This window comes from Actinoallomurus oryzae, assembly GCF_039541955.1.
In the GTDB taxonomy this organism is placed as follows: Bacteria; Actinomycetota; Actinomycetes; order Streptosporangiales; family Streptosporangiaceae; genus Actinoallomurus; species Actinoallomurus oryzae.
The window spans coordinates 509,366-610,942 of sequence record NZ_BAABHF010000046.1 but is presented as its reverse complement, the minus strand read 5'-3'; the positions used below and the strand labels follow the sequence as shown (position 1 = coordinate 610,942).

General features: G+C 68.2%; 102 protein-coding genes, 5 tRNA genes and 4 pseudogenes (1 of these 111 running past the window's edge). 53 read left to right on the top strand and 58 right to left on the bottom strand.

Annotation, left to right across the window (positions count from 1 at the left end):
• A partial coding sequence (locus ABEA10_RS39260; RefSeq protein WP_345472814.1) for a hypothetical protein occupies positions 1 to 330 on the top strand: 330 nt, incomplete at its 5' end.
• Here ABEA10_RS39260 and ABEA10_RS39255 read toward each other — a convergent pair.
• Both ABEA10_RS39255 and ABEA10_RS39250 read right to left on the bottom strand, forming a co-directional pair.
• On the bottom strand, positions 318 to 731 hold the full coding sequence (locus ABEA10_RS39255; protein WP_345472812.1) for a hypothetical protein: 414 nt from the start codon (positions 729 to 731) through the stop codon (positions 318 to 320). The two genes, ABEA10_RS39260 and ABEA10_RS39255, sit on opposite strands and share 13 nt — an antisense overlap.
• Before the next feature lie 251 nt (positions 732 to 982).
• Entirely contained in the window at positions 983 to 1,993 is a 1,011-nt protein-coding gene (locus ABEA10_RS39250; RefSeq protein WP_345472810.1) for an Lrp/AsnC family transcriptional regulator, read from the bottom strand.
• A 102-nt stretch (positions 1,994 to 2,095) separates the two neighbouring features.
• On the opposite strand from ABEA10_RS39250, the gene ABEA10_RS39245 reads away from it, so the two are divergent.
• The 3 genes from ABEA10_RS39245 to ABEA10_RS39235 are packed head-to-tail and all read left to right on the top strand — an operon-like array spanning position 2,096 to position 5,428.
• The gene (locus ABEA10_RS39245) at positions 2,096 to 3,334 is read left to right on the top strand and encodes a M20 metallopeptidase family protein (RefSeq protein ID WP_345472808.1); all 1,239 of its coding nucleotides are present in this window, start codon (positions 2,096 to 2,098) and stop codon (positions 3,332 to 3,334) included.
• A complete protein-coding gene (locus tag ABEA10_RS39240) occupies positions 3,334 to 4,647 on the top strand; it encodes an MFS transporter (protein WP_345472806.1) in 1,314 nt (437 codons plus the stop codon). The genes ABEA10_RS39245 and ABEA10_RS39240 overlap by 1 nt, the downstream gene beginning before the upstream one ends.
• On the top strand, positions 4,634 to 5,428 hold the full coding sequence (locus tag ABEA10_RS39235) for a cyclase family protein (RefSeq protein ID WP_345472804.1): 795 nt from the start codon (positions 4,634 to 4,636) through the stop codon (positions 5,426 to 5,428). The genes ABEA10_RS39240 and ABEA10_RS39235 overlap by 14 nt, the downstream gene beginning before the upstream one ends.
• 171 nt (positions 5,429 to 5,599) lie before the next feature.
• On the opposite strand, the gene ABEA10_RS39230 is transcribed toward ABEA10_RS39235, so the two are convergent.
• Together ABEA10_RS39230 and ABEA10_RS39225 are read right to left on the bottom strand one after the other, a co-directional pair.
• Positions 5,600 to 7,201 carry a hypothetical protein gene (locus ABEA10_RS39230; protein WP_345472802.1) on the bottom strand — a complete coding sequence of 534 codons (1,602 nt, stop codon included), beginning with the start codon at positions 7,199 to 7,201 and terminating at the stop codon, positions 5,600 to 5,602.
• A 215-nt stretch (positions 7,202 to 7,416) separates the two neighbouring features.
• A complete protein-coding gene (locus tag ABEA10_RS39225) occupies positions 7,417 to 7,944 on the bottom strand; it encodes a DUF4265 domain-containing protein (protein WP_345472800.1) in 528 nt (175 codons plus the stop codon).
• Between the two features lie 264 nt (positions 7,945 to 8,208).
• Here ABEA10_RS39225 and ABEA10_RS39220 point away from each other — a divergent pair, with 264 nt between their 5' ends.
• Positions 8,209 to 8,607, top strand: coding sequence for a MarR family winged helix-turn-helix transcriptional regulator (locus ABEA10_RS39220; protein WP_345472798.1), 399 nt, complete (start codon positions 8,209 to 8,211; stop codon positions 8,605 to 8,607).
• Positions 8,604 to 9,044 carry a hypothetical protein gene (locus ABEA10_RS39215; protein ID WP_345472796.1) on the top strand — a complete coding sequence of 147 codons (441 nt, stop codon included), beginning with the start codon at positions 8,604 to 8,606 and terminating at the stop codon, positions 9,042 to 9,044. The genes ABEA10_RS39220 and ABEA10_RS39215 overlap by 4 nt, the downstream gene beginning before the upstream one ends.
• Before the next feature lie 171 nt (positions 9,045 to 9,215).
• Here the strand turns inward: ABEA10_RS39215 and ABEA10_RS39210 are convergent, their stop codons facing one another.
• Positions 9,216 to 10,070 carry a hypothetical protein gene (locus ABEA10_RS39210; protein ID WP_345472795.1) on the bottom strand — a complete coding sequence of 285 codons (855 nt, stop codon included), beginning with the start codon at positions 10,068 to 10,070 and terminating at the stop codon, positions 9,216 to 9,218.
• Positions 10,071 to 10,312: 242 nt separating this feature from the next.
• On the bottom strand, positions 10,313 to 10,690 hold the full coding sequence (locus ABEA10_RS39205; RefSeq protein ID WP_345472793.1) for a hypothetical protein: 378 nt from the start codon (positions 10,688 to 10,690) through the stop codon (positions 10,313 to 10,315).
• Between the two features lie 118 nt (positions 10,691 to 10,808).
• Between ABEA10_RS39205 and ABEA10_RS39200 the strand changes: the two are divergent.
• Positions 10,809 to 11,540 (top strand): annotated as a pseudogene (locus ABEA10_RS39200) (alpha/beta fold hydrolase); the annotation flags it as partial.
• Here ABEA10_RS39200 and ABEA10_RS39195 read toward each other — a convergent pair.
• Both ABEA10_RS39195 and ABEA10_RS39190 read right to left on the bottom strand, forming a co-directional pair.
• Positions 11,453 to 11,809: an alcohol dehydrogenase catalytic domain-containing protein gene (locus ABEA10_RS39195; RefSeq protein WP_345472856.1), complete on the bottom strand. Its 357-nt coding sequence runs from the start codon at positions 11,807 to 11,809 to the stop codon at positions 11,453 to 11,455. The pseudogene ABEA10_RS39200 and the gene ABEA10_RS39195 sit on opposite strands and share 88 nt — an antisense overlap.
• A gap of 83 nt (positions 11,810 to 11,892) precedes the next feature.
• Complete coding sequence (locus ABEA10_RS39190; protein WP_345472792.1) at positions 11,893 to 12,531, bottom strand: HD domain-containing protein; 639 nt, start codon at positions 12,529 to 12,531, stop codon at positions 11,893 to 11,895.
• A 304-nt stretch (positions 12,532 to 12,835) separates the two neighbouring features.
• Between ABEA10_RS39190 and ABEA10_RS39185 the strand changes: the two genes are divergently transcribed.
• On the top strand, positions 12,836 to 13,891 hold the full coding sequence (locus ABEA10_RS39185; RefSeq protein WP_345472854.1) for a GlxA family transcriptional regulator: 1,056 nt from the start codon (positions 12,836 to 12,838) through the stop codon (positions 13,889 to 13,891).
• A 271-nt stretch (positions 13,892 to 14,162) separates the two neighbouring features.
• On the opposite strand, the gene ABEA10_RS39180 is transcribed toward ABEA10_RS39185, so the two are convergent.
• Both ABEA10_RS39180 and ABEA10_RS39175 read right to left on the bottom strand, forming a co-directional pair.
• Positions 14,163 to 14,579 carry a nitroreductase family deazaflavin-dependent oxidoreductase gene (locus ABEA10_RS39180; RefSeq protein ID WP_345472790.1) on the bottom strand — a complete coding sequence of 139 codons (417 nt, stop codon included), beginning with the start codon at positions 14,577 to 14,579 and terminating at the stop codon, positions 14,163 to 14,165.
• Between the two features lie 133 nt (positions 14,580 to 14,712).
• Positions 14,713 to 17,733, bottom strand: a complete 3,021-nt coding sequence (locus tag ABEA10_RS39175; protein ID WP_345472789.1) for an ATP-binding protein — start codon at positions 17,731 to 17,733, stop codon at positions 14,713 to 14,715.
• Between the two features lie 157 nt (positions 17,734 to 17,890).
• Here ABEA10_RS39175 and ABEA10_RS39170 point away from each other — a divergent pair, with 157 nt between their 5' ends.
• Positions 17,891 to 19,381 (top strand): FAD-dependent monooxygenase, encoded by a 1,491-nt coding sequence (locus ABEA10_RS39170; RefSeq protein ID WP_345472788.1) that lies wholly within the window; start codon positions 17,891 to 17,893, stop codon positions 19,379 to 19,381.
• 35 nt (positions 19,382 to 19,416) lie between these two features.
• Entirely contained in the window at positions 19,417 to 20,079 is a 663-nt protein-coding gene (locus ABEA10_RS39165; RefSeq protein WP_345472786.1) for an SGNH/GDSL hydrolase family protein, read from the top strand.
• A 34-nt stretch (positions 20,080 to 20,113) separates the two neighbouring features.
• Here the strand turns inward: ABEA10_RS39165 and ABEA10_RS39160 are convergent, their stop codons facing one another.
• Positions 20,114 to 20,791 carry a hypothetical protein gene (locus ABEA10_RS39160; protein ID WP_345472784.1) on the bottom strand — a complete coding sequence of 226 codons (678 nt, stop codon included), beginning with the start codon at positions 20,789 to 20,791 and terminating at the stop codon, positions 20,114 to 20,116.
• Positions 20,792 to 21,062: 271 nt separating this feature from the next.
• Here ABEA10_RS39160 and ABEA10_RS51420 point away from each other — a divergent pair, with 271 nt between their 5' ends.
• Positions 21,063 to 21,176 carry a VOC family protein gene (locus ABEA10_RS51420; protein ID WP_425551018.1) on the top strand — a complete coding sequence of 38 codons (114 nt, stop codon included), beginning with the start codon at positions 21,063 to 21,065 and terminating at the stop codon, positions 21,174 to 21,176.
• 12 nt (positions 21,177 to 21,188) lie between these two features.
• A complete protein-coding gene (locus ABEA10_RS39155; RefSeq protein ID WP_345472783.1) occupies positions 21,189 to 21,608 on the top strand; it encodes an SRPBCC family protein in 420 nt (139 codons plus the stop codon).
• Between the two features lie 275 nt (positions 21,609 to 21,883).
• Here ABEA10_RS39155 and ABEA10_RS39150 read toward each other — a convergent pair whose 3' ends face one another.
• Positions 21,884 to 22,669, bottom strand: coding sequence for a DUF5995 family protein (locus tag ABEA10_RS39150; protein ID WP_345472782.1), 786 nt, complete (start codon positions 22,667 to 22,669; stop codon positions 21,884 to 21,886).
• 185 nt (positions 22,670 to 22,854) lie between these two features.
• Between ABEA10_RS39150 and ABEA10_RS39145 the strand changes: the two genes are divergently transcribed.
• Genes ABEA10_RS39145 through ABEA10_RS39135 form a run of 3 tightly spaced genes read left to right on the top strand, consistent with a single transcriptional unit; the run spans position 22,855 to position 25,254 of the window.
• Positions 22,855 to 23,586 carry an arsenate reductase/protein-tyrosine-phosphatase family protein gene (locus ABEA10_RS39145; RefSeq protein WP_345472781.1) on the top strand — a complete coding sequence of 244 codons (732 nt, stop codon included), beginning with the start codon at positions 22,855 to 22,857 and terminating at the stop codon, positions 23,584 to 23,586.
• Positions 23,587 to 23,588: 2 nt separating this feature from the next.
• Positions 23,589 to 23,972 (top strand): VOC family protein, encoded by a 384-nt coding sequence (locus ABEA10_RS39140; protein ID WP_345472779.1) that lies wholly within the window; start codon positions 23,589 to 23,591, stop codon positions 23,970 to 23,972.
• 13 nt (positions 23,973 to 23,985) lie between these two features.
• Positions 23,986 to 25,254: an APC family permease gene (locus tag ABEA10_RS39135; protein WP_345472777.1), complete on the top strand. Its 1,269-nt coding sequence runs from the start codon at positions 23,986 to 23,988 to the stop codon at positions 25,252 to 25,254.
• Here the strand turns inward: ABEA10_RS39135 and ABEA10_RS39130 are convergent.
• Positions 25,249 to 27,333, bottom strand: a complete 2,085-nt coding sequence (locus ABEA10_RS39130) for an MMPL family transporter (RefSeq protein ID WP_345472775.1) — start codon at positions 27,331 to 27,333, stop codon at positions 25,249 to 25,251. The two genes, ABEA10_RS39135 and ABEA10_RS39130, sit on opposite strands and share 6 nt — an antisense overlap.
• Before the next feature lie 323 nt (positions 27,334 to 27,656).
• On the opposite strand from ABEA10_RS39130, the gene ABEA10_RS39125 reads away from it, so the two are divergent.
• The 4 genes from ABEA10_RS39125 to ABEA10_RS39115 all read left to right on the top strand — a co-directional run bounded on the left by ABEA10_RS39125 (position 27,657) and on the right by ABEA10_RS39115 (position 30,971).
• Positions 27,657 to 28,775, top strand: a complete 1,119-nt coding sequence (locus tag ABEA10_RS39125) for a sensor histidine kinase (protein WP_345472773.1) — start codon at positions 27,657 to 27,659, stop codon at positions 28,773 to 28,775.
• A complete protein-coding gene (locus ABEA10_RS39120; protein WP_345472771.1) occupies positions 28,772 to 29,434 on the top strand; it encodes a response regulator in 663 nt (220 codons plus the stop codon). The genes ABEA10_RS39125 and ABEA10_RS39120 overlap by 4 nt, the downstream gene beginning before the upstream one ends.
• Positions 29,435 to 30,125: 691 nt before the next feature.
• Entirely contained in the window at positions 30,126 to 30,473 is a 348-nt protein-coding gene (locus ABEA10_RS51415) for a Pycsar system effector family protein (RefSeq protein WP_486303805.1), read from the top strand.
• A gap of 201 nt (positions 30,474 to 30,674) precedes the next feature.
• Complete coding sequence (locus ABEA10_RS39115; protein ID WP_345472769.1) at positions 30,675 to 30,971, top strand: hypothetical protein; 297 nt, start codon at positions 30,675 to 30,677, stop codon at positions 30,969 to 30,971.
• 115 nt (positions 30,972 to 31,086) lie between these two features.
• Here ABEA10_RS39115 and ABEA10_RS39110 read toward each other — a convergent pair whose 3' ends face one another.
• Positions 31,087 to 31,746, bottom strand: coding sequence for a TetR/AcrR family transcriptional regulator (locus ABEA10_RS39110; protein WP_345472767.1), 660 nt, complete (start codon positions 31,744 to 31,746; stop codon positions 31,087 to 31,089).
• Between the two features lie 164 nt (positions 31,747 to 31,910).
• On the opposite strand from ABEA10_RS39110, the gene ABEA10_RS39105 reads away from it, so the two are divergent.
• The 5 genes from ABEA10_RS39105 (at position 31,911) to ABEA10_RS39085 (ending at position 38,450) form a co-directional block, all read left to right on the top strand.
• The gene (locus tag ABEA10_RS39105; RefSeq protein WP_345472765.1) at positions 31,911 to 34,514 is read left to right on the top strand and encodes a molybdopterin cofactor-binding domain-containing protein; all 2,604 of its coding nucleotides are present in this window, start codon (positions 31,911 to 31,913) and stop codon (positions 34,512 to 34,514) included.
• Between the two features lie 85 nt (positions 34,515 to 34,599).
• A complete protein-coding gene (locus tag ABEA10_RS39100) occupies positions 34,600 to 35,553 on the top strand; it encodes an amidohydrolase family protein (RefSeq protein WP_345472763.1) in 954 nt (317 codons plus the stop codon).
• Between the two features lie 137 nt (positions 35,554 to 35,690).
• On the top strand, positions 35,691 to 36,050 hold the full coding sequence (locus ABEA10_RS39095) for a hypothetical protein (RefSeq protein ID WP_345472761.1): 360 nt from the start codon (positions 35,691 to 35,693) through the stop codon (positions 36,048 to 36,050).
• 363 nt (positions 36,051 to 36,413) lie between these two features.
• Positions 36,414 to 37,406 (top strand): alpha/beta fold hydrolase, encoded by a 993-nt coding sequence (locus ABEA10_RS39090; RefSeq protein ID WP_345472760.1) that lies wholly within the window; start codon positions 36,414 to 36,416, stop codon positions 37,404 to 37,406.
• Positions 37,407 to 37,448: 42 nt separating this feature from the next.
• Positions 37,449 to 38,450, top strand: coding sequence for a GlxA family transcriptional regulator (locus tag ABEA10_RS39085; protein WP_345472758.1), 1,002 nt, complete (start codon positions 37,449 to 37,451; stop codon positions 38,448 to 38,450).
• Positions 38,451 to 38,725: 275 nt separating this feature from the next.
• Here ABEA10_RS39085 and ABEA10_RS39080 read toward each other — a convergent pair whose 3' ends face one another.
• The gene (locus ABEA10_RS39080; RefSeq protein WP_345472756.1) at positions 38,726 to 39,409 is read right to left on the bottom strand and encodes a LysR family substrate-binding domain-containing protein; all 684 of its coding nucleotides are present in this window, start codon (positions 39,407 to 39,409) and stop codon (positions 38,726 to 38,728) included.
• A gap of 55 nt (positions 39,410 to 39,464) precedes the next feature.
• Here ABEA10_RS39080 and ABEA10_RS39075 point away from each other — a divergent pair, with 55 nt between their 5' ends.
• From ABEA10_RS39075 to ABEA10_RS39065, 3 genes are all read left to right on the top strand, one after another.
• The gene (locus ABEA10_RS39075) at positions 39,465 to 39,848 is read left to right on the top strand and encodes a DUF5997 family protein (protein WP_345472754.1); all 384 of its coding nucleotides are present in this window, start codon (positions 39,465 to 39,467) and stop codon (positions 39,846 to 39,848) included.
• A gap of 580 nt (positions 39,849 to 40,428) precedes the next feature.
• Complete coding sequence (locus ABEA10_RS39070) at positions 40,429 to 40,611, top strand: hypothetical protein (RefSeq protein ID WP_345472752.1); 183 nt, start codon at positions 40,429 to 40,431, stop codon at positions 40,609 to 40,611.
• Positions 40,612 to 40,942: 331 nt separating this feature from the next.
• The gene (locus tag ABEA10_RS39065) at positions 40,943 to 41,137 is read left to right on the top strand and encodes a hypothetical protein (protein ID WP_345472750.1); all 195 of its coding nucleotides are present in this window, start codon (positions 40,943 to 40,945) and stop codon (positions 41,135 to 41,137) included.
• Positions 41,138 to 41,949: 812 nt separating this feature from the next.
• Here the strand turns inward: ABEA10_RS39065 and ABEA10_RS39060 are convergent.
• The 6 genes from ABEA10_RS39060 to ABEA10_RS39035 all read right to left on the bottom strand — a co-directional run bounded on the left by ABEA10_RS39060 (position 41,950) and on the right by ABEA10_RS39035 (position 44,680).
• Positions 41,950 to 42,195, bottom strand: coding sequence for a hypothetical protein (locus tag ABEA10_RS39060; protein ID WP_345472748.1), 246 nt, complete (start codon positions 42,193 to 42,195; stop codon positions 41,950 to 41,952).
• Positions 42,196 to 42,528: a DUF6247 family protein gene (locus ABEA10_RS39055; protein ID WP_345472746.1), complete on the bottom strand. Its 333-nt coding sequence runs from the start codon at positions 42,526 to 42,528 to the stop codon at positions 42,196 to 42,198.
• Positions 42,529 to 42,758: 230 nt separating this feature from the next.
• A tRNA-Phe gene (locus tag ABEA10_RS39050) sits at positions 42,759 to 42,832 on the bottom strand.
• A gap of 24 nt (positions 42,833 to 42,856) precedes the next feature.
• Positions 42,857 to 42,931, bottom strand: a tRNA-Asp gene (locus ABEA10_RS39045).
• 26 nt (positions 42,932 to 42,957) lie between these two features.
• A tRNA-Glu gene (locus ABEA10_RS39040) sits at positions 42,958 to 43,030 on the bottom strand.
• Positions 43,031 to 43,123: 93 nt separating this feature from the next.
• Entirely contained in the window at positions 43,124 to 44,680 is a 1,557-nt protein-coding gene (locus ABEA10_RS39035; protein WP_345472745.1) for a metallophosphoesterase family protein, read from the bottom strand.
• 62 nt (positions 44,681 to 44,742) lie between these two features.
• Between ABEA10_RS39035 and ABEA10_RS39030 the strand changes: the two genes are divergently transcribed.
• Together ABEA10_RS39030 and ABEA10_RS39025 are read left to right on the top strand one after the other, a co-directional pair.
• Entirely contained in the window at positions 44,743 to 45,090 is a 348-nt protein-coding gene (locus ABEA10_RS39030; protein WP_345472743.1) for a metallopeptidase family protein, read from the top strand.
• Positions 45,091 to 45,197: 107 nt separating this feature from the next.
• Positions 45,198 to 46,466 carry an MFS transporter gene (locus ABEA10_RS39025; RefSeq protein ID WP_345472741.1) on the top strand — a complete coding sequence of 423 codons (1,269 nt, stop codon included), beginning with the start codon at positions 45,198 to 45,200 and terminating at the stop codon, positions 46,464 to 46,466.
• On the opposite strand, the gene ABEA10_RS39020 is transcribed toward ABEA10_RS39025, so the two are convergent.
• Positions 46,463 to 46,741: a PspC domain-containing protein gene (locus ABEA10_RS39020; protein ID WP_329244636.1), complete on the bottom strand. Its 279-nt coding sequence runs from the start codon at positions 46,739 to 46,741 to the stop codon at positions 46,463 to 46,465. The genes ABEA10_RS39025 and ABEA10_RS39020 overlap by 4 nt on opposite strands.
• A gap of 71 nt (positions 46,742 to 46,812) precedes the next feature.
• Positions 46,813 to 47,874 (bottom strand): protein-L-isoaspartate O-methyltransferase family protein, encoded by a 1,062-nt coding sequence (locus ABEA10_RS39015; protein ID WP_345472738.1) that lies wholly within the window; start codon positions 47,872 to 47,874, stop codon positions 46,813 to 46,815.
• 44 nt (positions 47,875 to 47,918) lie between these two features.
• Here ABEA10_RS39015 and ABEA10_RS39010 point away from each other — a divergent pair, with 44 nt between their 5' ends.
• Entirely contained in the window at positions 47,919 to 49,070 is a 1,152-nt protein-coding gene (locus tag ABEA10_RS39010; protein WP_345472736.1) for an acyl-CoA dehydrogenase family protein, read from the top strand.
• Positions 49,071 to 49,350: 280 nt separating this feature from the next.
• Positions 49,351 to 49,426, top strand: a tRNA-Lys gene (locus ABEA10_RS39005).
• Between the two features lie 429 nt (positions 49,427 to 49,855).
• Here ABEA10_RS39005 and ABEA10_RS39000 read toward each other — a convergent pair.
• The 7 genes from ABEA10_RS39000 to ABEA10_RS38970 form a co-directional block, all read right to left on the bottom strand.
• Positions 49,856 to 50,773, bottom strand: coding sequence for a ketopantoate reductase family protein (locus ABEA10_RS39000; RefSeq protein ID WP_345472734.1), 918 nt, complete (start codon positions 50,771 to 50,773; stop codon positions 49,856 to 49,858).
• Between the two features lie 117 nt (positions 50,774 to 50,890).
• The gene (locus ABEA10_RS38995) at positions 50,891 to 51,805 is read right to left on the bottom strand and encodes a YbhB/YbcL family Raf kinase inhibitor-like protein (protein WP_345472732.1); all 915 of its coding nucleotides are present in this window, start codon (positions 51,803 to 51,805) and stop codon (positions 50,891 to 50,893) included.
• A gap of 218 nt (positions 51,806 to 52,023) precedes the next feature.
• Positions 52,024 to 52,560: a nuclear transport factor 2 family protein gene (locus tag ABEA10_RS38990; protein WP_345472730.1), complete on the bottom strand. Its 537-nt coding sequence runs from the start codon at positions 52,558 to 52,560 to the stop codon at positions 52,024 to 52,026.
• A 177-nt stretch (positions 52,561 to 52,737) separates the two neighbouring features.
• Positions 52,738 to 53,529: an SDR family oxidoreductase gene (locus ABEA10_RS38985; RefSeq protein ID WP_345472728.1), complete on the bottom strand. Its 792-nt coding sequence runs from the start codon at positions 53,527 to 53,529 to the stop codon at positions 52,738 to 52,740.
• A 142-nt stretch (positions 53,530 to 53,671) separates the two neighbouring features.
• Positions 53,672 to 54,424: an alpha/beta fold hydrolase gene (locus ABEA10_RS38980; protein WP_345472726.1), complete on the bottom strand. Its 753-nt coding sequence runs from the start codon at positions 54,422 to 54,424 to the stop codon at positions 53,672 to 53,674.
• A 277-nt stretch (positions 54,425 to 54,701) separates the two neighbouring features.
• On the bottom strand, positions 54,702 to 55,127 hold the full coding sequence (locus ABEA10_RS38975) for a tautomerase family protein (RefSeq protein ID WP_345472724.1): 426 nt from the start codon (positions 55,125 to 55,127) through the stop codon (positions 54,702 to 54,704).
• Positions 55,128 to 55,162: 35 nt separating this feature from the next.
• Positions 55,163 to 55,864, bottom strand: a complete 702-nt coding sequence (locus ABEA10_RS38970) for an SDR family oxidoreductase (RefSeq protein ID WP_345472722.1) — start codon at positions 55,862 to 55,864, stop codon at positions 55,163 to 55,165.
• Positions 55,865 to 55,956: 92 nt separating this feature from the next.
• Between ABEA10_RS38970 and ABEA10_RS38965 the strand changes: the two genes are divergently transcribed.
• Both ABEA10_RS38965 and ABEA10_RS38960 read left to right on the top strand, forming a co-directional pair.
• Positions 55,957 to 56,439 carry a winged helix-turn-helix transcriptional regulator gene (locus ABEA10_RS38965; RefSeq protein ID WP_345472853.1) on the top strand — a complete coding sequence of 161 codons (483 nt, stop codon included), beginning with the start codon at positions 55,957 to 55,959 and terminating at the stop codon, positions 56,437 to 56,439.
• Positions 56,424 to 57,131, top strand: coding sequence for a DUF1963 domain-containing protein (locus tag ABEA10_RS38960; RefSeq protein ID WP_345472851.1), 708 nt, complete (start codon positions 56,424 to 56,426; stop codon positions 57,129 to 57,131). The genes ABEA10_RS38965 and ABEA10_RS38960 overlap by 16 nt, the downstream gene beginning before the upstream one ends.
• A gap of 130 nt (positions 57,132 to 57,261) precedes the next feature.
• Here ABEA10_RS38960 and ABEA10_RS51410 read toward each other — a convergent pair.
• Positions 57,262 to 57,647: pseudogene (locus ABEA10_RS51410) on the bottom strand (ISAzo13 family transposase); the annotation flags it as partial.
• 77 nt (positions 57,648 to 57,724) lie between these two features.
• The gene (locus tag ABEA10_RS38950; protein WP_345472718.1) at positions 57,725 to 58,324 is read right to left on the bottom strand and encodes a TetR/AcrR family transcriptional regulator; all 600 of its coding nucleotides are present in this window, start codon (positions 58,322 to 58,324) and stop codon (positions 57,725 to 57,727) included.
• Positions 58,325 to 58,504: 180 nt separating this feature from the next.
• On the opposite strand from ABEA10_RS38950, the gene ABEA10_RS38945 reads away from it, so the two are divergent.
• Entirely contained in the window at positions 58,505 to 59,368 is an 864-nt protein-coding gene (locus ABEA10_RS38945; RefSeq protein ID WP_345472716.1) for a polysaccharide deacetylase family protein, read from the top strand.
• Between the two features lie 485 nt (positions 59,369 to 59,853).
• On the opposite strand, the gene ABEA10_RS38940 is transcribed toward ABEA10_RS38945, so the two are convergent.
• Together ABEA10_RS38940 and ABEA10_RS38935 are read right to left on the bottom strand one after the other, a co-directional pair.
• Positions 59,854 to 60,387: a hypothetical protein gene (locus tag ABEA10_RS38940; protein ID WP_345472714.1), complete on the bottom strand. Its 534-nt coding sequence runs from the start codon at positions 60,385 to 60,387 to the stop codon at positions 59,854 to 59,856.
• Positions 60,348 to 60,815, bottom strand: coding sequence for a hypothetical protein (locus ABEA10_RS38935; RefSeq protein ID WP_345472712.1), 468 nt, complete (start codon positions 60,813 to 60,815; stop codon positions 60,348 to 60,350). The genes ABEA10_RS38940 and ABEA10_RS38935 overlap by 40 nt, the downstream gene beginning before the upstream one ends.
• A gap of 530 nt (positions 60,816 to 61,345) precedes the next feature.
• Here ABEA10_RS38935 and ABEA10_RS38930 point away from each other — a divergent pair.
• Positions 61,346 to 61,436, top strand: a tRNA-Lys gene (locus tag ABEA10_RS38930).
• Between the two features lie 171 nt (positions 61,437 to 61,607).
• On the opposite strand, the gene ABEA10_RS38925 is transcribed toward ABEA10_RS38930, so the two are convergent.
• From ABEA10_RS38925 to pspAA, 6 genes are all read right to left on the bottom strand, one after another.
• Positions 61,608 to 62,054 carry a DUF6256 family protein gene (locus tag ABEA10_RS38925; RefSeq protein WP_345472710.1) on the bottom strand — a complete coding sequence of 149 codons (447 nt, stop codon included), beginning with the start codon at positions 62,052 to 62,054 and terminating at the stop codon, positions 61,608 to 61,610.
• Between the two features lie 34 nt (positions 62,055 to 62,088).
• Positions 62,089 to 62,319, bottom strand: a complete 231-nt coding sequence (locus ABEA10_RS38920) for a DUF6186 family protein (protein ID WP_345472709.1) — start codon at positions 62,317 to 62,319, stop codon at positions 62,089 to 62,091.
• Positions 62,320 to 62,460: 141 nt separating this feature from the next.
• Positions 62,461 to 62,757, bottom strand: a complete 297-nt coding sequence (locus tag ABEA10_RS38915) for a CorA family divalent cation transporter (protein WP_345472708.1) — start codon at positions 62,755 to 62,757, stop codon at positions 62,461 to 62,463.
• Positions 62,758 to 62,867: 110 nt separating this feature from the next.
• Positions 62,868 to 64,019, bottom strand: coding sequence for a PP2C family protein-serine/threonine phosphatase (locus tag ABEA10_RS38910; protein ID WP_345472706.1), 1,152 nt, complete (start codon positions 64,017 to 64,019; stop codon positions 62,868 to 62,870).
• A gap of 293 nt (positions 64,020 to 64,312) precedes the next feature.
• Positions 64,313 to 65,218 carry a zinc metalloprotease HtpX gene (gene htpX / locus ABEA10_RS38905; RefSeq protein WP_345472704.1) on the bottom strand — a complete coding sequence of 302 codons (906 nt, stop codon included), beginning with the start codon at positions 65,216 to 65,218 and terminating at the stop codon, positions 64,313 to 64,315.
• 5 nt (positions 65,219 to 65,223) lie between these two features.
• Positions 65,224 to 65,502 carry a PspA-associated protein PspAA gene (gene pspAA, locus ABEA10_RS38900; RefSeq protein ID WP_345472702.1) on the bottom strand — a complete coding sequence of 93 codons (279 nt, stop codon included), beginning with the start codon at positions 65,500 to 65,502 and terminating at the stop codon, positions 65,224 to 65,226.
• A 798-nt stretch (positions 65,503 to 66,300) separates the two neighbouring features.
• Between pspAA and ABEA10_RS38895 the strand changes: the two genes are divergently transcribed.
• The gene (locus ABEA10_RS38895; protein WP_345472700.1) at positions 66,301 to 66,912 is read left to right on the top strand and encodes a DedA family protein; all 612 of its coding nucleotides are present in this window, start codon (positions 66,301 to 66,303) and stop codon (positions 66,910 to 66,912) included.
• A gap of 312 nt (positions 66,913 to 67,224) precedes the next feature.
• Here the strand turns inward: ABEA10_RS38895 and istB are convergent, their stop codons facing one another.
• Together istB and istA are read right to left on the bottom strand one after the other, a co-directional pair.
• Positions 67,225 to 68,028: an IS21-like element helper ATPase IstB gene (gene istB, locus ABEA10_RS38890; RefSeq protein ID WP_345472698.1), complete on the bottom strand. Its 804-nt coding sequence runs from the start codon at positions 68,026 to 68,028 to the stop codon at positions 67,225 to 67,227.
• Entirely contained in the window at positions 68,028 to 69,254 is a 1,227-nt protein-coding gene (gene istA / locus ABEA10_RS38885; RefSeq protein ID WP_345472696.1) for an IS21 family transposase, read from the bottom strand. Before istA ends, istB begins: the two co-directional genes overlap by 1 nt.
• Before the next feature lie 86 nt (positions 69,255 to 69,340).
• On the opposite strand from istA, the pseudogene ABEA10_RS38880 reads away from it, so the two are divergent.
• Positions 69,341 to 69,421: pseudogene (locus ABEA10_RS38880) on the top strand (transposase); the annotation flags it as partial.
• A 51-nt stretch (positions 69,422 to 69,472) separates the two neighbouring features.
• On the opposite strand, the pseudogene ABEA10_RS38875 reads toward ABEA10_RS38880, so the two are convergent.
• Positions 69,473 to 69,811, bottom strand: a pseudogene (locus ABEA10_RS38875) (chorismate-binding protein); the annotation flags it as partial.
• Between the two features lie 535 nt (positions 69,812 to 70,346).
• Between ABEA10_RS38875 and ABEA10_RS38870 the strand changes: the two are divergent.
• Positions 70,347 to 70,574: a hypothetical protein gene (locus ABEA10_RS38870; RefSeq protein ID WP_345458602.1), complete on the top strand. Its 228-nt coding sequence runs from the start codon at positions 70,347 to 70,349 to the stop codon at positions 70,572 to 70,574.
• Between the two features lie 149 nt (positions 70,575 to 70,723).
• On the opposite strand, the gene ABEA10_RS38865 is transcribed toward ABEA10_RS38870, so the two are convergent.
• Positions 70,724 to 71,572, bottom strand: a complete 849-nt coding sequence (locus ABEA10_RS38865) for a helix-turn-helix domain-containing protein (protein WP_345472694.1) — start codon at positions 71,570 to 71,572, stop codon at positions 70,724 to 70,726.
• 95 nt (positions 71,573 to 71,667) lie between these two features.
• On the opposite strand from ABEA10_RS38865, the gene ABEA10_RS38860 reads away from it, so the two are divergent.
• Positions 71,668 to 71,970 (top strand): hypothetical protein, encoded by a 303-nt coding sequence (locus tag ABEA10_RS38860; protein WP_345472692.1) that lies wholly within the window; start codon positions 71,668 to 71,670, stop codon positions 71,968 to 71,970.
• 138 nt (positions 71,971 to 72,108) lie between these two features.
• Positions 72,109 to 72,918, top strand: coding sequence for an SAM-dependent methyltransferase (locus ABEA10_RS38855; protein ID WP_345472690.1), 810 nt, complete (start codon positions 72,109 to 72,111; stop codon positions 72,916 to 72,918).
• Positions 72,919 to 73,712: 794 nt separating this feature from the next.
• Here ABEA10_RS38855 and ABEA10_RS38850 read toward each other — a convergent pair.
• Positions 73,713 to 74,435 (bottom strand): SDR family NAD(P)-dependent oxidoreductase, encoded by a 723-nt coding sequence (locus ABEA10_RS38850; RefSeq protein ID WP_345472688.1) that lies wholly within the window; start codon positions 74,433 to 74,435, stop codon positions 73,713 to 73,715.
• Positions 74,436 to 74,579: 144 nt separating this feature from the next.
• On the opposite strand from ABEA10_RS38850, the gene ABEA10_RS38845 reads away from it, so the two are divergent.
• Positions 74,580 to 75,617 (top strand): sigma-70 family RNA polymerase sigma factor, encoded by a 1,038-nt coding sequence (locus ABEA10_RS38845; protein ID WP_345472686.1) that lies wholly within the window; start codon positions 74,580 to 74,582, stop codon positions 75,615 to 75,617.
• Positions 75,618 to 76,144: 527 nt separating this feature from the next.
• Here ABEA10_RS38845 and ABEA10_RS38840 read toward each other — a convergent pair.
• The 3 genes from ABEA10_RS38840 to ABEA10_RS38830 all read right to left on the bottom strand — a co-directional run bounded on the left by ABEA10_RS38840 (position 76,145) and on the right by ABEA10_RS38830 (position 79,242).
• On the bottom strand, positions 76,145 to 77,428 hold the full coding sequence (locus ABEA10_RS38840) for an MFS transporter (RefSeq protein WP_345472684.1): 1,284 nt from the start codon (positions 77,426 to 77,428) through the stop codon (positions 76,145 to 76,147).
• A gap of 276 nt (positions 77,429 to 77,704) precedes the next feature.
• Positions 77,705 to 78,697 carry a sigma-70 family RNA polymerase sigma factor gene (locus ABEA10_RS38835; protein ID WP_345472682.1) on the bottom strand — a complete coding sequence of 331 codons (993 nt, stop codon included), beginning with the start codon at positions 78,695 to 78,697 and terminating at the stop codon, positions 77,705 to 77,707.
• Positions 78,697 to 79,242, bottom strand: a complete 546-nt coding sequence (locus tag ABEA10_RS38830; protein ID WP_345472680.1) for a VOC family protein — start codon at positions 79,240 to 79,242, stop codon at positions 78,697 to 78,699. Before ABEA10_RS38830 ends, ABEA10_RS38835 begins: the two co-directional genes overlap by 1 nt.
• A gap of 415 nt (positions 79,243 to 79,657) precedes the next feature.
• On the opposite strand from ABEA10_RS38830, the gene ABEA10_RS38825 reads away from it, so the two are divergent.
• A complete protein-coding gene (locus tag ABEA10_RS38825) occupies positions 79,658 to 80,449 on the top strand; it encodes an SDR family NAD(P)-dependent oxidoreductase (protein ID WP_345472678.1) in 792 nt (263 codons plus the stop codon).
• A gap of 520 nt (positions 80,450 to 80,969) precedes the next feature.
• Here ABEA10_RS38825 and ABEA10_RS38820 read toward each other — a convergent pair.
• From ABEA10_RS38820 to ABEA10_RS38805, 4 genes are all read right to left on the bottom strand, one after another.
• Complete coding sequence (locus ABEA10_RS38820) at positions 80,970 to 81,467, bottom strand: MarR family transcriptional regulator (protein WP_345472676.1); 498 nt, start codon at positions 81,465 to 81,467, stop codon at positions 80,970 to 80,972.
• 395 nt (positions 81,468 to 81,862) lie between these two features.
• Entirely contained in the window at positions 81,863 to 82,351 is a 489-nt protein-coding gene (locus ABEA10_RS38815) for a GerMN domain-containing protein (protein ID WP_345472675.1), read from the bottom strand.
• Entirely contained in the window at positions 82,348 to 83,811 is a 1,464-nt protein-coding gene (locus tag ABEA10_RS38810; RefSeq protein WP_345472674.1) for an ATP-binding protein, read from the bottom strand. Before ABEA10_RS38810 ends, ABEA10_RS38815 begins: the two co-directional genes overlap by 4 nt.
• Positions 83,812 to 83,818: 7 nt before the next feature.
• The gene (locus tag ABEA10_RS38805) at positions 83,819 to 84,493 is read right to left on the bottom strand and encodes a response regulator (RefSeq protein WP_345472672.1); all 675 of its coding nucleotides are present in this window, start codon (positions 84,491 to 84,493) and stop codon (positions 83,819 to 83,821) included.
• Between the two features lie 179 nt (positions 84,494 to 84,672).
• On the opposite strand from ABEA10_RS38805, the gene vanY-N reads away from it, so the two are divergent.
• On the top strand, positions 84,673 to 85,245 hold the full coding sequence (gene vanY-N, locus ABEA10_RS38800; RefSeq protein ID WP_345472670.1) for a D,D-peptidase/D,D-carboxypeptidase VanY-N: 573 nt from the start codon (positions 84,673 to 84,675) through the stop codon (positions 85,243 to 85,245).
• A gap of 201 nt (positions 85,246 to 85,446) precedes the next feature.
• Here vanY-N and ABEA10_RS38795 read toward each other — a convergent pair whose 3' ends face one another.
• The 5 genes from ABEA10_RS38795 to ABEA10_RS38775 all read right to left on the bottom strand — a co-directional run bounded on the left by ABEA10_RS38795 (position 85,447) and on the right by ABEA10_RS38775 (position 90,482).
• Positions 85,447 to 86,139, bottom strand: a complete 693-nt coding sequence (locus ABEA10_RS38795; RefSeq protein WP_345472668.1) for an aspartate/glutamate racemase family protein — start codon at positions 86,137 to 86,139, stop codon at positions 85,447 to 85,449.
• Between the two features lie 148 nt (positions 86,140 to 86,287).
• Positions 86,288 to 87,667 (bottom strand): UDP-N-acetylmuramoyl-tripeptide--D-alanyl-D-alanine ligase, encoded by a 1,380-nt coding sequence (locus tag ABEA10_RS38790; protein WP_425551017.1) that lies wholly within the window; start codon positions 87,665 to 87,667, stop codon positions 86,288 to 86,290.
• Positions 87,664 to 88,602, bottom strand: coding sequence for a D-alanine--D-alanine ligase family protein (locus tag ABEA10_RS38785; protein ID WP_345472849.1), 939 nt, complete (start codon positions 88,600 to 88,602; stop codon positions 87,664 to 87,666). Before ABEA10_RS38785 ends, ABEA10_RS38790 begins: the two co-directional genes overlap by 4 nt.
• 717 nt (positions 88,603 to 89,319) lie before the next feature.
• On the bottom strand, positions 89,320 to 89,850 hold the full coding sequence (locus tag ABEA10_RS38780; RefSeq protein WP_345472664.1) for an SMI1/KNR4 family protein: 531 nt from the start codon (positions 89,848 to 89,850) through the stop codon (positions 89,320 to 89,322).
• A gap of 98 nt (positions 89,851 to 89,948) precedes the next feature.
• Positions 89,949 to 90,482 (bottom strand): MarR family winged helix-turn-helix transcriptional regulator, encoded by a 534-nt coding sequence (locus tag ABEA10_RS38775; protein WP_345472662.1) that lies wholly within the window; start codon positions 90,480 to 90,482, stop codon positions 89,949 to 89,951.
• A gap of 39 nt (positions 90,483 to 90,521) precedes the next feature.
• Between ABEA10_RS38775 and ABEA10_RS38770 the strand changes: the two genes are divergently transcribed.
• The 3 genes from ABEA10_RS38770 (at position 90,522) to ABEA10_RS38760 (ending at position 93,512) form a co-directional block, all read left to right on the top strand.
• Positions 90,522 to 91,142: a mycothiol-dependent nitroreductase Rv2466c family protein gene (locus ABEA10_RS38770; protein WP_345472660.1), complete on the top strand. Its 621-nt coding sequence runs from the start codon at positions 90,522 to 90,524 to the stop codon at positions 91,140 to 91,142.
• Positions 91,120 to 92,415: an MFS transporter gene (locus tag ABEA10_RS38765; RefSeq protein WP_345472658.1), complete on the top strand. Its 1,296-nt coding sequence runs from the start codon at positions 91,120 to 91,122 to the stop codon at positions 92,413 to 92,415. The genes ABEA10_RS38770 and ABEA10_RS38765 overlap by 23 nt, the downstream gene beginning before the upstream one ends.
• A 77-nt stretch (positions 92,416 to 92,492) precedes the next feature.
• Entirely contained in the window at positions 92,493 to 93,512 is a 1,020-nt protein-coding gene (locus ABEA10_RS38760) for an acyl-ACP desaturase (protein ID WP_345472656.1), read from the top strand.
• Between the two features lie 58 nt (positions 93,513 to 93,570).
• Here ABEA10_RS38760 and ABEA10_RS38755 read toward each other — a convergent pair whose 3' ends face one another.
• Positions 93,571 to 94,701, bottom strand: a complete 1,131-nt coding sequence (locus ABEA10_RS38755; RefSeq protein WP_345472655.1) for a PucR family transcriptional regulator — start codon at positions 94,699 to 94,701, stop codon at positions 93,571 to 93,573.
• 162 nt (positions 94,702 to 94,863) lie between these two features.
• On the opposite strand from ABEA10_RS38755, the gene ABEA10_RS38750 reads away from it, so the two are divergent.
• The 7 genes from ABEA10_RS38750 to ABEA10_RS38720 form a co-directional block, all read left to right on the top strand.
• Complete coding sequence (locus ABEA10_RS38750) at positions 94,864 to 95,802, top strand: alpha/beta hydrolase (protein WP_345472654.1); 939 nt, start codon at positions 94,864 to 94,866, stop codon at positions 95,800 to 95,802.
• Between the two features lie 142 nt (positions 95,803 to 95,944).
• Positions 95,945 to 96,937, top strand: a complete 993-nt coding sequence (locus ABEA10_RS38745) for a sugar ABC transporter substrate-binding protein (protein WP_345472652.1) — start codon at positions 95,945 to 95,947, stop codon at positions 96,935 to 96,937.
• A 10-nt stretch (positions 96,938 to 96,947) separates the two neighbouring features.
• Positions 96,948 to 97,712 carry an ATP-binding cassette domain-containing protein gene (locus ABEA10_RS38740; RefSeq protein WP_345472650.1) on the top strand — a complete coding sequence of 255 codons (765 nt, stop codon included), beginning with the start codon at positions 96,948 to 96,950 and terminating at the stop codon, positions 97,710 to 97,712.
• Complete coding sequence (locus ABEA10_RS38735) at positions 97,709 to 98,734, top strand: ABC transporter permease (protein ID WP_345472648.1); 1,026 nt, start codon at positions 97,709 to 97,711, stop codon at positions 98,732 to 98,734. The genes ABEA10_RS38740 and ABEA10_RS38735 overlap by 4 nt, the downstream gene beginning before the upstream one ends.
• Positions 98,735 to 98,812: 78 nt before the next feature.
• A complete protein-coding gene (locus ABEA10_RS38730) occupies positions 98,813 to 99,811 on the top strand; it encodes an alpha/beta hydrolase (RefSeq protein WP_345472646.1) in 999 nt (332 codons plus the stop codon).
• Complete coding sequence (locus ABEA10_RS38725; RefSeq protein ID WP_345472643.1) at positions 99,808 to 100,809, top strand: carbohydrate kinase family protein; 1,002 nt, start codon at positions 99,808 to 99,810, stop codon at positions 100,807 to 100,809. The genes ABEA10_RS38730 and ABEA10_RS38725 overlap by 4 nt, the downstream gene beginning before the upstream one ends.
• Positions 100,806 to 101,577: the 5' portion of a mannitol dehydrogenase family protein gene (locus tag ABEA10_RS38720; protein WP_345472642.1), read on the top strand. 701 nt of this gene lie beyond the right edge of the window; 772 of the gene's 1,473 nt are visible here — the first part of the coding sequence; it begins with the start codon at positions 100,806 to 100,808; its stop codon lies beyond the right edge, outside the window. Before ABEA10_RS38725 ends, ABEA10_RS38720 begins: the two co-directional genes overlap by 4 nt.

The following is a 101,577-nucleotide window of genomic DNA, read 5'->3' as shown; positions in this document are numbered from 1 at the left end:
TCATCAACACGCCGACCGCGGCGCCAGCCCGTCCCGACGGCTTCTGAAACACGGCCTAGCGGCGCCTCGATACGTCGACTCCGCCTGGCGTCCGGCCTGGCGGGCGGCGCAGTACGGGCGGCGGCCGAAGTCTTCAGCACCTGGCGGTCTCCGGGCGAGCGGCTGCTTCCTGCTCTGGCGGAGCGAACGGCGGACCCGGCGGGAGCCGTCCGCGCGTACGCGACCCACGTGCTCGCCGCCGCCGGCGAGGAGCTGCGTGAGCTGGCGGCCGACATCCTGGGGTCCGCCGGCGCGGCCCCGCGCTGTCGCGTTCAAGGTCAGCCGCAGTGACTCCAGTCGGAGTTCCAGACGGCCACATGGCCGTTACCTTCGTTGACGGTGCCTCCCCACTTGATGCAGACCCCCGCGGCGCTTACCTTCACCGGACCGGCGTAGTACTGGAAGTAGCCATTGTTGGCTATCTGGTCCCCGCCTTGCTTTTGGACGTAGGCCGTCGTCCAGCGTGCGGTGCCCACGTCCTTTGTTCGCCATGTCACCACGCAGTCGGTGCTGCCGTTGTACATCAGGTAGATAGTGGCGTACCCCGACAGGTCGTGGGTGTCGATGACGTGGTAGCTGCCGCCACCGCAGGCCGCGATCGGCGACGACGCCGCCTCCGCCGGGCCACCCACCGCGACGACGGATCCGGCCACCGCCACGGCCGTGGCGAGCGTGATCAGCGCTTTGCGCATGTGCTTGTCCGTTCTCACTAAGGGCGGACGGCTGGTTCACTGCCGCAAATGACGGCGAGTGCCCGCGGAAAGTCTCCGCCAAGGATTCCGTCGACCTTAGCAGGGGGCGATGTCACTTCTGAAAAGCGAAAGGTCGGCGGCTCGCCCCACCCCCTGACCACCACAGCTGACCAGCCAAAAGACCCTGAGGCGAAAAATCATCCGGGGCCTTTTGACGACACCGCATGAAATCCCAAACCTCAAAAGAGGGCTCATCGAGGGAGAAGGGCGGACGGGACGATGACTCGGCCGGTCGAGCGGCCCGTCGCGTCCAGCATCCAGCCCATGCGTTTCGGGGTGCGCAGGTTGATGGCGTTGTCGCGGACTCTCAGGAAGGGCAGGCGCGCTCCGAGCAGCATCTCGATGCGCTGAATGTCGCCGACGGAACGGGTCCAGATGGTCATCGCGAGATTCGTCTCGCCGGTGGTCGAGATGCACATCCGCAGTTCGGGCAGGCTCGCCAGGGCGGTGACGGCGCGGTCGTGATCGGCGGCCTCGGCCCTGGCCGTCCAGGTGCTGCTCACCGACCAGCCCGATACCTCTGCCGCCAACTCGCAGCGGAAGGACAGCAGCCCCGAACGCAGCACCCGGTGGAGCTGGCGGCGGGTGGTCGCGGGGTTCTGACCGAGGGTCCGGGCGAGGTCGGCGGCGTTCGCTCGACCGTCTTGGGCGAGCGCGTGGATCAGTGGCGTCAAGGCCTGCGGGACCGCGCCACTCGGCCCCTTCGGAGCCGATTGGGCGATCCGCTGGAACGCCGCCTCCTGTGCCGGTTCGAGGGCATCGAGTCGCCAGTGGCTACCGTGGCGGTGGACGCGCGTCGCCACGTGGCTGCGCTGGCGTGCGATGCCCGGCAACGACTCCAGGTGATCGAGCAGGAAAGCGGTCAGCTCCGGCAGGTCGTGGGTGATGACCGTGAGGAGGAGGTCCCGGCCGCGAGTCGATTCCTCGACGGTGACGACCCGCGGATCCTGGCACACGGCTCGTAGCACGTCGGGACGGGTTCCCGGGAGGCAGTCGACCTCGACGAGCGACAGGGTCACGTCGCGGTATCCGGCGCCCGGCTGCGCACTCATCCACGCCAAGCCGGCCGATCGCAGCCGAGTCCAGCGGGCGACGAGCGAGGAACGGCTGGCGCGGAGTATGCGTGCCGCGTCCGTCCACGTGACCCGCGGAGCGATCTGCAGGGCGTGCAGCAGTTGCAGGTCTCGCTCGTCGAGTTGCACGAAACGCCTCCGAATCTGGCCATCTCTGTTTGATTTGGTCGATTATCGCTCCCGCACGCGTCCGTCGCCGATGCTGTCCGGACATCGACGGGAGGCGGCGACATGGAGATTCATCGCGAGGCGCAGGCGCTGCTCGGCGAGCTGACGGGTTTGCGGCACCGGCTGCATGCCCATCCGGAGATCGGCCTGGATCTTCCCAGGACTCAGGCGGCGGTGCTCGAGGCCCTGGACGGTCTGCCGTTGGAGATCACGCCGGGAGACCGGTCGACGTCCGTGACCGCGGTGCTGCGCGGGCGTGCGCCGACCGCGACGGAAGAACGAACCACCGTGTTGTTGCGCGCGGACATGGACGCCGTACCCGTGTCGGAGGAGACCGGACTGCCCTTCCGCTCACGCGTCGACGGCGCGATGCACGCCTGCGGCCATGACCTGCACACCGCCATGCTCGCGGGCGCCGCGCGCCTGCTCGCGACGCGGAGGAACCACCTGAGCGGCGATGTCGTCCTGATGTTCCAGCCGGGAGAGGAGGGCTGGGAAGGGGCCAAAGCCATGATCGAGGACGGCGTACTCGACGCGTCGGGGCGAAGAGCCGACGCCGCGTACGGGCTGCATGTCTTCTCCACCCTGCCACAGCGTCTGTTCACCCGCCCGGGCCCCATGCTGGCGGCGTCCTCCGCGCTGCTGGTCACCGTGCACGGTGAGGGTGGCCACGCGTCGGCACCACACCTGGCCCGCGACCCGATCACCGCCACCGCAGAGATGATCTTGGCTCTGCAGACCATGGTGACCCGGCGGTTCGACGCGTTCGACCCCGTCGTCTTGACGGTCGGCACGTTGCACGCCGGCACGCGGCGCAATGTGCTCCCCGCGACGGCGACGTTCGAGGCGACGATCCGCACCTTCGGCGACTCGGTCGCCGTCAGAGTGGGTGAGGAGGCGCTGCGCCTGATCCATGGGATCGCCGACGCCCATGGCGTCCGCGTCGACGCGCAATTCGTCCGAGAGCGCCCGGCCACGGTCAATGACGCCGCCGAGACGGCATTCGTGGAGCAGACGATCCGCGCGGTCTTCGGCGATGACCTGCACGAGCCGCTTTCGCACCCGTTCACCGGCGCCGAGGACTTCTCCCGGGTGCTCGCCGAGGTCCCGGGCAGTTTCGTGGCGGTGGGTGCCCTGCCGACCGGCGCGGATCCCCGACACGCCGCCTACAACCACAGCGGCCGTGCGGTCTTCGACGATGCCGTGCTTCCGCTGGGTGCCGCCTTGTACGCCGAGTTGGCGCTGCGGCGGACGGCCGTACGGCCGTCCCGCCTTCCGGCCGCGACCGGGGAGGTCCTGTAATGAACAATCGTCTTTCCGCGCGGCCCACGCACCGGGCACTGCTCGGCACGGCGCTCGGGCACGCCCTCGAGTGGTACGACTGGGGGATCTACGCGATCTTCGTGCCGTTCTTCTCGACACGGTTCTTCGCCCCGCACGACGAGGTCTCCGCCGTACTGTCGAGCCTCGCGGTCTTCGCGGTCGGGTTCGCGGCCCGCCCGATCGGCGGCCTGGTCGTCGGACGACTCGCCGACCGTGTCGGACGTAAGCCGATGATGCTGGCGACCGTCGCGGGTATGGCCGCGGGCAGCCTGATCATCGGGCTCTGTCCGACGTACGCGACGCTCGGCGCGGGAGCTTCCGCGATTCTCGTGCTCGCCCGCGTCCTTCAAGGACTGGCCACCGGAGGCGAACTACCGTCGGCCCAGACATACCTCGCGGAGTACGCGCCGCGGCGCCGCCGGGGTCTTTGGTCCAGCGTCATCTACATCGCCAGCGTCGGCGGGAACACCATCGGTGTGCTGCTCGGTCTTCTGCTGTCGGCACTGCTGTCCGAGTCGGACATGGCGTCCTTCGGCTGGCGTATCCCGTTCATCGTCGGCGGTGTCCTCGGTGCCGGGACGCTCTGGATTCGCCGCTCGCTCGCCGAGACCGCCGCATTCACCGACGAGCGGGAGGAGCGGCCCCGGCTCTGGCAGGAGGTGCTGCGTCATCGCCGCCAGGCGGTCCAGGTCGTCGGCATGAGCGTCGGGCTCACGGTCGTCTATTACGCCTGGGTGATCGCCGCCCCGGCGTACGCCATCGACGCGATGCACGTGAACGCGGACTCGGCCATGCTCGCCGGAGTCCTGTCCAGCCTCCTGCTCATCGGCCTACTCCCGGCGTGGGGCGCGCTGTCCGATCGTGTCGGTCGCCGACCGGTGCTGCTGATCAGCACGCTCGGCACAGCCGTCTCACTGTTCCCGCTGCAGGCGATGATCAATGGCAGCGCCTGGCGGCTGGGCGTGGCCATGGCGATCGCGATGGTGTTCATCGGCGCCGGCGTGTCGATCCTGCCCGCCGCGTACGCGGAGATGTTCCCGACTCACATCCGTACGGTCGGGCTCGCCGTGCCGTACTCGATCGCCGTCGCCGCCTTCGGTGGAACGGCGCCGTACCTGCAGACGTGGATGGGGGAAACCGCCGGCCGGGCCGCGTTCACCGGCTATGTGGTGCTCCTGCTATTGGTGTCCGCGATGACCGTCCTCACATTGCCCGAGACCCGCGGGATGAGCCTCACCACGACCGGGAACGACAGCGACGATACGGAGGGCATTGAGCGTGAAGCTGCTTGACCTGCTCGATGACGGCATCGAGGCGATCGACCTGGCACAGCCGCTGGAGACCGGAATGCCCGTGTCCCCGACGCACCCCGGATTTCAGTTCGCACTTCGCCAGCGGCACGGTGACGTCGAGCGCCCGGACGGAATGACCGGATCGCACGAGATGCTCGTCCTCGGCGGGCACGTCGGAACGCACATGGACGCGCTGTGCCACGTCGCCGTCGACGGCCGCATGTACGGGGGCGTGACGGTCGCCGACGCCCTCGAGAACGGCCGGTACAGCAGCCACGGCATCGACCAGGTGCCGCCGCTCGTCCGCCGCGGAGTGCTCTTCGACGTACCCGCCGTACGCGGGCTGGACCGCCTCCCCCCGGGTGAGCCCGTACGCGTGGAGGACCTGCGCGCCGGCGAGATCCTGCCGAAGCGAGGCGACGTCGCGCTGGTACGCACCGGATGGGCACGACTGTGGGACGACCCACCGGCCTACCTCGGGGACGAGCGCGGCGTACCCGGCCTCGCTGTCGAGGCCGCGGCCTGGCTCGCCGAACGGGGTGTCGCCGCGGTCGGCGCGGACACCATCGCACTCGAGCACATTCCCCCCGGCGGCGGGCTCACCAGCCTGCCGGTGCACCGCCTGTTGCTCGCCGAACACGGCATCAATCTGATCGAGGTGATGGCGCTCGAAATCCTCGCCGCCCGCGGCATACGCGAATTCCTCTTCGTCGGCGCACCATTGAACATCCGCGGCGCCACCGGCGCACCCATCCGCCCGCTCGCCCTCATCGGAGGCTGAAGTTCGATGGTCACCATGAAGATCTGAAGCGAAAGCCGGTCATCGACTCCCGCTGGGACAGCGTCATCGGCAACTGTGAGTCCCTGCTCAACGAGCGCAGCAGGCTCACCGTTGAGACGGCCGTCTTCACCCAAGGCGATGGGGCTTCGGCCCTCTACATGGGTTCTCCACTCATGACCTGCCGCTCGCTGACGCTAGAAGGGTGTTGAATCCCTCAATGACGACGTTCGCCGTATTGTGCTCAGCCAGCGCAGCTGACTCGATCGAGACACGGGCGGCATAGTCCGCCTTCTTCAATTGTTGGGACACATCAGCCCAACCTGGAAGCCGCGACAGGTTACCTGCGAGCTGAGAGAGCGTCTGGGGCGGGACTCCGTGGTCACGCAGTTCGGCGAAGTTGATTGACAGCACGGACTTCGTGACACCGATGTAGACGCTCCACGCCGCCGCTTCGTCAGTGCCGACGCTGAACCGGGCCGTGACGGAAGGGTATTCACCTTCGCCGTAGTGGTAGCCGCGAAACGCGCCATGCCGTTCAGCGTGCCTGTACACCGCTAGAAGCGCATTCGCTACCTTGCCGGGACAGTACCGGTTGATCGCTTCGAGAAGGCTTTCCTCGTCCCACTCGCGTTTCGCATGTGGGGCGTCGTCGCGGCGCTCGCCGATCGGCGCCGGCGCGGGCCCCAGAGTGCCTGCCTCCGCTGGTGCGGAGTCGTAATCGATCACCGGCGGCGCGGGGTCGCCCAGAGCCTGTTGGATGGCGAGCGCGATCGACTCAAGCCAGGCGATGGTCTCTTCCGCCTCATCAGCGCTGATCGGCAGCTTCTGGTCGGGTTGATCAGGATTGTGGTCAGCGGTGTGGGCGATGTTGTTCCTGCGGCGTGCGATCTCTCGCATCCTCGCCCGCACCTCATCGGAGGTCACCGGAGATCTTGGATCCTCATTTGTAAGGATCTCCGCTACCTTCACCCAGAGCTTGACCTCGCTGACGTGCGCGAATCCCTCTTGAATTTTTTCAGGGCTCTGGAAGGTCTTGTACTCGAACTCACGCTCCAAGTGCGCTCGAAACACCTCGGCCAGTGGCTCGGAGTGGTGATGGATCTTCTCGAAGAGCGCCACCGGCATGGTCAGCTTGTCGAACTTGGCGGGGCGCGGTACTCCGGGACGCAGCGCGAGGACGACGCCTCGGTCGACGATCTCTCGAGTGACCCAGTGATCGATTGCCGCTACGGCCTGGCTCCAAGCCGCCCGGTAGAGGTCAGTGACGTCAAAGGCGCCCACCTTGAGATGTTCCAGGTTCTGACCCCCCTGGATGAGTTGGCGTGCGTAGTTGATGTTCCGCTGGAACTGGTCGAACGGAGCCAGATGCCCATTCGAATCCTCCTGGGCATCAGAGAAAGGCGTGGGCACCCTCTTAGGATCAGCGTAGGTCCGGGTCTCGCTAGCTTGGCGCCGGGCGCGGTATTGGCGGCCCAACGCCCGATAGAGTTCGTCTCCCGGAAACTCCTCTAGGGCCTGGATCCCGGCTTCAGTGATCGCCCAGCCGTTTCTCTTGGTCATCCAGCCGAGCGACGCTGCCTCTCCGGTACGGAACCCGAGCTGCGAATGCCAGCGAACCTGACCGTGAGCGTTGGGGTTCTCATGCTCCGGGTCGATGGTGACCCGCGCTGCGACGGCTTCCCTCACCTCGGCTGGCTGCAACGGACGCCCAGCGTCCCGCAGGACCTCCATGGCCGCACGGAAGATCGGCGCGATGTGCTCGGCGAAGGACATCGGGAGGCTCCTTGACGTCGGGGGACAGTTCTCCGGGCCATCCGCATAAGACAATGCCGGTCCTGCCGTTGAGACTTCGTACGGACACGACCATGGATTGCTCGACACCTATATTCGTACGACTTCGGGGGCCCGTGTGGCGAGGCCGTGAAAGAAGTCAACAGCGATCAGAACTCAAGTCCCGGCGCTGTCCGGCGCACTCTTGCCCGACGCTCTCAGCTGAAAAGGTCCAACTGAGAGGAGGCCTCGGACGCATCGGCTCCGGGGCGTTCTTCTTTGACCGGCAGGTGCTCGGCGGCGGCGTACTGCCAGTAGACGCCGCTGACAGTGGCCGCCCAGTGATGCACGCGCGCATCAATGCTGGATCGACCTGCTGCCGAGGGGACCGTGGCCACGAGAAAGCGGCGATGAGGAGGAGCCTCGACGACGCCGCCGAGATCCCGTAGACCCTCCGCCAGGCGCTCAACGTCATCTCCGCTGAAAGCCGGCTCCCTGAATGCCTGCACACAGACGTTCGGACCTCGGCGCACGACCTCGAAACGCCCGCTCTCCTCCACACGAAGGACGTCTCCTGCGGCACAACCCATTACCAGCGCCGGACTACCCGTGATCTCGACCAGATCGCCGTCAAGGCGCCTGGCCGGCACCAGCTCCCGCGCAAGGCGCCCGTCAGGTTCCTCGGACGCGATGGCCGCGTGATACCCACAGTCCTCGATGGCCGCCGACATCGCGTCTTGATCCATGGATGCAAGTATCCGGCCTACCGGGAGGCAGCGGCGGTTGCCGTCAAAGAGAACCTGGGCGCGAGGCGCTCCGGGAGCCGTTGGAAGGGGACGTTGTCCTCAGGTCGCGTGCGTTCGCCGCAGGGGCGGGTCGTCGCGGGTTCGCGTGAGTCGGAGTACGGACCTGTACGACGTGGGGCGATGGTTTTCGCTTGCGGCAGCTAGCACGAAATCGTATAGTCCGAAATCGTGACATCTGAATCCGTGCCATCTGGGTGGTCGGCTTTGCTCGCATTGCAGCGGGCCACCCACGCGACTCTGCAAGTGCTCTCCGCGGAGCTCGTCGACCTGGGCCTGACCCCCTCCGAGATCAACGCGCTGGCGAACCTGGCTGACGGCCAAGGGCGGACCGTGTCTGAACTCGGCGCGGCCGTGGGATCCCGCCCCACCACACTGACCAGCGTGCTGGACCGTCTGGAACGACGCGGCCACATCACCCGCGGCAGCCGGCCCGGAGACCGCCGCGCGGTACTCATTGAACTCACCCCGTCCGGACGATTGGCCGCCGCCACGATCCGGCGGGCCATCGGTGACTTGGAGCACCGCGCGCTCGACGGCCTGCCGGACGACGCGATCGCCCACCTGCGCACTGCCCTGCAAGCCCTGACGGAGACTTCCTCATGACCATGCGTCCCTCCGACGAACACGTCGTCGGCGCCCCCGACTTCGATGCGTTGATGGCCGAAGTGATGGCGACCGCCGAGCGGTTCGGCCACCGGGAACATGTCCATCTGACGTGGCTGGCCGTGCGACGGGTCGGCGTGTCCGCGGCGGTCGGCCTGATCAGCGACGGCATCCAGCGCACCGCCCGCTACGCGAAGGTGCCCCAGAAGTACCACGCGACCATGAGCCGAGCCTGGGTCGAACTGGTTGGTCACCACGCGACCGAAGACGGCGAAGACGACTTCACCGCGTTCGCCGGCCACCACCCCGCCCTGCTCGACAAGCGCCTTCTGACCCGCTTCTACCGCCCGGCGACGCTGACCTCCTCACAGGCCAGGACCGGCTGGGTCGAACCCGACCGCGCTCCATTCCCGTGGCAGGACACGGGCCGGCGGTGAACCCAAGACGAAAGGGCACGGCGACCGTGATCGGGCGATGGCGGCATGCCTGCCGTCGCGGGCACCCGCCCCGCCGCAGGCACGGGCGGCGGCATTCTTTGCGTGGTCACTGAAACTCCGCCGGCCCGGGATCGCGGGAAAGCGTACCCGGGCCGGGAAGGAGTGGTGAGGTCAGCTCGTCTTTTTGGTCAGCGATATGACGGTGGCGTCATTGGCCTTGATCGAGTACTCATAGTAGGAATCGAATCCGGAAGCTTGGGTCTTCGTACGCGCACTGCCCTTGTGGAATGTCGTGCCGGCCGGTGGTGTGGCCGTCGCGGTCCAGGCAGTCCGTGTGCCACGGGTGCAGGCGATCTCCTGGGAGTATTCGGCCTGTATGCGCTGTCCCTGGCGCTTCTGCGTGATGGTGCCGGTGATGTCGACGAAGGCGTCCTTGCTACAGCGCACGGTTCCGTGCACGGTCGCGCTACCGTCCGGGGTGTTGACGGTGCCGTGGCGGGCGACGGTCACACCCACTTTCAGCACCGGCGGTGGCGGCGGGTTGAGGATGTGTACCGTCGCCCGCAGCCCCGGCTCCTCGCCCCAGCAGTGAAAGTCCACGGTCGCGTCGAACGCGCGGACGTACCAGTAAGGACCCCACTCGATCTTGTTGATCGTGAACGATCCCAGGCCCCAGCAGAAGTACGAGGGCCGCCAGATGCTGATCCCCGGAGCGCCCTCGCCGGTCGTGTCCTGGTACGTGCCCGGCACCAGCGCTTCCCCCTCGGGAACGAAGAGACCGAGGTGCCAGTCGTTGCCGTCAGTCCCGTTGATCTCCATATCAACGGAGTGATGATCTGCGGCGCCGTCGACCTCCATTTGGTCCCCGGCCGTCGTGTCGTACGAAAAGGACTGACCCGAGGCGATCGGATCGTCGGGGTCGCTGGTCAACGAGAACGACCCGGACGTCACTGGCTGTGCGGACGCGGACCCGACCAGGAACAGGGATCCGATCACGAGCGCGGCCGCGGCGGCCACCATCGCCATCGCACGACTCCACGACACTTTCATGCGCTTCCCCTTGCTGCCGTGAATCCCCCGCTAAGGGTGATCATTGTGAATGGGGTGGATCGGCCGATACGGGGAAGACGCGCGTCGCGTTATCGTGGTTTACTCTCTGACCGGTACACGCCATAGAGCCGCTCACGGCGCCCGAGCTGGTCCGTTGCTGAGGAACGATGGTTGATGGGGCCGCTATGCGTCCCAACCAGCCCTGCGACAGATCGCGGCTAGACGGTGAGGGGCTTCACGGTGAACTGGTAGTCATAGCGGATGAGTTCGTCCTCGCCGAGGATGAGGAAGACGCGGGCGGCCCAGGCGAGCTCTCCGTCTTTGGTGGTCAGCTGGATGGTGAACGTGACGGCGTCGTGGTGAGCGAATGTGTCGTTTGCCGATGTAACAGTGAACTCTCTGTTCACAACGAATTCTTTGTGTGCCTCGGCGATCCTGGCGTCGAGCTCCTCATGTCCTTGGAACCGCGTTGACTCGACGAGTTCAATGCCGTCCTCTGCCCAGAGGCCGGCGATCGCGCTGCGGCGCAGTTCGGGATCGGGCTCGTTCCACACGGCTACGTAGTGGTCGACGATCTGATCGACATCGATGTCCATGTCGCGGACGTTAACCGTGCCTCCCTGACATCTGGTGTCAGTGGAGACGAGCGGATCTCAAGGTGCCGCATCATCTGCTGACGGAGGATGTCAGGTGACTCCTCGTACGTTTCCTGGCATGGAGAACATCGCCCGGTCTCTGGGCGCCCTGCGGCGGGCACGGCTCCCAGGTGCCGAACTCACATATTTCGATCGCGGCAGCGGCCGCCTCACTGTTTACGCTCACGGCGTCCTTTGGTCCCAAGAGACCGAGGAACGGCTGGGCTTGATCGACTGGCCCGCTCTCCCCGGACGACGTCTTGTCCGGTACGACGCGCGTGGACATGGCCGTTCGTCCGGCCGGCCGGTCAACGGCGACTATGCCTACGACCGCCTCGCCGATGATCTGCTGAAGCTTCTCGATCACCTCGGAGCCGAAGGACCCGTCGACGCCGTGGGTGCCTCCATGGGGTGCGCGACCGTGCTGCACGCGGCCGTACACGCTCCCCATCGGTTCGACCGGCTGGTGCTGCTGACCCCGCCGAGAGCATGGGAGACACGTACGGACGCCCGCCGCGCGTACCAGGCCGCAGCGGACCAGATCGAACGCGAGGGGCGAGACGCCTGGGCCGCCGGCCTACGCCGTCTCCCGCCACCCCCGATCCTCGCCGACGTATGGAGCTCCTTGGCGGACCCGGACATCTCCGACGCGCTGCTACCGGCGGTGCTCCGCGGAGTGGCGGAGTCCGACCTGCCCGACCGCGCGGCGTTGGCGGCGTTGCCTCATCCCACGTTGGTCATCGCCTGGGAAGGAGACCCGACCCACCCGCTCTCGACGGCGCAGGAACTCGCCGAGCTGATACCCGACGCGGAACTCCACATCACACGCACCTCCGCCGATCGGCCGGCCCGCGGCCGGCAGATCGCCTCCTTCCTTTCCCAAGATGAGGGCGTGAGGCCGGTGGTTCCGTAGCCGAGTTCGACCACGACGCCGGACAGCTCGTGCCCGGGGATGCTGGGAGTCCGGTCGCGGCCGGCGCGATCGGACCACGTTCCCGGCCAGTCGAGCTCTCCGGGGGTGAAGCCCGCGGCGTGCACGCGCACGATGACGTCGTTCTCCGCAGCGTGGGGGTAAGGCATGTCGGTCAGGGTGAGGCCGCCGACACCCGCGTCACGGTCTCGCACGGTGATCGCTCGCATGCTCGAATCCCTTCCGTGTCCGGTCAGCTCGGCCAGGACGAGCCGTCGATGCGCTCGACCATCGTCGTGCGCTGGAAACCGGGGATGAAGTGCTCGAGCACGTCGGAGTTCACGGTGCCGTTCGTTGTTTCGGGACGGTCCTTGAGCCCGTCGACGAAGGCTCGCAGGAACTCGTTCTTGAAGTCCCCTCGTGGGTGGACGGCGAGGATCTCACCCAGCTGATCTTGTGCCAGTTCGTCCAGGCCGAAGCCGATCGCGTCGGTCAAGACGCCGAGGTGCGTGGTCGCGATCTCCGGGCCCATCCGGCCGGGAATGCCCGGCGTGGTGTGCAGCGCGATCGCCGTCCAGACGGTGTCGGCGGCGGCCGTCGAGAAGCCCCGGTCCAGGAGGAACTTGCGCGCGTGGTCGGCCCCATCGACTTCGAAGCGCTGTTCAACGTCGGAAAACGGAGTCAGGAGGCCGGTGTCGTGGAACATGGCCGCCAGGTAGAGCAGCTCCGGGTCCGGTTTCACACCGAGCTCATGAGCGTGAATCAGGCCGAAGAAGAAGACCCGCCGAGAGTGGTGGTAGATGAGGGGACTGGTCGTCTCCTGAACCAGCCTGGTCGCTTCGGCGACCGCCGCTGTCTCAGGAATCGCCAAACCCGCGATGACCTCTGCCATGATCTTTGACTTTCTGCGAAGTGTGCCGGCTGTGGACCCTGCGTCCGACGTTCATGCTGGCGACGGGGCGGCGTACGCCGCCGCCTTCATCCGGCCAGAAAACACGTGAATCCGGACGGGCGGAGTCACAGCCGTGTGCCGAAGGTCGCGACGCCCCGCGCGCCGCCGTACCCCTCGCCACGGCACGACGCCGTCCAGTGGCGGTCGGAGGGGTCGCTTCGGCGCCTGCTGCCGGTGGGGCGGCCTAACCGACGAGCACCCTCGTCCTCTCAGAGTAACGGTGTGTTACCAAAGAACGGTGTCCATGCCTTCTTGTGTCGCCGGCCCGACCGCGTTCGGTGCCGCCGGGACCCGGCCGGTCACCGGCCCTGGAGGGACCGGAGTGGTGAACGCCGCCCCCCATCGCGTCGCGATCCTCGTCTACGACGGAGTGACGTTGCTGGACTTCGCCGGTCCCGCAGAGGTGTTCAAGGAGGCGAACCGGTTCGGTGCCGACTACCGGATCGTGCTGCTGTCGCCGACCGGCGCGGGGGTCACGTCGAACCTCGGGATCCAGATCGCGGTCGACGGCGCCGTCTCCCCGGATCCGGCCTTCGACACTGTTCTGGTGGCCGGGTCCGACCTCTATCCGCGCGCCCGTATCCCCCGCGACCTGGCGGACGCCGCACGGATACCGGCGGCTGCGGCCGGCCGGGTCGCATCGATCTGCACCGGGGCGTTCGTCCTCGCCGCCGCCGGCCTCCTCGACGGCAAGCGCGCGACCACGCACTGGAAGGTCGCGCACGAACTCGCCGCCCGGTGTCCGACGTGCCGCGTAGAGCCCGACGCGATCTACGTTCGCGATGGCGCCACGTACACGTCGGCAGGGGTGACGGCCGGCATCGATCTGGCGCTCGCTCTCGTCGAAGAGGACCACGGGCCCCAGCTGGCGCGCGACGTCGCCCGCGCCTTGGTGGTGTACATGCAGCGTGCGGGCGGCCAGTCCCAGTTCTCCGCACCGCTGCAGGGACCGCCGCCCCGCTCGCCGGCTCTCCGTAAGATCACCGATTTGGTGACGGCGAACCCCGACGGGGACCACTCGCTCGGTGAACTCGCGAAACACCTCAACGTGAGCACGCGGCACCTCACCCGGCTTTTCCACGACGAGCTGTCCACGACACCGGCCCGCTATGTGGAGAACATCCGATTCGACATGGCCAGAGCACTGCTCGACCAAGGCCATACCGCGACGCAGGCCGCGATCCTCGCCGGGTTCCCCAGTTACGAAAGCCTGCGACGGGTTTTCGCCAGGAAGCTGTCGATCAGCCCCGCCGCCTACCAACGCCGGTTCAGCACGACCCGCCGCGCCAACGCGGGTTAGGTGGACGAGAAGTGCAATTCTGTCGGAAACTCAGCAACCTGTTGACGGCATCCGACATCCTGCAACGATCGCGCACGACTTCGCGCCAAGCGTCCTCATCCTCCCTGGGGTCGGCGCGATGGACATCCTCGGCAGGCTCGCCGAAGACCAAGATCCAGCCATCGAGCCGCGGAGTCACATAGATCCGCGAGCACCGACGGCGTTTCTTACCCGGACCGTTCCAAGTCAATTCCTGAATTCCCATGTGGGCAGACAGAGGAGCCGACCCAGCTCAGGCGCGGGTCAGCTCGACTACCGGGATCTTGCGAATGCCGGCGGTCTTCTCCTCGTACCCGCCGAAAACGGGGTAGCGCTGCACCACGGTGGCCCAGATTCGGTCGCGCTCCTCGCCTTTCAGGTCGCGCGCCGTCACCCGATAGGTCTCGGTTCCGGTCTCGACCTCGGCCTCACCGGCGGAGGTGATGTTGTAGTACCACCCGGGGTTCTCGGGTGCACCCCAATTCGAGGCCATCACGAACAGGACGTTCTTGTCGTCCGATGGCAAGTACACCATGGGAGTGACCCGCTCAATGCCGCTCTTGCGTCCTCGGTGGTGTAGCACCATTACCGGGATACCGGCCAGCTGGCCGCCGACCTGTCCCGCGTTCGCTCGGAACTCCACGATGATCTGGTCGTCAATGTCGCTCATCGCCCTGCCTCCTGGCCGCAGTCCGAGGTCAGCCTTTCCTCTTTGCACGGCAGGGCCCCGTAGCAGCCCTCGAACGTCCTTTTTGATCCTATCGTGCGCTGGTGAAACTGGGGGATGCCGGCGCTCGGCTGGATCATTCGGGATCTGGGTGAGCTGACCTGAGTTTCCGGTGCAGCCGGGCCGGGTCGACTTCGGTCACGGCCGTCTTCCCGTCCAGCTGCCAGCCCTTCCCGTACGCCGCGGCGAAGGCCTCCTCCCCCAGTGCGGCTCGCCCTCGGTGGGTGAGCTCGCGAACCTGCCGGTCGGTGCGGTCGTGAGCGCCGCGCAGCCGAGAGGCGGCGCCGAGCAGGACGGCCGACTCGTGATGCCGGCCGTGCGCCCCGGCGAGCGCGGCCGCGTTCACCGCCACCAGTGACAGGATCGGCAGGTCCCGGGTCTCCAGCCCCGCCGCGTACGCCTTCTCCAGCGCCTTCTCCGCGCCGGTCAGATCACCCGTCTCCAGGCAGAGCGAGGCTCGTGCGCTGCCGACCAGCGTCCGCGCGTGGTCGCCGGGGAAGGTGGTGCCGCCGTGCAGACCCCGTTCGGCGTCGTCGAGCAGTTGCCCCGCCCGGGCCAGGTCGCCGAGCCGCACCCAGAAGACGGCCTCCCACGCGTCGACCAGGACCAGCATCTCCGGCGAGTTCGCGCGCCGCGCCCACTCCCGGGCCGAGCCGATCATCGCGATCGCCAGGTCGGTGTCGCCGCGCCGCAGGTGCAGGTCGATCCAGCGCAGGTCGCTGAACACCTCCTCGCCGAGGCTGAGCGAGCCGAGCTCACCGGCCAGCGACCGAGCCTCGCGCAGGTCGGCCAGCGCGCCGTCGAGGTCGTCGTCGTACTGCCGGAGCTGCGCGCGCATCGGCAGCGCGTTGGCCTGGCCCCAGCGGTCGCCGACCTGCCGGAAGCAGGTCAGGGCCGCCTCCACGTCGGTGCGCATCTTGTCGAGCTCGCCCGCGTTCTCGGCGAACTGGGCCCGGAACATGCGGGCCAGCCCGGACAGCCACACATCGTCGCCGCCGGCCAGGTGCTCGATGATCGCGAACGTGGCCTTCTCCTCCTGGAGGAACGCGAGCGGGAGCGCGGTGAGCGCGCCGTAGGGGCCGGGCGGCTGCGGGTACGCGAGCAGCCGGTCGGCCAACTCGCGCAGCTGCGCCCGGTCGCCCGCCACCTCCTCGGCGGCCGTCCCCGGCCGGGTGACGACCCGGTTGATCAGGTAGATCGCGTGGGCGCAGTCGCGGTCGGGCGCCGGCTCGCCGCCGGGCACCGCCAGTGCCTCGCCCAGCCAGTAGGCCGCGTCGGGGTGCCGGCCGAACATCTGCCAGTACCAGGTCAGGTTTAGAGCGAGAGCGACCGCGCCGGAGGCGTCGCCGGTGCCGCACCGCCGGCGCAGGGCGGCCAGCGTGTTGTCGTACTCTGCGCTGATGACCCGCATGGCCGTCGGCTGGCCGGGACCGCGCAGCTGCGGGTCGTACCGGGCCAGGATCGAGACGCGTTCGGCGACCGTGCGCTCGTGCTCGCTCAGCAGCTCCCAGCTCCAGGCGATGACCGCGCGCAGCGTGCGGTGCCGGGGAAGCGCGGTGCGGCTGCCGGTGGTGAGCAGCCGGAACCGGCCGGACAGCCCGTTGGCCAGCTCGGGCAACGACAGCGTCCGCAGCCGGGCCGCGGCCAGCTCCAGCGCCAGCGGCATTCCGTCCAGGCCGCGGACCACCCGCCGGACCTCGGGGAGCGTCGTCTCGTCCACGTCGAAGTGCGGGCGTACGGCCGCGGCCCGCTCGGTGAACAGGCGTACCGACGCCGCCCTCCGGGCCTGCTCGACGCCGTCGTCCGCCCCGGGCAGCGCGAGCGGGCCGAGCGGCACCAGCGCCTCGCCGTCGACGGCGAGGGGTTCGCGGCTGGTGGCGAGCACGCGCAGCCCGGAGCATCGGGACAGCAGTGCCGCGACCAGATGGGCCACGGCGTCGATCAGGTGCTCGCAGTTGTCGACCAGCAGCAGGCTCTGCCGGTCGCCGAGCCGGTCGGCGAGCACGTCCAGCTCGTCGCCCTCGACCCGCATCCGGGCCTCGAACATCGCGCCGCCGCGCGGCCCGGTCCCGGCGAGCACGGCCGCGCCGACCTTGGCCGGCTCGGTGACCGAGGCGAGGTCGATCATCCACGCGCCGTCGCGGTACTCGCGGCGGTGGCGGCGGGCGGCCTCGACGGCGAGCCGGGTCTTGCCGGCGCCGCCGGGACCGAGCACGGTGACCAGGCGCCCGGCGGCGAGCAACGTGTCGATGCGGGCGAGGTCGTCGTCGCGCCCGATGAAGCTGGTCAGCGGCGCGGGCAGGTTACTCGGCCTGGTCCGCGCGGCGTCGGCGGCCGGGGCGGGCGGCTCGGCGCGCAGCAGGCGCAGGTGGCGCTCGCGCAGGGCGGCGCCCGGGTCGGTGCCGAGGACGTCGGCCAAGGTTTCGCGGACCCGCTCGTACGAGGCCAGGGCCTCGGCCTGGCGCCCTTGCGCGGCGAGCGCGTCCATGAGCAGCGCGGCCGCCCGCTCATGGACGGGGTGCTCGGCGAGCAGGGCGGTCAGGCGGGCGGCGGCCGCGTCGGCACGGCCCAGCGTCAGCTCGGCGGCGGCGAGGTCGGCGGCCGCCTCGACCGAGGCGTGGGCCAGCCGGGTCGCGGCGGCGGGCGCCACCGCGGCGACGACCGCGGGCTCGGCGCCGGGACGGTCGCCCCACAGCGCCACGGCCTCGCCGAGCACGGCCGCCGCGGCGTTCGGGTCGCCGGCGCGCAACCGGTCGCGGCCGGCGGCGGCGAGCTGCTCGAACCGCAGCGCGTCCACGTCGGCGGCGTCCACGTCCAGCCGGTAGCCGCCCGCGGCCTGCGCGACGTCGGTGGCCGAGCCGAGGGTCCGGCGCAGCCGCGAGACGAGCGCCTGCAGGGCGTGGGCGGGACCGGCCGGCAGGTCCTCGGCCCAGATCGCGTCGACCAGGACGCCCTGCTCGACCGCCCGCCCGCCGGCGAGCGCCAGCCGTACGACCAGACCTTGCAACCGCGCGCCCGGAACGGGCAGGGCGGCGTCACCGCGAGACGCCTGAAAGGCGCCGAGCAGCGTGACACGAAGCCGCGCATCCCCGTCCATCTCCCAATCTTCGTGGGCGCACCCTCGAGTCCCCAAATCGCGGCTTTCCCCTTGTCAGCGCCGTGTGAGCGCCGTGTGAGCGGCTCGCTTCAGTCTTTGCGTACCTGAAGAGAACGAACGGTGAGCTTCGGAAGGGGAGTTCTTCGTGCATGACGTAGTGATCGTGGGCGCCGGCCCCGTTGGTCTGTTCCTCGCCTGCGAGCTTGGCCTCGCGGGCTGCTCCGTCCTGGTGCTCGAACGGGAGCCGGAGCCCCGCTCCCCGTGGAAGGCGAACCAGCTCGGTATGCGGGGCCTGTCCGCCGCGTCGGTCGAGGTGTTCCACCGCCGCGGGATGCTGCATCCGCTGCTGACGGCGTCGGGCGTCCACGACGATCCCGGCGCGGATGAGCCGTCGCGCCCTCGTGGCGTGGGCCACTTCGCCGGCATGATGCTCGATCCGGCCAAAGTCGACGTCGCCGCCCTGCCGTTCCGGCTTCCCGCGAGGGAGGGCGTGATGACGAACCTCCAAGCGGTCGAATCGGTGCTGTCCGAGCGGGCGGCCAAGCTCGGCGTGGAGGTCCGGCGCGGCGTCGCGGTCTCCGCCGTCACGCAGGACGACGAGAGCGTGGTCGCGCAAGCCGGCGAGCACGAACACGCGGCGCGCTGGGTCGTCGGCTCCGATGGCGGACGCAGCGCGGTGCGTACGCTCGCGGGCTTCGACTTCGTCGGCACCGAGCCGCAGTTCACCGGCTACGTCGTGCTCGCCACCATCGCCGATCCCGGCAAGCTGCGCCCTGGGTTCAACCTGACGCCGACGGGCATGTACCTCCGGACGCCCGCGGAGGGGTACATCGGCATGCTGGAGCCCGACGGCGGCGCGTTCGATCGCTCGCAGCGGCCGACTCGCGAACATCTCCAGGCGGTTCTGCGTCGTGTATCCGGCACCGACGTGACGTTGAGCGACGTCCATCTCGCCTCGAGCTTCACCGATCGGGCGATGCAGACGACGACCTACCGGCAAGGGCGCGTCCTGCTCGCGGGCGACGCCGCTCACATCCACTCTCCCCTGGGAGCGCAGGGGCTCAACCTCGGCATCGGCGACGCCATGAACCTGGGATGGAAGCTCGCGGCGACCGTGCGCGGGTACGCGCCGGACGGGCTTCTCGACACCTACACCCGCGAGCGCCATCCGATCGGCGCCTGGGCGCTCGACTGGACGCGCGCCCAGGCGGCGGTCATGAAGCCGGACCCGCATGCCCAGGCGATCCAAGGAGTGATTCGCGACCTGATCGGGACCCGTGACGGAACGACCTACGTGTTCGACAAGATGTCGGGATCGTCGTTCCGCTACGACCTTGGCAGCGAGCAGCCGCTGGTCGGCCGCAACGCCCCGGACCTGCGTCTTGAGGACGGCACTCGCCTCGGCGACCTGATGCGGGATGGACGAGGCGTCGCGCTCGATTTCAGCGTCGATCGCTGCCTACACGGTTCAGCGACGGGCTGGGAGAGCCGGATCCGGTACGTGGCCGGACCGGCGAGAAACGACTTCGGATCAGGTGCCGTGCTCATCTGGCCTGACGGCATAGTCGCCTGGGCAGGTGATCGCGTCCCTGATCGTGAAGCGTTTGAACGGGCCGCCGGCCGTTGGTTCGGCAGCCCGGAGATCTGACGACGCCTCTCCACAACCGAGTTCCAGGAGCGCATATGACGATCACCCTCCGACCGGGAAGCACCGTGATGTTCACCGGCGATTCGATCACCGACTGCCAACGGCTGGAGAGCGAACACGGCCTCGGGTTCGGCTACCCGCTGCGCATCGCGGGCGAGTGGGGACTCCGGCACCCGGAGCGGGCCGTGACCTGGCTGAACTCCGGAACCGGGGGCGACAAGGTGATGGACCTCGAACCCCGGTGGCAGACGGACGTGCTCGACGCACGCCCGGACGTGGTGTCGATCCTCGTCGGCATCAACGACGTCGGCTGGCACACGTACGCCCCGGACGGCTACGTGATCCCCGCGGAGGACTATGCGGCAGGTTACGACCGCCTGCTCGCGCCCCTCGCCGAGGCCGGCGTCGATCTGATCCTCATCGAGCCGTTCCTCCTGCCGGTCCACGGCCCTGTCGAGGTCGGCGACGCGCACCTCGGCGTCGAGGTCAGGAAGGAGTGGCGGGCCGACCTGGACCCGAAGATCCAGGTCGTGCGCGAACTCGCCCGCGAGTACGGCGCGCACCTGCTCGCCGCCGACGGCATGTTCGCCGAGCTGGCCGCCACGACCGGGCCGGAGTACTGGGCCGCGGACGGCGTGCACCCGACGCCGGCCGGTCACGCCGCACTCGCGGCGGCCTGGCTGCGCCTGGTCACGTGACCGTACCTCGGGAGACCGAGACGAGCTTCCCGCCCTATCCGGGTGTGACTGTCCTGCCCAGCCACGGCCTCAGGCCCCGCTGCGCGACTCTCAGCACCTCGCCCTGGGGCAGTTCATCGGCTCGCTCGATCACAACGAGGCCCCAGTCCTTCCGGCCGACCGCGCCAAGTGTCACCGCACGCTCGCGCAACAGATACCTCACCGCCGACGGGACGTCTGTCACTCGGGGGCTTACCTCGTACCTAGCGAGCTTTCTGACATACCAATCCAGCCACTGCTCCCCATCCCTTCTCGCGGCTCGGAACAGTGCGACCTCGGCATTTCCATCGAGGAAGACCATGACGGGACAGACCGGTGCGAGCACCTCCGTGAGGTCGGCCATGAACGCGTCGATCGTCTCTTCACCGTGCCCCATGGCCAGCAGCGTCGGCACGAACGGCACCAGGGCGTCCGCGATCACCACGTCATCGCCACTCGCCAGAACCGAATCAACGAACTTTGCCGTTGACGCGATCAACGTCTCCACGTCGACGGCACCGGTCGCTTTGAAAGCCTCAGCCACCGCAGCGAACTGCGGCCTGGTCAAGACCTCCTCCTCGCGGAAGTGGTCCACCCGCAGTCCCGCATCGGCCAGCCAACGGGACAGTCCGCCACACAGCGTCGACTTGCCCACGCCTGGAGATGCTCCCCACACGGTGATCAAAACCGTCACGGCCGCCGAGCCTAGTACTCCGGCCTTTTGCGATGATCCGAGCGCGGTGCTGACCGTCCTGCCAACGGGGCGCCCGGCATACGCGTGGTCGGCTCGGCAGACCACTGCGGCCACCGCGAATTCCGGCCGGGCGGCGAGGGTGAGGCGGACGACATGCTGCGGACACTACGCCCGGGGTACGACGGGACAACCCGCAAGGATCTTCAAGACTCCGCAGTGCTCCGGAGTGGATGCTGGGCGGGCAAGCGACGACACCGAAGGAGTCATCGAAATGGCCGTCACCGCGGATTTCACCGCGACCAAGCCCGACTTCCAGCCCGGCGAGGGCCGCCGGACGGTCCTCGCCGACCCCGAAGGACACCCTTTCTGCATCGCCGCGGCCTGACCGGGAGTACCAATGGCCTCCATCCATAAGGAATTCATCATCGACGCCGCGCCCGAGGCGGTCTGGGACGTGCTCAGCGACTACGGCGCCGTGCACGAACGCCTCGCCCCCGGCTTCGTCACCGATACACAACTGAACTCCGACACCCGCACCGTCACCTTCGCCGACGGCACCATCGTCTGTGAACGGCTCGTCGACCTTGATCCAGAGAACAGACGTGTCGCCTACACAGTCGTCGGTGGAAACCTCCACCCCTCCCACCACCACGCCTCGATGCAGGCTCTGGCCGAAACCGACGGGCGGACCAGATTCGTCTGGCACACCGACGTCCTCCCCGCCACTCTCGCCACCCCGATCGCCGAGTTCGTCGAACAAGGCTCGAAGGTCATGCGCCAAGCCCTGGAGACCGCGACAGGTCGTGTGCCCATGTAAGCCGTTGGAAGGGGACGTTGTCGTCAGCCACGGCGTGCCTGCCCTGGTCTCTTCGCCGTCGCTCGGGCCGCAAGGTAGGCGGAGCCGATCGCGCCAACGACGCCGTGGACGCTTCTACCCCGTTGCCGCGCAGTGGGATCCGAGGTGGACTGGCTGCGTTTGAAATTCGACTTCAAGCGCGACGACAGGGTCTCCCTCTACGGAAAACCCGCCCACCGATGATCCGCCTACACCGGATCCGATCACAGCGGGCGTAACGGTCGATCCGCCGGTCGTCACGCCGTCCCCTGCTTGGCGGAGGATCGCTCCATGGCGTTGTCCAGATGATTGATGACGGCCGGCACGTCATCATTCTCAGTGCTCCGGATCAGCTCCAGGGCCGGCCGGACGAGGCTGCCCGGTCGCGCTATCAACCGTGCGAGCACGGCGGCCCGAATGTCGAGCCGCTGGATGGTGGCCTCGCGCTCCTCCTCGTTCTGACCGGCAAGCAGGACGGCGTTGTACCACGCCTCCTCGCGGGACTGACGGACACTGAAGTCGAGGATCCGCTCATCGGTGCGGGCTCCGACCCGATCCAGCAGCGACATGAACGGCGACAGGGCGTCGACCGAGTCCTGCATTGTCACCACCACCCGCGCAAGGATGTCGTTGATCAGCAGAAAGTCGCGCCGCAACGCATGAATGGCCTCGCCTGGGCTGGTCCGCGCAGCGGCGATGGCCAGGTCGAGGTTGATGTGCGCGTTCACACCCAGTATCAGGTGCTGGACGATGATGGTGTCGGGGTCGTCTAGCAGTCCGAACGCCTCGCGCCAACAACGCGGCCCGCTCTGATCACGCCGCCAGGCGTCGTACGCGTCGAAGTAGCGGTTCCCGAAGTGCGTATCGAAACGGTCCATTCTGGCGCCATCGTCGAACAGCCCACCGTGAACGGCCGTACGGACCTCAACGGTCACCTGTCGGTAAAGCGCCGCGAAGTACCCGACCCGGTCACCGGCGCGGCCGGCCTCCCGCACGATCCCGGCAAGCCCGTCCACGACATCGTCGATGTTCTCTGCCGCCACGCCCAACTCCCCTCTCGCGACCCCCCTCGAGAGGACGCGTCAGGCAGCACACCGGTTGGCGGGGGTATGTGCGAGTTCCTACCGCCGGCCACGGAGGCGGTACGAGCCGGAAGCGTTGTGGCAGGTCTGCCGATGGTCTCGCTGACCGTAGTTCGATCAAATTAGTTTGATGTATTGTCTCGGCTGTGGATGCGAAGCCTCCCGACGTGTTGGCCCTGGCGGGCCACGAGCTGCGGTGGCGGCTGCTCGGTGAACTGGCGAGAAGTGACCGGCAGGTGCGCGAGCTGACCGGTTTGGTCGGCCAGCCGCAGAGCCTGGTTTCGTACCATCTCGCCCGGTTGCGGGCTGGTGGTCTGGTGGCGATGCGGCGTAGCTCGGCCGACCGGCGAGATACCTATTACCGGATTGACCTGGCGCGCTGTGGGGACTTGCTCGCCGATGCCGCGGCAGCGCTTCATCCGGGTCTACGGCCGGCCCCGCCTCTTCGTACGCCGCAGGTCTCGCCCGCGGCTCGAGTGCTGTTCCTGTGCACGGGGAACAGCGCGCGTTCTCAGATCGCCGAGGCCCTACTCCGCCATTGCGGCGGGGAGGCGGTAGAGGTCTTCAGCGCGGGCAGCCATCCCAAGCGTCTGCACCCGGACGCCGTACAGGTGATGCGCGAGCGGTTCGATATCGACATCTCCGGCCAGCGGGTCAAGCATCTGAGCGAGTTCACCGACCAGGACTTCGACGCCGTGATCAGCCTGTGTGATCGGGTTCGCGAGGTCTGCCCCGACTTTCCGGGTCCACCAGAGCTGATCCACTGGAGCATTCCCGACCCGGCAGCCGAGGGCGAATACCCGGCGTTCGAGCGAACCGCCGCGGAACTTGAGACGCGCGTCCGCTTCCTGCTCCACCACCTATCAAGGGAGGACTGACGATGCCCGACGAGATGGTCAACGTCCGCTACATGGTCGACGACGTTCAGAAGGCCGTCGACTTCTACACCACTCACCTGGGATTCGAGCTGCGCTCGTCAGCGGCGCCCGCGTTCGCCGACGTCACCCGCGGCAGGCTGCGGCTGCTGCTGGGCGGGCCGAAGTCTTCGGCTGGACGGCCCATGCCCGACGGCACCACGCCCGGTCCGGGCGGCTGGAACCGCATCCACCTGATCGTCGATGACCTGGTAGCCGAGGTGGACAGGCTGCGCACGGCCGGGCTCTCCTTCCGCAACGACATCGTCACCGGGCCGGGCGGGTCGCAGATCCTGCTCCTGGACCCGTCCGGCAACGTCGTCGAACTCTTCCAGCCCGCCGCCCGCTGACAAGGATCGGCCCATGACACGGCAAGCGAGCACGAACGATCCGGGACGCCTGCAACGACGCCTCGGACTGAGCGATGCCGTGGTCATCGGGCTCGGCTCAATGATCGGGGCGGGGATCTTCGCCGCGCTCGCTCCGGCCGCGTCGGCGGCGTCATCGTGGGTGTTGCCCGCCCTCGCAATCGCGGCAGTGGTCGCGTACTGCAACGCCACGTCTTCGGCGCGGCTGGCCGCCCGTTATCCCGCCTCCGGCGGAACGTATGTCTACGGGCGGGAGCGGCTGGGCGGATTCTGGGGCTACCTGGCCGGGTGGGGGTTCGTGGTCGGTAAGACGGCATCGTGCGCGGCGATGGCGCTGACCGTGGGTGCCTACGCCTGGCCAGGCCATGCCCGGGTGGTCGCGGTCGCCGCCGTGGCGGTTCTGACGGCCGTCAACTATGTCGGTATCAAGAAGAGTGCCGGGCTGACCTGGGTGATCGTCATCGTCGTGGTGGCGGTGCTCGCCGTGGTGGTCGCGGTCTGCCTGACCGGTCAGGGCGCCGATGTCGCCCGCCTGGAGCTGAGTGGGGATGCGACCGGGTGGGGTGTCCTACGGGCGGCCGGGCTGTTGTTCTTTGCCTTCGCCGGATACGCGCGGATCGCCACCTTGGGTGAGGAGGTGCGAGACCCGGACCGTACGATCCCGCGGGCGATCCCGCTGGCGCTGGCGATCACCTTGATCATCTACGCGGCTGTGGCCGTCGCGGTGCTGATGGTGCTGGGCCCGGCGAGACTGGCCGGTGTCACCGCGCCGCTGGCGGACGCCGTACGCACCGCCGGAGTGCCAGGGCTGGTCGCGGTCGTGCGCGTCGGCGCCGCCATTTCGGCGCTCGGCTCGCTGCTGGCGCTGATCCTCGGTGTCTCACGCACCACCTTGGCGATGGCACGGGACCGGCACCTGCCGCGCGCCCTGGCCGCGGTCCATCTCCGGTACGGCGGCCCGCACCACGCGGAACTCGCGGTGGGCGTCGTCGTCGTTCTCCTGGCCGCCACCGTCGACGTTCGGGGAGCGATCGGTTTCTCCTCGTTCGCGGTCCTGGTCTACTACGCCATCGCCAACGCCTCCGCCTGGACCCTGACCGCAGCCGAGAGGCGCCCGCCCCGGGCCGTTCCCGTGCTCGGCCTGGGCGGATGCCTGCTGCTGGCGTTCACCCTCCCCGTCTCATCAGTGATCGCCGGGGCCGGGGTGCTGGCCCTCGGTGCCGCCGCGTACGGCATACGCGCCGGGCTGAAACCGGCGTCATGACCCGATAGGGCTCACGGCCTGTGCAGTCGAGGGCGCGTTCGGTGTCCGGCGTCCGGGCATCCACCAGTTGGCCTTGCCGCACAGTTCCATCACCGCGGGAACGAGGATCATCCGGACGATGGAGGCGTCGACGAGCACGGCGACGGCCATGCCCAGACCTCCCTGCTTGACCGCGACGTCGGGACCGAGCAGGGAGGTCGTGAAGACGGCGATCATGATGGCGGCCGCGGCCGTGATGACCTTGGCGGTCCGCGCCAGCCCGCGAGTGACGGCCATCCGGGTGTCGCCGGTGCGCTCATACTCCTCACGGACCCGTGAGATCAGGAAGACCTCGTAGTCCATGGACAGGCCGAACAGGACCGGGAACATCATCATCGGCACCCAGGTCGTGATCGGCATGGCGGCCGGGAAACCGAGGGCCGAGCCCAGCCACCCCCACTGCACGACCGCGACGATCACGCCGTAGGCGGCGCCGATCGACAGCAGGTTCATCACGGCGGCCTGCAACGCGATCGTGACCGACCGGACCAGCGCGATCAACAGCACCAGGGACAGCGCGATGACGACCGCGATCATCAAGGGCAGGCGCGAGCCGACCTCCTCGGCGTAGTCGATCGTGCCGGCGTTCGGGCCGCCGACGTAGACGCCTGCGCCGCCGGGGGCCTTGGGCAGCACATCGTCGCGGAGCCGGTGCACCAGGTCCGTGGTCGCCGCATCCTGGTAGCCGGTCTTGGGGAAGGCCATGAAGGTCGCGGCCTGCCCGTCCTTGCTGACGCGAGGCTGGGTGACGTAAGCGATGCCACTGGTCTTGCCGACCGCTCCGACGACGGAACGTAGATCGGCGTCCTTGGAGTCGCGTCGGGTGGCGAAGATCAACGGAGCGCCGTAGCCGGGACCGAAGCCCTCGGAGACGACCTTGTATGAGGTGTAGCTGCTCCTGTCGTGGGGCTGGACACTGGCGTCGGGCAGGCTCAGCCGCATCGACAGCGTGGGGGCGGCCAGCACCAACAGGACCGCGCCGGCCGATATCGCGGCGACCAGCGGCCTGCGCTGCACCACGCCGGCCCAGCGCTCGGCGGGACTGCGACGCTCCCCGGACCTGTCGGCCCCCCGCCGGCGGGACGTGCGACGGGGCAGACGCAGCAAGCTGATCTTGCGGCCGGTGAAGCCCAGGAACGCCGGCAGCAGGGTCACTGCGGCCATCATCGCCACGAGCACGATCACCGACGTGGCGATGGCAACTCCGGTCATCAGCCTCTGTCCCATGACGACCAGGCCCAGCAACGCGATCACGACGGTCGTGCCGGCGAACAGCACCGCACGACCGGCGGTCGTGATGGCCTTGACAGCAGCGCTCTCAGGCTCGTCACCGCCCTGCAGGCTGTCCTTATAGCGGGTCACGATGAACAGCGCGTAGTCGATGCCGACGCCGAGCCCGACCATCGCGGCGAGGATCACCGTGAAATCCGGCGAGGGAAATACGTACCCCACCAGCTTCATCAGGCCGATGCCGCCGAGGATCGACAGGAGCGCGGTCACGATCGGCAAGCCCATCGCCACCAGTGACCCGAAGGCGATGAACAAGATCACCGCTGCCGCCAGAACACCCACGCTCTCGGCCGGACCCGGACCGGGGGTCTCCGCCTTTTCTGCTCTTTCCCCGCCCAGTCCCAGCGTCACGCCGTCACCGGAGGCGTCCTTTACCTCGGCCACCAGGGGCTTGACCTCGGCCTTCGTCGCCTCTTTCTTGGTCAGCGGGATGGTAGTACGGGCGATACGACGATCCTTCGTCACCAGACTTTCGTCCTGATAAGGCGAGGTCACCGGTCCCGTAATAGATGAGGCGGCCAGATCGGCGATGACCTTCTCTATCTTGCGCCGGGTCGCGGGGTCATCGATCCCCTTTTCTGCCTTGATCGCGAGAGTCAGCGTGTCCCCTTGCTGCTCGGGAAAGTGCTTCTCAAGCAGCGCCTGCGCCTTGGCGGACCCGGAGTCTCCGCCGGAAAAGTCGTTGTCGGAGGCCGCGCCATAGCCGAAGCCGGCAAACGCCACGACGATCACGCCGACGATCCAGGTCATGAGGACCAAGCGGCGGCGACGGTAACAGAACCGGGCCAGCCTCGCCAGAACTCCACCCGTACGGGGAGTCTCGGTTGCCATCATCTTCTCCTCGAGCCCTTCTGCACTTTCACAAAGCAGCTGAAATGCGGGAGTAGGGCCCGATTTTGCCTGTCGACCGCAATTCCGGTCGTCCCCCGAACGCAGGCAATCCGCGCTACGGTTGATGACGCACCCTGATACCGCGGGAGCCGCAGGCGCCGTGAACGTACTGCGTGCGCGGTAGATGACCGTTCGTCCGCCAGCAGGAATCGCACGTGGCAAGACCTGGCTAAGGTGCGCACATGGGCACAGATCGGGCCACCGTCAGAGACGGGGCGATCGCCGTCTGCGTGACGGCGATCCAACTGGTCACCGGCCTGGCCGGACACCACCCCGGCACGGATCTCGATCTACTCGGCTATGCGCTGATGGCGATCAGCGGCCTGGCGCTGGCAGTGTCCAACCGCGCTCCGATTCCCGTCCTGGCCGTCACCGGGCTGTGCGCGTTGAGTTGGCAGGCCGCCGGTTTCGAGGTACCCACCGTCGCGTTCCTGTTCGCGGTGTACGCCGCCGTACGGGCCGGGCACCGCAAGATCACAGCGGCGGCGAGCGTGACCATGCTGGTCACTCTCCCGCTCGCGATACTGGCCTCCCCGCTCGACAGGACCGTGAGCGAGGCGCTCGCCCAGGCCCGGAACGCCCTCGGGCTGGCCTGGCTGATCGCCGCCGCTGCCGCTGGTGAGGCACTGCGGCAGGCCGAGAAGCGTGCCGACGAAGCCGAACGCACCCGGGAGGAGACCGCTCGACATCGCGCCAGCGAGGAGCGGCTGCACATCGCGCGGGAATTGCACGATTCACTCACTCACCACATCTCGATCATCAGGGTGCAGTCCGGCGCCGCCGTCCACCTGGCCCGCAAGCGTGGCGAACAAGTGCCGGAGGCCCTGCTGGCGATCCAGGAGGCCGGCCGGGAAGCGACCCGGGAACTCCGCATGACCCTGAAGACGCTGCGCGACGACACCGAGACGCCGTCGCATGGGCTCGATCACGTCCCGGACCTGGTGGAACGGGCCCGTGGGATGGGCCTGAACACGACACTGACGATCGAAGGACAACGACACGACGTGCCCGCCGCGGTGGACCAGGCCGCCTACCGGATCGTGCAGGAGTCGCTCACCAACACCGCCCGTCACGCTGCCGCCACTACGGCCTCGATCCAGATCGACTACCGACCGGACACCCTTGCCGTACGGGTCGATGACGACGGCAACGCCATGCCGGGCACCGCCCCGACGCCCGGGATCGGGCTGCTCGGGATGCGGGAGCGAGTCACCGCGCTCGGCGGCCGTCTGCGCGCGGAACCGCGTAGCGAGGGCGGCTTCAGGGTCCAGGCCGAGTTCCCCGTGAGCCGACCGTCATGATCCGTGTCCTGCTGGCCGACGATCAGCCGCTCCTTCGGAGGGGATTCCGGGCAATGCTCGATGCGGAGGACGACATCGAGGTGGTGGCCGAGGCCGGCAACGGCGAGGAGAGCCTGGCGCTCATCAAGGAGCACTTGCCCGATATCGCGCTCATCGACATCCAGATGCCGGTCATGGACGGCCTGGAGGCGACCCGCCGCATCGCCGCGGACCCGGCTCTGGCCGGGGTGCATGTCGTCATCCTGACCAACTACGGCTTTGAGGAGTACGTCTTCAACGCACTACGCGCGGGCGCCGGCGGATTCCTGGTCAAAGACATCGAGCCAGAAGACTTCCTTCATTCCGTACGCGTCGCCGCACGCGGCGACGCCCTGCTCGCACCGTCGGTCACCAAAATGCTGATCAGCCGGTACGTCGAACTGCCGCTCAACACAGAAGTCGGCACCGGACTGCAGGACCTGACCAACCGCGAACGCGAGGCCGTCGTATTGGCCGCGCAGGGCCTGTCCAACAACCAGATCGCCGACCGCATGGTGATCAGTCCAATGACCGCGAAAACCCACATCAACCGAGCCATGATCAAGCTCCACGCCCGCGACCGCGCTCAACTGGTCGTCCTCGCCTACGAATCCGGCCTGGTAGCCCCTCGAAACCGCTGACATCGACGGGCCGCCATGCCACGTCGCCCAGCGGCGGGCAGGCCACTGTCCCTCGATGTGGCTCCGCAGGTGTCGCCCGCCGCTGCATGCTCGACACCCGTGGATGGGCTGACTTGGTAAGTGCGGCGGCTTCCAGGTTCCGACCGACGCGGAATCCGCCGCATGAGTTGCGTCAGGAGACGACACAGCACTGCGGCTTCTTCTTGGGGGCGAACCCACTACTCACGTCGCCGCGCCATGGCCAAGTCGGTGGAGGCGCGCTGCGGAAGGTACATGGCCGCTCCATAAAGCCAGATGGGGCTGGCTTGTCCCCATGTACCGCACTTGTAGTAAGTACATACCATCGGCCTAGGCTCCGAATGGACTTCCCCCCGTGGCATCTGACGCTCCGAACGCCCAAGCGGCGCACACGAAGTATCTGCTGCTCTGGTTCGCGCCAATTGCGGCCGGGCTAACTTTCGTTCTGCTGCGCGTACGCCCTCGCGCCCCTAGCCAGAGCTCCGGACAGGAACCTGCACCTCAGGACGTGCTGTCTCGAACTGCGGTACTGATCGAAGACGCACGAGCCCAGCACACACGGGTGGACACCAAAGCATCGGTACTTCTGGCCGCGACAGGCACCCTCCTAGCCGTGGTGATCGCCGTTCTGGGTGCAGTCAGCTAGAGCCGGCCGGGCAAGGCTGAACTTCCTATCACGGTCCTGATTCTGGCCTGGGTGGGAGCCGCTCTTCTCGCGGGCGCCCTCGGCCACCTGGCATGGGCCGTCCGCCCGATGCGAACTGCCCGTGGCGGCGGTTCTCCCACAGACCCTTCATTACTCCGCGCCCTGGCCGACGGCCCCTCCGCAGCAATCGACCACATCCGCCAAGAGCTCGCTGGCGGCGACGAAGCCGAGCTTCACCGACAGACGATCCGCCTGACACTCCTGTCCCGCCATGCCCGCACCAAACACCACCTAGTACGTCGAGCAACGGATCTTCTGCTCGTGTCCCTCGGCCTCCTCATCGCCGCTGCCGTGACCTACGTCCTCACGTGCTGAGAAGTCGGCGCGCCGCTGGCGCGAACCCAGGTCCGGCCAAAACCGAAGACTCTGAGCGGAACGCGCTGCGCCTGGCGGTCGGAGACCAGCTTCGTCGAAGTTGGGGACGCATCCGCAAACGCGTCTCGGTGACCCGCCGCGCGTCTACCCCTGCTCACGGTGATCCCTGGTGAGGTCAGAGGGTGGCCGACGTGTGTCGACATGCGTCGGTGGTGGCTGCGGTTGCTGTCACCCGTGGGGGCGCTGACCTCGCCTTTTCAACCGTCGTACATGGCGCTCGTACTGGCCCGCTCGGCGTCGCTGGGCGCGGTCGATGAGCAATGTTCGTGGGTCGGCCGCCAGTTCGTACAGCTCGACCTCGAATGGGTCGGCGTCGTGCTCGATCAGGCGTGCGAGAGCATCGCGGTCTTGCTCGGCTGTGGCTCGCCGGCGCACTTCGTACCGCCATGCGTGACCGCTGGTCTCCCCCTGCTCCACGCTCCGGAGGTCTCCCTGTGAGCCCACGATGAGAACCTGATCGGTCCGAGGACAAGCCGAGCCGCCGGCCAGGCGCAGGTCTTCCCGTGGTGCTCGGAGTCCCTCGGCCTCGATCGTCGGCCCTGTTTCCGTGCCGTTACCCATCTGTCTTCACCCCTGCGGCCGTATCCGGGGCAGGTGCGGCTGGCGCTGTGGCCAGGGGGTAGACGACCTCGTCCATGATCCGGCCGGCGAACCGGGCATCGGGGGGGTCGCCGGGCATCAGCAGCTGCTGGAGGACGAGCGCGGGGAACAGGCCGGCCAGCAGGTCCAGGTCGTGGCCTTCGGGCATCTCACCGCGGGCCTCGGCTCGCTCGAACACCGTCCGGAAGCCTGCCATCCGTGGCGCGAGGAAGTTTTCCCAGAAGACCCGCCGCAGTACGGCGTCGCGGGCCAGGGCGCTGACCATGCCGGTCGTCACCTGGGCGCCGAACCGGCTCTCCGCGCTGGTGGTGGATTCGGCCAGGGCACGCAGGTCCTGCCGCAGTGATCCGGTGTCCGGGACGTCGGGGACGCCCTTGAGACTGTTGAGCGCGTCGACGACAAGGTCGGCCTTGTCCCGCCATCGCCGGTAGATCGTGGTCTTGGCCGCGCCGGCCCGGGCGGCCACGGCATCCATGGTCAGGCGGTCGTAGCCCACCTCGGCGAGCACGGCGAGCGCCGCCTCCCGCAGGGCCAGGTCCCGTGAGCTGTCCAGGTAACGGCCGCCACGACCGCGAGCCTTGCTCGTTTCGCCGACCCCGTGGGTCCGGCTCATGTCGGCCTCCTCGCCGTACCACCCACCGCTACGGAAGAGTTTCGATACTGTATCGTAGCGCCTAGATTCGTTCGGTGCGAACTCGTGGACGCTCGGCGCCAGCGCTGAGCGCAGGGGACGCCGCAGGTGGCGCCTGCGGCGAATCACAGATGGACAGGAGCACCATGGAACCAGGGTTCACGGTGACCGTTAATGGCGTCGCCCGCGAGGTGGCCGCCGGGCCGGAGCGCAGCCTGCTTGAGGTGCTCCGCGAGGAGCTGGGCATCACCGGACCAAAGCTGGGCTGCGGCGAGGGGATGTGCGGGGCCTGCACGGTGCTGCTGGGCCGCCGGGCCGTGACGGCGTGCACCACCCCGGCCGGCGAGGCCGCCGGGCACCGGGTGACGACGGTGGAAGGGCTGGCCGAGGACGGCCTGCTCCACCCGGTGCAGCAGGCCTGGATGGAGACCGGGGCGATGCAGTGTGGCTACTGCACGCCTGGCTGGCTGACCGGCTGCGCCGCGCTGCTGGCCCGCGTCCCTCACCCTGACGACGCCCGGATCGACGCCGAACTGGCCGGGCACGTCTGCCGGTGCTGCACCTACCCGCGGATCCGGGCGGCGGTCCACCGGGCGGCCGAGCTGATGGAGCAGCCGGAGTCGCTGGAGCCGGTGCCGGTCCCGGCCGCCGAACCGGCCGTCGCGGTCGGCGCCGCGGCCCGGCCCTGGGACCTGGTCGCCCCGGATCCCGACGCGTTCCTGGCCGGGCTGCGCGAGGGCCTGGTCAGCGTCGCCGGGCGGGAGCCGGCCCCGGGTGTCTTGACCACCAGCACGCGGGCCTGGCTGCACGTCGGGCCGGACGGGGTGGTGACGGCCTTCACCGGCAAGGTGGAGGCCGGGCAGGGGACCCGGGGCGCGCTGTCGCTGCTGGTGGCCGAGGAGCTGCGGGTGCCGCCCGGGGCGGTACGGGTGCTGATGGGCGACACCGGCGTCTCCCCGTTCGACATGGGCACGTTCGGCAGCCGGTCCATTCCGGACGCGGCGCCGCTGCTGTGCCGCGCGGCGGCGGCGGCGCGGCGGGTGCTGCGCGAGGCCGCGGCGCAGCGCTTCGGCTTGGCCGAGGCCGACATCACCCTGGCCGAGGGAATGGCGGTCGGCCCGGACGGCGCGCCCAGCGCCTCGTTCGGCGAGCTGGTAACCGGGATGCGCCGGGTGGAGCAGGCCCGCGCGGATGAGCAGGTCACCGACCCGGGTGCCTGGCGCCGGGCGGGGCGCCCGGCGCGGTCGGCCGCAGCCGGCACCGCGGTCACCGGGACCAAGCGGTTCCCCTCCAACCTGGCTGTGCCGGGGATGCTGCACGGATGCGTGCTGCGGGCGCCGGCCTACGGGGCCCGGCTGCTCGGGCTGGACCTGGCCGCGGCGCAGGCCATGCCCGGCATCCAGGTGGTCCGCGACGGCGACTTCGTCGGCGTGGTGGCGCCCACGGCGCGCGCGGCCCGCGCGGCGGTCACGGCCATCGCGGCGGACTGGGAGCTGACCCCCCAGCCCGGCCAGGCGGAGCTGGAAGCCTACCTGCGCGCTCACCCGGCCGAGGGCCAGGGCCACAGCGCCCCGTACCGGCACGCTGCCGGCGACGTCGACGCGGCGCTGGCGACCGGGCCGCTCCGGCTGGAGGCCACCTACACCACCGCGTACGTGGCCCACGTCCCGCTCGAGCCCCGCGTCGCCCTGGCCCGGTGGGAATCCGGGCGGCTGACGGTCTGGACGGGCACGTCCACCCCGTTCCGGGCCCGCGGCGAGCTGGCCGAGGCCCTCGGCCTGGACGAGGCGGCCGTACAGGTCATCGTGCCCGACTACGGCGGCGGGTTCGGCGGCAAGCACGGCGCGGCCGCGGCCCTGGAGGCGGCGAGGCTCGCGCGGGCTGCCGGCGGCCCGGTCAAGGTGGCCTGGACCCGGGAGGAAGAGTTCCGCTGGGGGTACCTGCGGCCCGCCGCCGTCATTGACGTCGCCGCCAGCGCGGACGCTACCGGGCAGCTCACCGGCTGGTCGTTCACCAATATCAACTCCGGGCAGGCCGGCATCGGCACCCCGTACCGGGTGCCAAGCCAGCGCATTGCCTACCAGCCCGCGGACTCTCCGCTACCCCAGGGCTCCTACCGGGCGCTGGCCGCCACCGCGAACAGCTTCGCACGCGAGTCGCACATGGACGAGATGGCGCGGCTGGCCGGGGCAGACCCGTTGGTGTTCCGGCTAGACCATCTGGACGACGAGCGGCTGGCCACGGTCTTGCGCCGGGCCGCCGACCGGATCGGCTGGGACCGGCACGACCAGCAGCCCGCCGGCCATGGCCTCGGTCTGGCCTGCGGATGGGAAAAGGGCGGCCGGGTCGCCACCGCCGCCGAGGTCCGGGTGGACGACGACGGCAGGCTGTACGTGCTGCGGCTGGTGACCGCCTTTGACTGCGGCGCGGTCATCGACCCGGCCAACCTCGCCAACCAGGTCGAGGGCGCCACCGTGATGGGCCTGGGCGGGGCCCTGTTCGAGCAGGTGGACTTCGCCGACGGCGTGATCCGCAACGCCTCCCTGTCGCAGTACCGGGTGCCCCGCCTGCCGGACGTCCCGCCCGTGGAGACCATCCTCATCGACCGGCCAGACCAGCCGTCAGCCGGCGGAGGCGAAACCCCGCTGATCGCCGTGGCCCCGGCGCTGGCCAACGCCATCCGGGCCGCCACCGGCACCCGGATCCGCTCCCTGCCGCTCGCGCCCAACGGAAAAGTCGGTCGCGCATGACGGCATCCGCTTTGCGGCACAGCGGACTACGCACGCTGTACGTCGTGTCCTCCGCATGTGCACCAGCTCAAGGAGGTTCGCCCTGATGCGCGTCGTGGCGATCGAGGAACACCACACCATCCCGGAGATGAGCGGCTCCATGGATCTGTCCTGGCTGCCGTCCGAGGTACGGGGCCGCCTGCGGGTCATCCCGGCCGCCGAGCGGCTGGCCGACATGGACGCCGCCGGCATTGACATGCAGGTGCTGTCCGTGGTGCTGCCCACGCCCCGGATGCTGCCCGCCGAGACCGCGGTGCCGCTCGCCGTGAAGGCCAACAAGGAACTGCAGGACATGGTCACCGCACATCCGGACCGGTTCGCCGCCTTCGCCACGCTTCCGGTCACTGTCCCGGACGCGGCCGCCGCCGAACTGGAGCGAACCGTCGGCGAACTGGGCTTCGTCGGCGCGATGATCCACGGAACCATCGGCGGCCGGTTCCTCGACGACCCGTTCTTTCACCCGATCCTGGAGACCGCAGCCCGGCTGAACGTGCCGATCTACCTGCACCCCGCCCCGCCGCCGAAGCCGGTCGCAGACGTGTACTACAACGGCTTCAAGGACCCGGTCAACCAGCTCCTGGCCACCGGCGCCTACGGATGGCACTACGAGACGTCGCTGCACGCAGTACGCATGATCGTCGGCGGGGTGTTCGACCGGCTCCCCGGGCTGAGGGTGATCCTCGGTCATCTCGGCGAGGGCATACCGTTCCACCTGCCCCGCATCGACGACAAACTCCCCCAGTCCGCCACGGGGCTGCCCAAGCCGGTCAGCGGTTACTTCCGCGAGCACTTCTGGATCACCACCGCCGGCTACTTCTACGACGGCCCGTTCCGGCTGACCCGGGAGACGTTCGGCGATGACCGGCTGATCTTCTCGGTCGACTACCCGTTCGCGGACAACCGGCGCGCCGCCGACTGGTTCGACCGCCTCACCCTGACGCCCGAGGTGCGGGAGAAGATCGCGCATGGCACCGCCGACAAACTGCTCCGCCTGCGCTGAGCCCGTAGGCGCCGAATATGGTGTCGCCTCATGGGGGGAGCCGGTCCACGACCAGACCAGCGACGGCGGCGACTACTCGGCCACCAAAGTCTTCGGCCGCATCACCTACCGCGCCACGCCGGGCTGGGAGGCTGCGAATGACACCGGATGTCCAGTTGGTCGAAGAGCTGGTGAAGCGGTTGCCCGCCTTCAAGGACATCTATGAAAGTCATGTCTTCAACGAGGACGGCGTGCTGCCCCACGTGTTCTTCTGGGATGTCACCCAGGAGACAGTTGCCTCCTTCCTCGGCGACGAGGACGCGCCGGACTGGCGGGCCACCGTGGCCTTCCTGGATGAGCAGTTCGGCACTGCCGAGCCGCAGGCACAAGAGGTCGTGGTGACGTCGTTCCTGGATTACCTGCCTTTCCCGGGGCAGCCGGGAAGCGACCTGACCCGGTATCTCGGTCCCCAGCTCGCCAGCAAACTGGCCGAGCTGCGCCCCAGCCTTACCTTCTGATGGCTCCGGGGCGTCTTCGCTGGTCAGATGAGTGGGCAGGGGCGGGGTCGAACCGCCGACCTTCCGCTTTTCAGAAGTGACATCAGCCCTGTTCACTGTCTCCGCGCCGAGGTCAGACAGTGGTCGACACGTGTCGATGTACGTGGCTGGTGGCCGCCGTTGCTGTCACCGTTGCCGTCAGCCCATGCCGCGCATGTTCTTGACGTAGCTCGGACGGACGCCGGACCTGGATAAGTTCCGCCTGGTCCAGTCGGCGCACGGTATCCACCGGCCCGAGCGGGTCGGGACTGCCGGAACGGTCGAATCGCGGAGGCTCCACCGGCCCTGAGCCTCCGCATCGGGTTGGTGACTATCTCTGCCGTAATGGTGACCGGGCCTGCCGACTCTCTTGAGGCGGACCCACGGGTCGCCGTTCAATCCGATGCACAGCGTGTCCTCGATATCCAGAGGACCTCAGGGGAAGGCACGACAGTGACCGAATTCGTGAACGTGACCGGAGGCCGAATCGCGTACGACGTGATTGGGGACGGGCCGCTCGTGCTGCTGTCGCACGGTATCGGCGACCGGCGCCAAGCGCACCGGCACCTGGCACCGCGGCTGGCCGCCGCGGGCTATCGCGTGGTCAACGCGGACATCCGGGGACACGGCGAGTCGAGCATGGACTGGCCGTCAGTGACCGGCAAGGCCGCCATCAGCCGCACCGATATCGCGGGCGACCTGATCGAGGTGATCGAGCACTTCGGCGGTCCGGCCGTCATCGTCGGGCACTCGATCTCCGGCGGCGCCGCTACGATCGCTGCGGCCACCGCGCCGGAGGCGGTCGCGGGCATCGTGGAGATCGCCCCGTTCACCTTGGTCCAGAAGCTCGACGTGGCCGCCTTGTTGAGGGTGCGCCGTTATCGGCTGGGCATGGTTCGCCTCCTCGGCGCGACGCTTGTGTTGCGGAGTCTGCGATCGTGGTTCCGCTACCTCGACATCGCCTATCCCAGCAAGCCGGACGACTACGACGAGTACATGGCGGCGTTGGCCGCCACGCTGCGTGAACCGGGGCGGATGGCGGAGTTCATGAAGACGGGCAAGAGCACGCCAGCCGACGCGCAGGCGCGGCTACCCGACGTCACCTGCCCGGCGCTGGTGATCATGGGAACGCTGGACCCCGACTTCGCCGATCCGCGGGCCGAAGGCGAGGCCGTCGTGGCCGCGATGCCGCCCGGCGTCGGCCAGGTGGCGACAGTCGAGGGCGCAGGCCATTACCCACACGCCGAAAGGCCGGACGCCACGGCCGAGCTCATTCTCCGCTTCCTGGCCACCGAGGTGCCGGACTCCCGGCGCGGGCTCAGCCGCCGGGTGAGCTGATCTCCTCGCCAAGTCTGTGCGAGTCGCGACAATAATGGGCGGGTGTCCGCTCGCACCATCGTCCTGGTCGTCTATGACGGTTTCCAGCTGATCGACCTGGCCGGACCGCTCGACGTGCTCGCCGCGGCCAACCGTGCGTTCGACACTCCCGCATACCGGTTGATCACGGCGTCGCCGGGCGGCCGGGCGATCGCGGTCTCCGGTGGGGCGAGCATCGCCGTCGACCGGGCTCTGGAGGAGATCGCCTCGGGTGCCGACGACATCGACACCCTGATGGTCATCGGCGGTGACGGGGCCTTCGCTCCGGATGTGTCCTCGGAGGTGGCTCGCCACCTGCCGACCCTCGCGCGACGGTCGCGGCGAATCACGTCGGTGTGCGCGGGTGCGTTGATCCTGGCCGCCGCGGGACTGCTGGACGGGTTCCACGCCACCACACACTGGGGCGCCTGCGACCACCTGGCCCGACGGTATCCGCGCGTCACCGTGGAACCGGACCGGATCTACGTCCACGACCGTGACCGGTGGACCTCGGCCGGGGTCACCGCGGGCATCGACCTGGCCCTGGCCTTGGTGGAAGCCGATCTGGGCGCCGAGGTCGCGCAGCTGATCGCCCGGCATTTCGTGGTCTTCGTCCGGCGTGCGGGCGGCCAGGAGCAATACAGCGCGCAGCTGCGCAGCCAGCCCGCCCGCACGCCGTCGATCCGGGCGATACAGCAGTGGCTGCCCGACCATCTGCACGAGGATCTGACGATCGCGACCCTCGCCGAGCGAGCCGGCATGAGCCAGCGCACCTTCGCACGATCCTTCAGCGCCGAAACCGGCAGCACGCCCGCGCTGTTCATCGAGACCTTGCGGGTGGAGGCGGCTCGCCGAATGCTGGAGACCACCGACCTCACCGTCGACGCCATCGCACGCGCCGTCGGCTACAAGCACGGCAAGACACTCCACCGAGTCATCGCCCGGCGACTGTCCACCACCCCCGATCGCTACCGGCAGCACTTCGCCACCACCCCAGCCGCCCGCCGCGCCGCGAAAGCGATCTAGGCGCTTGACATCCGATAATCAGCCCACAAGGAACAGCGAACCGCACAGCATTCGTCACCGGCCGGAAGGACGCGTATTCGTCGGCGTGAAGCGGCATCTTCAACAGCGGAACGGTCACGCTCAGGACGTCGATCGTCCGCAGCACCCGCCGAACAACTGCGTCCCGCTGAACACCATCGCCCGCCAAGAATAGCCCTCGGCTTCTGACCTCGGTCGTGATGGTCGCCGCGGTGAGTTTGTTCGGACTCCGTTGACCACCACAGCACCGAGCCTGTTCACGTCGGGCGGCGCGTCCGGCGGCGAGGCTTGGGGGTGGAGTGCTTTTGCGGCGGCTTCTTACGGGTGGGCGGTTGCCGGGGTGTACGGCCCCGGGAGCTGTTGGGGGTGCGGCCGCGGACGATGCCGATCAATTCCTCCATGAGGTCGGTCGTCTCGGCCTCGAGCCAGGCGAGGCCGATCTGGGACTGAGGAGCGTCGGTCACGGTGCGGTACGTAAGGTCTTTGCGGTGGTGGAGGCGGGCCAGAGACTGAGGGAGCAGTAGTACGCCGGCCCCCGACGCCACCAGCTCGATCGCGTCCGCCGCGCTCTCGGGACGAGTGAAGGCGGGCTGCCCGGGCCGGTCGCCCCAGACCAAGACCTCGTCGAGCGGCTCGAACACATGCTCGTCGGCGAGGTCGGCAACCCCCACCTCCTCGACTGCGGCCACCGCGTGATCCTTCGGCACCACCACCACGGTCGTCTCCACATACAGCGGGATCACGTGGAGAGCTTCGCGGTCGACGGGCAGGCGCACGAACGCCGCGTCCACGCCGCCGTCCCGCAGCAGGAGGACGGCCTCGGCGGCGGGCATCTGGAGGAGCCGAAGCGGCACCTCCCGTACCCGCTCGGCCCACAGCCCGGCCCATTTCCCGGGCGTCACTCCTGGCGCGTAGGCCAGCCGAAACTCACTCTTGGTCACCTTCTCACCCTAACCGCGTCCAGATGACTTCCTCCCGCTGGCTACCCTCTGTGTCATGAGCACGTCCAAGGCGAAGACCCCGCAGACCATGAAGCCCGCGACCGCGGCCAAGAAGCTGGGGATCCTGCTATCGGCAGCGCCCGCCGAATTCCAGGAGGGCCTCGTCTCCCGGGACGAGCTGAACGCGCTCCAGGCCGACCCGCCCTCTTGGCTCGCCGACCTACGCCGCGAGGGCCCCCACCCCCGCCAGGTCGTCGCCGCCAAGCTCCGCGTCTCCGCCTCGGGCCTGGCCCGCGCCGGCATCACAGGCCCCCTTACCACTGCCGAGATCGAGACCTTGAAGGCCGAAAAACCCGACTGGCTAGAACGCGAGCAGACCATCCAAACCCGGGTCCGCCAAGAGGAGCTCCGCCTGAAGCAGCAGCGTGCCAAGGCTTGACCCACCGGACGACGTTGGTCTCTGCCGGGGTCTGCACAGCGTTCGGCTCTGTCGCTCTGACGGTGGTAACCGAGGGTGCGCTGTTGGAGCGATGGTGCCTCCGTCGAGTCGGCGGAAGTGTAGCGTGGGGTTGGCCGATGCCGGTTCGCCGAATGCGTTGCGGTTCACCCAGGATCTCGTCGCCGTACCGGAAGAGCAATGCGCACAGCCTCGTGCGCGCGGCGCCCTAAAGCGTCGAGCCCGCTTCAAGTCCGCTGAGTCGGGACTGTCAGCCGCCCTACTCGGTTTCACTTCGAACGTCGCTTTGCAACACTGCTGGTGCGGTGGCTGTGCATCAACTCGCTCGCGTTAATCGCGACGGTGACGCTGTTCGGGATCCTCATGTCGTGGTGGCTCGCGAGCTCTGGCCCCCGCAGAGGGGGCCGATGGGCCGAGCCGGCTGCGTCCGGAGCAGGTGCAGTTCGTCGGCAGCTTATAGCGACGATCCGGGCCCGCTTCGGGCCGTTTCGGATCGGTGCGACGCGGGCTAGCGGTGTGGGTCGTCGATCTTTAGCTGTTCTCCGGTGTCCGGGAGGAAATCGTGCCCCGCAACGTCGCCAAGCTCGTCAAGGTCTCGACGCCCAAGTACAAGGTCAACCGCGGCCTGACCGTCCCACAGGCCCGTGCCGTCCTCACCGCCGCCTACGACGAACCGCTCGGCGCGCTCTACGTCCTGGCCCTCTGCCTCGGCCTCCGTCGCGGCGAGCTTCTCGGCCTGCGGTGATCCGAAATCGACCTGGAGGCCGGCACCCTCGAAGTCATCCACGCGCTACAGCGCGTCGGTGGATAGCTGTGCTTCGTCCCGCCCAAGATCGGGGACTCCGAGAGAACGGTGCCGCTCCCGGAGATCTGCATCGAGGCCCTCAAGGCCCATAAGGAACGCCAGAAGACCGACCGTTCCAACGCCTGGCCCAACTGGCAGGAATACGACCTCGTCTTCCCATCCCGCATCGGAACGCCACTGGAGCCGGACAACCTCCAACGAAGCTTGGGGCCGGATCCGCAAGCGCGCCGGACTTGGACACGTCAGGTTCCACGACATCCGGTACACCTGCGTGTCGTTCCTGCTCGACCTCGGCGTCCCACCGCACATCGTCCGAGACATCGAAGAACTGCGTGAACTGTCCTGGCCGCATGTGGTGACGTTCGACAAGAGCGCGCAGACCTGGCGGCCGGCGACCGAGGCCGGGCGGCCTGTCATGCAGGAGCGAGCGACCGCGATGGACGCGATCTTTCCAGCAGAGTACTAGCCGTAACCGCCCATTCGGCACTAATGCCACGTCTCCGGGCACGGAGGCAGGGCGTTTAGGCATAAACATCTACCCACACCATATCGGAGTCCCGGTACTGCTATTGTCGGTTTCAGAGCGAGCGCTCCGCCGGTTACCGGCAGAAAATGTTTGTAATGTTAGTGCGGCTACACGCCCACATCTATGTTTTGCTATATGAGTGCGCTACACGCGCACCGGCGAGGCGACCGACCGTAGCTCTGCGGCCATAAGGTCACTGTGCCTCTATATCTATGCGCCGAGAAATTCGTGCGCGCCCGAATATACCGGACCCAAAGATGGGTCTGTATTGAGCGTCGCAGAAACATGTTAAGCGGCTTCCGAAGGCCGCCACCTCATTTGTTCGTACAACGCTTTGCCATTTCTAGCACGGCTAAAAGAGAGGAGGTTAAGATGGAAAACGTGACCGAAGAAGTCGGGCGTACGGTGCGGTTCGCTTTGGAAAGTCGGGGCCGGACCGCCCGCCTCCTGGTCGTGCTGGCCGTTGCTACGGCCGCGCTAGCAGTGATCGTCGCGTCTACCCCTGACTACGCGTAGCGCAGTCAGGGCCGTAGTCACCCAGTTAGACACTCACGCCCCGTCACTGTGATCAGTGGCGGGGCGTCTGTGCTGGGCAGGGGCGGGGTCGAACCGCCGACCTTCCGCTTTTCAGGAGTAACGACCGCCCTGCTCAGAGCCTCCATGCCGACGGAAACGGTGGCCGGCGTGTGCCGATGGTTGTGCGTGGTGGCCGACGTTGCCGTCAACGGCCGCGGCTTGTCATGGAGTATCGGTCATGGCCATTCAACGCGAAGCACGTGTACCTCGCGCTGTTCTTCCAGGACGAGGTATGTGGCGAGCCCGCGTTCGCCGAAGGCGTGCGTGAGCATGTTGCCCCGTGGATTGGCTGGGTTGAACGGCTGTCCGCTCCATGGCGCCGTTTCCAGCAACGTGAACAACTCGGCGAGCGGGCGTAGAGCTCCCTCGGGGACCGCTTTGATCTGCTCCTCGGCGATCGGGTCCAGGTTGAGGCAGTACACCTACCGCCCGTTCTCACGCTCGGCAAGGATCTCGCGCCATGGCCTGCCCGCAGGGACGGCCTCCCCCGCGGCGAGCTGACTGGCGCGGGCATGCATCCGCCGACGCCCTTCAGGGTCGTGTACGGAGTCGCAAGCGGAGATCCACCAGCGGTGCACGAAGTCGTTCAGCACTCCAAGATCGAGGTTCACGCGGACCTCGTCGAGCACCGCTTTGAGCCCGGCGTCGAAAGCTTCACGGTCTTGGGGCACGACCAGGGCGGCCCGGATGGCGCGCAGACTCTTGGCCGGCTCGGGCGCGCTGCCAGGGGCAAAGTCGTGTGGTTGCGCGGTCATCCTGGGCCTCCTCTCGCTCCCATAGAGCTTACAGAGCTCGCCCGACACACTCCCTGCGAGTCGAAGAGACAGGGAAGACGAGCATCGGAAGCCGGACCCCACGGCGAGACGATGTCAGCCTCGCAAGCCGGCCACAATCAACGCACACTGCGACCGTCCGCCGTACGTTGGTTGCTGTCAAAAAGACCCCGGACGCGAGGCGTTCGGGGTCTTTCAGCAGGTCAGAGAGGTGGGCAGGGGCGGGGTCGAACCGCCGACCTTCCGCTTTTCAGGCGGACGCTCGTACCGACTGAGCTACCTGCCCGCACGGCACCGGGTGGTGCCTCAGCGGTCCTGACGGGATTTGAACCCGCGGCCTCCACCTTGACAGGGTGGCGAGCACTCCTAACTGCTCCACAGGACCTTGCCTTGCTACCCCGAAGGGTATCGTGCCCCCAACGGGATTCGAACCCGCGCTGCCGCCTTGAAAGGGCGGAGTCCTAGGCCGCTAGACGATGGGGACTCGACGGCGTGGCCGCCGTGTTGCCCTTGGCGCCTGCCGTCGGGGACACCGAAAGCATAGGGGACAACCGCCCCAACCACCAAAGTGATTCCCCTACCCCGGCCGTCCCGCTGCGCTAGAGCTCCCTGACCTGGGCGAACCCGACGGCGAGCCCGACCGCGAACCTGACGGTGAGGCGGGCGTGGTGAACGGTGTTCGGGCGGACGGTGGTGGGGCGATCGGGCGGTCCGGCTTGGGTTCGAGGGTGCGTTCGATCTGGGCCGAGGTCAGGCCCAGGCCGCCCAGGCGTATGTCGTCCCAGCCCTGGAGCCGGTGGCTGGCGCGGTTGAAGTACAGCACCGACATCTCGATCGGGGTCGGCTGCTCGTGTTCCAGGCCTCGCATGCCGGCGCCTCCCGTGGAGCCCTGGACGAACAGGCGGGTGCCCGAGGGCAGCAGGCGGGTCGAGCGCTGGTGCAGGTGGCCGCTCAGCACCAGGGGCGCCGTGCCGTCGAACGCCTGGCCCTCGGCTGGATCATGGACCAGCACCACGTCCGGGGCCTCGTGAGAGGCCGTCAGCTGCGCCGCGGCGCCCTGGCCGATGGCGAGCATCTCGTGGGCGTCCACGTCGTCTCCGCGTGTCGTCTTGTCGGGGGTGAAGCGCGGGTCGCCGATGCCGAAGATCCGCAGGCCTCCGACGTCCTTGGCCTGGTTGTCCAGTACGACCGCGTTCTTCTGCCGGCGTACGGCGCGTTCGGTGTCGGTGGAGTCGTGGTTCCCGCGGATGAACACGTACGGGATCTTGAGCTTGGAGATGTCGTTCGCGAACTTCTCCTCCGCCGAGGAGCCGTGGTCGGTCAGGTCGCCCGTGTCGATGACGAGCTGGATCTTGAACTGCTTGGTCACCTGGCGGATCACGCTCCACGCCACCGGATTGAGGTGGATGTCGGAGACGTGCAGGACGCGGATGGTGGTCGGATCGGGCTCGTACGTCGGCAGCGTCGAGGTCACGTCGTACAGGCGCGAGACGTTCCCGATGAGCTGCGCGAGCTGGGCCCGGTAGGCCCCGAAGCGGGACACGATGGACTTGGCGTCGCCGACGACCTGGGGCGCGCTGGCGAGGATCCCGGTGAAGCGCGGCTCCGCGACCGACTGCGGGTCGAACGTGATCGCGCCCAGGATGCCGACGATCAGCAGGCCGTTGAAGGCCGCGAGGGTCGACCACAGCATGCGCTTCCACGTGCGGAACACCACGAGGCCGGCCAGGGCGGCACACGCCAGCGCCGCCAGCGTGGCTTTGGCGATCATGACGATGAAGCCGTGACGAATGTCACCTCCGATCGTGGAGGTGAGGTGGTCGACGGCGGCCGGGTCCTCGATGAGCTTCTGGGCGGGTTCGGGGCGGATCTGGGTGACCTGGGCGTCGATGCGCACCGGGCCGGAGTGGCTGTCGAGGCGGAGCGTGCCGAGCGGCGGGATGTCGATCACGGTGCCGCCGGAGAGGGACGGGCGGAGGGAGAAGGTGACGTCGGCGGGGCCGATGTCGGTGCTGGCGTGACCGCCGTACAGCATGCCGAGCCAGCCCGCCAGCAGTCCCACCGCGACCACCGCCGTGATCCGCGCGGGGAGCCGGACACGCCGCATCGCCACGACACGGCGGACTTCTGTCATCACTCGGGTCAACACGTTGGTACCTATGCTCGCTTCTGCCCCTCTCCACGCACAATGGCAATGTGATCGACGTCAGTCGCGAGGAGTTCGAGGAACTGGTCGGCGAAGCGCTGGACACCATCCCGCCAGGGCTCACAGTGCTCATGAAAAACGTTGTGATCATGGTCGAGGACGACCCTCCGCCGCAGGCAGGCGTGCTGCTCGGCCTGTACGAGGGCGTGCCGCTGACCGAGCGCGGCGGCACTTACGCCGGCTTCCTGCCCGACCGGATAACGATCTTCCGGCGTCCGCTGCTGGCCGTCTGCGAGACCCGCGCCGACCTCGTACGAGAGGTGCGGGTGACCGTCGTGCATGAGATCGCTCACCATTTCGGCATCGGCGACGAACGGCTCCACGAACTCGGATGGTGATCTTTCCCATACACACGTTCGCACACAATGGGTCACACCTCAGCGACGCAGCGTGAGATAATCCCTGGGACCGCCCGGTCACGGACAGCGATGACAGGGGAGCGCGCGTGGGTGGACGACATCGACGGCCGTTGGATCGGCAGGCCACTTATGGCGACGTGTTCGGTGTCGGCGAGTTCCGTTCCCTCTGGCTGGCCCAGGCCCTTTCGTACATCGGCGACCAGTTCGCCCAGGTCGCTCTCGCCGTCCTCGTCTACAACAACACCCACTCGCCGCTGAAGACCGCCGTCGCGTACGCCCTGACCTACCTGCCGCCGATCCTGGGCGGCCCCGTGCTTTCGATCCTGGCCGACCTGCTCCCCCGGCGCCGGGTCATGATCGTCTGTGACCTCGCACGGGCCGGCATCCTCGCGCTGATGGCGGTTCGGCCGTTGCCGTTCGCGGCCCTGTGCGCGCTGATCTTCTTCAGCGTGCTGCTGGGCACGCCGTTCACCGCGGCGCGGGCCGCGCTGCTGTCGGAGGTGCTGCCCGGCGACATGTACGTCGTGGGCTCGGCGATCAACAACATCACCCACCAGCTGACGCAGATGCTGGGCTTCCTCGCGGGCAGTGCGGTGATCTTCGTCGTCGGCACGCACCAGGCGCTGGGGGTCGACGCGGTGACGTTCGTCCTGTCCGCGCTCATCGTCATGACCGGCGTACGGCGGCGGCCGGCGCCGCTACGCGACGCCAAGACCCGCGAGTCGCTGTGGCAGATCACACGTCGCGGTGGCCGCCTGGTGCTCGGCGACCGCACGCTCCGGCCGCTCGTGTGCTTCGCGTGGCTCTGCGGCTTCTACGTGCTTCCGGAGGGGCTGGCCGCACCGTACGCCAAGACGTTCGGCGACAGCCCGTTCATCGTGGGGCTGCTCATGTCGGCGACGCCGACGGGCATGGTGATCGGGGCGTTCGCGTACAGCCGGTTCGTCCGGCCCGACAACCGGCTGCGCATGATGGGCTGGATGGCGATGCTCGCCTGCGCGCCGCTGGTGGGTTCGGGGCTGCGCCCGCCGCTGTGGGCGGTCGTCGTGCTGTGGGCGCTGTCCGGCGTGGGCTGCGCCTACCAGGTGGCGGCCAACGCCGCCTTCGTGGCGGCCGTGCCCCCGTCCGGACGGGGGCAGGCGTTCGGCTTGGCCCAGTCGGGCATCCTGGCCAGCCAGGGCATCGGCATCCTGTCGGGCGGCGCGCTGGCCCAGGTGCTCGGGCCGGAGCCGGTCGTCGCCCTCGCCGGCGTGGCGGGCCTGACGGTGGCGACGATGCTGGCCATGTCGTGGACCCAGGTGCGCACCGAGGTGATCGCCTCGACCCACGACCGCGCGATCAGCGCCGCCGCCTAGTTACGACTGGTCTGCTTGTTGATGAGCTCCTGGGCGATGGAGACGTCCTTGCCCTCCTCGGGGATGAGCAGCACCGCGGCGGCGTACAGCAGGATGCCCGCGCCGCTGGTGAGGATGGTCACCACCGCCGCGCCGATCCGTACGAGGGTGGGGTCGACGTTGAAGTAGGCCGCGGCGCCGGAGCAGACGCCGGTGATCATGCGTCCGTCGCGGGTGCGGGTGAGGCGGCGGGGGCCGGTCGTGTCGCTGGGTTCGTGCGTCATGTCGTCGTTCATGCCTCGATCGTGCCCGGGCCCGTACCCCCTTCGCCATGGGGGCTTGCCCTGATCCGTCCCTGAGAGAGCCCCTATGGCCCCTCGGTCACATCGATGACGCACGACCTCCGGACGAACCGCCAACCCTGAGACGGTGCCGGAGAGTCCCCGAACGCGGCCGTCACGCGCAGCCGTGAGCGGTCCAGCGGCCGTGCCGCGCCCAGGCCGTAGATCAGGCGGTCGCGTGCGGACGGCGAGCCGTACGTCAGCATGCGCTCGCCGTCGATCACCACGACGCTCCTCGTGTCGTACAGGCCGGGCCGCAGCCCGCCGGAGAGGTCGGAGAGCGCGAGTGTGCGGGGCTCGGTGAGCGCGATCCGGGCGAACACCGCCGGTTCGATCACCGGCGCCCGCTCCTCTCGCGGCGTCCGGCGCAGCAGCTCGCGCAGCGGCGCGGCGTGCGCCGCGTCGTCGAGGATCAGGAACTCTCCCCCGCCGACCGCCACGAACCCCTCAGGGCCGCTGTGCGGCCCGCGCAGCCGCTGGAATCCGCAGTCGTACACGCTCTCGCCGCGCAGCACGTCGCCGTCGCGGCGGAACGCCACCGACAGCTGCACGCCGACGCGCAGCCACAGCGGGAGCACGAGCAGGCCGCCGTCGGCGAGCTGGTCGCGCCAGGCCCTGGAGATGTCCGACGTGCCGATGGTCAGCTCGATCCGGTCGTACGGCGCGTGGTCCGGCGCGCCCGCCCAGCCGTCACCGGTGCGGACCTCGACGTTCGCCACGCCGGACAGGCGTTCGCGCGCCGCCGCCGCGAGGTCGTCGTCGATCTCGACGGTGATCACCCGGGCGGCGAGCCGGCCGAGCAGCGCCGCGTTGTACCCGGTGCCGGCGCCGATCTCGAGCACCGAGTGCCCAGGCTCGACCCGCAGCTGCTCCAGCATGATCGCGACCACCGCCGGCTGGCTGGCCGAGCTGATCGCCACGCCGGCGCCGTCCCGCTTGGTGATCAGGACCTTGTCGTCGTACGCCTCGGCGCGCAGGCTCTCGGGCACGAAGAGCTCGCGGGGTACGGCCGTCATCGCCTCGGCCACCCGCCCGTCGCCGAGCACGCCCTTTTCGGTCAGGAGGCGTACCAGATCGCGGGGGGCCATGGATCCCAACGTACGCTGAGGGTCGAACCCCCTGGGAGGTCTTGATGGATCTGCTGCGCGTCGACGACCGGCTGACCGACGAAGAACGACTGGTCCGCGACACGGCCCGCCGATTCGCCGCCGAACGCATCGCGCCGCACGTGGCGGACTGGTTCGAGGCCGGCACCTTCCCGGCGCGCGAGCTGGCGCCCGAGCTGGGGTCCCTGGGTCTGCTCGGCATGCACCTGTCCGGGTACGGCTGCCCGGGCGCCGGCGCGGTCGCGTACGGCGTCGCCTGCCGTGAGCTGGAGGCGGCCGACTCGGGGCTGCGCAGCTTCGTGTCGGTGCAGGGTTCGCTGGCGATGTCGGCGATCCACAAGTTCGGCTCGGAGGAGCAGAAGCGCGAGTGGCTGCCGCGGATGGCCGCCGGCGAGGCGATCGGCTGCTTCGGCCTGACCGAGCCCGACCACGGCTCGGACCCGGCGAACATGCGCACGCACGCCAAGCGCGAGGGCTCGGACTGGGTGCTGAACGGCTCGAAGCTGTGGATCACCAACGGCTCGGTGGCCGACGTCGCCGTCGTCTGGGCGCGCACCGACGACGGCATCCGCGGGTTCCTCGTGCCGCGGGACACCCGCGGGTTCTCGGCGCGCGACATCCACAAGAAGCTGTCGCTGCGCGCGTCGGTGACCTCGGAGCTGTCGCTGTCGGACGTACGGGTGCCGTCGTCGGCGATGCTGCCGGAGGTGCGCGGGCTGCGCGGGCCGTTGAGCTGCCTGTCGGAGGCCCGGTACGGGATCATCTGGGGCGCGATCGGCGCCGGACGCGCGTGCTACGAGGCGGCCGTGGAGTACGCGGGCAGCCGCGAGCAGTTCGGCAAGCCGATCGCGGCGTTCCAGCTCACGCAGCAGAAGCTGGCCGCGATGGAGATCGCGCTGGGCCAGGCCGGCCTGGTCGCGCTGCACGTCGGGTGGCTCAAGGAGGCGGGCGAGGTCACGCCGCAGCAGGTGTCGTTCGGCAAGCTCGCGAACGTACGGGCGGCGCTGGACGTCGCACGCTCGGCCCGTACGGTGCTGGGCGCGAACGGCGTCACGCTGGAGTACCCGGTGATCCGCCACATGACGAACCTGGAGTCGGTGCTCACGTACGAGGGCACGGAAGAGATCCACACGCTGGTGCTGGGCGAGGCGATCACCGGCGTTTCCGCATACCGCTGACGGACCGCGCTGCCAGACCTGCCCGGCGGACGCGAACGGCCTTGAGGAAGGCCAGGTGCTCAGGAGAATCTTCCGGCCCGCGCCCAAGGGACCCCGTCGGGCCGGAGCTCGGCGAGAATCTCGTCCGCGTCCGGCGTGTCCAGCAACGATACGCACGACCCGGTCACGCGCTCGCTCCCCCGAGGCGGGAGCGGCCCCGTACGGGCGGCGGACCGCCGGGGCCGATCGCCCATGGTGAGGATCACGCGAGGCCGTCCCCTCCGGTACGCTCGTTACCAGCGGGGCGTTAGCTCAATTGGCAGAGCTGTGGACTTTTAATCCATAGGTTCCGGGTTCGAGCCCCGGGCGCCCTACCACTCACTTGGCCACTGACCTGAGGTTTCTTGCCACCAACGGATCTTGACGTGATCGTTTCGGGGGCGTGGGTGCTCCCTGGGTGCTCTTTGTCGCGATCTTGTGCAGCGTGGCCATCGCGGGTGTGCTCCCTGCTGCATAACTATGCAACCCGGCGGTGCCGGGCCGCGACACTCGGCGAATCTGGAGACCTATCATGTGTCCCGGCTGCCGCAATCAAACGTGCGAGCTGGATCGTCATCGGCCCTATTACCTGCCCGTGCTGTCACTCCGTCCCCATGAGTTTCTCGGTAGCTGACCTGTCGTCGCGCGCGACGCGTCCGCTTCAAAGCAAACCCTCGACTTTCCCACACGTCCAGTAGCCAGCGAACAGCAGAACGTCACCCGGGGTCCCGGCACTGCCGCCGAACGCCTCAACTTTTGGCGGTCGATCAGGCCGCTGCTGACCGAGCGAGCACCGTCAACTCTGTGACCAGTCTTCTGATGATCGGTGCCTGCGTGGCATGTCGGTCTGCGGCGCGAAGCAGTGCCCCGCCGATGGCGTCCAGTTCCAGTGGGCGGCCGGCTTCGGCGTCGCGTTGCATTGAGGACTTGGTCTCGGGTGGGAAGTCGTCGTACACCCGCATCACCGCATCGGTGTTGATCTCGGCTGCGAAGGCGCGGCTGATCGCTGTGGTCTCTTCGACGAGTTCGAGCAGTTCTTGCCTCCGTGCGGTGCGTAGCTCGCCTATGGATAGTCCGTGGCGTGTTGTCAGCAGTGCCATCGGGGCAAGAAAGCTCATCTTGCGCCATAGTGTGGCGGTCTGGTCCGGCTGCACTTTGGTGTGCGCGCCGGCTGCGTTGAGCATCGCGGCCGTGGCGTCGAGGCGCTTGGGGGGTACGGCATCGCCGGCCAGGTCGATGTCGGTGAACGGGCTGCCGTGTTCGATGACCCCGGGAGCGATCCGGGTGGATTCGACACGGATCACGGCCGGCGCCACCAGTTCCGTGCGGTACCGCCGGCACAGCAGGTCCGGATGCTCGACACCGTTGAGGAGCGGAACGATCAGACCGTTGTCGACGGCTGCCGGCGGGACGCGCCGCAAGGCGGCCTCCAGGGCGGTCTGCTTGCAGGTGATCAGGCACAGGTCGACGGGTTCGATGAGTTCGGTACCGGCTTCGACTGCCGCGGTGAAGTCTCCGAATTGGGTACTGTGCACGCTGATTCCGGTGCGAAGTAGCGTGGCCGCGGTCGTCTCGCGGGCCAGGCAGATCACTCGGTGTCCGGCGCGTGCGAGCAGTGCGGCGAGCAGTCCGCCCACGCCACCGGGGCCGAGCACGGCCACGGTCCAGGGTGTTGAGTCGTTCATGGTGATCCTTGTTTCGATAGGTAGGGATCTGGGCATTCAAACGGGATTTCGCCAACGTCCTGGAATGCCGTGAGCTGACGGTCGTGCTCGATCGCGGCCGTGGGTTCCAACACAGGGTCAGCCACGCCGGTAGGTGGGCCGAAGGACGCCACGGGCCAGGGTGCGCGTGGTCAGGATGAAACCGGCGTATCCGGCGCTGGCGTCTGGGGTCAGACCGAGGTCGTCGGTGTCCACGGCATGGACTGCGAACACATAGCGGTGTGTGGGGTCTGCGGCCGGTGGGGCGGCGCCTCCGTAGGCGTGGGTGCCGAAGTCGTTGCGCAGATGCAGCGCGTCGGCCGGAAGGTGCCCGCCGTCACCACGGCCGGCGTCGCCGGGCAGCCGAGTGCACGTGGCGGGCAGCCCGAGCAGAATCCAGTGCCAGAAGCCGCTGCCGGTGGGGGCGTCCGGGTCGTAGCAGGTGACGGCGTAGCCGCGTGTACCTTCTGGTGCACCGGTCCAGGCCAGTTCCGGGCTCTGGTTTCCGCCGCCAAGGCTGTCGTGGATGTGCGGTTCGGTGAGGGGCTGCCCGTCGGCGATGTCGAGGCTGTGCACGGTCAGGGCGGCGACCGGCGGGAGCAGGTCGTAGGGGTCGGGTGCCTGGGGGCGGCCGGAGTCATATGTGCTGATCTCCACGAGGTTCTCGTCCGGATCCCGGAGATAGATGCTGGTGATAGGGCCAGCGGCTCCCGTACGCGCGGTCGGCCCCAACTCGATGGGCACGGCCAAGGCACGCAGGTGTTCCTGGACGTCGGCGAGGGCGACGGCGCTGATCAGGCATAGGTCGGCTGAGCCGGGCGCCGGGTGCGCGGCTTTGGGTTCCAGCTCCCGTCCCGCCTGGTGGAGGTTGAGCTTCTGTCCGCCGAAGGTGAGAGCTTGCCTGCCCTCGCCGAAGGTCACGGGTCTCATCCCCAGCACGGTGCTGTACCACTCGACGGTGGCCGGGATGTCGCGGACGGTCAGTACGAGGTGGTCGGCACGGACGATGTGCACGGTGTCTTCTCCTCAGGGTGTGGTCGCGCGGCCATGGTGGTGGACCCGCGAATGGACGTTGGTTGAACGTCGCCGCCGCGCAGCCTGCATCGAGGCAGAAGAACCGCCGGACCTGCAAGCGGATCACGATCTGACGACCTGCGATCACGCCATCGGTCACCCGCCGTACGTGTCTGCTGTGGACCCGCGCGTCGAGGCGTCTCGAGGCTGCGGTGTGATCAGGTCCTGGGTCGGATAGCGGCGTCCAAACGGTAGTGCGCTCGTTCGGTGTCGGGGATGGGGAACGAGCTGTGCACCCACATCTGGTCCACGGTGCACGCGGTCATCCGCCAGAGGCCGTCGTCCTTGCGGAACCGGTCCACCCGCAGGCCCTCGCCCGCGATGATGGGCCGCTGCGGTCCGTCCTCGTCCTCGCCCACCAGCACGCCGAGCAGGTAGGACAGCGCGGTCGCGGTGCCGTCCTCCTCGGCGTAGACGGTTGGGTTGAGGCTGGCATGGCGCAATCCGTCATTGATCGGCAGCTTCTCGCGCAGCAGCGCGATCGCTGCTTCCCGACCCTCCCGGTAGCCCCATACATGATCCAGGACGAAGTCTTCGGTGAGCATCTCGCTCAGTGCGTCGAAGTTCCGTGAGTCGAAACACCACTCGAAGCGGGCGACCAGATTCAGGCATGCCAGCTGGTCATCGGCGCCAAGTCTGGTTTGGACCTTCTCCAGCGGAGCAAAGTAGCTCCTCGGGAGGATCGTGGAAATCATGGGTCTCTTGCCTTTCGGTACTGGGATTCGGTGGTTCGACCGCGTTACCCGTCGCGGTCGGCAACTCCGCCATGAAACTGGGCGGGTGAATCCAGGCGAACCTGGATATCGAGAAGGGGGTGCCGCGAAGGCGGCCAGGGCAGCCTCTGGGATGGTGCGGCGCCGACCCGCACGTTCTCATCCACGGCCGGTAGCGAGGCTCAGGCCTCCGTTGACCTCGATCACCTGGCCGGTCATGAACCCGTTCGTCGCAGCCAGGAGCACGGCCTGCGCCACGTCTTCGGCCTGCCCGACCCGGCCGACCGGCAAGGCCGCGGCATGCTCGGCGAACATCTCCTCGCGCTGCCGGGCCGGCATCTTGTCCCACCACGGGGTGGCGATGATGCCGGGGGAGACCGCGTTGACCCGCAGCGGTGCCAACTCGGTCGCCAGCGGCCGCACCATCGCCTCCAACGCCCCGTTGATCGCCGCCAGGCCGGCCGTGCCCGGCACGGCCGCCCGCGCGGAGGACGCGGTGATGAAAGTGACCGAGCCGGTCCGGGCCAACGACGCGAGCGCCGCCTGAAGGATCTTGAGGTGGACCCAGAACTTGCCGTCAAACCCGTCGCGCAGCGCCTGCAGGTCCAAGCAGGCGAACGGGCCGGCGCCTGAGCCGCCGCTGAGCGCCAGCACCAGCTGGTCGTAGGTGGTGCCGTCGGCGAAGAACGCCGCCAGGGCCTCCCCCGAGCCGCCGTCCAGACACCGCGCAGTGATCTTCCCGCCAATGGCCGAGGCGGTCTCGGCCAGCCGCTCCTGGTCGCGACCGGTGATCACAACCTCGGCGCCCAGCCGGGCGAACAAGGCAGCGCTGGCGGCCCCGATCCCCGAACTACCTCCCATCACCAGCACACGCTGATCATTAAGCGACGCGGGTACCGGATCCGAACTCCGCCAGGAACCCGAAACCTCTCCATTCGAGAGCATGATCATAATCTCCTAAAGGTGTGACTGGAACAGGGCGAGCTGGAGCATGACCGCTTACCGAGAAGGGACAAAAGTCAGGTGCTGCGCTCCGCCACCGGCATCGGTGGGTCGTGCCACGCGGGCTAGATGACCAGACGTTGGAACCAGTTCAGCTCTTGACGAATTCCAAGATCTCGGCATTGAGCTGTTCGGCATGGGTGACGTACAGGCCGTGCCCGGCCGTGGGGTATTCCCGATACACGGCATGGGGCACCAGTTCCCGGGTACGTCGGCCGGTGACGTCGATGAGTGCGGACTGATCGGCTACACCATGGACGATCAGGGTCGGAACGGTGAGTCGACGCAAGTCGGCACGGAAATCGGTGTGGAACGTGGATTTCCACACCTCGGCCGTCGCGAACGGCGATGCCGACATACAACGCTGCATCTCGTGCTCAATCAGCGCCGGCGAGACGTCATTGCCAAGATGCGTGGCGAAATAACCATGGGCCCGATCGGCGAACCACTTTGGCCGGTCCTTGCGGAACTGCGCCAACGTCGCTTCGTTAATGGCCTCAGGAATTCCTTCGGGATTGTCCTCGGCCAGGCGGAGGTACGGCAACGTCGCCCCGAGGAATACAACGCCTGACACCCGCTCCTCACCGTGCCGGGACAGATAGCGTGCCGCCTCACCACCGCCGGCCGAGTGGGTGACCAAGATGGCATTACGCAGGTCCAAATGCTCGATCAACGCGGCAAGATCGTCGGCGCGAGTGTTCACATCGTAACCGGAGGAGGGCCGGTCCGAACGGCCATGCCCGCGCCGATCGAGGAGAACACACCGGAATCCGCGGTCAACGAAGAACGGGACCTGATACTCCCACATGTCGGCGTTCAGGACCCAACCGGAGACGAACACCATCGGGACACCCGCACCGTAATCCTCGTACGCGAGACGGGTCCCGTCGCCGACCTGAAAAAGGCATCTCTTAACTCCATAACATATGTTGTGATCGTAACGTTCTCAGACAGAGTGAGGACAAGCGATTACCTGGCGGGTAATGATCGCGGGCCTTTCGCCGGAGGACAGGAAAGCCTTCGAGGCTACCGAGTCGACGACTGGCACCAGCCGAGCTCCCGGCTCTGCCTACACAGATCTGCCCGGGACGCCCAGCCATTCTCGCGGTACCGGCGGCGCGTCAGTAGGGGGACGCCGAGTTGCTCTCAGCCCAAGACTTCTCGGCGTCGGATCCTGCCGGGGGCGGCGCGATCCCGTTGATCATCCAGAGCTCGTCGCTGGTCTCGTCGATGTGGAACTCCCAGTGCAGCCCCGCCTTCCGTTCGAGGTGGGGCTGCAGCATGCCCTTGACCCACTGGGCGGTCCGGCGCCGGCTCTCCCGGTCGGCGCTGCGCCGGGCGATGTGATCGATGGCGATGCGAACCCCGACCGGCGCGCGCTCCCCGCCGACGTAGAAATCCTCTGGCCGGGTCTCGTGGAACAGCGTGACCACGTAGAACCGGGGCAACCCGACCTGTTCGTAATGGTCCGCGATGCGCGAGGCGAGTCGGTGCTTCTCCTCATCGGTGAAGGTTCCGGGTGTGTGATAAATAGTCCACAGCGGCATGGCGCTTCGTACTCCTCGAGTGTTGAGATGGGGTGTCAGCGGGCGGCAGAGAAGGTCAGGTGCTCCACAGGGCCGGACAGCGCCGCCTTGGCGGTGACTGTCACGTCGTCGGCGAGCACCTCCGTGGCCTCGGCCTCCAGGCCGTCGAGGATCCGCGCGGCCACCTCGGCCGGCGTCGCCTTCGGCAGCTCGATGGCGGAGACCATCTCGGTGTCGATGAACCCTGCGTGCACGCCGACGACCTGGGTGTTCTGGCGCGCCAGTTCGAGTCGGAGCGAGTTGGTGACGGACCACGCCGCCGCCTTGGACGCCCCGTAGGCGCCGCTGCCGGCCAGCCAGGACAGCACGGAGTGGATGTTCACCAGCGCGCCCCCACGGTTCGCGGCCAGGATCGGCGCGAACGCCCGTGCTACCCGCAGCGGCCCGAAGACGTTGACGTCGAAGGTCGCGGTGACGCGCTCGAAGTCACCCGTCAGCAGCGGATCCGGCAGCAGGATCCCAGCGTTGTTGAACACGATCTCGACGTCGGCGGCGACCTCCGCGAGGGCGGTGACCGACGCCGCCGAGCGGACCTCCAGCTCGGCGGTCACCACCTCTGGACGGTCGTCGACGTACGCCGAGCGCGCGGTGGAGTACACCTTTCGCGCCCCGCGCGCCAGCAGCTCATCTACCAGCGCCGCGCCGAGTCCACGCCGCCCCCCGGTCACCACGGCCACCCTGCCCGCTACCGCAACCACAGCACCTCTTCATCTGACTAACGATGTCGTTAGCCAGATGACATCACGCCACGCTGGATAACGCAAGCATTAGTTACAATGGCGAGGTGACCATGAGGTTCGAGGAACTGCTGCGCAACCGGGATGCCTGGTCGATCGGCGACCGATGCTCGGCGGGGCGGGTGCTTGACCTGCTCAGCACCAAGACGGTGTTCCTGGTGGTCCGCGAATTCTTCTACGGCACGACCAGGTTCGACGACTTCGTGGCGCGGATCGGGACCTCGGCACCCGCGGTGTCGCGGGCACTCAAACAGCTGAAGGCCGCGGGGATCGTCGTGCCCGTTCTCTATCGGGAGCCGGGGAGCCGGGCCCGCGAGGAGTACCGGCTGACCGAGGCCGGCGAGGACCTGCTGCCGGTGTTCCTGTCACTGATGCAATGGGGCGACAAGTACCTGCAGGAAGGCCGCCCGCCACTGTCCTTCGTCGATGCCGACACCGGCCGTCCGATACGGGTCCGCGTAACCGCCGATCCGGCGCCGGAGACGATGTCCAACGACATCGAGATCCGGCCGAACCCCGCCTGGCGGCGCCGCTAGCGGCCACGACCGGCAGGCAGCACCTGGGATGCCAGGCCGGAGGACCAGCACTTCTGGAGCCGGGAACGCCTTGGCCGCAAACCACAGCGGGAACCCCGCTCAGTCTGTTCGCCGTGCTGGATACCCAGGAACTGGCTCCGTGGCTCGGCGACCAACTGCCCACCCGGCTCGGCCTGGTCAACATCTTCGGCACGGTCGCAAGCGCCTCCGAGGAGTGCAAGATCGTCTGCGCGGACCCGGAACGCGCCGTGGAGGTAGCGGTGTCGCCACCGGCCAAGGCCCTGAGCCCAGTTCGGCTACACGCCGCACCGATCGTGACCCTGCCTGCGGTTTCGGGTGAACACGACGAAGTCGACCCGGTCCTGAAGACCTTCGACTACCGCGCCGAACCCGACTTCGACGAAGACCACTGGGAGTCTCCAGCCGCGCGGTTCGTGCAAAGTCCGCTTCGCGAGGAGTGGCACTTCTACTGCCGAGACGAGCAAGGATTCACCCTTGGAGACAGCCAGGCGTTCGGCTGGCCCCACATCGACAGCTGGACCGGAATGAGGGCAGATGGGTACGCGCACCTGCTCACCCTCGGGGGCGACCTGTGGGACGACAACGGATTCCAGCGCGTGATGGTCCCTCCGAGTGCGCTGCGAACTGGCAGATTCACCAACGTGGTACTCGAACAAGACGGCTTGCACTGAAACGCCAGCGCCGGTCCCTCAAGGCGAGCTACACCCGTCGTCGTGGACCGCCAGGAATCAACATGCTGGTTTTCCAGGGCCGGGATGCTTTGGGGGTGTGTTGGTCGAGGTGAGGAGGTCGGCGGCCGAGGCGGAAGACTCCGCCGCGGGTGCCGGGGCGTCGGTTTCGCCGCGTTGGCGGTAGTGGCGCTGTTCGATCGCGGCGGCGTAGGGCACGATCAGTTTCTCGAGCAGGGTGTCCAGCGCGTCGCGGCTCATGCCGGTCAGACGTGGGTCGGTCAAGGCGTGGCGGGTCGGGTGCGCCGGGACGTGCGCGGCAGGGTCGGTGCCGGTCATCCAGGCGCGTAGGTCGCCTGCTCGGGTGAAGTAGCGGACGACTATCGGGGTGATGCTGATCTTCTCCTCGTCCAGGAGCTGGCGGGTGGCTTTTATCGCCTGGCCGATCGTGACCGGGTTGATTCCGAGCGGGTCGCACAGAACCTTTTGTGGGCAGAGCTGCCGCAGGTAGATGACGGTGGCGCGGCTCAGACCACTCGGTCACACCCACCGCATAGACACAGGCGCTGACGGACGGTCCTTGACGTGAATCCTTCTCACCGCGGCCGCAACCCGCGGAGGGCGAGGTCGACGACGCTTTCCGTGAACGCCTCGTCGTGCGGGCCGGGCGCGACCAGGAGGCGGTAGTACAACTGGGCATAAATGAGATCGATGGCGCGGTACGGATCGATGTCGGGCGCGACCTGCCCTTCGTCTTGCGCGCGGCGGATCCGCGCGGCGACCCGGTCCCTAGCGGGACCGATGAGGCGGTCTCTCAGTTCGATGGCGAGGTCCGGGTCGTGCTGGGCCTCGCCGATGAGCCCGGCCAACACGGAGCGCGAGTCGCCGATCACTTCGAGCCACGACTCCTTGACCGTCTGCTTCAGGTCGGCCTCGAAGTCGTCGCTCTGCGCTGATTGGAGGCGCTTGTGAAGCCGGTCCTCGAGCCGCTGCGCCCAGGCGTCCAAGACGACTGCACCCTTGGAGGGCCACCAGCGGTAGATCGTCCGTTTGCCAACGCCCGCACGCGCCGCGATGCCCTCGATACTGACCTTCGCCAGGCCGCTCTCACGGGCCATGGCCAACGCGGCCTCGCGGATCGCGGCGGTCGTCTGAGGACTGCGCCGGGCGGGATCGGGCGTGTGCGACGGGCTCATATCACCTCATGTTGGGTGGCCTCTCAAGCTACCCCATTAGGGAGACGATCCGGTCCGTATTGACACCATCTCAGCGCCCTACTCTATAGTCCGGGGAGACGATCCGGATCGTATCGCGATACGGTCCGGATCGTCTCTCGCCTTGACCTGGGCGGGACGACCCCTCCAGGAGGAGATCTCATGCGCAACGAACTGTACGACTACAGTCCGATTACCGAACGCGCGCCCATCACCTGGCCCGGAGGGGCCCGAGTGGCGTTCTACGTCGGGCTCAACGTCGAACACTTCGTGCTTGGCAAGCCGTCCACCAGCATCAACCAGGCGACCACGACGCTCGTACCCGACCCCCTGAACCACGGTTGGCGCGACTACGGCCCGCGGGTGGCGATCTGGCGGATGATCGAGGCGTTCGACCGCCACGGCGTGCGCCCGAGCGTGCTGCTCAACTCGGACGTCGCCGAGCAGTACCCGCAGATCATTGAGGCCGGCAGGGCCCGGGACTGGGCCTGGCTTGCGCACGGCAAGAACAACTCCACCGTGCAGCCCGAGGTGGAGGCGCAGGAACGGGCGTACCTGACCGATGTCGTCGAGACCATCGAGAAGGCGACCGGACGGCGTCCCCGCGGTTGGCTGGGACCGGCCCTGAGCGAGACGTTCCAGACTCCGGCGCTGCTCGCCGAGCTCGGCTTGGACTACGTGCTGGACTGGACCAGCGACGACCAGCCGTACCGGCTGAACGTGCCCGGCATGATGAGCGTCCCGTACTCCCTCGAGCTCAACGACCTGGGGCTGTTCACCGCCCACTCCGTCAGCGGCTCGGACTTCGTACAGATCGTCAAGGATCAGCTTGACCAGTTGTACGCCGACTCCGAGTACAGCGGACGAGTCATGGCCCTGGCCCTGCATCCGTTCGTCACGGGGCAGGCGTTCCGCCTGAAGTACCTCGACCAAGCGCTGGAGTATGTCGTCAACCACCCCGGCGTGTGGAACACCACCAGCGACGAGATCGCCGCGCACTACGCCGCCGCCGGCCGACTGGCGTAATGCAGGCCACGGCGCCACCTTCCACGAATCTCACGGACCTCGATCTCCCACGAGCTTGTTTTGCCTGCCCAGAATCGAGGCATGAGCGACGGACGGGACGCCTCGGCCGCGCCGTCCGTCGCCTGCAGCAGGAGTGACTGACCGGGTGGGGGGACGGCGCCGTGGACTTGTGGGTGCACGACCACAAACGGCTCGGCCGCGGTAATCGACAATCGCTCCCGCTCGTTCACCGAGCAGCGATCGGCGAACACCTGCGCTGACCGTGATGCCTAGCCGGACGGCTCCTGCTCTGCGCCCTGCTCAACCGCGTTAGCCGGAACACGGTTCCGATCACCATGCGCGAGCACGATCCTTTGATTATGGAGTCGTACGGTCATCCAGGAATTCCTGCATCTTTCCCTGTAGTTCGCTGTCGGGCTCGGCTGCCGCGGCAGCGCTGATCCAGTCTTGGAGGCGGCTCGGCCGGCTCTCTGCCGGCCAGGTCGTCAACGTCCGAAGAGCACGGTGCCGTATCCGGACCACTCGATTGGACAGGGAGATCCGAAGCAGTTCGAGACCGATCCCGGGATGCTTGTCCAGGCCGTTGATGTGGCCTCTAGCGCGCGGTCGGGTGCGTGTTCAGGTCCGAAACCTTGGCTGTCGGCGGGGCCACCGGCGAGCACGTCGAGTGGGAGCACCCGCATGGCCAGCGTGATCACGGAAGTGATGGTTTCGCTGTCGGAGTGGTTGACCGCCCATTGCCAGGCATAGGCGTTGAACGGTTCTCGTTCCAGATGGCGGAGCGCCTGGGGAAGCACCGGCATGTCAAGATGGCCGGCACAGAACAGTGCGACGTTGAAGCCGTACGGGCCGGTGCCGCACGGATCGCTCAGGTGCGCGAGCACCAGATCCCGCCAGAGGGGCCGGGCCAGCAGCGCCTCGTAGCGACGTGCCAGGCGTTCGGGCTCGCCATCGGGCCAGACGACGTCCCCGTCAGACGTCAACGCACACCGTCTGACGGTGAGCAGGTGATCCAGCATGCCCAGCGTTGGTTCGGTGTGCCGACGAGTTCGGCGTAGCGGTGCATGGTGGGTACGCCGTCGTCGTAGTCGGTCATGTCCTTGGCCGGACCGCCGAGGGCAAGCGCGGCGAGAATGCCTCCGGCGCCCTCGAACAGGGCCTTGTCCACATCGGGTCCGAGGAGGGCGGTGTAGAGATCCCCGGTTGTCGCGGCGAGATGAGCGAGGTACTCGTTCATGACGTCGTTGCGGAAGCCCTCGCGGAGCAGCCATGCCTTGATCTCAGGATCGTCGCTACCCTCCAGGCGTTCCACCGCGTGAATCCGTCCCCAGCCCTTCACCCACCGTGCCAGCTCGTAGACGGCGCGCTGCCGGTCGGGTTGGGTCTTCATGAGGGCCACCACGGCATACAGGGTGAGCTCTTCGAGCGCGCCGAGCAGAAGCAGCAACTCACGGTCGCGTTCGTCCCCGCATTCTCCCAGTACCACGATGCCCAGCTTGACGGTGTTGCGTGCGTCCTGACGCCATCGAGCACCACGCTCGTCATGAGGGGCCCGTCGTCGCCGCTGTGGCGAGGCGGTTCGTCAGGGAGTGGATAGCCGCCATCCGGCCAGGGGCCGGGACCGTGAAGTGCACTCAAAGCAAGAACGTGGGCCAGGAAGGTAGTCCGGTCATCAACGGGACCACCGTCCAGCTCCCACTCGCCGGGCTTTACCGGCCAGGGCGCAGGACGCCCTTTCCGTAGAAGGTCATGCACCGATCTGACACCCGCCCCGCAGAACCGCAAAATGGCATCATACGAGGGCCCTCAGGAGTAGATGCGATGCATAGTCATCCAAGCCCAACGGCCGGTGTGGGTGCTCCGCGGGTGCTCGTATGCCGCGGTACCACTCGGCAGCACCCGGTACGCCGTCGGGCTGATATGCAGTGAAGCGAATGGTGAACGCGGATCAAATGGCAGGTAGTGGTACTGCGAAATAGGACGCGGTAGCGCGTCGAGTAGGGGATTCTTGCAGAGCTGTGGACTTTTAATCCATAGGTTCCGGGTTCGAGCCCCGGGCGCCCTACCACTCCAACAGCCCACTGACCTGCGCCGCCATACCGCGGCGCCAACGGCGTTTCACAGCTGATCCCGAGCTTTTCGGGCCCGTATGTGATGAGTGCGACGCCGGTGTGCGGCAGCGGCGGCACGGCAGGCCACGTCAATCTAGATGGCCTGGGCATGAGGCCGCTGAGGGCATTCAACGGCGCGGACGTCCTCGATCTGGCGGATCATCTGGACCAGGAACGTCTTCGCCTTGATGCGGGTGACTTGGACGAGAAGCGCGCCGACGGTGGGCAAGAGGCGTGCCCAGCCTGCCTTTCCGCCGTACGGTCAGGTAGGAGGCGAGGATGAACGCTGGTAGGGCGACGCCGATCAGGGCTGCACAGCCGGTGAACGCGCTGGCCACAAAGTGGCCGCCTACCCGCGCCACGCCCTGGTAGTAGCCGACCACCACAGCCATCAGCAGCAGGTACCCGCCCAGTACGGTAGCGGCAACCCGGCGGACCAACCCCAACAAACCACCTACAGCACCGACGGGACCAGCCCCTTGGTCGCGGCGCAGGATCCACAAGCCAGCGCCCAGATAGCCCATGGTCAACAGGTAGCCGAGCAGCATGACCGCAGCGGCCAGCGCAGCGGGCATCACCGGTCCGCCTTGCCTGCATGCCAGAAACTCGTCACGGATCCCGGAGCAGGAAATGCCAGCCGCGGACGAAGAAGTGCCAACCGAACCACAGCCAGAGCGCGAAGAGCACCCATCGCCCTGCCGGATACCGCATGACCGCCCGTACCGCGTCGCTGAGAGTGGGCACACCCATGGCCCCGGCCAGGGCCAGCCCTTCCCAGGCGAACGTCGCCCCGAACAAGACCGCCCACACCAGGTACCCGATCAGTGGATGCTGCGCCACCGCGATCACCCCCACTCGGTGTCAGTACCCGTGCGCACTGGTCCGCCCGCGTTACAGTCCAGTCAACTGCGGTCACCCTCAACCGGTCCGGCCCGGCGACCGGGCGCGGCGTGGAACCGGAACGGGCAACCGCTGCGCCGGTCACAGCCAGCCCCGGCGTTTGAACACGACATACAGCGTGACTGACGCCAGCACCATCAGGATCAGCGCGGCCGGGTACCCCACCGACCACTGCAGTTCGGGCATATGCCGGAAATTCATGTCGTACACAGTCCCGATGAGCGTGGAAGCGAACAGGATCGCCGCCCAGGCCGAGATCTTCTTGATCTCCTCATTCTGCGCATAGTTGGCCTCGGTCAGCCGTTTGACCTCCTCGTTCTGCGCCTGGCCGATCAGGGCGGCGTTGATCATGAGGGTGGTCTGATAGAACTCGGTCACACCCTGGAACTACTCGCGCTCACCGTCGGCGATGCCGCGGATCCGGTCGAGCTGATCGGCGCTGTCGGCCACCAGCCGCCGCGCCTCGGGCCGGAGACCGGTGAGGGTGGTCATCCGCCCGTAGATCGCGGCGCCGGCGATGCCGCCCCGGCTGCGGGCGGCTTCTCGCGCCGGACCGCGATCATGGCCATGTCGTCGCACAGTGCGCCAGGCACGTACTCCGCCAGATCCGCCGCGATCTTCTGTATGAGAGCCTGCGGATCGCAGTCGGACCAGGCCGCGGCCCGCTGGGCCAGGGGATAGAAGGTCCGGTCCAGGTTCCGGGCCTCGGTGAGGCCGTCGGTGTAGAGCAACAGCAGGTCGCCCATTCCAAAGGGAAAGGCCTCCACGGCGTAGGAGTCATCGGACAGGTCCCCCAGCCCGAACGGCGGCGCGGGGTTGGACACCTGCAACGGCGACGCCTTCCCGTGGTGGAGCAGCAACGGCGGCGGATGCCCGAGACTGATCAGGCGTACGACGGGTTCGTCGTCTGGTATGTCGACCATCACCGCCGTGACGAACCGCTCACCGGCGTCCACCCCGGCGCCGGAGAACTCCACCATTCCCCAGCAGATGCTCTCCTCCAGGTCGGCGGCCATCTCCTGGAGCGACGTCCGGCGCCGCGCGGAGGCACGGAAGGCCTCAAGCATGATCGCGGTATCGCTGATCGAGGCGAGTCCCTTGCCTCGTACGTCGCCAATCAGCAGCCGGGTGGAGTCGGCGGCGCGGGTGACGGCGTACAGATCACCGCCGAGGTCGGTGTCGGCCTCGGCCGCGTGGTACGCCGACGCGATCGAGACCGGCCCGGACCGCTCCGGCAACGGGCGCAGGACCACCCGCTGTGTGGCCTTGGAGATCGACCGCACTCGCACCAGGTCCCGCTCGTACCGCTCCCGCAGGTGGCAGAACAGCACCATGAACCCCGAAAGCACCGTCAGGGCCACGAGTTGCACGGTCACGTCCTCGGTAGCCAGGGTGCCGCGGTCCAGCGCGGCGACGATCAGCGCAGCGACCGCGCCCACGCCGACCAACGCGGTGACCAGCGCCGATGCGAAGGTCGCGGTCATGGCGGCCGCCACGAACAGCGTCGGAGCGAGATGAACGTGGGCCGGCGTCACATGGTCGATCGCCGGGACGGCCAGGACCAGGAGCACGGGGATCGCGATCAGTGCCTGTCTCGGTATCCGCGTCCCCGGCAGGGCGGCAGGACCAAACCAGCGCATATCAGCTCTCTTCGTCGGTTGGAACACTCAGCCGAGGGACGCCGGCTCGGAGATCGACTGACACACGAAGCCTGGGCTCGTGCCGCGGCGGCTTCGCCGTGGCGTCGAGCGGGGTTCAGCGGTCCGGGAGCCGGCGGCGCACCCACACATGAGCCAAGGAGTCCTACATTTGCTGGTCAGGGCCTACTTGTCCACAGCCACGGTTCCCGCCGAGGGACGGACTGGCGTACGGATATCGCCGGTCCCGCCGCCGTACTCGCCGTGTCCTGAACTCGGCGCGAGAAATCGCGCGGTCAGCCTGGTTTGCCCAGCCGGGCCGAGATCTGCGCGAGCTGGTCGAGTCGGCGCTCGAGGCTGGGGTGGGTGGACAACAGGTTGGATAGGACCGCGCCAGAGCCTCGGACCGGGGTGAAGAAGAAGGCGTTGAACGCCTGGGCGGTGCGTAGATCCCGGGTGGGGATACGGACGATGTCTCCGCTGACCTTGGTCAGTGCGGAGGCCAGCGCGGAGGGACGGCCGGTGAGCATCGCCGCGGCACGGTCGGCGGCCAGCTCGCGGTAGCGCGACAGCGCGCGGATGAGCACGAAGCTGATGGCATAGACGACGGCCGAGACCGCCATGACGGCTATGAACAGCACAACGGTGTTTTGGTCACGTCGGCCGCGCCCGCCGAACAGTTGGGCATAGAGGGCGAAACGGACGATGAGTCCGGCGATCACGCCTAGGAAGGAGGCGATCGTGATCACCGCCACGTCGCGGTGCGCGACATGAGAGAGTTCGTGGGCGAGGACGCCCTCCAGCTCCTGGGTCTCCAGGCGGCGCAGCAGTCCGGTGGTGACGCAGACCACCGTGTGGTCGGCGTTACGACCGGTGGCGAATGCGTTGGGCAGGTCCATCTCGGATACGGCCACGCGGGGTTTGGGCATGTCCGCAGTGGTGCACAGCCGGTCGATGATGCCGTGCAGATGAGGTTGTTCGGCCGGGGAGGCCAGGCGGCCGTGCATGGCGTACAGGGCGATCCGATCTGAGAACCAGTACTGGGCACCGAGCAATCCCGCCGCGATGACCACCACCAGGATCCAGGACTTGAGCAAGACGATCAGCACCGCGATGAACGCCACGTACAGCAGCCCGAGCAAGAAGAGGGTGACCAGCATGCGCGCGGTCAGTTGCCGGTCAGGCTGGAAGCGGCTGCGCACCGTCCTCACCCCGGAATCAGGCCCTCGTCCGACAGCGACTGCCGCATCTGCCGCAGACCGGTGTCCTGGCCGGGCAACATCAGCCGCGACGCGGTCAGCGCCTCGTCGAGTGGCGGCGTGCCGAGGCGGCGCACGGCGTCCAGCAGCGCCCGCAGCACGGTAGTGAACGCCTGCTCACCGACCGATTCCATAGCCGCCTGTAGGCCGGAGTCCGGCTCGTTGAAGCCATCGAGGTGCTCTTCGGCGACCCCGTACTTCCCCTCGCCGAAAATCCGGATGATCATGTCCTCTCCTTCGGCTCCTTCGGCCGGGCTTTCGGGCGCTGTCGCGCTCGCGCTCCAAGGCGGCGGACCGGCAGCTGTGACTTGACCCGAACCGGCTCCGTGTCCACGTCGTGGCCCACAGTGAGAGCTTCGTCCGCCGTGCCACGCCGCGGCCGTACACCTCCACCATCGGTCTCCGGCGCCCGGCCGCACCTCGACCCCGACCCTGGCTCCAGGGTCCCTGCACATCCGACCAGTGGGTACGGGCCGTTCGTCCCGATCTCCAGGTCAATGTGCCCGAATCCGGGACGTCCGCGTGTGCCGCACGAATGTGAATTTCACCCGGCCGTTCGATGAGGTGTTCACGAGCGAAGGTATCCACGTGATGCTGGCCGCGCCGCAGGCTCCCCGAATGACGCGGCTGGCCTCTACCTCGGTTAGCCGACGGGATAAGCCGGGCGGTCCCTGGGTAATGCCGATCTTGAGGGTGAGTTGTGTGGGCGTCCGCCTGCTCACCGACATCGGGGTCGGAGGATCGTTCCGGTCGATGAGCCGCCCAGGCTACTGATCTGGGTGGACACTCCCGGCAGCTAACCCGAGGCGGGGCGGGTGCTGTCGGAGTTCTTTGGATTCCATCCAACGTCCGTACGCGACTGTTTCTCGACACCTTGTCAATCGCACGTGATCGACGGCCGGGTCCGCCGATCATTAGCCCGTCAGTGAGACTGAGGAGATCCCAGACCTGTCCAGCCGTCAGTCCGGTCCACGCCCGTCGTACGCCGGGTGTCGGACGATGAACACCGAAGCGGTTATGAGCCGATGACCGACTGGATCTTCCCGGTGATCGACAAGCTCGGCCCGACCGGCGTCGGTGTGCTCGTGCTGCTGGAAAACCTCATTCCCCCGATCCCCTCCGAGGTGGTGCTGCCGCTGGCCGGATTCCGAGCCCGCACCGGCGCGATGCATCCCGTGATCATCTGGGCCGCCGCCACCGCCGGGTCGCTCCTGGGTGCCCTGCTCCTATACGGTCTGGGCGCCTGGATTGGCTACGACCGGCTACACCGTCTCGCCGAACAACGCTGGTTCCTGCTCACCAGCCCCGCCGACCTCGACCGCGGCCGCAGGCTGTTCGACCGGCACGGCGCATGGATCGTCGTCGTCGCCCGCTGCGTCCCGGTGCTACGCAGCCTGATCTCCCTCCCTGCCGGGGTGGCCCGCATGCCGCTGTTCCGCTTCGCCACCCTCACTACCGCCGGTGCCGGCACGTGGAACGCGGTTTTCATCACCGTCGGCTGGCTGCTGGCCGACAACTGGCACCAGGTCGGGACCTACACCCGCCCCGCCGGAATCGCCATGACGATCGTAATCGGCGTGGCCGTCGCCTTCCTGGCCGGCCGAAAGCTCCGCAACCACAGCCGCGGCGAGGACTGACCCGGCGGCGGGCGTGACCGAAGGCCTACATCCCCCGAAACGCGGACCGCTCTAACCGGCTACACCCTGCGCCTGAGCCCACAGCAACGCGACGATGACCATCGCGCTGACGATCGACGTGCCCCATGCCCGCGTGGTGATCCGCCCGCCGAACCGCCCTAACCGTGCTACCGCGCATGGGCCCAGTCCCTGCGCCCGGTGCATGAGCAACGCTCACAGGTCGGGGGGACGCTTGTCAACGACGCTCGAATTCTGACCCCCTGGCGACGCCGGAACGGTGACCCCCCTGGTGGTGTTGTTCGTCGTGGGTTGTTACTGATGGTCGTTGTTGGTCTGGGCTGCGGGGACGCGGCCCAGGTCGCGGTTCTTGAGGCGGTAGCTGTCTCCCTTCAGGCTGATGACCTCGGCGTGGTGGACGAGGCGGTCGATCATGGCGGCGGCCACGACGTCGTCGCCGAACACCTCGCCCCAGCGGCCGAACGGCTTGTTGCTGGTCACGATCAGCGCGGCGCGTTCGTAGCGGCTGGAGACCAGTTGGAAGAACAGGTTCGCCGCCTGGGGCTCGAACGGGAGGTAGCCGACCTCATCGACGACCAGCACGGGGATGCGGGTGAGTTTGGTCAGCTCATCATGGAGTTTGCCGGCGGCGTGGGCGTCGGCCAGGCGGGCGACCCATTCGGCCGCGGTGGCGAACGCGACGCGGTGGCCGGCCTGGCAGGCGCGGATGCCCAGGCCGATCGACAGGTGGGTCTTGCCGGTGCCGGGCGGGCCGAGGAAGACCACGTTCTCCTTGCCCGCGACGAAGTCGAGGGTGCCCAGGTGGGCGATGACCTCGCGCTTGAGTGAGCGCTGGTGGTCGAAGTCGAAGTCCTCGAGCCCCTTGCGGGCAGGGAAGCGGGCCGAGCGGATGCGGGCCTCACCGCCGTGGGATTCGCGGGCGGCGACCTCGCGTTGCAGGCAGGCGGCCAGGAACTCCTCATGGCTCCAGGACTCGGCCCTGGCTCGTTCGGCCAGCCGTTCCACCGCGGCGGCCAGGGACGGGGCCTTGAGTACCCGGGTCAGGTAGGCCAATTCGGCGGCGAGGTTGCGGCCGCTGGTGGTCGTGTTGGCGGTCATCAGGCCACCACCCCTTCGATGCCGAGCAGCGCGTCGTAGTCACTGAGTCGGCGTTGCTCGACCTCCAGCTCGCCCGGGGCGGTCACCGTCTGGATGCGCGTGCGGCGCAACAGTGCGGCGGCCTGAGCGTGGGCCGGGTCGGTGATGGTCTGGTGGGCGGCCCAGCACCGGGCATGGCGGGCCACGACCTGGCTGCCGCAGGTCACGGTGACCTGCTCCGGATCGGCGACGACCTCGACGAGACGGCCGATCACCGACGGGTGGACCGAGTAATCGTTGGAGGCGACGCGGACGTAGTGGTCGCGGGCCAGCCGGGTCGAACTTCGCCAGCCCACCGCTGGAGCCACCGGCGGCAGGCCGACCATCGCCACCCGGTCAGCTTCGATGCGGTCGGCGGGACGGCACTCGATCCGCCGGTGATGGCGCGTGTTCGCCCTCACCAGCCAGCCGGTCAGCTGAGCGTTGAAGTCGTGCGGGCCGGTGAAGGACCGCCCCGGCAGGAATGAGGTCTCCAGATACCCGTTCGCCCGCTCCACCAGCCCCTTGGCTTCGGGATCGGCGGGCCTGCACTGGTGGATTCCCACCCCCAGCATGCCGCGGAACGCGTTCGCCTCGGCGGTCAGCTGCGGCCGGCCGCCCTTCCACTGCCCGATCGCGCTCTCGTTGTCCCACACCAGCGTCTTGGGCACCGCACCCAGAACCGTAAGCAGGGTCCACATCCCGGCGAACAGGTCCCCGGCCGCCCGCGAGGGCAGCATCCGCACCATCAGCCAGCGCGAATACCCACTCACCATGACCAGCACCGGCGGACTACCGTTCTGCCCGGCGCCCAGGGGGATCTTGGCCGGCGGGAACCACAGATCACACTGGGCCAGCTCCCCGGGCTGGTATGTCGTCCGGGACGCAGGATCGATCGGCTTGTAGTGCGGCCGCAGGATCCGGATCCGGTCCTTGAGCACGGTCAGGGAGCGGGTCCAGCCGATCCGCTCGGCGATGACCGTGGCCGGCATGTCCGGGAACTCCTCAAGCAGTGCCCGGATCTGCGGCTCCACCGCGTCCACGATCGACCCCCTGCTCGCCCGCCGGTACTTCGGCGGCTCCTCGGCCGCCAGCGCCCGCTTGACGGTGTTCTTCGAGATGCCCATCCGCCGAGCGATCGCCTTGATCGGCATGCCCTCGGCCCGGTGCAACCGGCGGATCTCCGCCCAGTCCTCCACCTTGATCACCCTCCACAGTGACAGCAGAGGGGGTCAGATTTCGGCCGTCGCCTGGGGGTCAGTTTCCACGTGTCGTCGACAACGCTTGATGCGCTCCTCTCGCCCAGGTCCTGACCACGATGCCCGGGATCGGAATCAGGACCGCCGCACGGATCCTGCTGGAGCTCGCTCGGGGTGGATTGCCGTATCACGCCCGCTCCCGCGCGCAACGAGGTTTGCTCTCCGTGCCGGAAGATGGTGCGCAACACGAGCGCGGCATCGAGGGCGCCATGGGTGTCGACGGTCAGCACGGCTCCCCCGTAGAGGCCGCGAGTTCCGGGCTCGTGCCGGGTGAGGGCGGCGAGTGCTGCGGCCTCGGGGACGCCGGTGGCGGTGATGGCCGGGAAGAGCGCGCCGAACGCCGGCCATGGGCCGACGCCGTCGCGTAGGCGTCCGGCGACTCTGGAGGCCAGGTGCTGTACGCGTTCTTGTACGGTCATGAACTCCTCGACCGCGACGGAGCCGGGCCGGCAGATCGTTGGTAGTTCCTCGCAGGCCAGCCGTACGGAGATGGCGTGTTCGTGCACCTCGTTGGAGTCCCCGAGGAGCTCGGCGCGCAGGTCCGGGCGGCGAGATCATCTGCCCCGGCCGAAGCTCGCCGGCCTGCTGATGGCCGAGGCGGGCCGCCCAGCCCCTCCGGCATGACGTACGCGGGGTGGATGCGGCCCCCACCCTTCCGCGCGGCCAGGGGCGCCCCTCCACAGAGCGCCAGCGGCGCCGTTACCCTCACCGTCACGACCGGGCTGATCGGGCTCCTGCTGTCATCGCCGGAGGCGTCACGGTGGGCATCGCCACGGCTCGACAGATGCCGCGAGCCCCCTCCGCCGGCCTGCCCGCGCCGGCGAAGCAACGGCGCTTGAGGAAGAGCGCGCCGCCCGGTGAGGCACCGGCACCCACCCCGGTCACCGGCGACATCCCCGTGACCGGCTGACACCACAACCCCCGCCGTACCTGTCCCCCACAGACCCGCAACGACCGGGCACGCCGTGGGGATGTCACCGTCGCACATCCCTTCGCCGAACGAACCGCCGCCGACTGGGACCCACAACCGAGGAGACGACCGTGGCCGACTGGCGAATCGACGCCGACACCCTCACGCTCATCGAAAAGGGACGACCACGCCCGAACGGATACACCTGGGCCGAATTCAGCGCGATCGAGCGTCCGGCCTGCCCTACCTGCGGCGAACCGATCTACGTCACCCCTATCGGCGTCGAAACCGACGGAAGCGATGAGACGCTGTACGTCCCCGGCCGCGCCCGATGCGTACACGGCTGCTACCGCCGCTGACCAGCCACAACCGTCATGCGCGCCGCAAGATGTCGACAGGACAGCTCCGCGCGGAACCCGTTGGCCTGGGGGCGAACAGTTTGAGCGGAGGTGGTGGCGGCGTCGACCACCTCGCTAGGTCACTGGCGGGCACGCCGTTGTGATAAGTCTCAAAGGTCGCCCAGGATGCGGGTGATGATCTCGACCGATTCGGGAGAAGAGGCACTGATGACCGACAAGCGTTCCATCGCGAGCGTGTAGCGGTCCACCTCCTGGCGTTTGTCCAGATAGAGGGCGTTGGTGAGCTGTTCGACGTAGATCACGTCGGTCATATGAGGGTCGGGGAACCGCAGGATGGTGAATCCGTTCAGCGCGGTGTGACCGCCGGCCGTGAACGGCGCGACCTGTAAGGTCAGGTTCGGCAGCTTGGTGGCCGCGATCAGCTCTTCGAGCTGGCGGCGCATGACGTCGGTGTCGCCGAACCGCCGTCGCAGCGCGGCCTCATCCACGATCACCCACAGGCGTAGGGCACCCTCGCGGAACCGCCGCTGGCGGTCCAGCCGTAGCCCGACCCGGCGGTCAACTTCTTCGGGCGGGAAGCCGTCCAAGGCGATCACCGCGGCCGCGTAGTCGTGGGTTTGCAGCAGTCCGGGGATGTAGTGCGCTTCATAGGTGCGGATGCGCCGCGCGGCGGCCTCGAGCCCGACGTAGGGCTGGAACCAGCCGGGGAGGATGTCGTTGTAACTGTGCCACCAGCCGGGCTGGTTGGCGCGGCGGGTCAATGACAGCACTTCTTCGCGCGCGGTCTCGTCACTGACACCGTAGAAGAAGAGCAGATCCGCGACGTCATCGCACTTGAAGGCGTGGCGACCGTGTTCCATGCGGCTGATCTTTGACTCCGACACCCCCAGCGCGCGTGCGGCCTGCTGAGGGCTGATCCCAGCAAGCTCGCGCAGGCGCCGCAGCTCGGCGCCGAGCAGGATACGCAGTACGACCGGCCCGGAACCGGAGACGTCCATCCTGCCTACCCCTTCGCGCTGGGATCCGGTCCAGCCAAGTCTCTCATCGCAGTCAACCCGTGACCCAACGTCAACGATTATGTATGCATCGGCCGATGCAGTTGCAGGTCGGGCGCGAGGATGTCCTAGTGACACGGTCTGTGGCGTTTGGCCTGCTCCGTACCGCAGTCACAGGCGTACCGCCATCGAGGTGGGTTCTCGGAACTGGTGACGAACGCGCCGCGCCACACGAAATCGCCAACATCGCCAACATCGCGACGAACCGGACCATCCAGTTGCCACTGATCGGAGGCGAGCACGACGTGATGCGCCTGGTCGCCGACCTTAGCGACCGGCCGCCCGTACTCACCCACGCCGGCTTTGTCGCCGATACCGGCTGCGGGGCCTGGATCTGGTAGCCGTCCGCAGCATCCCGCGGGAGGGGGCGCAGCGGCAGCATCGGTCAGGCAAATGGGTAGAGAAGCTGTTGCGACCTGAGTAAGTGCGCGATGATGACACCATCGACCTTTCTTCCCCACCCCGACAAGGGAGTCTCGGTGTCCAGCGGCGATCCATCGAGAGTTTTCCGTCCCGACGTCCCCAGCCCCGCCCGGATGTATGACTACTACCTCGGCGGCAAGGACCATTACCCAGCCGATCGTGAGGCCGCCGAGAAGGTCATCGCCACGATGCCGCCGGGCGTCATCCGTACCGCCGCACGTCAGAACCGCAGCTTCCTCGGCCGCGCCGTCCGCTACCTCACCGGCGAAGCCGGCATCCGCCAGTTCCTCGACATCGGCACCGGGCTTCCGACCATGAACTCGGTCCACGAGACCACCAAGGCCATCGCGCCCGAATGCCGCATCGTCTACGTCGACAACGACCCGATCGTGATCGCCCACGGCCGGGAGATGCTCCAAGGCATCGACCAGACCGTCATAATCCAACAAGATCTACGTGAACCCGAAAAAATCCTCACCGACGAGCAGCTACACCAGACACTGGATCTTGATCAGCCCGTCGCCGTCCTCCTCGTCGCCATCCTGCACTTCATTCGTGATGAGGAAGACCCCCGCGGCATCATCGACCGGCTGCTCGCACCGCTGCCGTCCGGCAGCTACCTGGTGATCTCCCATGCCACCGCCGACCGCTACATCCAGATGCAAGACGCGGTCCAGGTCTACCGCAACGCCACCACCACCATGCACAACCGCAGCCGCCAAGAAATCAGCACTTTGTTGACCGGCCTCGAACTCGCCGACCCAGGACTGGTATGGCTGCCCCAATGGCGCCCGGACGCCGACACCGGACTCCACGACAACCCCCAAAAATCCCTCTGCTACGCCGCCGTCGCCCGCAAACCTTAGAGGTCGTTTCGTCTGGTGCGGCTACGGCGACCGATCAGTGCTGCAGTGATGGCCGATGAAGCGCGGTGTTGACTATTAGGGTCCGATCCAGGATCTCGCGCCGTACGCTGCCGACCCAGCGTTCCATGATCGCGTTCATACGAGGTGCTTGAGCGGCTGCGCGCACGACCCGGATTCCTTCAGCGCGGAACACACCAGCAAAACCGAACGCCCCACAGGCGACCATGCGCTCCATCCACGCTGAACACTGAAGGGAACCCACCCAGAATCAAGGCCCCTTCGGCATTTAGCCCTAATACGGCATAAAATCTGAGAAATATCATATGTAACCCATATAGGCTGCTTGCCACGCAGGGGCGGGCGGCTTCGCGCGCTCGAAGCATTACTCGACTCACTGTCGATGCTCGGGCAGATCGTGTCGGTCGACCAGCTGTGCGCCGCGCTCACCACCGCCTGAGCGGTTTCGATCCGCTCGCCTTGTTCGGCCGAACCAGGCGAGCGGATCGCGCGGTTTTCGGAGTCTGTGGCTGTGAGTGATCGCCCTGGGGCGTATCGGCTCCAGGTGGCGCCAGCCTGGGCTCACTGAGGGAAACGCCATCGCGCTCGCCAGTTCGGTGAGCACCGCAGCCTGCCAGCTGATCGAGCCGGAGGCCAGAGGCGGGTCGCATGCACGGAGGCACGACGGGCACGGCACTCCCAGTGATCACGAGGGCTAGATAAATTCGTGATCGCCGGTTCCGTGCCCGTCTCGCTGCCGAATCACCGACGGCACCGCCTACTGGCGGACGCTCTGACTAACCGGCGGACGCCGCTTCGAGGAGCGCGGCGTTCTGGCGTTCGAGCGCCTTGGCCACCCCGCCGCGCCAGCCTTCGGCCACGGGCTCCGACAGGGGATCGGGGAAGATGTCCTCCTCTCCCTTGTCCACTCCGTCGAAGATGGCCTGCGCGACGGACTCCGGGGATGCCTTGGGAATGTCGAGCACGCGGGACATGTCGGTGTCGACCGGCCCGCTCAGTACGGCGTGGACCCGCACGCCCTGCCCGGTCAGCAGAGCGCGCATCGACTGGGACAGCGAGAACGCCGCGGCCTTGGAGATCGAGTAGGCCGGCATGACCGGCACGGCCGCGACGGCCGCCAGCGACAGAACGTTGACGATCGCTCCCCCCGAACCGGTCAGCAAGGGCAGGAAGGCCTGGGTCACGCCGTACGTGCCGTACAAGTTGACGGCGAGCTGCTGCTCGAGCGCGGCCTGATCGCTGAGGTCTTCGTAGATCGCCAGCCCGGCGTTGTTGATGAGGATGTCGAGCGACGCGACGCTCTCGACGGCCGCTTGAACCTGCTCTGCGCTGGTCACGTCCAAGGTCAGCGGCGTGACGCGCCCGTCCGAATGGGTCAACGGCCGGCGCGTACCGGCGTACACGCGCTTGGCGCCCCTGGTCAAAGCCTCCTCGACCAGGGCCCGCCCGATACCGCGGTTGGCCCCGGTCACCAGAATCGTCTTGTCGGCGATTGACATGCGTCCTCCTAGGAATGCGGACGGTCCGCATATTCCGGCCGTCCGAGCCGTCGAGGATGCAGACGCCGCGAGGTCGCGAAATTGGGCTTCCGCCGAGCGCCCAGTTCCTACCTCGGCCGGCGTCCATACGGGGAATGCCACAACGTGCGGGAGAGAGGTGACGCGAGAGTGGGGACGGCTACCGCCGACTTGATCACTAGGGCGCGAGCCGGGGACGGCGACGCGTTCCGAGAGCTGACGGAGCCACACCGTCGAGAGCTGCACGTGCACTGCTACCGGATGCTCGGATCCTTCCAGGACGCGGAGGACGCCCTCCAGGACACACTCGTGTCCGCCTGGCAGGGCATCGAAGCGTTCGAGGGACGTGCCTCGATCCGCACATGGCTGTACCGGATCGCCACCAACCGGTGCCTCGACGCACTTCGCTCGGCGAGCCGCCGCCCGGCCGTGCCGTGGGACATCCCCGAGGTCCAACCGCCCGAGCCGACCCGGCTCGGGGAGGTCGTCTGGCTTGAACCATTCCCCGACGCGCTCCTTGAAGGTGCGGTCAACACGCCGCTCGGCCCGGCGGCCCGATACGAGCAGACCGAAGCCATCTCGCTTGCCTTCGTGACCGCACTTCAGGTCCTGCCGACCCGCCAGCTCGCCGTGCTCATCCTGCGCGACGTCCTCGGCTACCACGCCAACGAGGTCGCCGACATCCTCGACACGACCGTCGCATCGGTCACCAGCGCGCTCAAACGGGCCCGCGCCGGGCTACAGCGCCGTCTGCCACCGACCGGCGATCGCGAACCGCCGCCCGCTCCGGGCTCACCCGCCGAACAGGCGCTCGTGGCGAAGTTCGTCCGCGCGTACGCGGCCGGTGATATCGACGCCCTGATCGCCCTGCTGACCGACGACGTCCATCTCTCCATGCCGCCGATTCCCCTCGAATACCAGGGCCGTGCCGACGTGGCCCGCTTCTACGCCACCATCCTCCGCGGGGACTGGACCTATGACTTCGTGCCGACGCGCGCGAACGGCCAGCCGGCATTGGGGACCTACCTCCGCACCCCGACCGGCATCCGCCACGGAATCGGCCTCGTCGTCCTCACCCTCAGCGGCGACCGAATCTCCGCCATCACCCGCTTCGACACCAGCGTGCTCCCGTCGTTCGGGCTGCCACGCTCGCTCTCCGGCTGACGCCGTCGATGGCGACACACTACGTTCAGCGTGCGACGGCCGGCTGATCATTTCCGAGGGCGTGCGGCCGAGCCTGAGCGGACAGTCCAACCCGGGCACGCCGGGACCGCACACCGATGAGCCGGTCTCCGAGTGGCGCCCGGTCACCGCCGCCGCAGACGGGACGGCCGAGGCCGACCACTGGCTCGGGCTGGGCGCCGACCTCATCAGCTTCGGCCGCGGGTTCCTCGCGTGGCTTCGGCTGAGCCGCTCCGATACGCGAGTCGCGCGCTTCGCCGTGTGCAGGGAGCGGGGGTCGTGCGCCTCTTGTACGGCGTCGTCCGCCTCGTGTAAAGAGCCGAGCATCCGGAAGGCGACACCACGCAGATGCATCACGGTGCTCTTCGAATCGCTCAGCCGGCCACTCACGCTCGTCCATCAGTCACGTTCCTCGGTCGCCCACTCTTGTCATGACACCGACGGACCAAACCTCCTCGGTTAACAAGCTCCGAAAACGTCGGACCGGCCGGCTCGTCGAAACGAGCGACCTAGCCTCCGACCTCGTCGGTGCGGTCCACTCTGGGCCGGGTTCTGCGCACCGATCGCAGTACGCCCAGTACGCTCACGGTGCCGAGTGCCCCGGCTCCACAGATCACCTTGGTGGGGCTGACCAGGGCGGCGATGGCGCCGGCGGTGGCCATGCCGAGACCTTGAAGGGTCATGAGGCCAGCACCCAGCAAGGACATGGCCCGGCCGCTCATCTGTTCGGGCACTGCCTCGACGAACCATTGGTCCATCCCGAGCGTGTACGCGGCGCACAATCCGGTGACCAGCATCAACGCGGCTGCCAACGCCAGCGGTGGACGGATCTCGAACGCGGCCATCGGCAGCAACGACACGGCCGCGAGCGGCAACGCGATCTTGTCGCGGGCAGCGGGTCGAAGCAGGACGCCGGTCAGTACCTCGCCTACCACGGTTCCCGCGGGCATCGCCGCGAGGAACAACCCGAAGCCGACAGGGCCCGCCCCGGTGGCGTCGGCGAAGGGTGCGGCGACCCCTTCGGCGACCACGAAGAACATCGGTGGAGTCCACCACATCAGCAGCAGCGCACGGATCCGGGCATCGCCGAACAGTCGTCCGGCTGAGGCGATCGACTCGCGCATCATCGCGCCGCCACCCGATACCCGGGCGGGCCGGTCGCCCGTGCCCAAGCGCAGCAGCAGCGCGGAGCCGAGAAAGGTGCAGATGGTCACGCACAGCGCGGCGCGCGGCGACAGCCACACCAGCGCCAAGCCACCGATCCCGTAACCGACGATCTGGGAGCCCTGTGAGACGATCCGCATCAGCGAACGACCCAGGACATACCGGTCGCCTTGCAGGATGTCCGCCAGGCTCGACGCCCGGGTGCCGGTAAACAGTGGCGAGATCATCGCGATGGCGAACCGGAAGACGAACAGCACCGCCAGCGGGGTCGCCGGAACCGCCATCACCATCACGCAGCCCGCCGACAACAGGTCACAGGCGACCAGGACCCGGCGGGGCGGGTGCCGATCGGCGAACCCGGACACCAGCAGCCCGCTCAAAGCGTAGGGCAGGCAGCCAAGAGCGAAGACCAGGGCCGTCAACAGCGCCGAGCCGGTCTGGTGGAACACCAGCACGGCCAGCGCGACCTCGCCGAAGACGCTCCCCAGCACAGAAAGCAAATGAGCCGCGAAAATAGCCCGGAATTCCGGGACCACGAACACAGCGGCATATCCACGACCGACGCTTTCTTCGCTCCGCATGAGGATCACGACGTCGCCCGATCCGGCCGGCGAAGAGGAAGATGCCACGGGGAGAATGCTCGCTTTCCCTCGTCATGACGACACGGTTACAGGGCAGAGGCACCACCCGCCGTAGGCACGTGAAACGTCGCGCCGAGTCGTGGCCCCGACGTTCCCGATCGCAGGACTCATAGGCCAGGTCTAGGGGGCGGCGCGGCCATCGAGGCATCCACACCACCCCCTAGCTCGCGATCAGCTGGGGAACCACTGCATGTCACTCCACCTCCTTACACGGTGCGCAGATATTATCTAAACAATATCATCTCGTTCAGATATATTATGCGTTTACGGTACGGCCCGGGCATGCCGGGCGCAGCCGAGTGTCTGGGGAAGTCGGAAAAATTCGAACAGGTCTGGGTCGCGGAACGCGACGATCTGTGTGATCCCCGCGTCGGAGGCCGAGAGGACCATCACCGCGTGTGCGTGATGAACGCCGTCCGGGCCACGCTGATACATGGCCGCCGCGGGCTGCCCGTTGGCCGCGGTCGCCACCATCCGGAAGACACCTGGCGCGGTGAGAACCCTGGACCCGAAGAACCGGCCGACGGACTCGCGGCCGGCGAACCAGGATGGGGTGGGCGGCATCTCCAGGACGGCGTCCTTGGTCAGCAGCCCCATCAGGGCGGTGATGTCGGCGTTCTCGAAGGCCGCGACATAGCGGTCCAGCAGTTCCCGCTGGTGCGCGCCGGAGGTCTCGGTCGTGTCGTCTTCGGAGGGTGCCATCTGGCCGAGCTGGGCTCGAGCGCGTTGCAGGATGCTTTTGACCGCGGGGACGGAGATGCCGAGCAACTCGGCGACCTCTGCGGCGCGCAGCGCGAGTACGTCGCGCAGGATGAGGACGGCGCGCTGACGCGGGGGCAGATACTGCAGGGCAGCGATCAGGGCGAGCCGCAGGCTTGCCCGCGCGGCGACGATGGTGGCGGGATCGTCCGAGCCAGCGTGGACCAGCCGATCGGGGAAGGGCTGTAGCCAGGTCACTTCCGGTGGGGGTGCCAGAGGGCCTTCGGGGTCGTCGGAGGGACCGCCGAGACCCGACGGCAGCGGCCGGCGTTTGCGGTGCTCGAGTGCGGTGAGACAGACGTTGGTCGCGATCCGATAGAGCCAGGTGCGCAGTGACGCCCGGCCATCGAACGCCGCGTACGAGCGCCACGCGCGCAGATAGGTCTCCTGGACCAGGTCTTCAGCGTCGTGGACCGAGCCGAGCATGCGGTAGCAGTAGGCCAGGAGCTCCGGCCGGTAGGGGTCGGTCAGCCGCGCGAAGACGTCGCTGTCCGGCATCACCATGGCCCCGGCCGGTCGACCGGGACGGGCTCACCCTCCGTCCGCCGGATCGAACGCCTCGAACGTGGTGTTGAGGCGGAGTGCCAGCGGCCCCCTGCATCCGCTTCGGCGGGATCATCGCCCCCCGGATTATCGGCCTTGACGTACGTGTGGCCCATCTGCGTCACCGTCCGGCGCCCGGGCCGAGCCGCGAGTTCGACGATCTGCACGTAGTTTCCGACCGGATCCTCCACTGTCGCGATGAGGCCCGGGCCGAAGTCCTCCACCGGGCGGATCCACTGCGCGACGCCCAGCGCCTTCAGGTGGACCACGACCGCCTCGATGTCCTCGACGTAGAAGTTGATCAGAATCCTGCCGGGCTCCCGTGTGCTCTGCTCGAGATCGTCGCGGTGGTCGAAAATCAACCGCCCGCCGCCCACCATCAGGACGGTGCCCGGCTCGGCCGACGGCGCGAACGCCGCGCGGTACCAGGCGCTGAGCCGTTCCGGGTCGTCGCTGCCCAGCACCAGGCCGCCCAGCCGAATCCGCGTCACCTCTGCCATGATCGCTCACCTCTCGATCGTCATCGGAGTTCCGTCACACCTATCGACTCGGTGACCTATCGAAAGGAATCGGTCGAGGCGTCCGGATCTTCCACACCACCCGGCCGCAAGGCAAGAAGACCTGGACCCGGCCCACTCCGTGCCGTGCTGCGGTCTCGCCACCAGTGGCAGACTCGGCGACTCAGCGTGAGCACCGGTGCGGCAGGCATCAGAGCCGGGGTGGTCCGGCGGCCCGTCGTCACCACGGTGGCATCCAGCGCCACCATCACCGATGGCCGCGGAGGCGAGCCCCAGAGCCCATTTCCTGTTCATGTGAGAACCGACCGGCGGCCGTCTCGACCGATTCCTTTCGGCAGGACGCCGAGTCGGTAAGTGTGCCGGCTCCGTCCGTACTATTCGACAACCAGGAGTAACAGTGCTGCTCGAAAACAAGAATGCGATCGTCTACGGGGCGAGCGGAGCGATCGGGAGCGCGGTCGCTCACGCCTTCGCCGCGGAGGGAGCACGGGTCTTCCTCGCCGGGCGCACCAGCGCCGCGCTGGAGGTGGTCGCTGAAAAGATCCAGGCCTCGGGTGGCGTCGCCGACGTCGCCACGGTGGATGTGCTGGACGAGGGCGCCGTCGAAGCGCACGCCGATGCGGTGGTCCGCAACGCCGGATCCCTCGACATCTCTTTCAACGCCATCAGCCTCCCCCAGACAGGCATCCAGGGCACCCGGTTCATCGACCTGTCGCCCGAACGCTTCGACCTGCCCATGGCCACCTACCCCAAGGCCAACTTCCTGACCGCCAGAGCTGCTGGACGGCGCATGACCGGCCAGGGATCAGGCGTGATCTTGACGATCACCGCGTCTCCGTCACGGACGGCCGTCCCACTCATGGGAGGCATGGCACCGGCATGGGCGGCGATCGAAGCCCTGTCCCGGGGGCTGGCCGCCGAGCTCGGACCACAAGGCGTACGGGTCGTATGCCTGAACGCCGCGGGGATGCCGGAAACGCCGCAGCTCACCGAGGTATATGGCCTGCACGCCGACGCCTACGGCATCACCCGCGACGCATTCGCAGCCCGCATGACCGACCTGACAGTACGCAAACAACTGCCCACAGTCGCTGAGATCGCCAACGTGGCCGTCTTCCTCGCCTCGGACCGAGCCACCGCGATCACTGGCGCAATCGCCAACCTCACCGGCGGCATGATCGCTGACTGACCACCGTACGGCGTCGAAGGTCAAGTGGCGCAGCGCGGAAGCCCGGTTCTCATCAAGCCCCGAAGGACTTCACCTTATCGTCGCAGGTCAGCGCGGGTTGGCAAACGTTGGGAGCGCTCGACCTGCGTCGATACGGGTCGCTGGCACCGTGCCATCCGGGTCGTTTCGTCAGGTGGCCAGCCCCAGCCGGGGAGCGAGCGATGGCCGCGACAAAGGACGTAGGCTCAGCGACCTTTAGCAGAGCTGCACTTGTGGGTGCATCACGCGGTCGGTCGGCCAGCTGGCGCCCCTGAGCGGTACGAGCGCATCGACCGCAGGCTCCCCCTGGCCGTTCTGGCGGCGGTCGGCCAACACCATCTGGCGTCCCCGAAAACCGAAATCGTGGGCGCAGCGAACATCACGAGAAGGCTCTTGCGACGCTCATCCGGGAAGTGAGCGTGCTGGAGATACCGACCGCATCGCGCTGGATCGGACCACGGTCGCGCCCTGCCGCTGCCGCGTTGCGCACATGACCGTCTTTTCAGTCGCTCGCGAGTTCGTCGGTGGCGATCTTCCCGGCTTCTGTGGTGCGCTGGAGGAAATCTGCGAGTAGTTTGAGCTCGGTGTCGTTATATCCCGCGCAGATGTCATCCATCGCGGTATTCATTCCGGCGTAAAGGTGGAATAGTTCGGAATTGCGGAGGCGTAGGGCACGGACGGTCACCGCGCGACGGTCGGCCGCATCCGGGTCACGTTCGCGGGTAACCCAACCGCCGCGCTGGAGCCGGTCCAAAATGCCGGTCATCGTGGCGGGGTGCAGCCCCGCGCGCCGAGCGAGCGTGCTGGGACTGAGCGGGCCAAGGCGATTGATGAGGTCGAGACAGTAAAAATCGACGTCCTTGAGGTCAATGTGTGCGCCGACCTGGCGGTTGAGCAACGACAGTTGAATGCTCAGCTCGCGCAGTGACTCCTTGACCGCAGCGACCACCCGCCGGCGGTGCCGGGCGACGTCGGCTTCCTCCGGTGTAGTTGATCTCATCCACACTCCCTTGCCATCTCATATAATATGAGGCAAGTATATTACGGCTAGGAACCGAGGCGAGGGTGTACGGCTCTTGTCATCCTGGTCACCAGGCACCAGCGCCCCACTGCCAGTGCACGAACGGCGGGGGTGCCGTAGGGCAACCCGCCGCATTCTTCAAGCGTTTGTACGTGTTCTTCGTGCAGAACACGCCCACGGCACAGGCTCAGCCACTGCCGACCAAGGAGCGCACTCACCAGGCCCGGAACAGCGAGGACCAACAACATCCATCACGGCGACACAGCCTCATCCGCCGTCGCCCTGCGACTCGGATTCGCACCCCTGCGCGAGGACACCCTCCTCGGCCACCCCGGCACCGTCTACGCCCTGACCCGGCATGACTTCACCTCCCCTCACCTCGGGCAGTTCCGGGGATCGACGCTCTGCGCAGCACCGACGACGGTGACCTGAACAGGGCTTTTCGGTGTTGTGGAGGCGGCCGTGCACACGATCTGCTCGACGGCCAGTCGGGACAGGTCACTGGCCGAAGTGGACAGGGTCACCACCAAGTGGCCGGTCGGCTCGGTGGTCACCGAGAGCGGGCCGGCTTCGGACGGGACGTCGGTGGTGAGTCCACGCGCCTTTTCCTTGGGGGTGGGTCCGGCTGCCAGCAGCGCGAGCCTGTCCGCTGGGGCCAGTGGATGACCACCGGGCCGCCGCGTCACCGCACTGAGTTTTCCGTTCTTCACCAGGTAGAGGGTGATCGTCGTGGTGAGTGCGACGGCTCCGCTCGGCGGAGCACCGCCGGTGATGACGCCGCTGGGTTGCACGCCGCAGCCGGCCACGGCGACGAGCGATACGAGGCCCGCGGCGAGCACGCGGCGGGTGAGCCCGTCACTCACTCGGGGCCTCCGTCCGGATCGTGTGGCAGGCGCAGCGTGAAGATGGCGCCGCCGTCCGGGGCGTTGGTGGCGGTGAGGTCGCCTCGGTGCAGGCGCGCGTTCTCCCGCGCGATGGCGAGGCCGAGGCCGCTGCCCTCGGACCTGGCTCTGGCCGCGTTGGCCTTGTAGAACCGGTCGAACACGTGCGGCAGCACCGCTTCGTCCAGTCCCGGTCCGTGGTCGCGGACCTCGACAGTGATCCAGTGCGGGTCGGCGGAAAGCCGTACCGACACCGGTGGCTCGCCGTGCCGCAGGGCGTTGCCGACCAGGTTAGCGAGGATGACGTCCATTCGGCGCGGGTCCAGCCGCGCCGTCACCGTGGCGGCGAGCTCGGTGCGCACCTGCTCCGACCAGCCCCGGACACGCAGGGTCGCCCGTACCAGCTCGGCCACGTCGATCTCGTTCAGCGCGAGGGCCGCCACGCCGGAATCGAACCGGCTGATCTCGATGAGGTCGTTCACCAGTCCGGTGAGGTTGAGCGTTTCCTGGCTGACCAGTCTGGCGGCCCTGCCGGCGGGCTCGGGCAGCCGGGCCGCCTCCTCATCCAGGACGTCGGCGACCGCGGTCAGCGCGGCCAGCGGGGTACGCAGCTCATGTGACACGTCGGCGACGAACCGGCGGGCGTCGGCCTCCATCTCGCGCAGCTGCTTGACGTGCCGTTCCAGCTCCGCGGCGGTGTTGTTGAACGTGCGTGCCACGTCGGCCAGCTCATCGGTGCCACGGACCGCGATCCTGGTCCGCATCTCGCCCTTGCCCAGCAGGCGCGCGGCCCGGCCGAGCTCGCGCACTGGGCGCAGCACGCCACGGGTGGCCAGCAACGCGAGGACGACCGCGAACGCCAGAGCCGCCCCGCCGGTGAGCCAGGCGGATGCGGCGAGCTTGTTGATGCTGCGCTGTTCGGGAAGCAGGCTGCGCGCGGTGTAGACCTCGATGCCGGACACCCGCGTCGTCCGGTCCCCCTCGACGATCAGCAACGGCGCGCCGATGATCAGGATGGGCCTGCCCTGCCACACCACGCGTTGCCACGCGATGTCGCCGCCGGCCACCGCCTGCCGCAGCCCCGGTGGAATCACCCTCGGATCCCGGATCTGCGCGTTCCCGCCCGGCTCCCAGTGCCTCGGCGGCGGGCCGACCGGCGAGTGCAGTTCGTGGTAGATGGCGACCGCGGAGCTGTACCGGTCGCCCACGGCAGCGGCGATCTTGCCGAGCTCGGCAGGGCCCGGCGCCGGACTCCGCAACGGGTAGAGCGCCTCCAGGTGGCTTGTCATCGCCTGAACCGCGGCATCCTGGGTCCGCTGCAGGATGGCGTTGCGAGCCTGGACGTACATCCCGCCGGCCACCGCCGCCGCGGTGACCACGCACAGCAGTGCGAAGGCGAACAACAGCCGGGCACGCAGCCCCAGATTCGGCCGAGGTGCCACCGGCGGCTCACACCGGCCCGAACCGGTACCCGAACCCACGCACCGTCTGAACGTAGACGGGCGCCGCCGAGTCGTCCTCGATCTTCGCGCGCAACCGCTGCACGCACGCGTCCACGAGGCGCGAGTCGCCGAAGTACCCGTGCTCCCACACCGACTCCAGCAGCTGCTGGCGACTGTGCACCCGGCCCGGCGTGCCGGAGAGCTCGAGCAGCAGGCGCAGCTCCGTCGGGGCGAGGCTGACCGGCACGCCGCGTTTGGCGACCACCAGCCCGGCCCGATCGATGCTCAGGTCCCCGTACCGCTCCAGCTCCGCCTGGTCCCGGCCGATCCGCCGGAGCACCGCGCGAATGCGTGCTTCGAGCACCCTGGGCTGCACCGGCTTGACCACGTAGTCATCGGCGCCCACCTCCAACCCGGCCACCACGTCCATGTCGTCGCCGCGCGCGGTCAGCATGATGATCGGTACCTCGCCGACGGCCCGGACACGGCGGCAGACCTCGAACCCGTCCATGCCAGGCAACATCAGATCGAGCACGATGACGTCGGGAAGGTCCGTACGCAGCCGCTCCAGCCCCTGCTCGCCGGACTCCACCGCGCGCACGCGGTGCCCATGCCCGGTCAGTGCCAGCTCAAGGCCCTCCCGCACGGCCGGGTCATCCTCGATCAACAACACTCGCGACACGCCGCCGAGTTTCACAGCACGCTCCGTAACTCGCCCGCCGGTCAAACCCCATCCACTGTCGGCCGGCCGTGTCCCCGCCTCGTCCGCGCCGTGTCATGGTTGTGTCACGGTCGCGCCGTCGACGAACGGTGACATACGGCGGACAACGCGCGCACATCCGGCGCCAATCGTAGTTCGTCATGGACGAACCACACACCATCCCACCTCGGCCCCGAGACCGGCTGTTCGCCGCGGTCACGCTGGTGCTCGCCGTGCTCCTGCTACCCGTGGCGTTCGTTCGCCATCCCGGCAGCGCCCGCGAGCTGGCCTGCCGATGGGCGTTGAGGATGCGATTCCCCGCCGAGGACCTCACCGGGCTCACCGACGGCGCCATGACGGCGTTCACCGCGGCGCGTACCGAGGCGCTCTGGTGTCACGGCCAGCTCATCGGTCTCACCTCGGGATACCGCGATCCCCTTGTCCAACAACGGATGTTCGACGAGGAGGTGCGCCGCTCCGGCTCCCCTGCCTTGGCACGAATGCTCGTGCTACCACCGGCGGAATCCAACCACGTCAAGGGCATCGCGCTGGACGTGCGCCCCCACGAAGGCGCGCGCTGGCTCGAGGAACACGGCGCCCGCTACGGCCTGTACCGCATCTACGACAACGAGTGGTGGCACTTCGAGTACCGCCCGGACAGCGGCGGCACGCCACCACGACGACTGCCCCACGCCGGCGTGGACCCCGTCATCGAGAACGGGAACCAGATGTAGCCCAGGTCCGGTCCACTCATGTTCACGGATGCGCCGGCCGCTTCGCCGCTGACGCGCACCAGGCCGATCGCTACCGCCGCCATCTCAGGACAGGCATCGAACGTGTCCGCGCCGATCTGTGGCACCGGGAGCCATATGGCATCGGCGCACCGGCGCACCGATCCACCTGAGCCGCCACCTCGTGCCGCGACCGCGGGTGTGTCAGTCGGCCAGCGCGAAGCCGGCCGCTGCCTCCGCGTGCAGCCGGGCGCTCGGCAGCACCGGGATGGCGGTGTCCTTCTCACTGATCAGGAGCTCGATCTCCGTGCAGCCGAGGATGACGCCTTCGGCGCCGTCGTCCGCGAGATCGGCGACGATCCGGGCGTACGCGTCCCTGGACGATTCCCGGGTCACCCCGCGCACCAGCTCGTCGAAGATCACGCGATGGACCAGTTCCCGTTGCTCACGCCGCGGGACGACCACGTCGAGGCCGTGGGCGGCCAGCCGATCCCGGTAGAAGGGCTGCTCCATGGTGAAGCGAGTGCCGAGCAGACCGACCTTACGCATCCCCCTGGCGCGGACCTCCGCGCCCACGGCGTCGGCGATGTGCAACACGGGCACGCTCGCGGCCCGCGCCACGTCGTCGCTCACCCGGCTGAAGGTGTTGCTGCAGATGAGCAGGACCTCGGCGCCGAAATCTTCCAGTTTCCTGCCCGCACCAGTCAGCAACGTACTCACCTCGTCCCAGCGGTCGGCGAAGATGAGATCCTCGACGGTCGTGTAGTCGACCGACCAGATGAGACTGTTGGCGGAATGGCTACCGCCGAGTCGCTCGCGTACCCGCTGGTTGATGATCTGGTAGTAGATCACCGTCGACTCCCAGCTCAACCCGCCGATGAGACCGATGGCGCGCATGGAACTCCGTTTCGCTAGCTTGTGCCGGCCGACTGGTCGGTGCCGGCCACGGTGACGGTGCCGTCACTGGCCTGGTCGAGTCCGGCCAGGCCAGTGCATCAGCATGAACTTGCCGATCCGCTCGGCCGCCTCGGCGATGCGCCGACGGTCAGGCGCCGGCCAGGGCACGGGCGCAGGCGCCGAGCCCGATCTCGCTGGAGGCCTTGACGAACACCACGTCTCCCGGTTCGAGAAGCGCGGTGGCCAGTCTGAGGGCCCCGGCCACGTCCTCGACGGTATGGACGGCCACGCCCTGGTTCGCGGACTCCGCTGCCTCCGCCATCGCGAGCGGATCCCCTGTTCCGACCGCGATCAGCACGTCGAAGCGGAGGTCGGCGACGAGCCGGCCCATCTCCGCGTGCCGGGCGCGCGAGGCGTCCGCCTGCTGCCCCATCGTGCCGAGCACGGCGACGGTACGACGGTCGCCGGCCAGGGCCGTCACCGCCCGCAGCCCGGCCCGCATGGATTCGGGGTTGGCGTTGTAGGCGTCGTTGACGACGGTGATGCCGTCAGGTCGTTCGACGATCTCCAGCCGGCCCGTGGAGCGCCGCCGTGCGGCGGTCAGCCCCTCGGCGATCTCGGCGGCGCCCAGGCCGAGTGCGGTGGCGACGGCGGCCGCGGCCAGGGCGTTGCTCACCTGGTGCTCGCCGATGAGGTCGAGCTCGACCGGGGCGCGGCCGGAGGGCGTCACCAGCTCGAACACGGCTCGCGCCCGGTCGTCCAGCCGCACGTCTTCGGCCCACACCTGCGCCTCCGAGGACCTGCCGTACAACACGATCTGGGCCTTGGTGCGGCCGGCCATGCCCACGACGTACGGGTCGTCGGCGTTGAGCAGGGCGAACCCGTCCGCCGGAAGTGCCTCGACCAGCTCGCCCTTGGCCTCGGCCACGTCGGCCAGCCTGCCTCCCATACGCTCGACATGCGCGGTGCCGACATTGAGCACCAGCCCGACCTGGGGTGGTGCGAGCCCGGTCAGATACGTCAGGTCGCCCTTACGGCCTGCACCCATCTCCAGCACCAGGTATCGGGTGGCGGCATCGGCGCGCAGCACGGTGAGCGGCAACCCGATCTCGTTGTTGAACGACCTGTCGGTGGCGACCGTCGCCGCGTGCCGTTCGAGCACCTGGGCCAGCAGGTCCTTGGTCGTGGTCTTGCCCACGGAGCCGGTCAGGCCGATCACGGTCGGGCTGATGTGTTCGAGCAGGTGCCTGGCCAGCAGGCCGAGCGCGAACTGGACGTCCTCGACCACGAGGGCGGGCACGCCGACGGGCCTCGAGACCAGGACGGCGACGGCGCCGCTCGCGATGGCACCCGCGGCGTAGTCGTGACCGTCAACACGGGCGCCGACCGTCGCGGCGAACAGGCCGCCGGGCACCACCTCGCGGGAGTCGACCGCCGAGAGCGCTGTCACCAGCGCCTCGGCGTCGCGCACGTCATACATGCTTGCGCCGACGACCCGCGCGATCTCATTCAGCGTCATGGGGATCACGAGCCACTCCTGGCGAACGCCAGGTCGATGAGGCGCCGCAGCAGTTCCGGGTACGGCACACCGCTTGCGGCCCAGGCCCTCGCATAGACGGAACGGGAGGTGAAACCGGGCATGGTGTTGATCTCTCCCACGTACAGACGTCCCGTGTCCTCCTCATAGAGGAAGTCGACACGGGACATGCCGTATCCACCGATCGCCCGGAAGACGTGCAAGGCCAGCTCGCGCACGTCCTCGGCCACCCGTTCCGGCAGCACGGCGGGGATCGTGGCGATCTCGACCTGGCTGAGATACTTGGCCTCATAGTCGAGCCAGTCGCCGGGCGCGATGAGCTCGCCCGGCACCGAAGCATCCGGCGTGTCATGGCCGCCGAGCACGCCACAGATGACCTCGCGCGCGGTCACGCCCTGCTCGACGACCACCACCCGGTCGTGGGTGAGCGCCAGGTCCACCCCCGCGCGCAGCTCCGCCATGGAGGTGACACGTGAGATGCCGATGGAGGAGCCCATGTTGGCCGGTTTCACGTACATCGGCCAGTCGAGCGACTTCACCAAGCCCCAGTGGTCAGTGGTGGTGCGCCATTCGTGCTCGGTGAACCACACATGCGGGGTGACCGGAATGTCCTCCGCCAGGAACGCGCGCCGCATCGCGACCTTGTCCATCGCCAAGGCCGAGGCCAGCACGCCGCAGCCCACGTACGGGATGCCCAGCGTCTCCAGGTGACCCTGGACGACGCCATCCTCGCCGAACGGCCCGTGCAGCGCAGGGAAAACCACGTCCGCCACATCGCGTCGCAACTCCACCGGCCACCCGCCCTGCCGGTCGATGATGACGGCGACGGGCTCGTACAGATCCCTCGGCAAGGCATCGAGCACAGCCTGAGCCGACTGCAGCGACACCTCGTGCTCAGCGGACGGCCCACCTGCCAGCACAGCCACGCGCAAGCGTTCAGTCACGATCGATCAGCCTCTCTCAGTGGCACGGAGACGCCGGACTCATCGCTGGAGAACAGGCGCCGGTCAACCCCATCCACTGTCGGCCGACCGCATCCCCGCCTCGTCAGCGCCGTGTCATGGTTGTGTCACCGTCGCGCCGGCCGCCGTCATCTCAACTCGATGAGACCCGGGCCGGCGAGGCCGCTGACCCGGTGATCATCCAGGTCGGACAGGGACTTTGATGAGGCGCTGACGGCCTCGAGGAAGCCGGGCATGTTCTCGCGGAACGCTCTCCCGCGAACGGGCCCTGCACCGGCTCAGCGAGCCGGTGCAGCTACGCGTGCTCGCCCGTTACGCGGGCCTCTCGCAGCGTACGTTCATGCGCCGGTTCACCGAAGAGACGGGCACGCCCCCCGGTGACGGTTCAGGTCTCGCGGCTTGATGGCGTCCGTGTCGGTGCGTGAGATCTTGTTTCGGTTCGGAATGATCCTCTGGTGGAGCCGCCCGGACAGCCGTCGTCGTATGACGAACTCCTGTGCTGCTGGTTGTGCTCAAGACGAAGCTGGAAGAGCTCGAGGCCGAGAACGCCGAGTCGAGCCGAGAACGCCGAGTCGAAGCGTCGTCTGGACCTGAACTCCCGGAACTCCTCCAAGCCGAGCTCTCGCCGACGGCGCCGGCGTGCTCCGCCTCCCGGTCCACAGCCATCGGTCGACCATCGGCTTACCGGTCACTCCTTGTATCGAAAGATTGTCCCCGACAAGGAAGCTCCAAGTTTCCATCTAGCCATTTTCTGAACCATTCAGAGAGTGTCATATTCGAAGGAAACAATGGATCTTCAAAACGACTATTAGGATCCCATCCCCACATCTGCCCTCTCTCGTCGCGGCAATCGACGAGAGACCAGATCGCACAACCCCAATCGAACAGCCATACCATATAAGGCGGCACATCATGACTCGAAGGAAGGTCCGGGTCGGGAGCGCTAAATGCGCGATAAACGTCGATTACATCGACCCATTCTCCATAATATCCATCATCGGTCCATTCAACGCCGGGCACACCCAAAATTCCGTACCCATGCGGCCCGAGCCCACCGTTCGCCACTTCCAGATATATTCGACGCAGCAGGGTGGGCAAAGGGTATCCAATCACTCTTTCCGCTTCAGAAATGCCCACCTCGGAGGCTGGCGCAGGAAGCTTCTCCGAATCGGTAGCTCTACGTATCGCTTCGATGGTGTCATCATCAGTCATATTTGATTCGGGGCCGGCCTTCCGTGGGCCGATCGGACGGCGATCGCGGCGCCGACCCGGTCCTCGACGCGGCCCTCCCCGCCGTCAGGCTCTGACCACTAGGAGCCTTGGCCGGCTTCGACGGACGCGAGCAGCTTGCCGAGCAGGGACGCGAGCAGCTGTTGCTCGTCGCCGTCGAGCGCCTCGAGGATGGCCGACTCGTTCGCCATGTGCACGCGGATGAGCTTGTCGGCGAGTTGCCGGCCGGCCTCGGTCAGGGCCACGACGCGTCCACGAGCGTCTGCCGGGTCGCGGGTTCGCGTCACCAGCCCCGCGGCGGCGAGCCGGTCGATCCGTTTGGTCACCCCGCCGGGCGTGACCAGCGTCGCCCGGGCGAGGTCGCCGTTCGACAGCGCGTGGGGCGGCGCGCTCCGGCGCAGCGCGGCGAGCACGTCGAAGTCGCCGGGCGCCAGCCTCGCGGCGGCGAACGGCGGCCGGAGGATCGGATCGCACACCGCGGCCAGGCGCTGGATGCGCCCCAAGATCAGCAACGGCGAAGGGTCGAGGTCCGGCAGGCGCGCACGCCACGCGTCGACGATCGAGCGCACCGCGTCGCGGTTCGCGGATTGGTCCAGGGCGGTTCGTTCTTCCACCTTGACAGCATACTTTCCACGTCAACTAAAATACTTTCCATGGAAACTACCTACGTCGCCCCCACCACCGTCACGGCCTACCTCGATCCGACCTGTCCGTTCGCGTGGATCACCAGCAGCTGGCTTGCGGAGGTCGAGACGCAGAGCGGTCTAACGGTACGCCGGGAGCTGATGAGCCTGTCCGTGGTGAACGAAGGGCGCGAGCTCGACGCGTGGTACCGGGACTACAACGAGCGTGCGTGGCGACCCGCCCGAGTCGCGGCCGCCCTGCTGGCCTCACCTCACGCGGACCTGTGGACCGACTTCTATGAGGTATTCGGACGGCGGCGCCACGTCGAAGGTCTTCGCGACGACGCGCGAAACATCGCACTGACGCTGGACGAACTCGGCATCCCGGCCGAGTTGGCCCATGCGGCCGAGGACTCATCCTGGGATGCGGACCTGCGGAACCGCACCAAGGCGGCCACGGCACCCCTGACCGACGACGGCGGCACCCCGATCCTGCACATCGCAGACCGCGGATTCTTCGGCCCGGTGCTCACCGCGGTACCGCGCGGGGACGCCGCGGTCCGGCTGTGGCAGGCGGTGGCGACGCTCGCGACCACACCATCGTTCAGCGAGATCAAGGGAACTCGCGATGAGCGGCTGCAGACCAGCTGACGACGGCCGGACGCGGCTGCGCCGCCTCGGCCAGGCGCATGCTCTCGCCCAGGCCGGCGACGGCGCCTTCTACGTCACGTCAGCGGCCTATCTGGTCAGACTGGGCTGGAGCCCGGTTCGGGTCGGGATCCTGCTCGCCATCTGCTGGGGAGCCGGTGCGCTGCTCTCGCGCCGCATCGGCCGCCTCGCCGACCGTCACGGCCTCGTCGCGACCAGCGCCGCGACCCTCGGCTGCTGCATGGCCGGGCTGCTCGGCCTGGCGCTCGGCAGCGAACCGATCCTCGTCGCCGGCGCGTTGCTCGTGTACGCCGGCGGCCAGAGCGCCTGGGGTGGGCTGCGCGCCGCACTCGTCCAGGTCGCGGCGGACCCGGCGGCCGCCGTCACCGAGCGGGCCAGGCTGCAGTCCATCGGCAACGGGGCGGTGGCCGTGGGCGCGGCCGTGGGTGGTCTGGCGCTGGGCCTCGGCGACATCTGGGCCCTCCGCGTCGTCGTGGCCGGCGACGCGCTGCTCTACCTGGTCACAAGTCTGCTCATCGCGAGAGGGATCCGGATCTCCGCGCCGGCTCCAACGGCGTCGGCCGGCCACCTCGCGTCGGCTCCAACGGCGTCGGCCGACCGCCCCGTGGCGGGCGAGACCGGCCGTACGACGATGCCCCAGCTGGTCGCGACCATCGCCGCATCCGCGCTCTACCTGTACATGCCCATGCTGAGCGTCGCGTTGCCGCTGATGATCACCAACGCGCCGGGAGTCCCGGCATGGACCATCTCCGCGTGCTTCCTCGCCAACACCCTGGGCGTCATGGCGATGCAGCGCCGGGCCGCCATCGGGGTCACGACGGCCGCGCGAACCCGGCACGCTCTGCTCACGGGCGCGGCCCTGCTCGCGACGTCGTCCGCCCTGCTGTGGACGACTCTGCTGGGGCACCGTCTCGCGCCCGCGCTGATCGTCCTCGGACTGGGGGCAGGCGTCGTAACCCAGGTCCTCGGCGAGGTCCGCTTCGCCGTCGGTGCGTGGGATCTCGGGTACCGGCTCGCGCCCACCAGCGGCACGGCCGCCTGGCAGGCGACCTACGGGGCGGCCATCCCGATGGCCCGGAGCGCGGGGCCGGCCCTGCTGGCTCCGCTGACCGGCTTCGAACTCGGCTGGATCGTCCCGGCCGGCTTGTTCCTCGCCGGCGGGATCGCGATGGCGAGCGTGACCACGACACGTCCTGCTCCGAGCCCGTCCGACCCCGGTACCGCGCCGTACTCGGCGACTGAAGCAGCGCCTTAAAGGATTCTGAGTGGCCCTGGGCGGCTGCCCGGCGCGAAGCGTGGGTACGACGCCTCTGTCACGCACCGTGATCGCAGGTGACGTCGGACCCTATGTCCGGGTTCCAGGTCATCGCGATGCTCCGGCGCATCTGGACGTACATCGAGGGAGAGGCCCGCATGGCGCTGACGTCCGAGCCGAGGTCGGCCGAAGACCTGCTGATGGAACTCGAGCCGGTCGTCGCGGCCGAACTCGACCGTCACCTGTCCATGGCCAAGGAATGGTTCCCCCACCAGTACGTGCCCTGGAGCCGTGGCCGCGACTTCGACGGCCCGATGGACGGTGAGGCATGGAGCCCGGAGCACTCCACGGTGGCCCCGGCCGCGCGAGAGGCCCTGGTGGTCAACCTGCTCACCGAGGACAACCTCCCCGGCTACCACCGGGAGATCTCCACCATCTTCGGACGCGACGGCGCCTGGGGCACCTGGGTCGACCGCTGGACGGCCGAGGAGAACCGCCACGGCATCGTCATCCGCGACTACCTCACCGTCACCCGCGCCGTGGACCCCATCGCCCTCGAACGATCGCGCATGACACACATGCAGGGCGGCTACCAGGCCGACCACGGCACCGAGACGCTCCACGGACTCGCCTACGTCGCCTTCCAGGAACTGGCGACCCGCGTCTCCCACCGCAACACCGGCGGCCTCTCAGGCGATCCCGTCTGCGAACGGATGCTGGCACGGGTGGCAGCCGACGAGAACCTCCACATGCTCTTCTACCGCAACACGCTCGCGGCGGCCCTCGAACTCGCCCCGGATCAGACGATGCGCGCGATCACCGACGTCGTGACCACCTTCCAGATGCCCGGTCACACCATCGACGGCTTCCTGCGAAAGTCCGTCGCGATCGCGAACGCCGGCATCTACGACCTGCGCGTCCACCTCGACGACGTCCTCACCCCCATCCTGCGCCAATGGCGCATCTTCGAACTCGACGACCTGCGCGACGACGGGAACCGGGCACGCGACGAACTCGCGGAGTTCCTCCAAGGACTCGACGCGGCGGCGAACCGATTCGTCGAACGCCGCGCCCAGCGAGCCGCTCAGCGCCGCTGAAGCGAAGGTCATCCGGCCGGACGCGAGGTGGCGCGGTGTTCGGCACGCACGATCGGTGCTAGAGGCGATTGCCCGGTTCGGCTGTGCGCGGTGCGGCGTGCAGGTGCCACAGCAAGAGGGCCGTCCGTCCGCGATAGCGACCATCGCTGGAGCGCACGTCGAAACCGAGCAGATCGGAGATCCGGTCGACGCGATAGGCCACGCTGCTGTGGTGCATGTGCAGCACGGCGGCCACCTCACGCAACGAGCCCTGGCGCCCCAGTTGATCGAGAATCTTCAGATCGGTACTCCCGGACCGGGATTCGGCGAGTTCGCCGACCGCGCGGACATCGGGCAGTGACATGATCGCCTGGGGATCGAGATCGGCCAGCGCGATGACGCAGCCCAGGTCCTCGGCGAGGATCCAATCGGACGGGTCGGCGCCAAGGGCCGCGAACCGGATTCCCCGCCGGGCCTGTGACCAGGACCGCCCGCATTGCTCGATCGCCACTTCGGGGCCGACACAGACCGCGATGCCCTGGGGCATCGGAGTGCGAGGGACGGTGCCCGCCGCGATGAGCACGGCGAGGTCGTTCGTCATCGGAGCCGCCACGGTGCGGCCGGTCGTCGCGCCGGCAACGGCGGCCCGGAAGGCGGGCAAGATGCGTTCGACCCTGGCCTCGGCGTGTACCGCGAGGACGCGAACCGGCTGCCCCATACGGAAGCCGAGCAGACGCGCCGCCCGGGCCGTCTCGGCCTCGCCCGCGTGATCGCTCAGCAGCGTGTGAAGGAGCTCCGGGTTGGTGAGGCCGGCCTGGGTGTCGTCGCCGTAGGAGCGCGAGTACAACGCCGCCATCGTGAGCGCGAACCGCGCCGTGATCAGCTCGTCCCATTCGTGACCGTCCGCCTCGTCCCGGCGTTCAAGCCAGACGCGCCCGACGGGGTCGTTGTCGACGATGACGTCGCTGATGAGGACGTTCGGCCCCGGACCCGACGTGTCGAGTGTCCGCCCGGCCGAATCGACGACGTGGACCTCACCGACCTCGTCGAAGATGACGCCGGCCGTCGTCTCGGACAGGACCGCCGTGGCCCGTGCGACCGCCTCCGCGTCGGCCCGATGCGAAAGCAGCTGATCGAAGAACTCGATGACCTGCAGTCCACGCTCGGCGCTGGAGTCGATGCTCGACAATCGGTTCAACAAGCCGCGCACCGCTCGAACTGTACTCGGCGTCCTCCTCGGTTACTAGCCATCTGGCGGAACGAGCCGACGGTGGTACGGCTGCCGCGGTGTGCCATGATGCGACGCATGTCGACCGCACCGTCCGCTCCGGACAGTCGAGGCGGGGCGGATTCCCCTCGGCGAGGCGGCCGGATGATGCTCGATCCCGAGCTCGCCGCGATGCAGGTCCTGATGCCCCGCATCAACATCGCCGAGGTGGCGCAGGCCCGGGCGACCGAGGCGGCGCTGGTCGCGAACATGCGCCTGTCCGATCGCCGCCACGATGTGGAGACCACCGACTCGGTCGTCCCGCGACCTGACGGTACCCACCTGGCCGTCCGCGGTTACCGTCCCAGGACGCGACGGCGTGGCCCGCTCCCCATGCTGCTGTTCATCCACGGCGGCAGCTTCGTCACCGGAGACCTGAACACCGAGGACACCCGGTGCGAGATCTACGCGGCCGAGGCCGAGTGCGTCGTGTTCGCGGTGGACTACCGTCTCGCACCGGAGAACCCCTTTCCGGCGGGGCTCGATGACTGCCTCACGGCCCTGGTTCATCTGCGCGACCGGTCGGACGAACTCGGCGTCGACAACGGTCGCGTCGCCATCGGCGGGCTGAGCGCCGGAGGCGCCCTGGCCAGCGGAACCGCGATCCGTTCCAGCGGAGACGGCCGCCCGGCGCTGGTGCTGCAGATGCTGCTGTTCCCGGTTCTCGACGCCGGTCTCACGACGCACACCGCGCGGCACTACTCCGACACCCCCGTTCTGACGCGTAACACGCTGCGCGACATGTGGCGTCTGTACCTGGGACCGCAGTGGAGGCCGGGCCAGACGTCCTACCCGGCCCACAGCTCGCCCGCTCACGAGCCCGACGTCTCGCTCTCACCCCCCACCTACCTCTGCACCGCCGGCCACGACCCCTTGCGAGACGAAGCCCTCGAACACGCGCAGCGGCTCATGCGCGCCGAGGTTCCTGTCGACCTGCGGCAGTACGCCCGCGGGTTTCATTCCTTCGACTCGTTTCACGCGACCCGGCTGGGCCGGGCCGCGATCCGCGACCAGGTCGAGGCGCTGCGGGCCGCGTTCTCCTGACTTAGCCGATTGGCGGAAGAATCCGCGCGAACGTCAGCCACTCGTCCGTAGACATGGTGCGGGGCGAAATCTAGCGTTTACGTCACCGTAAACGAGCGTCCGATCTCCCGGCGAGACGGGCGCCTCCGGAAGGATCCTGCGCATGCGCGCCCGACGATACGTGCGTTACGCTCTCAGTGCCGCGATCATCACCACGCTTTCCGCCAGTGTCACCGCATGTAGCAACGCCACCGGTCCTGCCGCCGCCAAATCGTCCGCGACATCGAAGGCCAGGCCGCTCAAGTCCATGCTCTTCGTGAATCCTCTGCCCAATTACCCTGCCTGGAAGACGATCGGGCAGTGCATGAAGGCCGAGGCGGAAAAAAACGGGATCAGCTTCTCCCAGGCGGGTCCCAACGGCAACAACATGGACAGCAAGCTGATGCTCGACCGGCTTCAGCAGGGCATTTCCAGCAAGGTGGATGCGCTGGTGACGTTCCCGGCCAGCGCCGAGCAGTTCGACCCGATCTTCGCGCAGGCCCGCTCGGCCGGTGCCTATGTCGCGACCGTCGAGGGCGGTCAGACCAAGAACCAGGACATCAACGCGGGCACGTCCTTCGAGCAGTTCGGGCAGCTCGCCGCCAAGACCGTCGCGGCCAAGCCGGGGCAGCAGAACGTCGCGTTCCTCACCCAGGGCCCGACCGGGCCGGACGCGACCTTCGTCAACGCGTTCAAACAAGCCGCGAAGCAGTACAGCAACATCAAGATCGTCGACACGCGGTACGACGGCGGGGACGTCACCAAGACGACCGACCTGGCCACGGCACTGATGAACGCACACCCCGAGCTCAACCACTTCGTCACCAATGAGGGCGCCGATACTCCCGGGATCATCGCGGCCATCAAGCAGAAGGGCCGGGTAGGCAAGGTCTTTCTCACCACGAACAGCATCTACAGCGGTTCGGTCGAAGGCATGAAGGCGGGAATCGTGTACTCCCTGCTGTTGCAGAACATGTGCGCGATCGGCAAGGCGCCCGTCGATGCGCTGATCAAGCTGTCAAAGGGCGAAACGGTCCCGTCGAACATTCCGACGCCGATCGAATTCGCCACCGCGTCGACCGTCGACTCTCTCACCAAGAGCGGTGACCTACAGTAAGGAGCCTTCGGTGACCAACGACGGCACGGCGCAGGCCGACGCGCTGACGCTGACAGGCGCGAGCAAGAACTTCGGCCACGTACAGGCCTTGCACGAGGCCGACCTTCAGGTGTCCGCCGGGCGCGTGCACGGAATCGTCGGCGACAACGGAGCCGGCAAGTCGACCATGCTGAAGATCCTCTCCGGCCTGCACAAGCCGGACAGTGGTGAACTCCGTGTCGCCGGTGCGCCCGTCACCTTCGACAGCCCGGCCGACGCACGCGGTCACGGCATCGCCACCGTCTACCAGGACCTCGCGCTCGTCGAATGCCTGGACGTGGCGACGAATCTGCACCTGGGCGACATCCCGAAGAAGAGGTTCTTCGTCGACCGCAAGCGGATGGAACGCGACGCGACGCGGGTTCTCGCGGATCTCAACGTACGGGTGGGCTCGGTTCGGACGCCCGTCGGAATGCTGTCCGGCGGACAACGCCAGATCATCGCCATCTCGCGTGCGGTGCGCCTGGAGGAGAGCAGGATCGTGCTGCTGGACGAGCCCACCGCGGCGCTCGGGATCCAGGAGCGAGGTCACGTCGGCGACATCATCGATCGGCTGAAGGCCAAGGGAAAGGCCATCATCATCATCTGCCACGACCTGGACTTCGTCTTCAACTACTGCGACGACATCACGGTGATGCGCCTCGGCCGCACCGTCGCTCACCTCGACGCCGCGACGACGAGCCGCGACGAAGTCATCGGATACATCACCGGTGCCCGCCAAGGGACCGCGGCATGACCGTCAGCGGCGGTGCGTCGAAGACGATGGCGCCGGGAACCACCGACACGCCGATCACCAAGCTGAGCCTCGGCCGGCGGCTGCTGGCCCGGCAGGAGCTGACCCTGATCGGCGTCCTGATCCTGGTCGGCGTGCTCGCCACGCTGCGCAACTCCTCCTTCGGCGCGTCGGACAACCTCCTCCAGGTCATCCGCGCCGCGGTCGTGACCTTCATCGTGGCGTGCCCGCTCACTCTCGTGACCATCGGCGGAGGCTTCGACTTCTCGGTGGGCTCGGTCTTCACGCTCGGCGGGGTCTCGGCGGCGTACTTCATGACCCACGGCATCATCTGGCCGCTGGCGATAGTCCTCGGCATCGCGGTCGGCGCGGTGATCGGCGGGTTGAACGCGGTCACCATCGACCGCCTCCGGGTGCCACCGATCATCACCACGCTCGGCACCTTCTACTTCATGAGCGGGGTGGTCATCCTCTTCACCCACGGCATCGACATCGCGCCGCTTCCGACGCAGTTCAACTCGCTGGGCACCGGCTCGACCCTCGGCGTACCGAACGTCATCATCGCGGGGATCCTGGTGGGCATCGCCTATCACCTCGTCCTTGAACGCACCCGCTTCGGATACAACGTGCGGTCCCTGGGAGGCAACCGGCTGGCGGCCACCGAGAACGGCATTCCGGTCCGGCGCCTTGACGCCTGGCTCTATGTCGGAGCCGGTGCCCTCGCGGCGTTCGCGGGCATCGTCTACGCCGCTCGCACCGGCAGCGGGCAGGTCAGCGCCGGCGGAACGTCGGTGACCCTGACGGCGATCAGCGCCGTACTCATCGGCGGCACCAGCCTGTTCGGCGGCATCGGGACGATCACCGGCACCGCTCTCGGCGCGATCCTGTTCGCCGAGATCGACAACGCACTCGCGGTCGCGGGCATCGACGCCCTCTATTCCAACATGATCATCGGCGGGATCCTGGTCTTCGCCGTTGCCGCCGACAGCGTACGACGAGGACGGATGTTCTCCCTCAAGCGCTGATTTCGCCTCGTGTCCTCCGACCGGCGCTGATGCGCGCCGGCACGCCTGCCCGCCCGCGGTAGTGAAAGTGGTTCCTTCATGCATCAGTCCCTGGACCCTGCCGTCCGTCATGTGATCTCCGAGCTGGATGCGCTCGGTGAGCCCGGCGCCGAGGGCCTCAACGACCTCACGCCGGAACAGGCCCGGTCCTGGTTCGCCGTCCTGCGCGCGATTCTCGGCGGTGATCGAACGGCCCCCGAGGTGGCGTCCGTCCGCGATGAGCGGGTGCTCGACGGTGCACGCGCCGTCCCCATCCGGATCTATGACACCGAAGAGTCGATCATGATGCCGGACCGGGTGGTGCTCTACGTGCACGGAGGAGGCTGGGTCGTCGGTGACCTGGACAGTGCCGATTTCCTGGCACGAAGCGCCGCCCGCCGGCTTCGCGCGCGGGTGGTCTCCGCCGACTACCGGCTCGCACCGGAGAACGCCTTTCCGGCCGCGTACGACGACTGCGCCGCCGTACTCGCCGAACTGGGGAAGAAGCATCCTGACGCCCGGATCGCGGCCATCGGGGACAGCGCCGGAGCGAATCTCGTGGGAGCGCTTGCCGCCGAAAGCCGGCATCGGCACGACATGCGGGTCGACGCCCAGTTGCTCCTCTACCCGGCGTTGGACCCGTCGATGGCGAGCGATTCGATGAGCCGGATGGCGGAGGGCTACATCCTCACCAAGGCCGACATGGCGTACTACTGGTCCTGCTACCTCAGCGATCCCGAGCACGCATCCGACCCTCGGGCCACGCCGGCGGCGCTGACGGATCTCGCCGGGATGCCTCCCACCGTTCTGGTCACGGCGGGTTTCGACCCCCTTCACGACGAAGGAATGGCTTACGCGCGCCGGCTCGTCGAGGCGGACGTCGCGACGACCTATCTGTCGTTCCCGGCTCTCGTGCACGGCTTCGTCGACATGGCCGGCCGGGTCCCTGCCGCTCTCGACGCGCTCAACGACGCTCTCGCCGCACTCGATCTGCACTTCGGGACCTCGGCCCGGAAGCGGCGGCTCGGCCTGGCACCCAGTGAGGACGCCACGGCATGACGCCGATTCCGTTGGGAGCCGGCGATGAGACGACACGGCGGCCGCCGGCCATCGTCGTGATCGGTGAGTCGGTCGTGGACGTGGTCGCCGATCCCGCCGGGACGAGGTCGGTGACGCCTGGTGGATCCTCCCTCAACGTCGCCGTCGCGCTCGGACGGCTCACGGTGCCCGTCCAGTTCGTGACGGCGCTCGGGTCGGACGGCCACGGGGATCAGATCCTCGCTCACCTCCACGACGCGGGCGCGGAGGTCGTGTCGGCGGGGCCGGTCGGAGCCGGCACACCGGTGGCCACCGCGAAGCTGGCGGCCGACGGCTCGGCGGCCTACGACCTGGATTTCACGTGGAACCTGCGCGCGGACGTTCCGGTCGCCGAGGCCGGCCTCCTGCACGCCGGCTCGCTGGCGCTCTTCCTGGAGCCCGGCGCCGGCCGCGTGAGACAGATCCTGACAGCCGCACGACGGCGCGGGGCCGTGGTGAGCATCGACCCGAACATCCGGCCCTCGCTGCTGCCGCCGCGGCAGGAGGTCCGGAGGCTCTTCGAGGACCTCTTCGCGCATGCCGACATCGTGAAGCTCAGCGATGAGGACGCGTCCTGGCTCTACCCCGGCCTCTCCCCCGGGGAACTGGTCGGGAAGCTGCTGGGACTCGGCGTGTCACTCGTCGGGCTGACCGCCGGAGCCGATGGCTCCCTGCTGGCCTCCGGCGGTCGCCGGGTTCGGGTTCCCTCGGCCCCCGCGCGGGTGGTGGACACGATCGGTGCCGGTGACGCCTACACGGCCGGGCTGCTCTACAAGATCCTCGAGCTGGATCTCACGAACACGCTGCGCGGGCCCGGCGGGCTTCCCGACGACACGTTGCGGACCATCGGTGCGTTCGCCGCCCTGACCGCCGGGATCACGGTGACACGGCGCGGGGCGGACCCGCCGCGTCTGTCACAGCTCGGGCCCGCAGTCCCCCACCCCGGCCGGCCGGCCTCAACGGCTCTGGAGACCAGATGAAGCTCACCCCCGCCAACCTGTCCGCCATCGCGGCGCGTGTCCCCGTGCCCGGTTACGGCCGGTCGAAGCTTCGCGCCGGGATCGTCCACCTCGGGGTGGGAGGATTCCACCGCGCGCACCAGGCGATGTATCTCGATGCCCTGTTCCGTGAGTCAGGCGCCGGCGGGTTCGCCATCGTCGGGGTGGGCGTTCGTCCCGAGGACGAGCCGATGCGTGACGCGCTGCGCGGACAGTCCACCCTTTACACGCTGGTGGAGAAGGAGGCGGACCGGCCTCCCCGCCCCCGGGTCATCGGGTCGATGATCGATTACCTGTTCGCGCCGGATGACCCCGAAGCGGTGCTCACGGCCCTCACCGATCCCGCCACCCGGATCGTCTCGTTGACGATCACCGAGGGTGGCTACCACCTGAACCAGAGCACGGGCGAGTTCGAAGCCGATGCGGCCGTGCTCGCCGAAGTGCGCGACGGCGCACGGCCGACCTCGACGTTCGGCTTCCTGACCGAGGCCCTCGCCCGGCGCCGGGCAGCCGGCATCGAGCCGTTCACCATCATGTCGTGCGACAACCTCCCCCAGAACGGCCGGGTCGCGCAGCGGACGCTCAGCGCCTTCGCCGGCCTCAAGGACGAGGGTCTGGGCGAGTGGATCAACCGGGAGGTCAGCTTCCCCGGTTCGATGGTCGACCGCATCACCCCGATCACCTCCGACCTCGACCGGCGGCGGCTCTTTGAGGAGTTCGGCGTCGAGGACTCCTGGCCCGTGGTGTGTG

Bases quoted from the DNA above. Each gene is read 5' to 3' on its own strand.
- ABEA10_RS39155 (WP_345472783.1), top strand. From the start codon at position 21,189: ATGGCCTCCATCCATAAGGAATTCATCATCGACGCCGCGCCCGAGGCG.
- ABEA10_RS39055 (WP_345472746.1), bottom strand. From the start codon at position 42,528: ATGACCGCGCAACCACACGACTTTGCCCCTGGCAGCGCGCCCGAGCCG.
- ABEA10_RS38985 (WP_345472728.1), bottom strand. From the start codon at position 53,529: ATGATCATGCTCTCGAATGGAGAGGTTTCGGGTTCCTGGCGGAGTTCG.
- ABEA10_RS39210 (WP_345472795.1), bottom strand. From the start codon at position 10,070: ATGGCGATGGTGGCCGCCGCGGCCGCGCTCGTGATCGGATCCCTGTTC.
- ABEA10_RS39205 (WP_345472793.1), bottom strand. From the start codon at position 10,690: ATGGACATCGATGTCGATCAGATCGTCGACCACTACGTAGCCGTGTGG.
- ABEA10_RS38865 (WP_345472694.1), bottom strand. From the start codon at position 71,572: ATGGACGTCTCCGGTTCCGGGCCGGTCGTACTGCGTATCCTGCTCGGC.
- ABEA10_RS38925 (WP_345472710.1), bottom strand. From the start codon at position 62,054: ATGCCCGCTGCGCTGGCCGCTGCGGTCATGCTGCTCGGCTACCTGTTG.
- ABEA10_RS39105 (WP_345472765.1), top strand. From the start codon at position 31,911: ATGGAACCAGGGTTCACGGTGACCGTTAATGGCGTCGCCCGCGAGGTG.
- ABEA10_RS38945 (WP_345472716.1), top strand. From the start codon at position 58,505: ATGCGCAACGAACTGTACGACTACAGTCCGATTACCGAACGCGCGCCC.
- ABEA10_RS38830 (WP_345472680.1), bottom strand. From the start codon at position 79,242: ATGGCAGAGGTGACGCGGATTCGGCTGGGCGGCCTGGTGCTGGGCAGC.
- ABEA10_RS38895 (WP_345472700.1), top strand. From the start codon at position 66,301: ATGACCGACTGGATCTTCCCGGTGATCGACAAGCTCGGCCCGACCGGC.
- ABEA10_RS38730 (WP_345472646.1), top strand. From the start codon at position 98,813: ATGCATCAGTCCCTGGACCCTGCCGTCCGTCATGTGATCTCCGAGCTG.
- ABEA10_RS38860 (WP_345472692.1), top strand. From the start codon at position 71,668: ATGCAGTTGCAGGTCGGGCGCGAGGATGTCCTAGTGACACGGTCTGTG.
- ABEA10_RS39175 (WP_345472789.1), bottom strand. From the start codon at position 17,733: ATGGACGGGGATGCGCGGCTTCGTGTCACGCTGCTCGGCGCCTTTCAG.
- ABEA10_RS38820 (WP_345472676.1), bottom strand. From the start codon at position 81,467: ATGAGATCAACTACACCGGAGGAAGCCGACGTCGCCCGGCACCGCCGG.
- ABEA10_RS39115 (WP_345472769.1), top strand. From the start codon at position 30,675: ATGCGTCGGTGGTGGCTGCGGTTGCTGTCACCCGTGGGGGCGCTGACC.
- ABEA10_RS39190 (WP_345472792.1), bottom strand. From the start codon at position 12,531: ATGGCAGAGGTCATCGCGGGTTTGGCGATTCCTGAGACAGCGGCGGTC.
- ABEA10_RS39125 (WP_345472773.1), top strand. From the start codon at position 27,657: ATGGGCACAGATCGGGCCACCGTCAGAGACGGGGCGATCGCCGTCTGC.
- ABEA10_RS38770 (WP_345472660.1), top strand. From the start codon at position 90,522: ATGGAAACTACCTACGTCGCCCCCACCACCGTCACGGCCTACCTCGAT.
- ABEA10_RS38735 (WP_345472648.1), top strand. From the start codon at position 97,709: ATGACCGTCAGCGGCGGTGCGTCGAAGACGATGGCGCCGGGAACCACC.
- ABEA10_RS39010 (WP_345472736.1), top strand. From the start codon at position 47,919: ATGGATCTGCTGCGCGTCGACGACCGGCTGACCGACGAAGAACGACTG.
- ABEA10_RS39135 (WP_345472777.1), top strand. From the start codon at position 23,986: ATGACACGGCAAGCGAGCACGAACGATCCGGGACGCCTGCAACGACGC.
- ABEA10_RS39100 (WP_345472763.1), top strand. From the start codon at position 34,600: ATGCGCGTCGTGGCGATCGAGGAACACCACACCATCCCGGAGATGAGC.
- ABEA10_RS38975 (WP_345472724.1), bottom strand. From the start codon at position 55,127: ATGCCGCTGTGGACTATTTATCACACACCCGGAACCTTCACCGATGAG.
- ABEA10_RS39240 (WP_345472806.1), top strand. From the start codon at position 3,334: ATGAACAATCGTCTTTCCGCGCGGCCCACGCACCGGGCACTGCTCGGC.
- ABEA10_RS39130 (WP_345472775.1), bottom strand. From the start codon at position 27,333: ATGACCTGGATCGTCGGCGTGATCGTCGTGGCGTTTGCCGGCTTCGGC.
- ABEA10_RS39180 (WP_345472790.1), bottom strand. From the start codon at position 14,579: ATGAGCGACATTGACGACCAGATCATCGTGGAGTTCCGAGCGAACGCG.
- ABEA10_RS38835 (WP_345472682.1), bottom strand. From the start codon at position 78,697: ATGCCGGACAGCGACGTCTTCGCGCGGCTGACCGACCCCTACCGGCCG.
- ABEA10_RS38765 (WP_345472658.1), top strand. From the start codon at position 91,120: ATGAGCGGCTGCAGACCAGCTGACGACGGCCGGACGCGGCTGCGCCGC.
- ABEA10_RS39225 (WP_345472800.1), bottom strand. From the start codon at position 7,944: ATGGATCAAGACGCGATGTCGGCGGCCATCGAGGACTGTGGGTATCAC.
- ABEA10_RS39015 (WP_345472738.1), bottom strand. From the start codon at position 47,874: ATGGCCCCCCGCGATCTGGTACGCCTCCTGACCGAAAAGGGCGTGCTC.
- ABEA10_RS39165 (WP_345472786.1), top strand. From the start codon at position 19,417: ATGACGATCACCCTCCGACCGGGAAGCACCGTGATGTTCACCGGCGAT.
- ABEA10_RS39185 (WP_345472854.1), top strand. From the start codon at position 12,836: ATGCCTTCTTGTGTCGCCGGCCCGACCGCGTTCGGTGCCGCCGGGACC.
- ABEA10_RS39230 (WP_345472802.1), bottom strand. From the start codon at position 7,201: ATGTCCTTCGCCGAGCACATCGCGCCGATCTTCCGTGCGGCCATGGAG.
- ABEA10_RS39020 (WP_329244636.1), bottom strand. From the start codon at position 46,741: ATGAACGACGACATGACGCACGAACCCAGCGACACGACCGGCCCCCGC.
- ABEA10_RS39140 (WP_345472779.1), top strand. From the start codon at position 23,589: ATGCCCGACGAGATGGTCAACGTCCGCTACATGGTCGACGACGTTCAG.
- ABEA10_RS38780 (WP_345472664.1), bottom strand. From the start codon at position 89,850: ATGACTGATGATGACACCATCGAAGCGATACGTAGAGCTACCGATTCG.
- ABEA10_RS39075 (WP_345472754.1), top strand. From the start codon at position 39,465: ATGAGCACGTCCAAGGCGAAGACCCCGCAGACCATGAAGCCCGCGACC.
- ABEA10_RS51420 (WP_425551018.1), top strand. From the start codon at position 21,063: ATGGCCGTCACCGCGGATTTCACCGCGACCAAGCCCGACTTCCAGCCC.
- ABEA10_RS38950 (WP_345472718.1), bottom strand. From the start codon at position 58,324: ATGAGCCCGTCGCACACGCCCGATCCCGCCCGGCGCAGTCCTCAGACG.
- ABEA10_RS38910 (WP_345472706.1), bottom strand. From the start codon at position 64,019: ATGCGCTGGTTTGGTCCTGCCGCCCTGCCGGGGACGCGGATACCGAGA.
- ABEA10_RS39215 (WP_345472796.1), top strand. From the start codon at position 8,604: ATGACCATGCGTCCCTCCGACGAACACGTCGTCGGCGCCCCCGACTTC.
- vanY-N (WP_345472670.1), top strand. From the start codon at position 84,673: ATGGACGAACCACACACCATCCCACCTCGGCCCCGAGACCGGCTGTTC.
- ABEA10_RS39245 (WP_345472808.1), top strand. From the start codon at position 2,096: ATGGAGATTCATCGCGAGGCGCAGGCGCTGCTCGGCGAGCTGACGGGT.
- pspAA (WP_345472702.1), bottom strand. From the start codon at position 65,502: ATGATCATCCGGATTTTCGGCGAGGGGAAGTACGGGGTCGCCGAAGAG.
- ABEA10_RS39000 (WP_345472734.1), bottom strand. From the start codon at position 50,773: ATGAACGACTCAACACCCTGGACCGTGGCCGTGCTCGGCCCCGGTGGC.
- ABEA10_RS39120 (WP_345472771.1), top strand. From the start codon at position 28,772: ATGATCCGTGTCCTGCTGGCCGACGATCAGCCGCTCCTTCGGAGGGGA.
- ABEA10_RS38850 (WP_345472688.1), bottom strand. From the start codon at position 74,435: ATGTCAATCGCCGACAAGACGATTCTGGTGACCGGGGCCAACCGCGGT.
- ABEA10_RS39090 (WP_345472760.1), top strand. From the start codon at position 36,414: ATGGTGACCGGGCCTGCCGACTCTCTTGAGGCGGACCCACGGGTCGCC.
- ABEA10_RS39095 (WP_345472761.1), top strand. From the start codon at position 35,691: ATGACACCGGATGTCCAGTTGGTCGAAGAGCTGGTGAAGCGGTTGCCC.
- ABEA10_RS38745 (WP_345472652.1), top strand. From the start codon at position 95,945: ATGCGCGCCCGACGATACGTGCGTTACGCTCTCAGTGCCGCGATCATC.
- ABEA10_RS39255 (WP_345472812.1), bottom strand. From the start codon at position 731: ATGCGCAAAGCGCTGATCACGCTCGCCACGGCCGTGGCGGTGGCCGGA.
- ABEA10_RS38990 (WP_345472730.1), bottom strand. From the start codon at position 52,560: ATGATTTCCACGATCCTCCCGAGGAGCTACTTTGCTCCGCTGGAGAAG.
- ABEA10_RS38965 (WP_345472853.1), top strand. From the start codon at position 55,957: ATGAGGTTCGAGGAACTGCTGCGCAACCGGGATGCCTGGTCGATCGGC.
- istB (WP_345472698.1), bottom strand. From the start codon at position 68,028: ATGACCGCCAACACGACCACCAGCGGCCGCAACCTCGCCGCCGAATTG.
- ABEA10_RS39110 (WP_345472767.1), bottom strand. From the start codon at position 31,746: ATGAGCCGGACCCACGGGGTCGGCGAAACGAGCAAGGCTCGCGGTCGT.
- ABEA10_RS38940 (WP_345472714.1), bottom strand. From the start codon at position 60,387: ATGCTGGATCACCTGCTCACCGTCAGACGGTGTGCGTTGACGTCTGAC.
- ABEA10_RS38725 (WP_345472643.1), top strand. From the start codon at position 99,808: ATGACGCCGATTCCGTTGGGAGCCGGCGATGAGACGACACGGCGGCCG.
- ABEA10_RS38980 (WP_345472726.1), bottom strand. From the start codon at position 54,424: ATGGTGTTCGTCTCCGGTTGGGTCCTGAACGCCGACATGTGGGAGTAT.
- ABEA10_RS39195 (WP_345472856.1), bottom strand. From the start codon at position 11,809: ATGCCTTACCCCCACGCTGCGGAGAACGACGTCATCGTGCGCGTGCAC.
- ABEA10_RS38750 (WP_345472654.1), top strand. From the start codon at position 94,864: ATGATGCTCGATCCCGAGCTCGCCGCGATGCAGGTCCTGATGCCCCGC.
- ABEA10_RS38795 (WP_345472668.1), bottom strand. From the start codon at position 86,139: ATGCGCGCCATCGGTCTCATCGGCGGGTTGAGCTGGGAGTCGACGGTG.
- ABEA10_RS39035 (WP_345472745.1), bottom strand. From the start codon at position 44,680: ATGACAGAAGTCCGCCGTGTCGTGGCGATGCGGCGTGTCCGGCTCCCC.